We start from the raw sequence: 112,914 nt of genomic DNA on the forward strand, positions 1-112,914 counted from the left end.
CCGTATTGCTGACCAATACCAGTTGGAGCTGGGGCCAGACCAAAACGGTCGACTATTTTAAAGCGGCAGATACGACGCTGAATCTCAGTGCTTTCCCTTATACCTTCAGCACGCTGAAGCTGACGCAAGACGGCACGACGACTGTGGTCAGTCTGGTTGGCAGTCAGAGTCAGGGCGATACCAAGACGCTGCGTTTATTGAATACCAAAGTTAAAGATTTAACCGCAGCAAATTTCTACGGCCTTAAAGGTGGCAGCTTCAGTGATGTGACTATTGATGATCCGTCTAACGCGATTTATCACACCATCAATGCCAGCGTTAGCGGTAGTGGCGGCGTGATTTCACCAAGCGGTGCAGTGCAGGTGCGCGATAACAGCAATCAGCTGTTTACTATCACGCCGAATGCTGGCTTTAAGGTGAAATCTATTTTGCTCAATGGCGTAGCCCAGCCAGTCAGCAACAGCCTGACGCTGAATCAGGTCAAAGCCAATGGCACTTTGGTAGTCAGTTTTGAGGCGGGCAGCAGTTGTACTACGCCAGTCTGGGAAGCGACCAAAGTCTATGTCGGTGGGAATAAGGTCAGCTATCAGGGCTTTATTTATACCGCGCGCTGGTGGACACAGGGCAATACGCCTGGCACCAACGAAGTCTGGACCAAAGGTGCAGCCTGTCAGTGATGCTGTGATGAGTGCGATGTAACTTCGGCCGGCATCCTGTCCGGCGGGAGCTATTGCCAACCGGCCCAGCAACGGGCCGGTTTTTTTATATACAGGTAACCGGTACGCGGTACCCGGAGCTTTTCGGCGATGTCCAGAAAGGAACACTTACACCTTTGGTGCGGCCATAAAAAAACGCCACGGCAGTGGCGTTTTATTCGAAGACCAGACTGGCATTTAGTGCTGTAAAAACTCTGGCGCCAGTGTCAGTTCTTCGTTGCGGTTGACACCGACACCGCGGTCAATCACGTTTTGCGCGATTTGTTTGGCCTCGATCAGTGAATGCATCTCGTAAGTGCCACATTGGTAAACATTCAGTTCCGGGATCTTGTTCTGGTCCTGCACCTGAAGTACGTCGTTCATTGCGGCCTGCCAGGCTTTGGCAACGCGTGCTTCGTCCGGCGTGCCAATCAGGCTCATATAAAAGCCAGTGCGACAGCCCATTGGCGAGATGTCGATGATTTCGACGCCCTGACCATTTAAGTGGTCACGCATAAAACCGGCAAATAAATGTTCCAGTGTATGAATGCCTCTTTCCGACAGAATTTCCTGATTTGGCACGCAAAAACGCAAGTCAAATACCGTGATGTCGTCGCCTTTTGGGGTGGTCATTTTTTTCGCCACGCGCACGGCAGGGGCCTTCATGATGGTGTGGTCAACGGTAAAGCTGTCGAGTAATGGCATTGAAAGTATCTCCATAAAAGCAAGTTGGCCGATTATAGCGGCGCAGTCTGACCTTGGGTACGAAAATTCCGTCATCTCAGACTGGCGGACCGTGACAAATCACTGAAGTTCCCGGCTTTAGCCGTGTTTTTATCCCGTTAAACGCAGAAAAGTGAAAAATTTTATTGGAATAACCTTGAATGCATTGGGGGTTAACCCCATTAAATGGTCAACAACAATGAAATTGTTCCAAATTATAGAGCGGAGTAAATTATGGGCAGAATTATTGGTATTGACTTAGGTACAACAAACAGCTGTGTGGCTATTCTGGACGGCGATCAACCTCGGGTGATCGAAAACGCTGAAGGCACGCGCACCACACCATCCATTATTGCTTATGCCGAAGATGGTGAAGTACTGGTCGGTCAGCCGGCAAAACGTCAGGCCGTCACGAACCCGAAAAATACTTTGTTTGCGATCAAACGTCTGATCGGCCGTCGTTTCGAAGACGCCGAAGTTCAGCGTGACATCAAAATCATGCCGTACCAAATTGTCCGTGCCGACAATGGTGACGCTTGGGTTGAAGTGAAAGGCAAAAAATTAGCAGCACCGCAAATTTCTGCAGAAGTGCTGAAAAAGATGAAGAAAACTGCTGAAGATTATCTGGGCGAGCCAGTGACTGAAGCGGTGATCACAGTTCCAGCTTACTTCAATGATGCACAGCGTCAGGCGACCAAAGACGCCGGCCGTATCGCTGGTCTGGAAGTTAAACGCATTATCAACGAGCCAACTGCTGCGGCGCTGGCTTACGGTATGGACAAGAAAAAAGGCGACACCAAAATTGCGGTGTACGACTTAGGTGGCGGTACTTTCGATATCTCGATTATTGAAATCGATGATGTTGATGGCGAGCAAACCTTTGAAGTACTGTCGACCAACGGTGACACGCATTTAGGTGGTGAAGATTTCGACTCACGTCTGATCAACTACCTGGTAGACGAGTTCAAGAAAGAACAAGGCATTGACCTGCGGAACGACCCGCTGGCAATGCAGCGTCTGAAAGAATCTGCTGAAAAAGCCAAAATCGAGCTGTCTTCAGCCTCTCAGACAGAAGTCAATCTGCCGTACATCACTGCGGATGCCACAGGTCCAAAACACCTGAACATCAAAGTGACACGCGCCAAACTGGAAGCGCTGGTGGACGATTTAATTACTCGTACTATTGAGCCGCTGAAACAAGCATTAAAAGATGCTGATCTGTCAGTCAGTGATATCAACGATATCATTCTGGTGGGCGGTCAGACGCGGATGCCAAAAGTACAGGAAGCTGTGACGGCTTTCTTCGGCAAAGAGCCACGTAAAGACGTCAACCCGGATGAAGCAGTGGCGGTAGGCGCGGCTATCCAGGGCGCGGTACTGTCGGGTGACGTGACTGACGTATTACTGCTGGACGTGACACCACTGTCACTGGGTATCGAGACCATGGGCAGCGTGATGACAGCGCTGATTGAGAAAAACACCACGATCCCGACCAAGAAGTCACAAACTTTCTCAACGGCAGAAGACAATCAGTCTGCAGTGACCATCCATGTTCTGCAGGGTGAGCGCAAGCAAGCGTCAGCGAACAAATCGCTGGGTCAGTTTAACTTAGAAGGCATTCGTGCTGGTCGCCGTGGCGAGCCACAAATCGAAGTGACTTTTGACCTGGATGCTGACGGTATCCTGCACGTATCGGCGAAAGACAAAGACACCGGTAAAGAACAGAAGATTACGATCAAGTCTTCTTCAGGTCTGACCGATGACGAAATTCAACGCATGGTACGCGACGCCGAGCTGAACGCCGAAGAAGATAAGAAGTTTGAAGAGTTGGTACAGACGCGCAACCAGGCTGATGCACTGGTGCACGCGACCCGTAAACAGGTCGAAGAAGCAGGTGCCAACCTTGCGACCAACGACAAACAAGAAATTGAAGCTGCGATCAGTGCGCTGGAAAGCGTGATCAAAGGCAGCGACAAAGCTGAAATTGAAGCCAAAACTCAGGCGCTGGTGCAAGCCGCGCAAAAACTGCAGGCAGCTGCGCAACAACACAACCCGGGCGCTGAGGCAGCTAATGCCAAAAACGCCAACGACGATGTGGTGGACGCTGAGTTTGAAGAAGTGAAAGACAACAAGTAAGCGTTGTCTTAGGAAGGCTGAAGCTTTAAGCTGCGGTTTTCCGGATTTTTATAGTAAAAGCGACCGCCCCGGCGGTCGCTTGTTTATCCGCTGACCCTGAATAGTTGAAGCAGCATTATGTCAAAGCGTGATTATTACGAAGTGTTAGGCGTCAGCAAAGGCGCCGATGAAAAAGAAATCAAAAAGGCTTATAAGCGCCTGGCGATGAAATATCACCCTGATCGCACGCAGGGTGATAAAGCTATGGAAGAGAAATTTAAAGAAGTTCAGGAAGCCTATGAGATCCTGAATGACGACCAGAAACGCGCGGCTTATGATCAATACGGTCATGCCGGTGTTGATCCAAACCGCGGCGCCGGTGGTTTTGGTGGCGGTAACGGTGACTTTGGCGATATTTTTGGTGACGTGTTTGGCGACATCTTCGGCGGCGGTCGGCGGGGTGGTGGCGGTGGACAGCGTGCACAACGCGGTTCGGATTTACGCTACAACCTGGAGCTGAGTCTGGAAGAAGCGGTCAAAGGCAAAGAGCTGGAAATCAAAGTGCCGACTCTGGTGGCTTGTGATACTTGTGATGGTTCAGGCGCGAAAAAAGGCACTTCAGCCAAGACTTGCGGCACTTGTCAGGGCCATGGTCAGGTCACGATGCGGCAGGGCTTTTTTGCCGTGCAGCAAACCTGTCCGACCTGTAACGGTCGTGGCAAAATTATTCCGGAACCGTGCCCGAAATGTCATGGTGATGGCCGTATCGAAAAGAGCAAACTGCTGAAAGTGAAGATCCCGGCAGGTGTAGATACCGGCGATCGCATCCGTTTAACCGGTGAAGGTGAAGCGGGCATGCATGGCGCACCAGCGGGTGATTTGTATGTGCAGGTGCACGTCAAAGACCACCCGATCTTTGTCCGGGACGGTAACAATCTGGCCTGCGAAGTGCCGATCAGTTTCTCTATTGCTGCCCTTGGTGGCGAAATTGATGTACCGACCTTAGATGGACGCGTCAAACTGAAGATCCCATCCGAGACCCAGACCGAGAAGATGTTCCGCTTACGTGGCAAAGGCGTGCAGTCGGTGCGTGGCGGCGGTGTCGGTGATTTGGTCTGTAAGGTAGTAGTGGAAACGCCGGTCAATTTGTCAGAAAAGCAAAAAGACCTGCTGCGTCAGCTCGATGAAAGCTGGGGCGGGGACGGTGAAGCGACCCATAGACCCAAATCGAAAGGCTTCTTCGATGGTGTGAAGAAGTTTTTTGATGATTTAACCGGTTAAGCTTCAGGCTCTTAAATACCGCCAGCATTGCTGGCGGTGTTGTTTGTAAGGCCAGAGAATATTTTAGTTTTTTTACGAACAGGATTTCTGATGAAAAAACCATTCACGCTGGGTATGGCTGCTTTAATCATGCTGGGGCTGAGCTCCTGTGCTGAATCGCCAACCGGCCGGCCACAACTGATGTTATTTGATCAAACCCAGGTCAACAAAATGGGCATTCAGACATTTGAAGATCTGAAAGCAAAAACGCCGGTCAGCAAAGACAAAAAAACCAATCAGTATGTGCAGTGCGTGGCGAAGCAAGTGCTCAGAGTCACGCCGGCGAAATACCAGCAAAACCCTTGGGAAATCGTGGTATTTGACAGCGATCAGGTCAACGCCTTTGCACTGCCGGGTGGCAAAATCGGCGTGTATACCGGCTTGCTGCTGGTTGCCGAAAATCAGCATCAACTGGCAGCGGTCATTGGCCACGAAATTGCGCACGTGATGTCAGGTCACTCGAATGAACGCCTGTCCAGTAATCAGGCGGTGCAGACCACACTGGGCGTTGCTGATGTGGCGTTAAGTGCGATGGATACCCGCTTTAAAACCGAACTGTCGACTGCATTTGGCTTGGGGGCGCAAGTTGGCGTGATCCTGCCATTTAGTCGGGTGCATGAATCGGAAGCCGATTTGATAGGCCTCGATCTGATGGCCAAAGCTGGGTTTAAACCGGAAGAATCAGTCAAGCTGTGGCAAAACATGGCAAAACAAGGCAGTGGCGGCACGCCGCAGATTTTATCCAGCCACCCGGTACCGGAAAACCGGATTAAAGCGCTGCAAAAGAATATGCCAAAGGCTGATGCTGAATATCAGCAACGTAAAGCCACTGGCGGCCTGCCAGCCTGCAATAAATAGCGCTGTTTGGCCCATAAAAAATCCCGCTGTTGCGGGATTTTTTTATGCCATTTCGCACAGTATCAGCGGCCGCGCGCCGGCCGCAGCAAGATCACGCCAAGTGCAACGACTAACAAAATCAGGCAATAGTAACTCTGAGTCACCACATCCCACGGCGACAAGCTAAAGCTGGCGCCCAGTAACAGCGCCTGAGCACCATAAGGTACCAGTCCCTGACTGATACAAGAGAAGATATCCAGCAAGCTGGCACTGCGTCTTGGGCTGATGTCGTGATGCTCAGCCAAATCACGGCTGACATCTGCGGCCAGAACTATCGCCACTGTGTTATTGGCGATGCAGAGGTTACTGATAAAAACCAGTGCCGCAATGGCTAGCTGCTGCGCCTTATTGCCGGCAAGTGTCAGCCTTTTCGCCAGTCCGTCAATCAAACCAGCGATCCAGGCCAAACCGCCCTGTGCCTTAACAAATTCGCCTAAGGCACCAACAAACATCGACAGCAGGAAAATTTCCTGCATGCTGCCAAAGCCTTTAAATATATCTTTGCCGAGGTTTGCCACCGCGTAGTCGGCAAATAGCACTCCTTGCAGCGCGGCCAATACAATACCAAGGAGCAGCACGGCAAACACGTTCATCCCGGCGATCGCCAGCACCAAAATGGCAGCATACGGCAGCACACCGGTCCAGCTGAACGCTTTGGCTTCAATCACCTGATCTGTAGTGGCCAAGCCGGCAAATAACAACACGGTCAGCACCGCCGCTGGCGCAGCAATCTTCAGGTTTTCGCGGAATTTGTCTTTCATCTCCGCACCCTGAGTACGGGTTGCCGCAATGGTGGTATCAGAGATAATCGACAGATTGTCGCCAAACATGGCGCCGCTTAGCAATGCACCGGCCATCAATGCCGGTTCAATCTGGGCTTGCTGTGACAGGCCCACTGCGATAGGCGCCAAGGCGCCAATGGTGCCCATCGACGTACCCATCGCGGTCGCGACTACAGCCGAAATGATAAACAGGCCCGGTAAGATCAGACTGGGTGGTACCAGACTCAGACCTGCGTTGACCACCGCATCGACACCGCCGGTGGCCTGCGCCACAGTGGCAAAAGCGCCTGCTAGCAAGTAGATAATACACATGGTGATGATATTGCTGTTGCCGGCACCTTTGACCAGCAGGTCAATGGATTCGGTCAGCGGCGCCCGGTGTAACCATACTGCCAGCACTAACGCCGGCAGGATCGCCACTGGTCCCGGCAGTTGATAAAACGCATAGGCTACGCCCTGACTTTGCAGGTACAGGCCAGTGCCTAAAAATAACACTACAAACAGCAACAACGGCAATAACGACCGTTTGGCGCCGACAGCAGATCCGGACATAGTGAACCTCGGTATAAATGCAGCCGTCTATTTAGCGACGTGCATTCTTAGTTAAATTAGTGTTTTTTGTTATTTTAATAATCTGGCGGAATATAAGGACGTCCAGATGTCCTGTCAATATGAAATCGGACTTGCTTATATCGATGTTTTACCGCAATTTGCGGCAAATGCCGAATGTTTTGCCTTGAAATACACCATTTTGCGACCATATCTGTCTGACTGAACTGCAGTTTCCTGTGTTTTCACCCTTCACCCGGAGCCCGTTATGCTGAATTTTACCTTCCAGAATCCGACCCGCATTGTGTTTGGCGAAGGCCAAATCAAAGCGCTGCGCCAGTTGATCCCCTCGGGTGCCCGGGTGTTAATGACTTATGGCGGTGGCTCGATCAAACACAATGGTGTGTATGATCAGGTCAAATCTGCGCTGACGGACGTGGTGTTGTTTGAGTTTGGTGGCATTGAACCAAATCCAAGTTATGAAACGCTGAGCAAGGCAGTGGAAATGGTCCATGCACAGCAAATTGACTTTCTGCTGGCGGTCGGTGGCGGCAGCGTGGTCGATGGCACCAAATATATCGCGGCGGCCGCACGATATGACGGCGAAGGCTGGGACATTCTGAGCAAACAAGCAAAACTGAAAGACGCAGTGGCAATGGGTTGTGTACTGACTTTGCCGGCGACAGGGTCGGAAAGTAACGGGTTCGCCGTGATCACGAAACAGGCGACGCAGCAAAAATTATCCTTTGGCAGTCCGCTGGTTTATCCACAGTTTGCTGTACTGGACCCAACGGTGACCTATTCACTGCCGGCAAAACAGCTGGCGAATGGTGTTGTTGATGCCTATATCCATGTGATGGAACAGTACCTGACCTATCCGGTAGGGGCCGCAGTGCAAGATCGGTTTGCTGAAGGTCTGCTGCTGACGTTACTCGAATTTGGGCCAAAAGCGGTCCAGGCACCACAGGATTACAATATCCGCTCAAATCTGATGTGGAGCGCGACGATGGCGCTGAATGGTTTGATTGGCGTGGGTGTGCCGCAGGACTGGTCGACTCATATGATTGGGCACCAGTTGACTGCATTGTATGGCCTTGATCATGCTCAGACGCTGGCCATTGTATTACCGGCGGTGATGCAACAACAGCGTGAACAAAAACGTGACAAGTTGCTGCAGTATGGCCGCAGGGTATTTGGTTTAGAGCATAACGACGAAGAGCGGTTGATTGACGAAGCGATCAGCCATACCCGGGCGTTCTTCGAGCAAATGGGCGTGCCGACGCGGTTGGCGGATTACGGTATCACAGCCGAAGCCAAAGCGGCGGTCGTGGCGAAGTTGGCCGAATTAAAAGCAGATCGGCTTGGCGAGCACGGCGACATCACACCGGATGTTGTGCAGCAGATCCTGCAGCGAGCCTTGTGAGGCAGGTCTGACAACGTAAAACCACCATGTTGTGGTAAAGTGTTGTTTAATTGTTAATAGGCGCCGGCATTGCCGGCGCTGCTGTTGAAGAAATACCGGAGACAAGGAATGACTGCGCAAGTCTCGTTATTAATCCTCGCTGGTGGCATGGGCAGTCGGTTTGGCGGCGACAAGCAACTGGCGACTGTTGGTCAGACTGGCCGGCCTTTATTGTATTTCAGTGTGATGGATGCCTATCAGGCGGGTGTGCGCCATTTAGTGCTGGTGATCCGGCATAATCTACAGGCCGCATTTGCAGAGCAGGTATTGCCCACCTTTCCGGCCGATTTACAGGTTGATTTGGTGGTACAGCAGCTGGATGATCTGCCGTCAGGTGTCAGCGCTGATGTGGCCAGCCGTAGCAAACCCTGGGGCACCGCACATGCGGTCTGGTCTGCGCATCGGGTGCTGAATCAGCCATTTATTGTGATCAATGCTGACGATTATTACGGTGCCGCAGCGATGCGGTTGCTGGTGCGGCATTTTGCGCAAACCACAGCTGACTGGGCGATGGTAGCTTATCCGCTGGCGCTGACATTGTCAGAGCACGGCGGCGTCAATCGTGGTTGCTGTGACGTCAGGGACGGTCGTTTATTTCAAGTGGAAGAGTGGACCGAGATTAAAGCAGATGCACAAGGGCGCCTCACGGGGATGAATAGCGATGGGCTGCGCAGCGGTTTGTCAGCGCAGCAGTTGGTGTCGATGAATATTTGGGGATTTACACCGGCACTGTTAACGCGACTTACGCAGCAACTGCAGCTGTTCTTTTTGGCAGGGCCGGGCGAGAAAACAGAGTCCTATCTGCCGTATGCGGTGGACCAGGCGCTTCGGCAAGGCCAGCCGCTTGATGTCTATGTGTCGGATGAAGCCTGGCACGGCATTACTTATCCGGCCGATCTGGCGGCTCTTGGCAGTTTTTTTGACAATAAAATGCAATCCAGCACAATAGATGTTTTGGCAGAAGATGCCGCTCAATCAGGTAGTTGTTATGTCCGTTGAATCCGCCGCCGTTGCGGCTATGCCTTTATTGCCGGCTGATGTGCTGGCCGCTTATCAGTTTACGCCCGAAGCCACAGTGCGGCTGTTTGGTAATGGCCATATTAATCGGACTTATCTGATTGAAAATTCGATACAAAAGCTAATTTTACAGCAAATCAATACGCAGATTTTTCCAGCACCGCAGCAACTGGTCGACAACGCGCTGCGTATCGAGCAACACTTAACAGTGAAACAGCAACAGGGTTTGTATCCGCTGCAAATCTTGCGGCAGCAAGCGAGACAGGATGGTCATTATCTAAGTGGCGAGCAGGCAGATTTACGCGCTTTAGCTTTTATAGACGGCGGGCGCAGTATTGAAGTGGTTGAGACGCCGGCTCAGGCGTTCGCCGCTGCACTGACCTTTGGTCAGTTTGCCGCCGCGCTGGCAGATTTCCCGGCCGATGAGCTGCACACCGTGATCGCTGATTTTCATAATCTTGGTTTCCGGTTTTGTCAGCTCGATGACGCTATTGCTGCTAACAAAGCGGGCCGACTGGTTGATTGTCAGGAACTGGTGAATTATTGCCAGTCTCAGCGTGCGCTGGTGACCGAGCTGGAGCAGCTCTGTGCAGATTTGCCGCGCCGGGTTTGTCACAATGACACCAAAATCAATAACATGCTGTATTCAGATGCAGAGGGCCGTGGCATTGCAGCCATTGACCTGGACACCTGTATGCCGGGGTATTGGTTGTTTGATTTTGGCGATATGGTACGTACTTGCTGTTCTCCAGAACCGGAAGATTCATTAAATCCAGCTGCTGTGCGGATCCGTCCGGAGATTTTTACCGCGCTGGCGCAAGGCTATTTGCAGGGGCTCGCAGGCATCATCACTGCGGCCGAGCGACAAAGTTTGTGGCTGGGTGCCAAAGTCATGTGTTTGATGATTGGCATCCGTTTTTTGACTGACCATTTAAATGGCGACTGCTATTTCGCTGTGCACAGACCGAATCACAACCTGCAGCGGGCAGAAAACCAGCTGCGTCTCTATCTGGATTTGCTGGCGCAGCAGGACCAATTGCAGCCATTACTAAAATAATTTGCTGTTTCTGGTTGCTCCTTACAACTAAACAGCCGCACCCACCGACAGAGTGAGTGTTGTTGTCTGACTTGCGCACCCTCCGGGGTGCGTTTTTTTATTTACGGCGCTACGGTATATCGAAAATGCAGCGACTTGGTGCTCAAAGCAAATTTCGGCGATGCACTGCAGGTCAGTGATGATGCGAGACCTTTGTCCGGCCACTCCACTGGGTTTACCCCGAGAAAAGCGCTGTCTCATCATCCTCAGCGCCGGTGATGCTGCAAATTTGATTAGAGCTACCGGCAATTTTTTGCTTTAATAGGCCACTTTTTTAAATATGGCGGTCTGGACTGCCATTTTGGCAAAACAGGAACTTACCGATGACTTCAATTGGCATCTTTGGTGCAAATGGCCGGATGGGCCGTGCTTTGGTGACAGTGGCAAAAGAGCAACAGCTGCCGCTGACCGCAGCGACGGTGCGCGCAGGCTCTGATCTTGCTGGTACCGATGCCGGCGAACTGGCTGGTTGCGGCAAGTTACAGCTGCCATTAACCGAAACCAGCCTGGCCGAAGTCGAGAAAGCCGATATATGGGTCGACTTCACGATGCCGGAAGCCATGCTGGCACATCTGCAGCTGGCGGTGGCGGCAAAAAAAGCTATGGTGATTGGCGTCACTGGGCTCACCGATACGCAATATGCTGAAGTGCAGGCTGCCAGCCGGATCATTCCCATCGTCTGGGCGCCAAATATGAGTGTTGGCGTCAATTTGCTATTGCATCTGGTACAAACCGCGGCACGGGTGATGGGACAGACTGCCGACATCGAAATCATTGAAGCACACCATCGTTTTAAAAAAGATGCGCCCAGTGGCACGGCGTTAGCCATTGGCAACAGCATTGCCAAAGCCATTGGCCGTGATTTAAGCCAATGTGCTGTTTATGGCCGCGAAGGCATTACCGGCGAGCGCGATCAGCAGACTATTGGTTTTGCCACAGTGCGTGGTGGTGACATCATTGGCGACCATACTGCACTCTTTGCTGACCTCGGCGAACGCCTCGAAATCAGTCATAAAGCATCCAACCGCAACACTTTTGCCCAGGGTGCATTGCGTGCAGCCTTGTGGTTGAAAAATCAACAGGTCGGACTTTATTCTATGCAGCAAGTGCTGGGTTTGGCAGACTTAACATAGATTTTTGCCGTTTTTAACGCATTTTGTCAGTTAAGTCGTTATTTTCGCAAAATACCAAAATATAATTAGACCAAAGAGCGCAAATGACCTAGAATAAGCAGGTTTGCCTAGGCAGAACTGAGTACACAATTTCTGGGTCAAAACGGGTGGTAAAACAGCAGCATTTTACGCCCGTTTTTTGCTGTTTGGAGGTTATCTTGACTAAGTCCGCCCTGCTCGTACTGGAAGACGGCACCGTATTTCGTGGTACAGCCATTGGCGCTGAAGGTGTGTCGGTTGGTGAAGTAGTGTTTAATACTTCGATGACCGGGTATCAGGAGATCCTGACCGACCCTTCGTATGCAGAACAAATGGTCACTTTGACCTATCCCCACATTGGTAATACCGGCACCAATGATGAAGACGAAGAATCCGGCAGAGTCTGGGCCAAGGGCCTGATCATTCGCGACCTTCCTCTGCTTGCTTCTAATTTCCGTAATCAACGTTCCCTTAGTCAATACCTCAAAGATCACAACGTCCTCGGTATCGCCGACATTGACACGCGTAAACTGACCCGCATTCTGCGTGAAAAAGGCGCCCAGAATGGTTGCCTGATGGCAGGTGATATCGACGAAGCCAAAGCGCTGGAACTAGCCCGCAGTTTCCCGGGGTTGTCCGGCATGGATCTGGCCAAAGAAGTCACAGTCAAAGCGCCATATAGCTTTAGCGAAGGTAGCTGGGAACTGGGGCTTGGTCATAAAAAAGCACCAGAGTCAGTCTTTCACGTCGTTGCCTACGATTTCGGTGTGAAACGCAATATTTTACGTATGTTGGTTGACCGTGGCTGTCGCCTGACGATAGTGCCGGCGCAAACGCCTGCTGCTGAAGTCCTGGCATTAAATCCTGACGGTATCTTCCTGTCGAACGGTCCTGGCGACCCTGCGCCTTGTACTTATGCAATTGAGGCGATTAAGACTTTCCTTGAAACCGACATTCCGGTGTTTGGTATCTGTCTGGGCCACCAGTTACTGGCATTGGCCAGCGGTGCCAAAACGCTGAAAATGAAGTTTGGCCATCACGGTGGTAATCACCCGGTGCAAAACCTCGACAGTAAAAAAGTATTAATCACGGCGCAGAACCACGGTTTCGCTGTTGATGAAGCGACGTTGCCTGCTACGTTGCGTGCGACGCACAAGTCACTGTTTGATGGCTCGCTGCAAGGCATTCATCGCACGGACAAACCGGCATTCAGTTTCCAGGGACACCCTGAAGCGAGCCCGGGTCCGCATGAAGCCAGTGAATTGTTTGATCACTTTATCGCACTGATGCAACAGCGTAACGCCAAATAAGCCAGGATTGAGAGAGCTATGCCAAAACGTACCGACCTTCAAAGTATTTTAATCCTCGGCGCTGGTCCAATTGTGATTGGCCAGGCCTGCGAATTTGACTATTCAGGCGCTCAGGCCTGTAAAGCGCTGAAAGAAGAGGGTTACCGGGTGATCCTGGTGAACTCGAATCCGGCGACCATCATGACAGATCCAGAAATGGCCGATGCGACCTACATCGAGCCTATCCACTGGCAGGTGGTAGAAAAAATCATCGAAAAAGAACGGCCATGCGCCGTGTTGCCAACGATGGGCGGCCAGACGGCACTGAACTGTGCGCTGGATTTAGAGCGCCATGGTGTACTGGCGAAATACAATGTCGAAATGATTGGCGCCACTGCAGACGCCATCGACAAAGCCGAAGACCGTGGCCGCTTTGACAAGGCGATGCGCTCGATCGGTTTGGCTTGTCCACGCGCCGGTTTTGCCCATTCAATGGAAGAAGCTTATCAAGTGCTGGAAACCATCGGTTTTCCTTGCATTATCCGTCCTTCGTTCACGATGGGCGGTTCAGGCGGCGGCATTGCATACAACCGCGAAGAGTTTGATGAGATTTGCGCCCGTGGCTTAGATTTATCGCCAACCAAAGAGCTGCTGATCGATGAATCGCTGATTGGCTGGAAAGAGTACGAGATGGAAGTTGTGCGTGATAAAAACGACAACTGCATCATCGTCTGCTCAATTGAAAACTTTGACCCTATGGGTGTCCACACCGGTGATTCCATCACTGTCGCACCAGCCCAAACGCTGACTGATAAAGAATATCAAATCATGCGCAACGCCTCCCTGGCAGTGCTGCGTGAAATCGGTGTAGAGACCGGCGGTTCAAACGTCCAGTTCGGTATCAACCCGGTCGATGGCCGCATGGTGATCATTGAGATGAACCCACGTGTGTCACGCTCATCCGCGTTGGCATCCAAAGCCACTGGCTTCCCGATTGCCAAAGTGGCAGCGAAACTGGCGGTTGGTTACACGCTGGACGAGCTGGCCAACGACATCACCGGTGGGCGTACACCTGCGTCGTTTGAGCCAAGCATCGACTATGTCGTGACAAAAGTGCCACGTTTTAACTTCGAAAAATTTGCCGGTGCGAATGATCGTCTGACCACACAGATGAAATCGGTCGGTGAAGTGATGGCAATTGGCCGCAATCAGCAGGAATCACTGCAAAAGGCGCTGCGTGGCCTCGAAATTGGTGTTAGCGGTTTAGACCCGATCATCGATATTCAGGCACCTGAAGCGAAAGAAAAAATCACCCGCGAACTGCGTGAACCTGGCTCACACCGGATTTGGTACATCGCCGATGCCTTCCGTTTTGGCATGACGATGGATGAGATTTTCAAGCTGACTAACATCGACCCATGGTTCCTGGTCCAGCTGGAAGATTTAATCAAAGAAGAAGCGGCCATTCATGCTGCAGGTTTTGCCGGCCTGGATCAGGCGCGCCTGACCGTACTGAAACGCAAAGGTTTTGCTGACAAACGCATTGCTGACATTCTGGGCGTGGCTGAAGCTGAAGTGCGGAAAAAACGCCATGGTTATGGCCTGCACCCGGTGTATAAGCGCGTCGATACCTGTGCGGCAGAATTTGCCTCAGATACCGCTTATATGTACAGCACCTATGACGAAGAGTGTGAAGCCGCACCAACAAACCGCGATAAGATCATGATCATCGGTGGTGGCCCGAACCGGATTGGTCAGGGGATTGAATTTGACTACTGCTGTGTACATGCGGCGTTAGCCCTGCGTGAAGACGGTTACGAGACCATTATGGTCAACTGTAACCCGGAGACAGTGTCGACTGACTATGACACCTCTGACCGGCTGTATTTTGAATCCATCACGTTGGAAGATGTGCTGGAAATCGTGCGTAAAGAACAGCCGAAAGGCGTGATCGTCCAATACGGTGGTCAAACTCCGCTGAAACTGGCGCGTGCACTGGAAGCGAACGGCGTGCCAATTATCGGTACCTCACCTGATGCGATTGACCGGGCAGAAGACCGCGAACGTTTCCAGCAGGCTGTCGAGCGTCTTGGCCTGAAACAGCCGAAAAACGCCACTGTGACCAGTATGGAAGAAGCGCTGGCCAAAGCACCGGATATCGGTTATCCAATGGTCGTGCGTCCATCTTATGTACTGGGTGGCCGTGCGATGGAAATCGTCTATGACGATATCGATTTGCGACGTTATATGACTGACGCAGTGTCAGTGTCAAATGACTCTCCGGTATTGCTGGATCGGTTCCTGGATGACGCGATTGAAGTCGATATCGATGCGATCTGTGACGGCACTGACGTGGTCATCGGCGGTATCATGGAACACATCGAACAAGCGGGCGTGCACTCCGGTGACTCGGCTTGTTCATTACCACCACACAGTCTGAGTCCGCAGATCCAGGATGTGATGCGGGAGCAGGTACGCAAGCTGGCCCTTGAGCTTGGTGTCGTTGGTCTGATGAACACTCAGTTTGCAGTCAAAGACGGCGAAGTCTATCTGATTGAAGTGAATCCGCGTGCTGCCCGGACAGTACCATTTGTGTCAAAAGCGACTGGGGTCGCTGTGGCAAAAGTTGGTGCCCGTTGCATGGCTGGCAAATCACTGAAAGAGCAGGGTGTCACCAAAGAAATTATTCCACCGTATTTCTCGGTAAAAGAAGTGGTGATCCCGTTTAACAAGTTCCCGGGTGTAGATCCAATTCTCGGCCCTGAAATGCGTTCTACCGGTGAAGTGATGGGCGTGGGTGAAACTTTCGCAGAAGCTTTTGCTAAGAGTGAATTAGGTGCCGGGACCGTGATACCAACTGGTGGTCGCGCTTTACTTTCAGTACGCGATAGCGATAAAGTGCGCGTCGTTGAGCTGGCGAAAACCATGGTCGCCCTTGGTTTTGAACTGGATGCCACCGGCGGTACTGCGAAAGCATTGCAGGCTGCAGGTATTCCATGCCGCGCTGTCAGCAAAGTATTTGAAGGCCGCCCACACATTCTGGATCGGATTAAAAATGGTGAGTACAGCTATATCGTAAACACCACCGAAGGCCGTCAGGCCATCGAAGATTCCAAAGTGTTACGTCGTGGCGCCTTGCAACATAAAGCCAATTACACTACGACCCTGAACGCCGCATTTGCGACCTGTAAAGCCAACGCTGCGAATGCGTTTGCAACAGTGAACTCGGTGCAGGAGTTACATAAGAGAGTAAACGGATGAGTCAAATCCCGATGACAGTTCAGGGCGCACAACGGTTGCGTGATGAACTGCATGAACTGAAAACAGTGAAACGGCCGGCAATTATCGAAGCAATTGCCGATGCGCGTGAACACGGTGATCTGAAAGAAAACGCGGAATACCATGCTGCGCGTGAAGCTCAGGGTTTCTGTGAAGGCCGGATCCAGGATATTGAAGGCAAGCTGGCGAATGCTCAGATCATCGACATCACCAAGCTGACCAATAATGGCAAAGTGATCTTCGGCTCCACCGTCACTATTCTGAATCTTGATTCAGAGGAAGAAGTGACCTACAAAGTCGTTGGCGATGATGAAGCAGATATTAAAAATAATCTGATTTCGGTCAACTCGCCGATCGCTCGTGGCCTGATTGGTAAACAGCAAGACGACGTCGTCAATATCACCACACCAAGTGGCGTGGTTGAGTTTGAGATCACGGACGTGAAGTACCTCTAACTGCGACTTTAGTCTCGGATTAACGGAAAAAAGCGGCTTCGGCCGCTTTTGTCGTTTTATTTACAAAGAGATATGGTTAAATTGCGCAGCGACTTGTGGTACCAGCAACCTAATACTATTGCTCGGTACCAGAGTGCGAAGGAGTCTGTCATGAAAGTTGCCAATCCGGCCTATGAATTGTATTTGGAGCAGCAAACGCTGTGGGTGCGGGCTATTGGCGTCTGGACCAGCCGTGATATCAAGGAATACATTGAGGATTTCCGGGACATAGTCCAGCCAATTATCAATCGGCCTTGGGCCTTGGTATTAGATGTACGGGATTGGCAGACCAGCCCAAAAGAAATCTTTGCCGGTGTGACCGATAATTCAAACTGGTGTGTGCAACATCGGCTTGCCCACGTCATTGCGTTGTTACCGGCCGACCATGTGATTGGCTGGCAGTTTCTCAAAGCCACGGCGATTGAGATGCCAGAAACATTGGTCAGACAACGAACAGATACCACAGACGAGGCCCGCCGCAATTTAGTTGCGGCAGGTTTTCTTGATGTACAGGTGTCGCCGGATGAAAAAAAAACCGGCTGAGTAGGCTGTGATTAACCGCGAGGCAGTTGCAGCTTTTTCTCTTTAGCGGCGCGGTACAGCACCAGAATATGGCCGATCACCTGCACTTTGTCGGCTTTCGCTTCACGGACAATGGCGTCCATGACGGCTACTTTCTCTTCCCGGTCTATGCTCGGGACTTTGATTTTAATCAGTTCGTGATGTTCCAGTGCCAGATCAACTTCGGCCATCACGCCTTCAGTCAGACCATTGCCGCCGAGCAGGATCACAGGCTTCAGCTCATGCGCTTTGGCTTTTAAAAATTGCTTTTGTTTGTTAGTAAGACTCATAAAATGACTTTTTCCGTTTGGAAAGCTTGAAATAGCGTCATTGTACCGCCATCTTGCAGGGAAGACCAATTAAGAGTGTTTCCATGACAAAGAAAAAGCGCTCGGCCAGTTCCAGCCGTTGGCTGCAAGAACATGTGACCGATCCCTTTGTGCACAAAGCACAAAAACTAGGGCTGCGTTCCCGGGCTTCATTTAAGCTCGAAGAGATCCAGCAGAAAGATAAATTGATCAAATCCGGCATGACAGTCGTAGATCTGGGCTCTGCCCCCGGCAGCTGGTCGCAACTGGCTGCAGAGCTGGTCGGGCGCGAAGGGGTCGTGATCGCCTGCGACATCCTGCCGATGGATCCTTTGGCTGGTGTAGCGTTTTTGCAGGGAGATTTTCGCGAAGATGCTGTGCTTGAAGCGTTATTAAACCGGATTGATGGTCGCAATGTGGACGTTGTGTTGTCCGACATGGCACCAAACATGAGTGGTAATGCGACGGTAGACCAAAGTCGCAGCATGTATCTGATAGAACTGGCACTGGATATGTGTAACAAAGTGCTGAAGAAAAACGGTAGTTTTGTCGTCAAAGTGTTCCATGGGGAAGGGTTCGATGCCTTTGTCCAGCAGGTCCGCGACGTATTTACCAATGTACGGATCCGCAAACCCGATTCGTCTCGCGCCCGTTCTAGCGAGACATATATCGTGGCGACAGGTTTCAAACTCTAGTAAAGTAGCAACAGAAGCAATTCTGGTAACAAGAGGTTATTTCCTTGAGCGACATGGCAAAGAATCTGATGGTGTGGCTGGTGATCGCCGTCGTACTGATGACGATGTTCAACAGTTTCAGTCCGGCTGACCGGTCTGACAGAACAACAAGCTATACCCAATTCATTAATGATGTGAATCAGGGCCAAATCCGTGAAGTCCAGGTGGATCGTGGCGGAGTCGTCCGTGCGGTACGCAAAGACGGACAGCGGGTTGAAACTACAATTCCTGGCGGCTATGACGAAAAGCTGCTCGACGACCTGATCAAAAACAACGTGGATTCAACTGGTGTTAAACCGGAAGAGACCAGTCTGCTTGGCCAGATCTTTATCTCCTGGTTCCCAATGCTGCTGTTAATTGGCGTGTGGATCTTCTTTATGCGCCAGATGCAGGGCGGCGGTGGCAAAGGCGCGATGTCCTTTGGTAAAAGCCGGGCACGCCTGATGGGCGAAGACCAAATCAAAACGACTTTCGCCGACGTCGCTGGTTGTGATGAAGCTAAAGAAGAAGTGACTGAGCTGGTTGATTATTTAAAAGATCCGTCACGCTTCCAAAAACTGGGCGGCCGCATTCCGAAAGGCGTGTTGATGGTGGGCCCACCGGGTACTGGTAAGACGCTGTTAGCCAAAGCCATCGCCGGCGAAGCTAAAGTACCGTTTTTCACCATTTCCGGTTCTGATTTTGTCGAAATGTTTGTTGGTGTTGGTGCAAGCCGCGTCCGTGACATGTTCGAACAAGCGAAAAAAGCCGCTCCATGTATCATTTTCATCGACGAAATTGATGCGGTCGGCCGTCAGCGCGGTGCAGGTCTTGGCGGTGGTCACGACGAGCGCGAACAGACATTGAACCAGATGCTGGTCGAAATGGATGGGTTTGATGGTAATGAAGGCATTATCGTTATTGCCGCGACCAACAGACCTGACGTATTGGATCCAGCATTGCTGCGTCCGGGCCGCTTTGACCGTCAGGTCGTCGTAGGCTTGCCAGATGTGCGTGGTCGTGAACAAATCCTGAAAGTACACATGCGTAAAGTCCCATTGGGTGATGGCGTGGACGCGTCCTTGATTGCGCGGGGCACACCAGGGTTCTCTGGTGCTGATCTCGCCAATCTGGTCAATGAAGCTGCGCTGTTTGCTGCACGTAACAATCGCCGCGTGGTGTCGATGGATGAGTTTGAAAAAGCCAAAGACAAAATCATGATGGGGACTGAACGTCGCTCTATGGTAATGACCGAGAAAGAAAAAGAGATGACTGCTTATCACGAAGCAGGTCATGCCATTGTCGGTCGTCTGGTGCCTGAGCACGACCCGGTGTACAAAGTGAGTATCATTCCACGAGGCCGTGCCCTGGGTGTCACCATGTATTTACCGGAACAGGATCGTTACAGCCACTCGAAGCGTTTCCTTGAAAGTATGATTAGCTCGTTGTTTGGTGGCCGGATCGCGGAAGAGATCATCTACGGCAGCGAGGCAGTCAGTACCGGCGCTTCCAACGACATTGAACGCGCCACGAATCTGGCACGTAAGATGGTGACGCAGTGGGGGTTCTCAGAAAAATTGGGACCACTGTTATATGCCGAAGAGGAAGGTGAAGTATTTTTAGGTCGCTCAGTCACTAAAAACAAACACATGTCGGAAGATACAGTCAAAATGATCGATCATGAGATCCGTGATTTTATTGACCGTAACTATGTGCGCGCCAAAGAGCTGATTGAAGCCAACATCGATATTCTGCACGCGATGAAAGATTGTCTGATGCAGTACGAAACGATTGATGCCAAACAAATCGACGACTTAATGGCACGTCGTGACGTGCGTCCGCCAGAGCATTGGGAGCCAAAGGATAAAAAGCCGGAAGCACCTGGTTCTGGTGGCACGGCGGCAACTGCAGCTCCGGCAGCAGATGCAACGCCAAGCGAAAGCCACGGCAGTTAAGCCTCTGTTGATAAATTAAAACCCCGGTCCGCCGGGGTTTTCTGTTTGGAGTCCCGATGGAATTATTATTACCCCGTAAGCGCCGGCTGGATTTGCAGCAAAGCAGGCTGATGGCGATCCTCAATGTTACGCCTGACTCTTTCTCTGATGGTGGCCAATTTACCGGCGAAAACGCTTGCCTGGCACGTGTGGCTGAACTGATCGCTGCCGGGGCGGACATTATCGATATCGGCGGCGAGTCCACTCGGCCAGGCGCGGCTGATGTGTGTCTTGACGATGAGCTGCAGCGCGTGATCCCGGTGATTGAAGCGGTGCGTAGCCGGTTTCCAGATCTGATTATTTCAGTAGACACCAGCAAAGCCGAAGTGATGCGACAGGCTGCATCGGCAGGGGCAGACATGATCAACGATGTGCGCGCTCTGCAGGAACCTGGGGCGCTTGAGGTTGCTGTAACCAGCCAGCTGCCAGTCTGTCTGATGCATATGCAAGGGCAACCGCGTTCGATGCAACATCAACCGGACTATGACCACGTGGTCGCCGAGGTCTTGGATTGGTTGCTCCATCGTGCACAGCAATGTGAAGCTGCGGGCATCGCGTCCTCACAGATTATGCTGGACCCGGGATTTGGTTTTGGTAAGAGTCTCAGTCACAACTATCAGCTGTTGGCAGCATTGCCGGAATTTGTTGCCACCGGCTACCCGGTGTTGGCAGGAATGTCACGTAAGTCGATGATTGGACAACTACTTAAGCGTGATGTATCAGAACGTTTGGCAGGTAGTATTGCCTGTGCCACAATAGCCGCTATGCAAGGGGCACAGATCATTCGTGTCCATGATGTCAAAGAAACGGCAGATGCATTAGCCATTGTTGCCGCGACCAAATCTGGAGTCATTTAATGAGCAGGAAGTTTTTTGGAACTGATGGTGTACGTGGCCGTGTCGGCGAGTTTCCAATCACACCGGAATTTGCAATGAAATTGGGCTGGGCTGCGGGGCGTGTCCTTTCGCAGCGCGGTACCCGCAAAGTATTAATTGGTAAAGATACGCGGATCTCCGGATATTTACTGGAAACTGCACTGGAAGCCGGGTTGATCTCGGCAGGTATCGATGTACGACTGCTTGGACCAATGCCAACGCCGGCAGTCTCTTATCTGACTCATACCTTCCGTGCCGAAGCCGGTATCGTGATCAGCGCATCACACAATCCGTATTACGACAACGGGATTAAATTTTTCTCCGGCGATGGCAGCAAGCTTGCCGATGAGATTGAGCTGGCGATAGAAGCCGAGCTGGAACAGCCAATGGTCTGTGAGTCGTCAGAAAAACTCGGTAAAGCACAGCGGATCGAAGACGCTTCCGGACGCTACATCGAATTCTGCAAAAGCCATTTGCCAAACCATATGTCGCTCAGTGGTTACAAAATCGTGCTGGACTGCGCCAATGGCGCGACCTACCACATCGCACCGAACGTGTTTCGCGAACTAGGTGCTGATGTACATACCATTGCCTGTACACCAAACGGTCTGAATATTAACGAAAAATGTGGTGCGACTCACACAGATGATCTGCAAAAGGCTGTAGTCGAACTTGGCGCTGATTTAGGCATCGCTTACGACGGTGACGGTGATCGCGTTATGATGGTAGATCATCTGGGCCGGCAGATTGATGGTGATGAAATTATTTATATGATTGCCCGTTCAGCCAAACAACGCGGTCGCCTGACCGGTGGTGTGGTGGGTACTCTGATGAGTAATATGGGCCTGGAGCTGGCTTTAGCCGATCTTGATATTCCGTTTGTGCGCAGTAAAGTCGGCGACCGCTATGTGATGGAATTGCTGCAGGAAAAAGGTTGGCGTATCGGTGGCGAAAATTCTGGTCACGTCATCAATCTCGATCATACCGGCACGGGTGATGGTATTGTTGCGTCTCTACAAGTACTTGCATCGATGATGGATACCAATCTGAGTCTGGCCGAATTAAGCCATGGCATGACTAAATTGCCTCAGGTGCTGGTTAATGTGAAGTTTGAAAAAGGCTCGGCGCCACTCGACAACATGCATGTCAAAGAAGTTATTGCGACAGTTGAAGCTGAATTACATGGTCAGGGCCGGGTTTTAATCCGTAAATCTGGTACTGAGCCGCTGATTCGTGTAATGGTTGAAGGAAGAGAACAGGCACAGGTACAGGAATATGCCGAGCGGATCGCCGCAGCTGTGAAGTTAGCTAGCTGATCACTGCGTTTCAAAACGTAGATTTCCTGCAGTGAATTTGTCAGATCTGCTGTAGGAAGTGCAGGATTGGATGCAACAGAACAAAAGCCGGATAAATACCTGCCAACAGGTTTTTTTCCGGCTTTGTCTTGTCTGCAGCGGCGAGGTTCGTTAAGATCGCGCCGGCTTAAACAGGGGAGTCCGCATGACATTTCGCCGTCCGCTTATCGCTGCAAACTGGAAAATGAATGGGAACCGTGAGTTGGTGCAGGCCACTGCAACGATGCTGCAAAGTATCGATTGCCCGCATGAAATTCTGATCTGCCCCCCTGTAATCTTTCTGGCTGACTTTCCAAAATCAACAAAATATTGCCTGGGCGCTCAAAATACCAGCAGTGAGAAGGCCGGTCCCTTCACAGGTGAAATCAGTGCTGATATGATTCGCGCCGTCGGAGCTGAGTATGTCATTCTCGGTCACAGCGAGCGCCGCAGTTTATACGGCGAAACTGATGCGACAGTTTTGCAGAAAGCTCAGCAGGCTATCGCAGCCGGAGTTACGCCAATTATTTGTTTTGGCGAGACTTTATCTGAACGGCAACAAGAAAAAACTATGTGGGTTCTTGCACAGCATTTAGATGCAGTGTATGCTGCGCACCCTGATTTGCTGGCCCGGTCGGTGATTGCTTATGAACCCGTTTGGGCGATTGGCACAGGCCTGACAGCAACGCCTGAGCAAGCACAACAAGTGCATGCATTTATCAGGCAGCACCTGGCGCGCATTGACCAACAGGCGGCAGCGCAGGTCCGAATTTTATACGGTGGCAGTGTTAATGCTGAAAATTGGCAAACACTGTTTAGCCAGCCAGACATCGATGGTGCTTTGGTTGGTGGCGCCAGTTTAAAACCAGCAGAGTTTGCTGCAATTTGCCAGATGGCAAAGGAATAATGATGTACGAAATTATTATCGTATTATACGCAATCGTCGCGCTGGCAATTATCGGTCTGGTGTTGATCCAACATGGTAAAGGCGCAGACATGGGCGCTTCATTTGGTGCAGGCGCTTCAGCAACAATTTTTGGTTCAGCAGGTCGTGGTAATTTCCTGACTCGCTCAACCAGTATTCTGGCAGTGTTGTTTTTTGTGTTAAGCCTGATTTTGGGTAACTACAACACCTCACACATCCAGAAAAAGTCAGAATTTGAAAATATCACTGCGCCAGCTGCAACAGAAACTGCTCCAGCCAAGCCAGAAGAGAAAAAAGAAGCTTCAAAAGATATTCCGGTCGGTAACTAATCTTCCGAATATCCCTCTGAATAATGCCGAGATGGTGAAATTGGTATACACGCTACCTTGAGGTGGTAGTGCCCTAGGCATGCGGGTTCGAGTCCCGCTCTCGGCACCAATTATTAATGTTACTGTTGCTACAAGACAGTAATGTTGCAGTAGGACTCTCGGGTCAACTGCCAAAACAATATGTTGCGATACAGTGGTCACCACTATATAATGCACGCCAGTTACGGACGCGGGATGGAGCAGCCTGGTAGCTCGTCGGGCTCATAACCCGAAGGTCGTCGGTTCAAATCCGGCTCCCGCAACCACTTTCACCGACAATGATAATTTCTGCTGAAAACATCGTTGTCGCGAACCGCAAGTGTTTACTTTCAGTTCGCAACCAGATTTAGAACGGGATTGGCGATATCCTGTTTTACCGGTGTAAAGTCGCCCCGATCTGTCGGGGCGTTTTTATATCTGGGGTAACGTTGTACTACTATTCTGGGCTATATGCCCTTTTTTTATTTCCGGAGGTCTCTTTGACTAAACAAGAACAGCGTTTAACTGAGCTGTTGGCACCCACAGTTGCAGCCAATGGCTTTGAACTGCTGGGCATCGAGTTCATGGCGGCAGGGCGGCATTCCACCTTACGCTTATTTATTGATCATCCGGACGGGGTTAATGTTGACCACTGTGCGTTGATCAGCCGTGAAGTCAGCGCCATCCTTGATGTCGAAGACCCAATTCCTAACGAATACAATCTGGAGGTTTCATCTCCGGGTTTGGATCGTCCTTTGTTTACGCTGGCGCATTTTGCCAAAGTTGTCGGACAAAAAGTTGAAGTCAAACTGGCTATCCCACAGGATGGCCGTCGTCGTTTCAAAGGGATCCTTAATGCGATTGAAGATGACATGCTGGTCATCGAAGTGGATGGCAAACCATATCGTTTGCTTATGGATAATGTAGAGAAAGCAAACGTAGTTCCGGTGTTCTGAGTAGAACCGCGGCTCTAGTGAGGCATAAATCATGGCAAAAGAAATACTATTAGTTGTTGATGCGGTTTCAAACGAGAAATCGGTTCCTCGGGAAAAGATCTTCCAGGCGCTTGAGTTTGCGCTGGCTGCAGCTACCAAAAAGAAAAATGAAGGCGATATTGAAGTTCGAGTTTCGATTGACCGCAAGACTGGCTCTTATGAAACATTCCGTCGCTGGTTGGTGATCCCGGACGACCAAGTGCAGGAACACCCGTTCCGCGAAATGACATTATCTGCAGCGCAGTACGACGAACCTGAATTAAATGTCGGCGATTACGTTGAAGAGCAAATTGATTCGATTCAATTCGACCGTATTACTACGCAGATGGCTAAACAGGTCATCGTGCAGAAAGTCCGTGAAGCAGAACGTTCTCAGGTTGTTGAAGCTTATATTGACCAGGTCGGTGAGCTTGTGACCGGCGTGGTAAAAAAAGTAAACCGTGAAAGTGTGATCGTCGACCTTGGCAATAACGCAGAAGCAATGTTAGCTCGTGAAGAGATGATCCCACGCGAAACTTTCCGCCCGGGTGACCGCATTCGTGCTTTGTTGTACGCAGTAAATCCGGAAGCCCGTGGCGCCCAGCTGTTCTTAAGCCGGACCCGTCCAGAAATGCTGATCGAGCTGTTCCGCATTGAAGTGCCGGAAATCGGCGAAGAAATGATCGAAATCCGCGGCGCGGCCCGTGATCCTGGTTCACGCGCCAAAATCGCAGTGAAAACTAACGATCGCCGGATCGACCCAGTTGGTGCCTGTGTTGGTATGCGTGGTTCACGTGTCCAGGCTGTGTCTGGTGAATTAGGTGGCGAGCGCGTGGACATCGTGTTGTACGATGATAACTCCGCACAATACGTCATCAATGCCATGGCGCCTGCTGAAGTGGCATCAATCATCGTTGATGAGGATGCGCATGCGATGGATATCGCAGTTGAAGATTCAAATCTGCCAATGGCGATTGGCCGTGCCGGTCAGAACGTTCGCCTGGCCAGCCAGCTGACGCAATGGGAACTGAACGTGATGTCAGTCTCCGACATGAAAAAGAAACACCAGGAAGAGACTTCTAAAGTCCTTAGCGTCTTTATGGATGCGCTAGAAATCGACGAAGATTTCGCCTCTATTCTGGTCGACGAAGGTTTCTCCACACTTGAAGAAGTCGCCTATGTGCCAGTATCTGAATTACTGAGTATCGATGGGCTGGATGAAGATACTGTCGAAGAACTACGTAAGCGCGCTAAAGCTGTATTGACGACCCGCGCGCTGGCCAGTGAAGAGTCACTGGAAGGTTCACAGCCAAGTGAAGCGCTGTTGAATCTGGAAGGAATGGAGACCCACACCGCTTATGTTCTGGCCAGTAAAGGTGTGGTTTCGCTCGATGATCTGGCCGAATTAGGTGTCGATGATTTGATTGAAATTGAAAAAATGGCAGAAGAAAAAGCTGCTGCATTAATTATGGCTGCGCGCAATATCGTTTGGTTTAGCGAGCAGAACTGATAGGTCAACGGAGGAAACTATTACATGGCAGATGTCACGATAGAAAAACTGGCCAGTGATGTGGGAACGACTGTTGATCGGTTGGTTCAACAATTTGCTGATGCAGGCATTGCAAAGCAGTCTGGTCAGATGGTCAGCGAAGATGAAAAAAAATCTTTGCTTGAGCACCTGAGTAAACAACATGGTGGTGCCAGCAGCGAGCCTTCACGGCTGACGCTGAAGCGCAAAGAGAAGTCAACACTGAGCGTGAGTGGTGGCGCTGGTCGCAACCGCGAAATTCAGGTTGAAGTGCGCAAGCAGAAAACCTATGTCAAACGTCCGATCATGGATGAAGCGGCATTAAAAGCCGAAGAAGAAGCACGTCTGGCAGAAGAGAAAGCGAAAGAAGACGCGCGTCTTGAAGCAGAACGTCAGGCCGCGGAAAAACGCGCCCGTGACGAGGCTGAACGTAAAGCCGAAGCGGAACGGAAAGCGGCAGATGCCAAACGTCGTGAAGCTGAACGTGCACAGCTGGCAAAAGATGATCCGGAAGAAGCGGCACGTCGCACGGCAAAAGAAGAAGCCAAACGCGAAGCCGAGCGGATTATCGCGCAGCAAGACGCAGAGCGTCTGCGCAAGCTGGAATTAGAAGCACAGCGTCAGGCCGAAGAAGCCCGTCGTCTGGCAGAAGAAAACGCAGAACGTTGGTCGCAAGAAGCTGCACCAGCGGTTGAAGTCGGTGACTATCACCTGACCAGCAACGTCTTTGCTAAACAAGCCGAAGATGAAGAAGATTCACGCGATGAGCGTGGTGGTCGTCGTCATGGCAAAAAAGCGCCAGTAGGCAAAGCCAAGAAAAAAGACGACGCGGACGATAAAGACGCATTTAACCGCGCTAATCGTCACAAGAAGAAGAAAACCCCAACCAGCATGCAGCATGGTTTTAATAAGCCAGCGCAGCCGGTGGAGCGTGAAGTGAAGATTGGTGAAACGATCACTGTAGCCGAACTGGCTGCCAAGATGGCTGTGAAAGCATCTGAAGTCATCAAAGTGATGATGAAAATGGGCGCCATGGCGACCATTAACCAGGTGATCGACCAGGAAACCGCCGCTATCGTCTGTGAAGAGATGGGCCACAAGTTTACGCTGACTCGTGAGAACGAGCTGGAAGAAACTGTAATGGCAGATCGCGAAGGCGAAGGTGCGCAGGAACATCGTGCGCCAGTAGTGACCGTTATGGGTCACGTTGACCACGGTAAAACGTCATTACTTGACTACATTCGTAAAGCGAAAGTGGCCGCAGGCGAAGCCGGCGGTATCACCCAGCATATCGGTGCTTACCACGTCGAAACCGACCGTGGCATGATCACCTTCCTCGATACCCCTGGCCACGCTGCGTTTACTTCGATGCGTGCCCGTGGTGCCAAGGCTACGGACATTGTCGTACTTGTGGTCGCAGCCGATGACGGCGTAATGCCACAAACCAAAGAAGCTATCCAGCACGCGAAAGCAGCTGGTGTGCCAATCGTGGTGGCAGTGAACAAGATTGATAAACCAGATGCAGATCCGGACCGTGTGCGTAACGAGTTGTCACAATACGGTGTGATTTCAGAAGAATGGGGCGGCGATACCCAGTTCGTGCAGGTTTCTGCAAAAACTGGCTTAGGTATTGATGATCTGCTGGAATCTTTACTGGTGCAGTCTGAATTGCTGGAACTGACAGCAGTTCGTGAAGGCATGGCGCGTGGCGTTGTGATCGAATCTCGTCTGGATAAAGGCCGCGGTCCAGTTGCGTCTATCCTGGTACAGGAAGGCACGCTGAGTCAGGGTGACATCGTGCTCTGTGGTCTGGAATATGGCCGTGTCCGTGCGATGCGCGACGAAAATGGTCAGGACGTGAAAGAAGCTGGTCCGTCAATCCCGGTCGAAATTCTGGGTCTGTCTGGCGTACCTTCAGCTGGTGATGAAGTGACAGTGGTGCGTGACGAGCGTAAAGCCCGTGAAGTTGCCCTATACCGTCAAGGGAAGTTCCGCGACGTCAAACTGGCACGTCAGCAAAAGGCCAAGCTGGAAAACATGTTCGCCAATATGACCGAAGGCGATGTGGCCGAGCTGAACATCGTACTGAAAGCTGACGTACAGGGTTCTGTCGAAGCGATCAGCGAGTCGTTGTCGCGTCTGTCTACAGATGAAGTGAAGATCCGCATCATCGGTAGTGGTGTTGGTGGTATCACCGAAACTGACGCCACACTGGCGGCTGCTTCTTCTGCTATCGTGATCGGCTTCAACGTTCGTGCTGAGGCAAATGCCCGCAAGATCATCGAAGACGAAGCACTCGACTTACGTTACTACAGCATCATTTATGAACTGTTAGACGAAGTGAAAGCCGCAATGACCGGTATGCTGGCTCCAGAGTTCAAGCAGCAGATCATCGGTCTGGCGCAGGTTCGTGACGTGTTCCGCTCACCGAAATTTGGTGCGGTTGCTGGCTGTATGGTCACTGAAGGTATCGTCAAACGCAATGCACCAATCCGTGTTCTGCGTGACAACGTGGTGATCTACGAAGGTGAACTGGAATCGCTGCGTCGCTTCAAAGACGACGTCTCTGAAGTCCGTAATGGCTTCGAGTGTGGTATCGGCGTGAAGAACTACAATGATGTCCGTGAAGGCGACCAAATCGAAGTATTCGAAGTGGTTCAGGTTGAACGTACACTGTAATCTATTGAGTTAATAGAAATTATTAAATGAAGCAGGGGCCAGCGGCCCCTGTTTGTTTCTGATTTCAGGTGAGAATTATGGCAAAAGAATTCAGTCGGGTTGACCGGCTTGCCCAGCAGATGCAGCAGGAAATGGCGCTGATTCTGCAACGGGAAATTAAAGACCCACGCTTACATACCATGATCACTGTCTCTGATGTGGATGTGTCAAAAGACCTATCGCACGCCAAAGTCTATGTGACGTTCCTTGGGCTGGAAGCGGAAAAGGTAAAACAGAACCTCGACATTCTGAACGATGCCAGTGGTTTTATCCGCAGTCTGATTGCAAAGCGGATCCAGGCGCGTATCGTCCCGACAGTGCGTTTTTACTTCGATAAGTCGCTGGATGAAGGTATCCGGATGGCGAATCTGGTCGAAAATGTGCGTAAAAGTGACGAGCAGAAACGCGTTGCCGCAGGCCAGGAGCTGGATCCAAGGCCAGATGCTAAGACCAAGTCAGACGAAGAAGAATAACAATGGCGCGTCGTATCGTTGATGGCATTCTGCTGTTAGATAAACCGCTGGAAGTGTCCAGCAATGGCATTTTACAGCGCGTGCGCTGGTTATTTCAGGCGGAAAAAGCCGGTCACACCGGCGCTTTAGATCCGCTGGCCTCTGGTCTATTGCCGATCTGTTTTGGTGAAGCGACCAAATTCAGCCAGTTTCTGCTGGATACTGACAAGACCTATGAAGTCAGTGCGCGCTTTGGTGTTCGCACTGATACGTCGGATGCTGCCGGTGAAGTGATCAGCGAAAGGCCAGTTAATTTTGTGCTGGAGCAGCTGCAGGCTGCGGTGATAAGCATGCGTGGCCCGCAATTGCAGGTGCCGACGATGTTTTCGGCGCTGAAGTATCAAGGCCAGCCGCTGTACAAATATGCGCGTCAGGGCATCACAGTGCCGCGTGAAGCCAGGCCGATCAACATCTTTCGCTTTGATTTACTCGATTTCGACGGGCAGGACGCACGGTTTATCGTGCACTGCAGCAAAGGGACTTATATCCGCACCCTGATCGATGATTTGGGTGAAACGCTGGGATCTGGTGCTTATGTCACAGCGCTGCGGCGGACTCAGGTCGGGCCATTTCAGGCCAGTCAGATGTTGACGGATGAATTTTTGGCACCGCTGAATCAGGCGCAGGATTGGGCCGGGCTGGATGCACTGTTACTGCCGATGGACTATGCGCTGGCTGGTTTGCCGCGTTTAACGCTAGATCCGTCTGCAGTCAAACGCTTGCGTCATGGCCAGACTGTGTTGTTAACGCCTGAACTACTGGAATTACTGCCAGTGGGACCGAGTGATGCGATCGCACTTTATGACGACAGGCAAGCTTTTATTGGCGTCGGCATGCAGGACGGTGCTGAGCTCAAAGTTCGTCGTTTGCTCAATACGGCGAATAGTTAAGATAATCCTTGTACTGCGAGCATGCTGTGTTAGAATGCGCGCTCATTTTTGGTCGTAGGCTGGATTAGTGCCTGGCTGCGATCGTATTTAATATCCTGGAGGATACTATGTCACTAACTACTGCTGAAAAAGCAAAAATCCTGGCCGACTTCGGCGCAAACGCTGCGGATTCAGGTTCAACTGAAGTTCAAGTTGCTCTGCTGACTGGCTCTATCGCCAAGCTGCAACCACACTTCGCTGAACACAAACACGACTTCCACTCACGTCGTGGTCTGTTACGCATGGTTTCTCAGCGTCGTAAACTGCTGGATTACCTGAAGCGTTCAGACTCTGCACGTTATGCTGCACTGATCGAGCGTTTAGGTCTGCGTCGTTAATCGACCAAACCAGCGAGAAAAGGGGCTTTAGGCCCCTTTTTTTATGGCTAAAATCGATACTGGTGAGAGAATTCTGCAAAATCCTATGATGCCCCTTTTCCAGCGATAAAAAGCGGCGCTTTTTCCTGTTGCTGTCCGGTCCTGAACTATCTTTTCCGCCTCTGAAACAGCTATACTGTGCCGCGCAATATCGAGCCAAAAATACACCGCGTAAAAGGCCCATCAGGCGCCCTCATCCACGCGTACAAGACAAAGGAAAAATATCAAGTGAATCCCATCGTAAAATCATTCCAGTTTGGTCAGCATACCGTCACCTTAGAAACAGGTGTTATTGCCCGTCAGGCCGACGGTGCTGTATTAGCCAGCATGGGCGACACCGCAGTGCTGGTTACTGTTGTTGGTAAAAGAGAACCAAAACCAGGTCAGGACTTTTTCCCGCTGACCGTAAACTATCAGGAAAAAATGTATGCTGCCGGTCGTATTCCTGGTGGCTTCTTCAAACGTGAAGGCCGTCCGAGTGAAGGCGAAACATTAACTTCACGCCTGATTGACCGCCCAATCCGTCCATTATTCCCTGAAGGCTTCACTAACGAAGTTCAGGTTATCGCTACTGTTGTTTCTGTTGAGCCGGACATTCAGCCGGACATTATCTCTCTGTTAGGTACTTCTGCTGCACTGGCGATTTCTGGTATTCCGTTCAGCGGCCCACTGGGCGCAGCCCGCGTTGGTTACATCAACGACCAGTACGTACTGAACCCATCAGAAACTGATCTGAAATCAAGCAAGCTGGATCTGGTCGTTGCAGGTACTGCCAATGCAGTACTGATGGTTGAATCTGAAGCTGAAGTGCTGTCAGAAGATGTGATGTTAGGCGCCGTGGTTTATGGCCATGACCAAATGCAGATCGCCATCAAAGCCATCGCTGAATTTGCAGCAGAAGCTGCAAAACCGGCCTGGAACTGGGTGGCAAAACCAAAAAATGACACGCTGATCAGCAAAATTGAAACGTTGTCGACTGCTCCAGTTGGCGAAGCGTACCGGATCACTGAAAAAGCAAAACGTTACGAGCGTATCGGCGCGATCAAAGCTGAAGTGTTTGCCAAAATCAAAGCTGAACTGGCTGAAGGCGAAAGCTTCAATGAAACCGAAGCTGGCGACATCTTCCACAATCTGGAATCAAAAATTGTTCGTAGCCGTATTATTGCCGGCGAGCCACGCATCGACGGACGTGATAACGAGATGATCCGTGGTTTGTCCGTAATGACTGGCTTACTGCCACGTACACACGGTTCTGCACTGTTCACCCGTGGTGAAACGCAGGCTCTGGTAACTTGTACTTTAGGTACTGCCCGTGATGCGCAGACAGTAGACGATCTGCTGTCAGACAAAACCGACAACTTCCTGTTCCACTACAACTTCCCTCCGTTCTCGGTTGGCGAAACCGGCATGGTCGGTTCACCAAAACGCCGTGAAATCGGTCATGGTCGCCTGGCGAAGCGTGGTGTTGCTGCAGTGATGCCAGAATTCGACAAATTCCCGTACACAGTACGGATGGTGTCTGAAATCACTGAATCAAACGGTTCAAGCTCAATGGCATCAGTGTGTGGTTCTTCTCTGGCTCTGATGGACGCTGGTGTACCAATCAAAGCATCTGTTGCTGGTATCGCGATGGGTTTGGTTAAAGAAGGCGACAACTTTGTAGTACTGTCAGACATCCTCGGTGACGAAGATCACCTGGGTGACATGGACTTCAAAGTGGCTGGTACTACAGCTGGTATTACTGCACTGCAGATGGATATCAAGATTGAAGGTATCACCAAAGAAATCATGCAGATCGCACTGAAACAAGCCAAAGCTGCCCGTATCCATATCCTGGGCGTAATGGATTCTGCAATCAGCACGCACCGTTCAGAGCTGTCTGAGCACGCACCACGTATCTATACCTTACACATCAACCCGGAGAAAATCCGTGATGTGATCGGTAAAGGTGGCGCGGTGATCCGTCAGATCACTGAAGAATCAGGCACGACTATCGAAATCGAAGATGATGGTACCGTGAAAATTGCCGCAACCAACAGCGCTGCTGCTGGTATCGCCATCGCAAAAATCGAAGCTATTACTGCTGAGATTGAAGTTGGTGCTATCTATGACGGTGAAGTGGTGCGTATTGTTGATTTCGGTGCTTTCGTCAACGTATTACCGGGTAAAGATGGTCTGGTTCACATTTCACAAATCTCTGATGAGCGCGTGAATAACGTGGCAGAACACCTGCAACTCGGTCAGAAAGTCAAAGTGAAGGTTCTGGAAGTAGACAAACAAGGTCGTGTCCGCCTGTCTATCAAAGAAGCCAACAGCAAAGCGGGCGAAGCCCATGCCGAAGCAGTTAACTAAGCTGCTGCTGGCGCCACTGCTGCTTGCTGCAGTAGTGGCATTGCCTGCCTGCCAACTGGTGCCAAAAGCGCCAGTTGGTATCCTCGTTGAAGATCCGCTTGAACCAGAACCTCTTGCTGCACCATTTCGCACTGAAATAGCGGTCGCCCGTATCAGCGAAATGTTACAAAATGCCAAACTGTCTGAGCCCGAACGTGCCCGCCTGCATTATGACCGCGGTGTGATGTACGACAGTGTCGGTCTGTCGGCGTTAGCGCGCTACGATTTTATGCGTGCACTACGTTTACAGCCAGATATGGCGGATGCCTATAATTTTATTGGGATCCAGCATACAGTTAGCGGCGATTTTGAGCAGGCCTATGATGCGTTTGATTCGGCTTTAGAGTTAGAACCTAAGTATCAGTATGCCTATCTGAATCGCGGCATTGCGTTGCAGTATGATGGCAAGCTGGCACTGGCAATCAACGATTTCCAACAGTTTCAGGCAATGAAACCGGATGACCCTTATCGCAGTCTGTGGTTGTATTTGGCGCAGGTTGAACATTCAGCCCCGCAGGCACTGGAAACTCTGACTAAACATCAGGGCGCTTTGGATAAAAAAGTCTGGTCGTCGCAGATTGTGGCGTTCTACCTCGGCCAAATCAGCGAAGCAGATCTGTTAAAAGCAGCCAGTACCGATGTCACAGAGCCGCGGCAATTAGCGGAGCAACTGTGCGAAGTCTATTTTTATCTGGCACGCTGGCATGGTCTGAAACAAAACCCAACGCAGGCAGTGGCGTATTATAAAAAGTCACTGGCAACTAACGTGTATGAGTTTGTTGAACATCGTTATGCCCGTCTGGAGATGACGCGCTTACGTCAGGCGGTAGTCGAACAGGGGCATGAACAAGAGTCTGATCATCAGCACGAGCAAACGCAAGAGCCTGCAGACACGCAGGACAGTGGCCATGCGCACTAACCAGGTGCTGTCACAACAAAAAGGCCGGCTTGCTGGCTTTTTTTTATTGCTGTTAAGCGCCTGTCAGCCCAGTCAGACGGTTGTGCCCGGTGCGTTGGAGTTTGCTAAAGCGCAGCAGGCGATTCAGGCGAAGCTATCGATAAAGGCTGCGGAACATCTGGCGTTAGCCATTCAGCAAGGCCACCCGGATGCTTCAAGTCAATGGATTAGTCTGACTCAGACTGAGCAAGGTCCGCTGCAGCAATATCAGCAACTGCAACAATGGCGTTCGCAGCCGCTGGATGCAGATTCTGCTGCATTATTGGGACTTTGGCAGGAGCAGGGCCTGACCAGACCACAGCTCTCGCCGGAGCCTGCAACGTCGCAATGTCAGCTGAACATCCAGCCGGTGTTGACGTCAGCCTCAGCCACCAGCCACTGGCAACAGTTCCGGCAGAATTGGCCCGCTTCAGCGTTCGCCACTTTACCCCTATGTTTTTTGCCACCAGCTTTTGTTGATAGCCGGGCGCTACAATGTTCTGAGACACCAGGCAGTCGAATTCAATGCAATGCGCAGGTGCTGCAGGAGATTGTCAGCAGCGGCCGCGCACAGCTGCTGATGGTCGTTGCTGGGCGCGGTAATGCCAGTTTTAACAATGGTTGGTTGCAATTGCCCGAGAATTTCACGCCGGCGTTATTTCGCCATGAATTCAGTCATGCCTTGGGCTTTTTGGATGAATATGCATTACCTGCATCTGTTGCCGCAGCGGAATGTCAGCGGACAGATCTGACAGCGAATATTCTGTTTACCGCCGCTGATTTAACGCGTTATGCCGATTATTGGCAACTAGACCCTGAGCAGTTGCGTTTAACGCCGGTCGCGACCTGCGACGCGGTAAATCGTCAGGCCTACCGAGTGGTAGAGGCGAACAGCCATATGCAACATTTTGAATTACCGGTACCGGCTCTATACGTCAGATTGATGCAGCAACAGCTGAAACAGCCGCAACAGGTGATGCCCGTGCAGTATTATTTCGCTTCACTGGCTCGCCAACGGCAGGATATGGCCAGCTGGCGTCAATTGATGCAGCAGGCGGCTGCATTTGGCTATCCGGCCGCACTGGACGGCCTGACCGCGGCAGGATTTAGTTCGACAGCTCGTTGAGCTCGCGACTTAATAATTCAGCGTCGCCAAGATTCAACTCAAGTAACCGCCGCAGGTGGCTGGCACTTTCAATATCGATACGCTCGCAGCGCAGCCCGATGGTGGTTGGGTGTAAATGTGCGATGCTGACATCCATTTCTAACACTAATTCTGACTGATCCAACTGAAATTGCAGTTGGGCATGTTCACCAACCAGTCCCTGAAATTCAGCAGGGCGTTGGATCAACGCGCCTTTTAACGACAGATCTGTCACTTGCGTGAAGAAATTCTGTCCCTGAAAACGCAGGGTCGCCTGATTGCTAAATAAGATACGGCTGAACTTACGGTTGTCCATGACAGCTCCTTGAGAAACGTTAAGAGCATAAGCTCTTTTGCTGAAAAAAAACAGGCTGTTGCAAGACAGCCTGTTCTGGATCAACGCAGTTGTACCAATCAGAATTAACTGATGTCTTCACCAGCGGCCTGACGGTCAGCATGGTAACTAGACCGGACAAAGGGTCCGGCGGCAACATGTTTGAAGCCAAGTTCAAAGCCGATCCGTTTGATTTCATCAAACTCTTCCGGCGGCATATAACGTTTGACCGGCAGGTGATGTTTACTGGGTTGCAGATATTGACCAACCGTCAGCATATCCACGTTATGGGCCCGTAAGTCTTTCATCACTTCGATGATTTCTTCGGTAGTTTCACCGAGGCCAACCATCAGACCTGATTTGGTTGATACTTCCGGATGCGCTTCTTTGTAGCGGCGTAATAGCTCCAGTGACCATTTGTAGTCGGCACCCGGCCGCGCCAGTTTATATAAACGTGGCGCAGTTTCCAGATTGTGATTAAACACATCTGGTGGCGTTTGGGTCAGAATATCCAGCGCAGTATCCATGCGGCCGCGGAAATCTGGTACCAGTACTTCAATTTTGATCGTTGGCGTTTCGCGGCGGATAGCGCTGATACAATCGGCAAAATGCTGAGCGCCACCGTCACGCAGATCATCGCGGTCAACCGAGGTGATCACGACGTATTTCAGCTTCATATCTTTGATGGTCAGTGCCAGTTTTTCCGGCTCTTCGGCGCTGGGTGGCAGTGGACGACCATGCGCGACGTCACAAAACGGACAACGGCGGGTACAAATGGCGCCGAGGATCATAAAAGTCGCGGTACCGTGGTTAAAACATTCAGTTAAATTCGGGCAGGACGCTTCTTCACAGACGGAGTGCAGGCCGTGCTTACGCAGTGCGCCTTTGATTTCGTCGATGCGTTCAGAACTTTTCGGTAATTTGATTTTCAGCCAAGCCGGCTTACGCAGCATTTCGGCTGGTTCCGTTGGCAACACTTTTACCGGAATTAACGCCATTTTGTCAGCATCACGCAGCTTGACGCCTGGTTCCATACGGGCAGTTTTGGTCATCTGTACTAAAACCCTGTTATTTCCTGAAATTCACTGACGTTTAGCAGCTTTACCAGCTGTGCGGTCAGTTGTTGTTTTGCCTGCAGCATGCTGACAGGTCCGCCCAAATCTTTGCTTTGTACCATTTGCATGCCGGCATAACCGCAAGGGTTAATCCGGGAGAATGGCGACAGATCCATATCGACGTTCAATGCCAGACCATGAAAGGTACAGCCTTTACGTACGCGCAGGCCTAATGAGGCCACTTTTTTTTCATCAACATAGACACCGGGCGCGTCACTCTTGGCGTATGCGTTGACCTGATTGGCCGCCAGCGTATCAATAATGCTCTGTTCAATCAGGTTCACCAGCTGGCGAACCCCGAGATTTCGGCGTTTGATATTCAGCAGTACATAAGCGACCAGCTGGCCTGGACCGTGGTAAGTCACCTGGCCACCGCGATCGACCTGAACCACCGGAATCTCACCGGGAAACAGCAGATGCTCAGCTTTGCCAGCCTGACCTTGAGTGAATACGGGCGGATGTTCCAGCAACCAGATCTCATCGATAGTGCTGTCATCACGCTGATCTGTAAATTGCTGCATCCGCTGCCAGGTGGAGGTGTAATCGACCTGACCCAAATCACGGATGATCAGCGCAGCAGAACCGGGCAATATGAATTCCTCAGCTGAAATCGTCAAAACGAAGCCGGCGACATTATACGGGGTGTGTCGCCCAGCGCGAGCACTACACTATTGTTACATGACATAGCGGACCAGTTCGAGCCGGCCAAGTTCGGTATACAGCAGCTCGATATGGTCTTTGTCCCGCACCGTTACCGAGACAGACACTGAGTGGTAATTACCTTTACTGGATGGTTTGATAGTGGGGGCGTAGTCATTGGCACCGGCATGTTGCTGCAGGGCTGCAATCACCTGCGTCACTAAATCTTCGTGCGCCACACCCAGAACCTTAAACGTAAAGGCGCAGGGAAATTCCAGATATTCGTCAAATTTGGTATCTTTCACCACTGTGACCATTGCATACCTCCGCGAAGCTGTGTTGCACAGCAAAAAAACCGGGCCTTATTCTAACAAAAAGTCCCGGGCTGTGCCGGGACTTTCTGCATTACGCTGATATTGATACGGCGTTTATTGCAGCTGCATCTTCACATAATCGACCAAGTGGCCAAAAATACCTGCCTGCTCAATATCTTCCAGTGCTACTAATGGATACTCAGCGATATCAGCATCATTCAGTTTCAGGTAGACAGTCCCGACTACTTGGCCTTTGCTAATAGGCGCAACTAATTGTTGGCTCAGTTTAAAATCGGCTTTGATATTTTTGCGCTGACCGCGTTGTAAGGTGATTGGGGTTTCGCTCAGGACACCCAGACTGATGGTTTCTTTCGCACCTTGCCAGACGCGTTGTGCTGCGAATTCTTCACCGGCCTTGTACGGCGAAAAGGTTTCGAAGAAGCGGAAGCCATAGGTCAGCAGTTTTTTGTTTTCGGCTTCGCGGGTTTTCGCACTGTCAGTGCCCATCACTACTGAAATCAGCCGCATGCCGTCTTTGGTGGCCGATGTAACGAGGCTATAGCCGGCTTCTGAGGTGTGACCGGTTTTAATACCGTCAACGTTCAGGCTCTTGTCCCACAGCAGACCATTGCGGTTGTATTGCTTGATGCCGTTAAACACATATTCTTTTTCTGCATAGATTTTGTATTCGTCCGGCACGTCCCGGATTAAAGCCACTGATAACTTTGCCATATCGCGTGGTGTTGTTTTCAGTTCCGGATCTGGGTAGCCGTGTGAGTTAGTAAAGTGTGAACTTTCCATACCAAGACGTTTCGCGTGTGCATTCATCAGCTCAGCGAATGCGCCTTCAGTACCGGCGATATGTTCAGCCATCGCCACACAGGCATCATTTCCGGACTGGATAATAATGCCGCGGTTTAACTCTTCCACGGAAATGGTTTTACCTACTTCGATAAACATCTTTGATGAATCGGTATATTTTTTCGCCCAGGCATTTTCACTGATCGTGACCTGATCACTCGGCTTGATGTTGCCGTTTTTGATTTCGGTGCCAATGACATAACTTGTCATCATCTTCGTCAGGCTGGCTGGCGCTAAGGATGCATCGGCATTGCCTTCAGCCAGCACTTTGCCGGTATGGTAATCGATCAGGATAAAACCTTTGGCATTCACTTCAGGCGGCGTTGGCGTGACCTGAACGGCCTGACTTTGCGCGAAGAAACTAAAGCAGCTGAGGCTGCTGGCAAGCAAAAGACGACGATACTGATTCATGAGACTCTTTCTTATTGTGCTAACAGGTTAATTTCCGGCAGCTTTTCAGCTGCATAAACTTTTATTGGTGAAGTATGCCTGGGGATACTCACCGGAACGCAGGGTGTCCAGCATATGTTGTGCATTGTCTTGTAATGGCCCCGCTAATAACCGGAATAATCCATTGACGCTTTCAATCGCTGTAGGTACGGACAATTGCTGTTGTAATTCGTTCCCTAAACGCTGCACTTTGGCTTTATCGCTACTCGCAATCAGCTGAATGTAACAACCATTGGCACTGCTGCCAGCGGACGGATTGCTCCGTACAGGCGCTTGGGCCTTTGGAGTGGTGCTGACTGGCGCGACTGCCTGAGGCTGTGCCACAGTGCCCGCCGGTACATAAGGCCGCTCGACAAATTCATTGCTGCTGCGGCTGGGACGTTCGCTCGGAGTCACCGGTTGATAGGGGATATCCGGTAATTTGGCAATTGGGGTGGCAAAACTTTCCTGCGACGCCATTGCTGGTGATGAGATCAATTCCAGTTTAACGCGACCGGTGCCACCCGGGAATATGCCCAGCTTGTACGCTGCAGAATAAGACAAATCGATAATGCGGTTGTCATGAAATGGCCCGCGATCATTAACCCGTACAATAGCCGTGCGGTAATTATCGAGGTTGGTCACCCGCACATAAGACGGCAATGGCAGGGTTTTATGCGCAGCAGTCATCGAAAAGACGTTATAAACTTCACCATTCGACGTCAGATGGCCATGAAATTTACTGCCATACCAAGACGCGACGCCTTCTTCTTCATATTGCAAAATATCGGTACGAGGCGAGTAATTCACGCCATAAATATTGTATGGTTTATTGCCGCCGCGGCTTAAGCCTTCGACTGTTGGCTCCGGGTCACGCAGTTCATCTTCTGTGGGTAAACGCAGTGGAATACTGTCTTTATCCTGCGAATAACGGCCAGCATTCGGGTCCATATTGTCACGCAGGCCTGAGTCTGATTGCTCTGGTGCGCTGGAACAGGCGCTGAGTAATACCGCGAACGCAATGACGGAGAATTTTTTGCCGGAACCGGGTAGGGAAATAAATGCGAAACTGTGCTTCATGATTGTTTTGCTAACATCCGTTTGTGGGTACTGATCGACATCAGAATGCCAAAGCCGGCCAATAAAGTAACCATCGATGTGCCGCCGTAACTAATGAGCGGTAAAGGCACACCAACTACTGGCAGGATACCAGATACCATACCGATATTGACAAATACGTAGACAAAAAACGTCAGGGTGATACTGCCGGCGAGAAACTTACTGTAGTTATCCTGTGCCTGGCTTGCGATCACCAGGCCGCGTCCGAGAATAAAAAGGTAAATCGCCAAAAGGGCCAGTACACCCATCAGACCAAACTCTTCGGAATAAACCGCAAAAATAAAGTCAGTATGGCGCTCTGGTAAAAACTCCAGCTGTGATTGAGTGCCGTGTAACCAGCCTTTACCTTCAATACCACCTGAGCCGATCGCGATTTTTGACTGAATGATCTGGAAGCCTTTACCGAGTGGGTCGCGTTCTTCGTCCAGCAGCGTTAACACTCGCTGGCGTTGGTAATCATGCATCAGGAAATTCCACAGGATCGGAATAAAACCGGCGATTAGCGCCGCGATCAAACCGATGATCTTCCAGCTCATGCCGCTTAAAAATATCACGAAGACTCCGGCGACACAGACCAGGATTGAAGTGCCGAGATCGGGTTGTTTCGCAATCAACAAGGTAGGGATCAGGCAGATGGCAAATCCGACCAGAATATCGCGGATCCGTGGCGGGATCGGTTGATTCCCCATGTACCAGGCGACGGCCATCGGTACTGCCAGTTTCATCACTTCGGATGGCTGGAATTTGGTAAACCCCAAGTCGAGCCAGCGGGTAGAACCTTTCGCGGTATAGCCGAACAATTCGACCAGCACCAACATCACCACACCCACTGAATAAAGTGGGACTGACCAATGCTGATAAGTCTTGGGGTTCACCTGTGCCAGCGCAAACATTACAAACAAGGCGAAAACAAGCCGAGCTGCCTGTTGTTCCAATTTGATCAGGTCCTGGCCGTCAGCGCTGTACAGCGTGATGAGGCCCAATATCGTGGCGCACAGCAAACCAATCAACAATGGCAAATCAATGTGCCAGCGCTGCAGGCGATTGCTGCTGTTTTCCGCGAAACTATTCATAAAACGCCTCCGGTTGCGGCTGCGGCGTTATTCCCGCCGTTTTGCTGTTGGTTCTGTTGACCATTTTGCTGGGTTTCTTCGTCCAGCTGCGGTGCCGGTAAATTTTCCGGCTCTGGCGTGACGATCACCGGTGCGGCATTTTGTGGTTGGCTACGTGCTGGCACGTTGTCGGTGTTGCTCTCTACCGATGCAGGCGGTGTTGCCGGTGTTGTGGGGCTCACCACTGTTGCTGCGGCTTTGAGCGCCGCCTGTGCTTTTTCTGCTTTGTCGCGCGCAGCCTGTTCGGCATAACGTTGTTCGCGTGCCACCATCGCCAGCGCACGCTCAGTTTGTATTTTTTGCACTGTCGCGCGGTCTGGTAACTGTGGTGTGTTGTATTGTTCGGAGAAATAATAATCCATCAACTGACGGGCGACGGGCGCAGCATTGGTGCCACCGCCGCCACTGGCAACGTTTTCCACAATGACCGAAATGACAATTTCCGGTTTGTCGTGCGGTGCATAGCCGACAAACAATGCATTATCGCGATGACGTTCACTGATGTTGGTAGCTTTATATTTTACGCCGGCGGCGATATTAATGACCTGTGCCGTGCCGGTTTTTCCGCCCACGGTATATGGTGCGCCAATAAAAGCGCCGCGTGCGGTGCCGCCTTCCTGATGCACAGTGCGGTACATGGCTTCGCGTGCGATGTTCCAGTTTTGTGGGTTTACCACTTCAATCACCTGTTCTAACGGCATCAGCAGAGATGTCTGGCTGGTGCTGTTGCGAAAGCTCTCGCCTAAGCGTGGTGTGATGCGGGCGCCATCGTTGATCAGTGTGGCTGTCGTCAGCGCGATCTGCAGCGGAGTGGATTGCCAATAACCCTGACCGATACCAATATTGATGGTATCACCCGGCCCCCAGTTTTGTTTACGCCGCACTTTTTTCCACTCGCGGCTCGGCATCAAACCGGCGGTTTCTTCACCGATATCAATGCCGGACAAATGGCCATAACCTGCTTTTTGCATAAAGTCGGAGATGCGGTCGACGCCCATTTTGTAGGCCAGATCGTAGAAATAGGTATCGCAGCTTTTGATAATGCCTGTATAGACATCTACATAACCATGGCCGTATTTGACATGGTCGCGCCAGGGCCGGCTGACTTTCGGTAAACGATAAAAGCCCGGATCCGGGACTCGGGTATGTTCGGTGACGATACCGGCTTCCAGGCCTGCCACCGCCATCAAAGGCTTCACTGTCGATGCCGGTGGATAAACGCCTTGGGTCATCCGGTTAACCAGCGGCCGGTCCGGTGAATTCAGCAGCATGCGGTAATCTTTGCCGCTAATGCCATGGACAAATAAATTCGGGTTGTACGATGGGTTGGAATAAAATGCCAGAATGCCACCGGTGCGCGGGTCCAATGCAACGATGGCACCACGGTTTTCACCCAGCGCTTCCTGGGCTTTTAATTGCAGGCCTAAATCCAGCGTCAGGTGCAAGTCATCGCCGGATACGGCGGGTTGTTCGCGTAGCGTCCGGATCACTCGACCGCGGTTGTTCACTTCGACTTCCTGAAATCCGACAGTGCCGTGTAACTGGGTTTCATAAAAACGTTCAATTCCGATTTTGCCCATATCACGGGTGGCGGCATAGTTTGGGCTCAGGCCGTCTTCTTCGATTTTCTTAAATTCTTTATCGTTGATTTTGCCGATATAACCCAGTGCATGCGTCAGCAAATCACCGTACGGATAATGCCGGGTTAAGCGTGCTTCAAGAGTCACACCTTTGAGTTTGTGTAAATGCACGGCAAGACGCGCAACTTCCTGCTCACTCAGCAACTCTTTCAGTGCGATGCTTTTAAAGCGGCGCTGTGCTTTCACTTCTTTAAAAAAGTCAGCTTTTTGCTCCGGCGTTATGTCGATAATGGCGGCAATTTGTTCCACGGCGGCTGCCAGATCCGGTACTTGTTCCGGCACCAGTTCCACCGAGTGCACCGGTGCGTTTTCGGCCAGTAAAGTGCCGCGCCGGTCGAAAATCATGCCACGGTTGGGTGATAGCGGCACCAGTTTGATGCGGTTGCCGTCGGCGCGGGTGGAATATTCTTCGTAACGCACCACCTGCAGGTTATACAAGTTGGCGATTAGGATGCCGAAACACAGCAGGATAAAACCAAAAGCAAATAACGCCCGGCGGTTAAATAGCAGGGTTTCAAAGGCCAGATCGGCGATGGCAATACGGGATTTACGCATCCGTTACTCGCGATGATAAGGATGGTTAGTACTGATACTCCAGGCGCGGTACAGGCTCTCTGCCAATACCACCCGAACCAGCGGATGTGGCAAAGTCAAAGCAGATAATGACCACTTGCCTTCACTGGCCGCGATACAGGCTGGCGCCAGTCCTTCAGGCCCACCGACCAGCAAACAAACATCACGGCCATCGAGCTGCCATTGCACCAGTTTTTGCGACAGTTGTGGGCTGGACCAATATCCGCCTTCGACTTCCAGCGTGATGATGCGGGCGCCTTTGGGCACAGCGGCCAGCATTTTTTCGCCTTCGAGATCCAGAATTCGTTTGATGTCGGCATTTTTGCCGCGTTTGCCGGCAGCGATCTCAACCAGTTCCAGCGGCATATCACGTGGGAAACGCCGGGCGTATTCTTCAAAGCCAGTCGTGACCCAGGCGGGCATTTTGGTGCCAACGGCAATCAGCATCAGCTTCATTGATCAGGCCGCCCAGAGTTTTTCCAGTTGATAAAACTGACGGGATTCTTCCTGCATTACATGCACTACCACGTCACCCAAATCAATCAGCACCCATTCTCCGCCGCGATCGCCTTCAGTACCGATAATATGCAGGCCGGCTTTGCGCGCTTCGTTGACCAGATAGCCGGCAACAGAACGCGTGTGGCGGTTGGAGGTGCCGGAACAAATCACCATATATTCGGTTTCTGAAGACTTGCCTTTGACATCGAGCTGGATGATATCGCGGCCTTTCATGTCGTCGAGTTTGTCGACCACAAAGGCGACTAATTGGTGGCTGTGCACAGAGCGGAGTCCTTCAGTTGCTAACACTGCATGTTAACAGTTTCTACCGGTCAAACCAAAGCAGGGAAGCCGGCTTTGTGCCGGCTTTTGCGCAATTTTTAGCGTGGATACAGGTCATGCTGACGGATGTAAGCCTGCACTGCTGAAATTTGCAGCGCTGCTGGGGCCTGGCCGCCGCGAATTGCCGTGGCGGAGGCATCGACCGGTGGATTGGGCAGCAGCAAAATCTGGCCGCTACCGGCTCGTTTTAACTGAGTAAAGCTGGCTGCACCAAACTGTTGTAATAACGCCGGCGCATCACCATCCGCACTGCTATAACCGGGTCGTGCTAACACCAGTAAATGGCAAAGCGTCAGGATCTCGCGCCAGCGGTGCCAGCGCGTCAGATAGGCCAGTGAATCCATGCCAATGACAAAACACAAGGTATCGCCGGGATATTGCTGTTGCAATTGTTCCAGCGTATCGACGGTGTAAGACGGCGTATGCCGTGACAACTCCAGCAGGTTTAGCCGTAGCTGCGGATAAGGTGCGATGGCCAGACGCACCATTTCGGCGCGGTGCAAACTACTGCTCGGCGAGTCGCGGTGCGGTGGTAAATGGCAGGGAAGCAAGTCCAGACTATCGAGCTGACAATATTGCTGCACAAATAACGCCGATTGTAAGTGCCCCTGATGAATAGGGTCAAAAGTACCGCCGTAAAAGCCCCGGAATTTGGGTGACGGGGTAGGCACAGGCATCGTCCTTAGTCCCCGGCAATCAGTTGCTGTAGCGAAAAGACTTTGGGCACTGGTTTGATGAACAAAGTCGCCAGATGTGCCAGTGCGGTTTCAGTATGGGTCAACTGACCAGATTTAAAGCCGCGGTCAAAGGTCTGCAGCTCTTGCAGTAAAAAATGTAACCAGTTCGGCGACAATCGCAGCAGTGCCTGCTGATATAGCGGCTGACGTTTGGGCCAGATGCCATATTTTTTATATTGTTCGTCACCAACTGAGCCGGCCTGTTGCAACGCCAGTAAAGTGGTGGCTTCTTTTTGCAGTTGCCAGGCGATAATCACTGGCTCGGTATCCTGCTGCAGCAGCCGATCCAATCGGTGTAATGCTTCTTCGCCCTGGCCGGCCAGCAGCGCGTCGACCAATTGAAACACGGTAAAATGCGATTGGTCAGCCAGATATTGTTGTAAAAATGCACCATCGAGCCATTGGCCTTGCGCCGTCAATGCCAGTTTTTCCAGTTCCTGCCTTGCTGCCAGTAAGTTGCCGGCGGCATGGTGTTGCAGCAATTGCAGCGCGTCGGTTTGCAGTTTCAGGCCAAGTTGCTGCGCCCGCTCTTTCAGCCAGCGCATAAACTGATTGTCGTCCAGCGGATAAAACTGCACTTGTACACCTTGTTCTGACAAGGTCTTAAACCAACTGGTTTTACTGAACTCACCGCTGTTACGCGCGCCGTGCAACACCAGACAAATGTCCGGATGCAGCATAGCCGGGATTTTTTTCAGTTGGTCTTGTTGCGCCGGCGTGATTTTACTGGTGCCAAGGTCCAGCTCAATCAGTTTGCGATCAGAGAACAGGGACAGGCTGTTAAATTCACCGAACAGACTGTCCCAATCGAGTTGAGCTTCTAACAAGTAGCTTTGCCGCTCGGTAAAGCCCTTAGATTTAGCCGCAGCGCGGATCTCATCGAGGCTTTCCAGTTTTTGCAGCGGTTCTTCACCAAACACCAGATAAACAGTGGCCAGCTGTTTTTTTAAGCTGGCCCCCAGTTGATTGGCATAGAGTTTCAGCATGGCTTACAGCCGGCCGAACTGACGGATAATGCGGGCGACCGCCTGCGAGCGCAGCTCGGTAAGCATCAGATCCAGTTCTTTTGATTTCGCCAGTGCGCGGGATGGGTCGTCCTGATAATCGCGATACAACTCAATCTGATAAGGCCGTGGCTCTTGCCCCGGCAATATCAGTTGGTAATTCACTTTATAAATCAGTTCATATTCCGCCACCTGGCCGTTTGGAAACAATGACAAAGTACGGCGCTGTAAACTGTCTGAATCCAGCACAAAAATAGCCGCGGTGGTGTCTGAACTGTCCAGCAGTTTGACCTGATTGCGTTCCAGCTGCGTGCCCAATTGCTGCAGCAGTTCGGAATGCTTATCGCCTTGCAGATACACCGCTGGATATTTTTCCAACGGTAACGAACCGCGCAACTGAAAGCCGCAGCTGCTGAGCATTAGGCTCAGCAGTACCAGCACAGGCAGACGCCAGCCGCGCATCAGCCGACCACCAGGCTCAGCAGTTTACCTGGCACGTAGACCACTTTTTTCAGTTCAACGCCTTCTAAGTACTTCTGTACTATGTCTTCGGCCATCGCAAGCGCCAACACGTCGTCCTGAGTTGCATCAAGCGCGACTGTAACTTTGCTGCGCACTTTGCCGTTGATCTGTACCACCACCAGCTTAGCGTCTTCCACCAGCGCTGATTCGTCCAGCAGCGGCCAGCCGCTATGTTCCAGCTCAGTGCTATGGCCCAGCGTTTTCCACAGATATTGGGATAAATGCGGCGTGATTGGGTTCAGCAGCTGCAACACGGCAATAATGGCTTCAGCCAATACGGCTTTATCCTGAACTGTCTCAGTCGCGGCTTTTTGCAGCTTGTTCATCAGCTCCATAATGGCGGCAACCGCGGTGTTGAAGGTATAACGCCGGCCGAGGTCATCGGTCACTTTAGCAATGGTTTTGTGCAGTTCACGGCGCAGCGCTTTCTGGTCGGCATTTAATGCGGCTTTATCCAGCGCGGCGAGTTGCGTGTCAATCGGGCCAAAAGCGTTAAATTCATTGACCAGCGTCCAGACGCGGCGCAGGAAACGCATCGCGCCTTCCACGGCAGAATCCTGCCATTCCAGCGTTTGTTCTGGCGGTGACGTGAACATCATAAACAGTCGTACTGTATCTGCGCCGTATTGGTCGATCACCGTTTGCGGGTCAATGCCATTGTTTTTTGACTTCGACATTTTGCTCATGCCAGCCGATTCAACTTTCTGACCATCAGATTTCAGCACAGCACCAGTGATGCGGCCTTTGTCGTCACGCTCAACCGCGACATCTTGTGGCGAGAACCAGGTTTTGCTGCCACCTTCGTTGTCACGGTAGAAGGTTTCAGCCAGCACCATGCCCTGACACAGCAGGCGTTTGAATGGTTCATCAGATTGCACCAGACCAACGTCACGCATCAGTTTGTGGAAAAAGCGCGAGTACAGTAAGTGCAAAATGGCATGTTCAATGCCGCCGATATACTGATCAACCGGCAGCCAGTAATTGGCTTTGGTCGGGTCCAGCATCATATCGGTGCTGTCTGGGCTGCAGTAACGGGCGTAGTACCAGCTCGATTCCATAAAGGTGTCGAACGTATCTGTTTCGTGGAAAGCAGCCTTGCCGTTATAGCTGGTTTTGGCCCACTCCGGGTCGGCCTTGATTGGCGATTTCACGCCATCCATCACGACATCTTCTGGTAAACGCACTGGCAGTTGATCGGCAGGGACCGGCACTTGCGTGCCGTCTTCCAGCGTCAGTACCGGAATTGGCGCGCCCCAATAGCGCTGACGGGACACGCCCCAGTCGCGCAGCCGGTAATTGACTTTGACCTGACCGACGCCTTTCGCCACCAGCTTGTCAGAGATCGCTTTAAAAGCAGCGCCGAATTCCAGCCCGTCAAACTCGCCAGAATTAATTAACACGCCTTTTTCGGTAAAGGCGGCTTTGCTGAGATCAACTACAGATGCAGAACCAGCAGCCGGTGCAACCACTTGTTTAATCCGCAGACCGTATTTGGTCGCGAATTCAAAATCACGCTGGTCATGGCCAGGCACCGCCATTACTGCGCCTGAGCCGTAATCCATCAGCACGAAGTTGGCGACAAAAATCGGCACCTGTTCACCAGTCAGCGGGTGCACCGCGAAGAAACCGGTTGGATGGCCTTTTTTCTCCATTGTGGCCATGTCGGCTTCGGCAACTTTGTTGCCTTTGCAGTCTTCAATAAAGGCAGCCAGCTTGTCGTCAAGCTTTGCTGCTTTTTGCGCCAGCGGGTGTTGTGGCGCAATCGCGACATAAGTCACGCCAAACAAAGTGTCCGGGCGAGTGGTGTACACACTGAAATCATAACTGGAACCGCCGAGGCTGAATTTGATTTCGACGCCTTCAGAGCGGCCGATCCAGTTGCGTTGCATGGTTTTAACCTGCTCTGGCCATTCGTCCAGCTGGTCTAAGTCATTGAGTAATTCTTCGGCGTAGTCGGTGATTTTGATAAACCACTGCGCCAGTTCGCGTTGTTCCACTAACGCGCCTGAGCGCCAGCCGCGACCGTCAATCACCTGCTCGTTGGCCAGTACACACTGATCAACCGGGTCCCAGTTGACGGTAGCCATTTTTTTGTAGACCAGGCCTTTTTCAAACAGCTTGGTGAAGAACCATTGTTCCCATTTGTAATATTCTGGTTTGCAGGTCGCGATTTCGCGGTCCCAGTCATAACCAAAACCAAGGCGTTTTAACTGGTTTTTCATGTATTCGATGTTGGCGTAGGTCCACTTGGCCGGCGCGGTTTTGTTGGCAATGGCGGCGTTTTCTGCCGGCAGACCAAACGCATCCCAGCCCATTGGCTGCATGACGTTTTTACCCTGCATGCGCTGGAAGCGGCTGATCACGTCACCGATGGTGTAGTTACGCACGTGACCCATGTGCAAACGGCCACTTGGATAAGGGAACATCGACAGGCAGTAGTATTTTTCTTTGCTTGGGTCTTCGGTCACTTTAAAGGCGTTTGAGCTCGCCCAGTGCTGTTGTAACGCGGTTTCAATCAGGCGCGGTTCGTATGGAGCTGCAACGGCTTGCGCTGAAGGGGCCTGAGTGCTGTTTTCTGGTGCTTGCATGCAAAGGATCTCAACAGATAAATATCACGGGGGATATGGGCAAAAAAATAAAAACTATTACCGTTAGGATAACGCATTCAGGCCCGTGGCAACAACTGCCACGATGGCCTGACAGCGGCTTCTTGCTGCCGTTTCGCGCCTGAATCGGCTTAATGTACCGCTGGCAGCGCCGCCAGCACTTTGCCGACCAGTTGATTGAGCTCGGGGCCATTGCCAATCCACCGGGTAACAATCAACAGATCATGTTCTTTATCGAGATAAATCACATTGCGGCCGGCGCCTTCAAAGGTCACCGCAGAGGCGGGGGCACTCGGCAGGGCTTTTTGATCGGTATTTAAAAACCAGTTGGCAAAACCGTATTGCGGGTTGGCCGGACCGCCCGTGCGTGCTTGCTGAATAAACTGCTGGCTGACCAGTTGCTGGCCATTCCAGTTGCCGTCGCGTAAAAACAGGTAGCCAAAACGGGCCAGGTCCCAGGCATTGATAAACATGCCGCCGCCCCAGTGCCCGCCACCGGACACCGACTGCATGTTCTGACCGTCAAGCTCTAGCCAGCTATTGTCATAGCCAACCCAGCGCCAGGTCGACGATGCGCCAATCGGCTGCATAATCCGTTCGTTTAACACCTGCGGCAGTGGTTTGCGCCACACATATAAAGTGGACAGCGCCAACAGATTCATCCGCACATCGTTGTATTTGTAAAAAGTGCCGGGGGTGCGCAGTGGGCGCTGTGGCCAGTCGGCCGGTGTTTTGCCTTCAGGCCGGTCGGCCCAGTCCGGTTTACCCCACAAGGTGCCTTGCCAGTCGCTGCTCTGACGTAATAAATGCTCCCAGCGGATCTGACTGTTATGCGCGCCCTGATACAAATCCACACCCGGCGGCATAGAAGCTGCGACTTTATCGTTCAGGTTGTGGATGAGGCCCTGTTGCAGCGCAAGGCCGGTCACTGTGGTTAAAAAAGTTTTGGTAATGCTGTGCGTCATATCGACTTTGTCGACGTCACCCCAACGCGCCACGACTTTGCCCTGATACACAATCAGGCCATTGGCGCCGGCCCGCACACTCATAGGGCCGATGATTTGATCATAAGGCTCGCGAGCGCCAAAAGTAGTGGCCTGAACGATGGCCTGATCTTTGGCGGCTTTGTTTTCGCTGGCGATAGCATAGTCCACCGCTTGTTGCAGCCGCTGTGCATTGATGTTTAGGCTTCGTGGCGACGCTTCGGCCCACTGCCCAGCAGGCGGGAAATAGGGGGTTGCCACGGCCGGGGTCCAGACACCGACCACAAACAACACCGCAGGACAAAACCGACGAATAACATGATGGGCCAATTGCTGAACTCCTGAATAAAACAGCAGCATGTCGGCCGGAACGGATAGAGGCAACCGCGCTGCGACCAATGCAGACAATTCGCCGCCAAAAAAAGGAGAGGCAAGCCTCTCCTTCGATATTGGACTGATAGTTCAGAACTGAATTATCGTCAGGGTCAGAACTTGTAGTTCACGCCAACAGTCAGGCGACGACCCAGAATGTCATAGTGCTCGCCCGAGTTATATGTGTTCGGGTTACGCACCGGTTGACGGTCCGCCAGGTTCAGTACGCCAGCGCGTAATTGCAGCTCTGGTGTCAGGTTATATTTACCGGTTAAATCCCAGGCAATATAAGAGGCGATGTCGTTGTAGTTATTCACTTCTGCAGTCCAGGCGTTGCGGTCCCAGACTGAGCTGTGGATATAGGTCGCACCTAATGCCAGCGACAGATCGTCGTAGCTGTAGTTGGCGTTAAAACGGCCTTTCCAGCGGAACGTATCGTAGCTGCCAGCATACTTGCGATCGTCACCGGCCCGGCCTGTGGTATTTTGGTTCCACTTGTCGGTGTAAGTTGCGATCAGACGCAGGTCCAGGTTGCCGTAGTTACCGAGGTCAAACTTATAGTTGGTCTCGATATCATAACCTGCCAGTTCGGCAGACGCAGAATTCACCGGCTTGACGAAGTAGTTGGTGATATCGCGTGTCACTGTATCGCGGGTAAACAGTGAGCAATACGGGTTGTCCAGACTGTCTAGCTGATAGCAGAAGTTCACCACGTTTTGCGCGGTGTGGCTTTCGATCATATCGGCGATCTTAAAGCTCCAGTAGTCCACGGTCAGGCTAAAACCATCCAGATATGACGGTGTATAGATGAAGCCGGCGGTGATGTCGTAAGCGCGCTCACTGTTCAGATCGGTGTTACCTATAATAAAGCCAGGTTTATTGCCGCCATTCACCCATGCTGGAGTTGGCGACCAGCCTTGTGGCATTCCATCGGCGCGGCAGTTTTTCTCTACGTTGGCTTTGTAGACACCGGCGCTGTCAATCCGCAGTTGCTGACATGGGTCAACCAGGGTGCTGAAAGTCTGGCCTGGTGGGTTGTACAGCTCACCAATGTTCGGTGCACGTACTGATTTCGACCGGTTCAGCCGCAGTTTCAGGTCATCGTTGATGGTGTAGTTCAGACTAATTTTCCAGGCATTCTCGCTGCCTGTAGTGCTGTAATCCATCGCGCGGACTGCCGTTTCCAGCGTCAGATCTTTGACATAGGCAAGGTCGGCCAATAACGGAATCGAGAATTCAGCAGAGGCTTCGCGCACGGAGAATTCACCTGACAGCGGTGATGACTGGTTGTTAAACAACGCGCCTGAACGCATCGCCGGATCTGGCAGTGATGACGAACGTTCTTTGCGATATTCCACACTGAATGCCGAACCAACTATGCCGGCCGGCAGTTCATAGATATCACCGGTCAAAGTGAAACCTGCAACGTCCTGATCTAATGTGGCATCGCGCATCGCATCGGTGCGGATCCAGTCCAGCGCAGACTGAGAAGCCATGCCTGAACCGTAAATATTCAGCGGCACACAGCCTTGTGCACGAGCGGTCACGTCTTTACAGACGATGTTGCCGTTAGTATCACGTGTAGCCTGGATCGCAGCGTAAAAGCGGTCTTCCAGCATTTCGCCAAACCATTTTGAATTGGCATCAACATGACCTTTCTGGGCATATGCTTCGTAGCCCCATGTATCCGTCAACACACCTTCCAGGCCAATAGCCGCACGGGCCAAGGTCCGGTTCTGGTCGTATTTACGGTTACCGAAAATATCCGCTAGGTAGGTATTCTGGATTTGTGAAGTGACTTTGTTGTCGGCAAAAAACTTGCGCGCGCTGTCAGTCAGCATTGGGTTCAGCGGGTCGATACCGTTCGCACTGCTTAACACAAAAAATGCCGGAGAGCTTTCCCCAAAGGCTTTTGTATTCGAATAAGTGGATTCAAAGGTAAAACGGTGGTCATCGTTAATCTGATAACCATAATTCATATTCAGGTTCAGACGTTCCAGCGGGGTCCGCAGGTAAGTGTGGTCCAGCGTGTTGTAACCATCGCCCGGAGCACCATCAGCAGATAAATAACGGCTGTTGTTAGCGCTGCCTGTGACAAACGGATATGCAGTGCCGCCATTCATATCAAATGGGCGCACAGAGCCGTCATTGGCAAACACATAATTTTTACCGCCAACCGCGAAAGTACCGGTTTTTCCGTAGTTGATCAGAATTGGATTACCGGTTTTTTCCCAGACAATACGGCCAGGAATACTATCAGTACCGGTTTTGTTCGCCGGGTTGTCGATCGTGATCAAACCATCGCGGACGAAATCACGCTGGCTACCACGGATTTGAGATTGTTCAGAGTAAGTCAGGTTCGCGATAAAATCGGATTTGCCTTCACTGTTACCAAAGGTCAGGCTGTAAAAATCTTCTTCACCGCCACTTTGTGACGGCCGGCTGGTTGCTGCATCCACTTCAAAGCCGTTAAATGATTTTTTGGTAATGATATTCACCACACCGGCCACGGCGTCAGAGCCGTACACTGCGGAAGCACCGCCAGTGGACACTTCAATGCGTTCGATCATCGCCGTTGGGATGTTGTTTAAATCGACTGCGCTGTTGCCTGGGTTAGAACCGACAAAACGGCGGCCGTTTACCAGCACCAGCGTGCGGTTGGTGCCAAGACCGCGTAATGCTGTGTTGTTCAGACCTGAAGCGAAAATAGTGCTGTTCGTGGTTTCTGGTGACAATCCGGTGACTGCATTTGGCATGTCATTGAGCAGTTCACCGACGTTGGTGACACCGGCGTCAACGATAGTGTCACCACTGATCACTGTGACCGGCGTTGGTGATAATTCGCCAATCCGTTTGATTTTCGAACCTGTTACTTCAATGCGTTCTACTTTGTCGTCGGTCTGGGTTTCTTGCGCTTGCGCCTGGCTGACCAGACCTAGACTCAGGGCGATTTGTACGGCAATCGCCAGCTTATTATTTTTGTACATCCTGGATATCCTCTAATTGGCTTGTGTACTGCAGCCCCCAGTTCGTCATGATCGCAGGGAGAAGTTGTTTTCATAAAATAGGTACTAGGGGCCGCAGCGGCGACAACCTAGACAGATCATCAATTCGGTACAAGAAAATTGCGGTGATATCACAGGAAAATCATAATGAATGACAAATTCGGTACAATTAATATACAGGCCTGAGCCAATACCGATTGCCATGGATGCCAGTCTTTAGCTTGGTTTTTTTCTGAGCTGTTGTTGTGCGAGTGTCCTGGCCTTAGCCAGCTATACTCGGCATATCAAGGGTTGTTGGTACGAGGTCAACATGACTGATTTAATGCATAAATACCGGCACTGGCTGCAACAGTTGGACCAACTGCTGCACAGTGCTCAGGCCGAATCCGATCCGCTGCTCAGGCCCGCCCATCATGTCGCCGACACCTTCAGCGCCTATATCAAGGCCGGCCGTGATCTGACCGCTTACGAAACCCAGCTATTTATCGAAACGTTTTTCCATCAACAGCAATTGCCGCAGCCGCCGTCCATCTGGCCGGAAACCTTATGGCAGCTGCTGGCGCAGGTCACCGATAAAACCCAGGTGGAATGGCAGGAACTGGAGCAGGATCTGTCGCATCAGGGGTTATATCTGCAAGGCGAACCGGTAGGTATGGGACTTTATCTGTGCCGCAACTGCGGTGAGACGATGCATTATAACCACCCGGCAACTCTGATCCCTTGTCCGGGCTGTGGGGGCGGGCATTTCTTGCGCCGCGGTCTGCCGGTCTGAGCTTGTTCTTTGCCGCCCAACAGATCTGATGTTCGATCACAGATATGTTTTCGGCATGCTACTGATTTTGTTAGTATGCCCGCATATCCCAGTAAGGAATCTACGGCATGACGCAAATTGCAGTAACCAAAGCTGCCGACACTAAACTTCAACTGCTCGCCCTCACTGCGGCACAGCTGTCCCCACAATTGGACGACGCTCAGATCAAAGACGCGTTGGACGTGGCGGGATATAGCAGCACCTTTATCGGACAGGATCGCGCCAAGGCTGCGCTGGGTTTTGCCATCGGTATGGATATGCCAGGTTATAACCTTTATGTGATGGGTGAACCGGCTTTGGGCCGCTTTACGTTGGTGCAGGATATTCTGCAGCAGGCGGCCAGTGAAAAAGAAACGCCGGATGACTGGTGTTATCTGAATAATTTTGACGATGAACGCACACCGCAAACACTGCGCCTGTTACCGGGTGAAGGCCGGGTACTAGTTAAAAAACTCGAAGCCTTGATCGACGAATTGCTCGATACCTTTCCGGCCGCCTTTGATAACCCGGGTTATCAACGGCGCAAAAAGGCCATTCATGCCGCCTTTGACAATAAATATGAAGCTGCCATCGCGTTGGTGGAACGCAAAGCTCTGGAAAAACAGGTGGTGCTGTACGAAGAAAACGGCGCAGTCAGTTTTTCGCCGATGATCGACGGCAAACCGCTGGACGATACTGAATTTGCCAGCCTTGCCGATGACAAACGGCAATTTTTTTATGAACTGGTCAGTGAGCTGGAAACTATCCTGAATGAACAGCTGCTCGAATTGCCGCAGTGGAAACGTGAGTTATCGGAAAATCTACGTACACTGCGCCGCGAAACCATCGAGCAGGCGATCAAACCGCTGTTAAAGCAGCTGGAACACGATTACGTCACCGAACTGGGTATTTTGCGTTACTTACGCGAAATGCGGCCAGAACTGGTGAAAGCCGTGCTGGAATTGTTGCCGGAAGAGCTTGAGAGCGATAAAGCCGAAGAGCTGGATATCCGCAGCTTTTTTATCAACGACTTTGTGCCCAACGTGCTGGTGCATCACGAATCGATGTCTGGTGCGCCCATTGTGTTTGAAGCCAACCCCAGCTATGGCAATTTGTTTGGCCGGGTTGAATACAGCTCAGCACAGGGCTCGTTGTACACCAATTACCGCATGATCCGCGCCGGCGCTTTGCACAAAGCCAACGGTGGTTACCTGATCCTGGATGCAGACCGGCTGCTGACGCAACCCGCGGTATGGGATGCGTTGAAGCTGGCGCTGAAATCCGGCGAAATTGTCATCGATACCTTGAGTGAACACGCCGTCACCAATTCGACCATTATCACGCCTAAAGCGATTCCGCTCAGCGTCAAAGTGGTACTGCTGGGCTCGCGCGATTTGTATTATCTGGTGCAGGATGTCGACGATGAGTTTAACGAACTGTTCCGCGTGCTGGCTGATTTTGAAAGTTATCTGCCGCTCAATGATCAAACTATTAAATATATGTCGTTGCAGCTGCAGGATCAGATCCAGCAGTTGGAAGCAGGCCCACTGACGGTCTGCGGCCTGAAGCAATTGTTGTTATTCAGTTTCCGCCAGGCCGAACATCAGCGCAAGCTATCGGCCCGCTTTGCCGATGTGCTGGAACTGGTGCGTGAAGCCTGTTATTACGCCAATCAGCAAGGTGATAACGAGCTAAGCGGTGCGCATGTGCAGCAGGCTTTAGCTGGCAAACAATACCGCACGGGTCGCATCAGCGAGTCATTTCTGGAAGATATTCAGGAAGGGCAGATCCTGATTGATTCCGATGGCTGGGCTGTTGGCAAAATCAACGGCCTGACGGTACTGGAAATTGGCGACACCGCCTTTGGTACGCCGGCGCGTATCAGTGCCACTGTCTATCCGGGCTCAAATGGCGTGATCGATATTGAGCGTGAAGTTGAACTGGGCAAAGCCATCCACTCTAAAGGGGTGATGTTGCTGACTGGTTATCTCGGCGCTAAATATGCGCAGCAGTTCCCGCTGACGCTGTCCGCCAATATTGCGATGGAACAGTCTTACGGCCTGATTGACGGCGACAGTGCCTCGCTGGCGGAAGTGCTGGCGCTGATTTCGGCGATCTCCGGTATGCCACTGCGGCAGGATCTGGCGATCACTGGTTCAATCAACCAGCATGGTCAGGTCCAGGCCATTGGTGGTGTCAATGAGAAAATCGAAGGTTTCTTTAAACTGTGCCAGTCGCGCGGTCTGACCGGGCGGCAAGGGGTGGTGATCCCTGCCAGCAATCTGCTGCATCTGGTGTTGCATCAGGATGTGATCAATGCGGTCGATGCCGGCTTGTTTCATATTTACACGGTGCGGACTGTCGATGAGGCGTTGGAACTACTGACCGGTCTGACCGCCGGCGAGCGCAATGCCAAAGGTCAATATACGAAAAAAACCTTAAACGCACTGACGATGCAAAAACTTGCTGCCATTGCTGAGTTAGTCAATGGTGGCGCTGAGGAAGATTAAATTGATGAAAAAAGTGGTAATGCTGGCGTCCATGCTGGCGACATTGTTGGTACTGAGTGGCTGCTCGACGGCTTATTATGCGGCGATGGAAAAGGTGGGTATTCATAAACGTGACATTCTGATCGACCGGGTTGAAGAAGCGCGGGATGCACAGATTGCCGGTCAGCAGGAATTTAAAGATGCGTTGGATCAGCTGTCGCAGCTGATTGGTTTTCATGGCGGCGATCTGCAAGGCCGCTATGAAGCGTTAAACAGCCAGTATGAAGACAGTAAAAAAGCTGCAGCGGACGTCAGCGCACGCATCAATAAAGTCGAGCTGGTCGCGTTTGACCTGTTTAACGAATGGGATGATGAGTTAAAACAATATCAGAATAAAAAACTGCGGGCCGAGAGCAAGCAAAAGCTGCTCGATACCAAACGCCAGTTTGATGCACTGGTCAAAGTGATGCGCCGCGCCGAAAGCAAAATGCCGCCGGTATTGCGGGTATTACAGGATAATGTATTGTATTTAAAACATAATCTGAACGCGAAAGCGGTAGGTGCAATTTCCGGTGAATTCTCTGTGTTGCAACAGGATGTCGAGCAACTGGTGCAGGACATGAACCGGGCTATTGCCGACTCGAACCAGTTTATCGCTGCGATCAAACAGTCATAACAGAACGAAGGAATGGGCATGCCGAATAAACCTGTGGTGGAAGCGACTTACCGGTTGGAGCCAGGATGTCTGGGGCCAGACGGTGCGCAATATATTACCGAGTTTTGTCAGTTTGCCCAGCCGCTGGTGAGCAGTCATACCCCGGCATTTATGCAATGGGTGTTGACGCCACGTTTTGATAAATCGTTGCCTGAATTAGAGTTTTCGCTAGCGGGCCGGGTGCTGACTGACAGTCAGGCTGAGCGGCTGTGCAGCAGTTACCAGACAGACGCCGACACGCTGGTCGAAGAATTGAATCATCATCTGATGTTATTAATTGACCAGTATTTTGGCCGCTGGTAACTAGCTGGCAACTAAGAGTTTCTTCAGGATTCGCTGTTATCTTTGCGTTACCGCAATGTTTGTGGAAGTCGCATGATGCATGCTGCGTTTAGAATTTCATTTTGCCATGGAGCCACCCGATGAACAGATCCCGTTATTCGTTTCCGACCATCGCTTTGCATTGGATCACTGTTCTGCTGATTATTGCCGTGTATTGCACCATGGAGTTTCGCAGCAGTTTCGAGCGAGGCAGTCCTGAGCGTGACTTGATGAAGACCGTGCACTATATGCTGGGACTCAGTGTATTGCTGTTGACCGTGGCCCGGCTCTGGTTTCGTAGTCGTCAACCGTATCCGGCGATTGAACCTTTACCGCCAGTCTGGCAGCACAAACTAGCGGCGTTGGTGCATCTGGCTCTGTATGTGTTGTTAGTTGGTTTACCATTATTGGGCTGGCTGATTTTATCGGCAGAGGGCAAAGTGATCCCGTTTTGGGGGCTCGAATTACCGGCGTTGATAGCGCCGAATGAAGAATTAGCCGGGAGCTTTGAAGACTTACATAAATTGTTAGCAGATGCTGGTTACGCGCTGATCGGTATTCATGCGTTGGCGGCGATTTATCACCACCATATTGTCAAAGACAATACCCTGCTGCGGATGAAACTGAAGTAAGAAAAAGCAGCGCTTTGGCCTTTAGGATTAACGTGCTGTTGATGGCCAGAGCGCTGCCGGGAACCCGGATAAAGGTTATGAACTGACGGGTTCTACCGTCATGAGTTTACCGTCCTGCAATAACATCCGGCCTGATGGTTTCTGACTGACCTGCGTGGTCTTCAGCTCGCCATCATGCAGATAACGCACTTCGTATCCGATAGTTTTCTCGACAGTTTTTTGCACCGTTTTACACACTTGTTGCTCTTGATAGCTCACATCTTTTTGCTGCATGTCTTCCTGGACTTGTTTGCCGGCATAACCACCGGCAGCAGCGCCGGCAACCGTTGCCAGCTTTTTGCCAGAACCACCACCGACCTGATTACCCAGCACACCGCCAACCACTGCACCGATCACAGTGCCAGCGATTTCGTGCTGGTCCTGAACCGGCGCGGTTTTAGCGATTTTCTTGGTGGTACATTGTTGTTGTGGTTCGGAAGAGGTTTCTGTCAGCGCTTTGCTGCTGACGATTTCAACCCACTGGGGTTGATTGTTTTTGCTGCTGGTGTAGTTGGTGGCGACTGCGCCTAAGGCGGTAATGGCAGCTGCGCCTAACATGGAACCAACGATCATCATTTTACTCATAGGTATGCTCCGAAAAGTCCGACTGACTTGGTGGGCAGACTAACCGGCTGGAACTGTATTGCGGCTGAATGAAAAAAGGGACTGCTACATTAGCAGTCCCTTTATGTCGAAGCGCACCATGGTGTCGGTCAAATATCAGAAATGTGGCTCAATGCGTTCTTTCGCTGCTGATTCTGCTGACTTGCTGTCAGTCATCACCTCGACCGGCTCTACATGGGCCGCTTCGGTTATTGGCTCTGGTGTTATCGTCTCTGCAGGTACCGGGTCTGTACCGGAGCGTTGCCGCCACCAGAGGAGAACACAGGTTAGCAGGCAGAACGCGTACAGCGGCCAGTCACCCAGTCGGCTATAGAGCGTACGGCCTTGTGTCAATGGGACTTCCAGTGTCAGGACACCGTCCTGAAATTGTGGCAGCTGGGCCAGCACCTGGCCATCGGCGCCAATGGCAGCGGTCACACCTGTGTTAGTGGCACGCAGCAGGGGACGACCAAATTCGAGCGCCCGCATCCGGGCAATTTCCAGATGTTGCCACGGACCATGTGAATCACCAAACCAGGCATCGTTGCTGACTGTTAACAAAAAATCGGTGTCATCAGTGAAATTGGCACGGATTTGCCGTGGAAAAGCGATTTCAAAACACAGTGCTGCCAGCAGCTGATAGCCTTTGGCCTGCAAATTCGGCTGCAGCCATTCGCCGCGGGCGAATGAACTGTTTGGCAGATCAAAAAATGGCGCCACGTCACGGAGGAAGCGTTCAAAAGGCACAAATTCCCCAATCGGTAACAGGTGGTGTTTCTGATAGCGGTTGCGGGTCTCATAATGATAAATCTGACCTTTCACGCCGGTATCACCAACCACAATCATGCCATTGTAGGCATCGCCATTGCGTTTCCAATCAAGGATCCCGGTGATCACCGCCGCTTTGTTTTCAGCGGCCAGCATATCGAGGTTAAACAAGTAAGCTTGTGCATCGGGTTCCACCTGCGGAATGGCGGCTTCTGGCCAAATCACCAACCGCTCAGATAGCTGCGGCCGGGTCAGCTGCATATATTTTTTCATGGTCGGCAGTTCCTGCTCTGGTGCCCAGCGCAACTCCTGACGGATATTGCCCTGTACCAGCGCCACCGGCACTTGTACGCCATTGGTCTGCCAGCCTTTGAAGTGGCCAAGCACAGGTGCCAGCGCCAGCAACACCACAGCAGCCGCCAACTGCCCATGCACCACACGGCTCGGCTGATAGCGCCACAACAACGCAAAGCTGCCTGCGGCCAACAACAGAATAAAGTTAATGCCGGTTTCACCAATCAGCGGCGCATAACTGGCCAGCCAGCCATCGGTTTGACTGTAACCGAGCGATAACCAAGGGAATCCGGTAAAAAGCCAGGAGCGAAGGTTTTCGCTGAGTGTCCAGCAGACGGCGAGTAACAGCGGCCAATAGTGTGGCCTGTTCTTGGCCAGGCGCGCCGCGCTATAGGCCGCAAGGGCCGGAAACAATGACAGATAAGCGACCAGAGCCGCCATAATACCGAGACTGGCAATCAGCGGCATGCCACCAAAAGTAGCTATGCTGACATGCACCCAACTGACACCCAGACCGAACCAGCCAAGACCATAACACCATCCCAGCCAGGCAGCCTGACGGGCAGACTCAGCTTGGCGTAAGGCCAGGGCTAGTATGGCGAGTGTTAACAACGGCAGGGCATGCCATTGATAAGGGGCAAAAGCGAATGTATTCAACAGGCCTGCTGCACATAACAACAGGCTCCACAGGCCGGTTCTGGCCGAAATATTTAATCGCACTGGTTTCATCCTGCGGCTGGGCGTTATTCGTCGGTGGCGGTATCGGTTTTTGGTTTAATCACTTGTAACTGCACCAAACGACGATTGTTCGCTTTGTTCACTTTGAAGGTCAGGCCGCCGAGACTGATGCTTTCACCTTTCACCGGCATATGACCAAAGGCATGGAGCACAATACCGCCGATGGTACTGGCTTCGTCTTCATCAAAGCTAGTGGCAAAAGCTTCATTAAATTCATCGAGGGGTGTTAAAGCGCTAACCAAAAATACATGACTGCCGAGCTTACGAATGTCGGAGCCTTCGATTTCATCGTGCTCGTCTTCAATTTCGCCGACGATTTGTTCCAGAATATCTTCGATGGTGATGAGGCCGGACACACCGCCATATTCATCAACCACAATTGCCATATGATAACGTTGCTGGCGGAAATCTTTCAGCAGTGCATCAACTCTTTTACTTTCCGGAATAATGACGGCCGGTCTTAAAATGTCGCGAAGTTGCCATTCAGTCTGCGGCTTTAGAGCATATTGCAGGATATCTTTAACGATCAGAATGCCTTCGATGTGGTCTTTATCTTCATTGACCACCGGATAACGACTGTGATTATTTTCCAATAAAATAGGCAGGTATTCTTCTAGTGGCTGGTCAATATCAATAGTTGCCATCTGTGAGCGCGGCACCATGATATCGCGGGCCCGCATTTTGGAGATCGCGAGCACGCCTTGCAGCATGCCTTTGGTATCAGTGTCGATTAACGCACGGGCATTGGCCTCGGCGATAATGGCTTGTAAATCGGACAGGTCTTGGGGTTCTGCAGTAAATATCGCGGCAATGCGCTCTAACCAGGATTTTACGGCAGAACCGCGTCCCGAGTGTGGATTGTCGTCACTCATGACTTCAAATCAGCTCCATGTTCAGTCAATCAAATAAGGGTTGGCAAAGCCAAGTTCCTGTAATATTTGGATCTCTTCCGCTTCCATTTCTTCGGCGTCAGCGTCATTTATATGGTCAAAGCCGAGCAAATGCAAGCTGCCATGTACCACCATATGCGCCCAATGGGCTTGCAGGGTTTTTTGTTGTTCCTGCGCTTCGCGCGCGACAACCTGCGCACAGATCACCAAATCACCCAGCAAGGGTAATTCAATGCCCGGCGGGCACTGAAATGGGAAACTCAACACATTGGTCGGTTTGTCTTTTTCACGATAATCAAAATTAAGCTGCTGGCTTTCAGTTTCATCGACGATGCGGATCGTCACTTCCGCATCCGCCTGAAAAGGCGCCACTGCGGCGTCCAGCACCCGTTGCAACTCTGCTTCTGTCGGCAAATCTGTTGCGGTGCTGGCTTGTTGTAAATCCAGAATAATCGCCATTTAAACCTCTTTACTGCGCCGGCGCGTGGTTTTCGCGGCAGGCTCTACAGGCTCGGCGACGACCGGAGTGGCTGGCACGGCCTGCTCAGCGGCACGCGCGGCGGCTTTGGCATCAGCGACGGCCTTTTCATGCGCTTCATAGGCCATGACAATTTTTTGCACCACCGGATGTCGCACCACATCTTTCGCATTGAAATAGTTAAAACTCAGTGCGTCGACTGCAGACAACACGTCGATGGCATGCTTCAGACCTGAATACTGACCACGCGGTAAATCGACCTGGGTGACATCGCCGGTGATCACGGCTTTGGAATTAAAGCCAATCCGGGTTAAAAACATTTTCATCTGCTCGACCGTGGTATTTTGGCTCTCGTCGAGAATGATGAAGGCATCGCTCAAAGTCCGGCCACGCATATAAGCCAGCGGTGCGATTTCGATAGTGCCGCGTTCGAGGTACTTTTCAACCTTTTCAAAGCCCAGCATATCAAACAGAGCGTCGTACAAAGGCCGTAAATACGGGTCGACTTTTTGCGCCAGATCACCGGGCAAAAAGCCCAGCTTTTCGCCAGCTTCAACGGCAGGGCGGGTGAGCACAATACGGCGGACCTGTTGTTTCTCGAGTGCATCGACGGCACAGGCAACTGCCAGATAAGTTTTCCCAGTGCCGGCCGGACCGATGCCAAAAGTCACATCATGGGTCAGCACATTGGCGACATAACGGCTTTGATTGGCGTTGCGGCCTTTAATCAACCCTTTTTTGGTTTTGATGCTGACTTCATTCTGCGTTGCATCAACACTGACCAGACTACTTGGGTTTTCCACACTGCTCAGACTCAGATGGACCTGTTCCGGGCTCAACGGCTGTACTTTACCGTTGGCGGATACAGTTTCCTGATACAGGGACTCTAGTAGTTGACGTACCAGCGGTAGCTGTTCGGTCAGGCCCAGCAGGCGGAATTTTTCTTCGCGGTTTTGGATCTGAACGCGAAAACGCCGTTCAATCTGGTGCAGATGATCGTCAAATGGGCCACATAACATCGCAATACGCTGGTGGTCAGCCGGAGCAAAACTGAATTCTAGGCTGCTGATCGGGTTGTCCAAATGTCCTTCTCTCATGGTTGGATAAAAAAGTCCGGTATGGTGACCGGACTTGCTTATCAACACTTCAGGCCTGCAGCAACTGCAGCCGGTGTTCAGGGTTGGTAGGTTGCGACACCGAGTGTATCGGCGCTGCCTTCTGGCCGGTTTTGCCGGGCCATAATTTGTTGCGGGGAAATTTCCCGGCGCAGGTCCATCTCTGCTTCAGTCCTGATCACCACACCTTTTAGGGAATTGGTGAACACATCAGTGATCCGGACATCAACGAACTGCCCAATCATATCAGGCGTGCCTTCGAAATTCACCACCCGATTATTTTCAGTGCGGCCGGTCAGTTCCATCAAATCTTTCTTCGACGGGCCTTCCACCAGAATACGCTGTTCAGTGCCCAGCATGCTACGGGCAATCTGCAGCGATTGCTGGTTGATACGGTCCTGCAGGATATACAGACGCTGTTTTTTCTCGTCTTCCGACACATCATCCGGCAGATCAGCTGCCGGTGTGCCTGGCCGTGCACTGTAGATAAAACTGAAGCTCATATCAAAACCGATGGTGCTGATGAGGTCCATCGTCTGGGCAAAATCTTCCGCCGTTTCACCAGGGAAACCGATGATAAAATCGGACGACATCGACAGATTCGGTCGGATCTTTTTCAGCTTGCGGATCTGAGCTTTGTATTCGAGTGCGGTATGGTTACGTTTCATCAGCGTCAGGATCCGGTCCGAACCGCTTTGCACCGGTAAATGCAGGTGGTCAACCAATTCAGGGATATCGCGATACACTTCAATAATATCGTCTGTGAATTCAACCGGATGCGACGTGGTGTAGCGAATACGGTCAATGCCGTCGATGGCAGCAACCAAGCGCAGTAATTCAGAAAAGTGACAAATCTGGTCGTCGTGCGTGGCACCGCGATAGGCGTTGACGTTCTGGCCTAACAGATTGACTTCCCGCACGCCTTGTTCAGCCAGCTGCGCGATTTCCAGCAGCACATCATCCAGCGGGCGACTGACTTCTTCACCGCGGGTATAAGGCACCACACAGAAAGTACAGTATTTTGAGCAGCCTTCCATGATCGAGACAAAAGCGCTTGGACCTTCGGCTTTTGGCTCTGGCAGACGGTCAAATTTCTCTATTTCAGGGAAAGACACATCGACCACAGGGGAGCGGTCACCGCGAACGGCGTTGATCATTTCGGGTAGACGGTGCAGCGTTTGCGGCCCAAACACAATATCAACATATGGCGCGCGTTCGCGGATGGCGGCGCCTTCCTGTGAGGCAACACAGCCACCAACACCGATGATTAAATTCGGTTTTTTCTTTTTCAGCGGACGCCAGCGTCCCAACTGGTGAAACACTTTTTCCTGTGCTTTTTCGCGGATAGAGCAGGTGTTTAATAAAATAACATCCGCGTCTTCTGCTTCTTCAGTCAGGGTATAGCCATGAGTGGCATCCAGTAAGTCAGCCATTTTGGATGAATCGTATTCGTTCATCTGGCAGCCCCAGGTTTTAATGTGCAGCTTTTTGCTCATGGTCAGAATATGCCTGTAAAAAAGTCGGACGGAAAAAAGGCGCGTATTTTAACTGACACCCCGCTCAAGTACCAGCCTTGTGCAGTTTATTCGGTGGCTGCAAAACACCGAATTGTCGTTTTGGTAAAATTTTGCTTTCAGTTCAGTATGTTCAGAATACTGGTCTACACTTCAAAAAAGTTGTAAGGCCAGCGTGGAGCTTAAAATGAAGAAAATTCTCTGGGTGCCTTTGGCACTGTTCAGTGCATCTGTTTTCGCCGAAGTTGCAGTTGTTGTTCACCCGTCCAATGCTGCAGCATTAAATCCTGAAGCCATAGCGCAAATCTACCTTGGACGCAGTAAAAGCTTTCCAGATGGCAAAGCTGCATTACCCTTAGGTCAGGCAGAAGGCAGTAAAACCACAGAACAATTTAATCAGAAGGTGCTGAATAAATCCGGCAGTCAGATTAAAGCCTATTGGTCCAAGCTGGTGTTTACCGGTAAAGGCACACCACCAAAAGAGATCAGTACCGATGCAGAAATGCTGGAACTGGTCAGTCAGAATCCCAGCGTTATTGGTTATGTCGACAAAGCATCGGTCACAGATAAAGTTAAAGTGCTGGCAACGTTCTGACTTGCGCGGCTAGTCTTTTACTATTGCCGGAGTAAACAACATGAATTGGCAGAATCCTAAGCAGCAGGCCGTGTCTTTGCTTGCGTGTGCGCTTTTTGCCTCAAGTGGGCAGGCGGCGGAATTTAACTGGAGCGGGTTTCTGACGCTTGCTGCTGGCAAAACCCTGAGTGGTTCGGTGCAGGGACAAAATGAAGTCGGTATAAATTGTCCCTGTATGATTTCCGATTTTTCGCAATCCGGAGTCATTGATAGCAGCTGGGATTTTGCCGCGGATTCAAAACTGGGGTTGCAAGGCAATCTGCAGCTGTCAGAGCAGCTTAGTTTGACGGCGCAGTTAGTTAGTCGTGGTGCCCGTGACTGGGATCCAAATCTGGAGTGGGTCTATGCCGGCTGGCAACTCGGCGACAGCGATTTAATACAGGTTGGCCGTAAGCGTTTACCGCTGTTTTATTTTTCAGAACAGCAGGATGTCAGCTTCACTTACCCTTGGGTGCATCTGCCGCCGCAAACCTATGGTTGGGAAGCGGTTAATTACAACGGGATTAACTGGAATCATAGTTTTCAGGCCGGGGACTGGAGTGGTCTGGTCAATACATTCGCCGGTAGCGAAACCCGCAAAGACAATGATTACATGAAAATTTATAACGGCATCGACAGTGAAACCGACACGCGCTGGCGCAAAATCATCGGCGCAGAAGTGCTGATGAACCGCGACTGGTTTGAAGGCCGCCTGATGCTGATGAAATCCGATACGCAGAGCCGTCTAGCCAGTGACAATGCAGATTGGTCAGCTCCAACGGAACAGATGCTATTTGGTGCATCTGGCTTGATTGATTATCAGGACTGGATCGTTAGTGCTGAGTTGTTTTTCTCCGACCGCACAGAGTCCTATGGCCGTGATTTGGCTTACACCCTGACTACAGGCAAAAGGCTCGACGGCTGGGTCTGGTACTTAACGCATGGTTTGTATCAGCAAAAAATTAATGCTATGAATCCGCTGGAACTGACTACAGAAGCGGACCAGGAGAAACATCGGTTATCCTCTGCGGTGGTAAGGTTTGACGTCAGCTCTGCTGCCGCAGTAAAAATCCAGCTGGATCACTGGCAGGATGGTGGTGGTCAGTGGTTTAAACAAACCTACGGCGATGCCAACGCACTGAGCATCAGTTACGATCGCGTGTTCTGAACAAGACCGGCAGTGTTCAGAACAAGCGCTGCCGGCTCGTCACATAACCGGCATAAAAGATAATCAACACACCAGCAAACCAAGCCATAGTGACTGGTTCCTGCCAGAACAAATAACCAAACAACCCGGCAAATACTACGCTGCTGTAGGTCCACATTCCAATATCACTGGCTGGCGCTAAGGCATAAGCGCGGGTCATTGCCATTTGTCCGGCGGCAGCCAGTACGCCCATTCCGGCAAAAGCCCACCAGGCGACTGCCGGTAACGGATGCCAGTCAAATGGCACTGGAATAAAGGAGATAATGGCCGTCAGCAGCGAGAAATAAAACACGATGCGTGCGGCAGGTTCGGTATCTGACATATACCGTATTGTGGTTTTCGTCACGGCGACCAGCACTGCCGACAATAGTCCAATCGCCAGCATCAACCAATTGCCCGGACCGCCACTGACTGGGATTGCAATAAAGACGCCGACAAAGCCGAGAGCAATGGCAAACAGGGTTAAACGACTCGGCCGTTCATTCAGCCAGAAGCGGGCAATAATGGGGACGACAAAAGGGGAGAGCAGTAAGACCAACATAGCCTGCGCTAACGGTAACTGACTGATCACATAGAAAAAGCAGTACATTGAAATGATGCCGGTAGTGGCACGGCTCAGATGTAAATACCAGCGGTCGGTTTTCAGTATTTGCATGCCTTGCAAGTAGATCCACGGCAGCATAACCAACAGAGCAAAAAAATTGCGGAAAAACACCACCTGGACCTGACTGGCCGACTCACTGGTCAGTTTAACCAGTGCGCCGATGCCGGCAAAGCAAGCTTCAGCCAGTAATAACAGGGCTGCCGCCAGATAGAGTTGGGAAGGCCTCACAGTGTTCAATTTTGCTGAAGCTTGCGGATCAGCTGATCTGCGGCCATCGGTTTACCAAACAGATACCCCTGAATTAAGTGACAACCACGCTGACTAAAAAACGCCAGTTGTTGCTCAGTCTCAACGCCTTCGGCTACACAATACATTCCAAGGCTGCTGGCCATACTCAACATGGCGTCAATAATGGTTTCATCATTACGATCGATACCGATATCTTTGACAAAGCTGCGGTCAATTTTGATGCCGTCTATCGGCAATTCTTTCAGATATTTCAGCGAGGAATACCCGGTGCCAAAATCGTCGAGCGCCAGCTGGACACCCAGTTCACTGAGCGCCAGCATGGTCGCGATGGCACTTTCGTGATCTTGCATCAGCGCACTTTCGGTCACTTCAAAGCGCAGGCAACTGGCCGGTAACTGATACTGCGCCAGTAAAGCCGCTGTTTCCAGCGCCAGATTTTCCTGCTCCAGGTGGCTGGGTGACAGATTCACTGATACATAAAGCGGAAAACCAGCCTGATGCCAGCGCTGCAGATCCGCCAGTGCCCGGACCAGCAACGCCTGCGTCATGGGCACTATCAGCCGCAAATCTTCAGCCAGCGGAATAAAATCATTGGGTGGCACTAAACGGTCGCTATCCTGCCAGCGCATCAGCACTTCGACTCCGACAATTTTCTGTTGCACGCTGTCGTAGATCGGCTGGTAATAGTTCAGGAACTCATTGTGTTGCCAGGCGCTGCGCAGCCGGGTCTCACGTGCCAGTTGCATGTGCGCTTTGTCATTCATTTCCTGAATAAAAAACTGGAAGTTATTGCGACCAAGATCTTTCGCATGGTACATCGCAACGTCCGCGTGTTTCAGTAGCTCGCCAGCGTCCGCCGCGTCTTCCGGATACACAGCAATACCAATACTGGGGGACACACTGACGGAGTGCACACCAAGTCGCATCGGCTCGCCGATTGATTTCAACATTTTGCGTGCAACATGGCTGATATTGTCGTCGTTTTTATAGCTTTCCAGCAGCACGACAAACTCATCGCCACCTAACCGGGCGACAGTATCGGTCAGCCGTAAAATGGTACTCAGACGTTTCGCAACTTGTTTGAGCAATAAGTCGCCGATGTCATGACCCAGACTGTCGTTGATTTGTTTAAAACGATCCAAATCGATAAAACACAGTGCCAGTGAGCGTTTTTCCCGTTTGGCTGTTTCAATGCCGTGCAGAATGCGGTCCATCAACAGCGCGCGGTTTGGTAATCCGGTCAGCGCATCATAATTCGCTAAATAACGCAGATCATCTTCGGCTTGTTTTTGTGCGGTGATATCGGTGAACACCAATACATAGAAATCGACCCGATCATCATCTCCAACCGCACTGATATTTAATAACGTGGGGCGCTCAGTGCCGTCCGGACTCAGAACCAGCTCTTCACCCTGCCAGTGCTGATTGGCCTGCATACCACTGAGCAGTCGCGTGTAAAAACGCCGTCTGCTCAGGCTGATACCTAGCTCATGCACGCGTGGGTTATTCAAATAATCATCCATGTTGCCGAACACATCGGCAAACGACTGGTTGGCGGCGAGGACCCGTTGTTCCGGGTCGAGCAATACAACCCAATCGCGGGTTTGCTGGAATGCTTCGCCAAATAACCGCGCTTTTTCTTTGGTAGCCCGTGTTTCGGTAATATTGCTGTAGGTGCCGATGACACGTAACGCCTGACTACTGTTGGTCTCTGTTACTTTGCCGATATCGCGAAACCACAACCAGCTACCATTCTTGTGCTGCATGCGGTAGGTAAAATCAAAACTACGGTCGGGCGCACTGACGAATTTGTTCCAGGCTTGCTGATAGCTGTCGCGGTCGTCCGGGTGGATCAGGGCCAGATGTTGTTGCATCGACAGTGGATTTAACTCTTCGCTATAGCCAAGCATCGCGTGCACACGCTGGGCATACATGCTGTTTTTTGGTACCAGATAATCCCACACACCGCTGTTGACTGCTTCCAGAGCTTGTTTCAGTCGCTGCTCGCTGGCCTTCACCTTGTAATGCGCCTGCGCCAGTAAGCGTTTTTGCGCCAAGCGATTGTGTTGCCACAAAAATAACAGGATCAGCGCCAGCACCGCATAGCTTGCCAAGGCAGCCGGTGAATACCATGGTGCTGGATCAATGCGCAGAGTTAACACTGCAGTGTCACTTTCCAGCCCGTTGTGTGGGGAAACAGCTTTGACGTGAAAGGTATAGAGGCCAGGTTCGAGTTGCGGAAAAGTGACACTGGCATTGTGTTGTTGCGGAAAGCGAATATCCCGGTTGCCTTCGAGCCAGAATTTATACTGGATTTTGTCATTATCACGGAAATTCAAGGCGGAGAAACTGACCTCAATGCCGAGGCTATCATAGGCGAACCGGAACGATGCGCCATTTAAATTGCTTAACGATGTCGACTTGGCTTGATTCATCGCCCCGATATGAGTGATGGCGATCACCGGTTTCTGCGGCGTTTCTACCAGTTCGGCCGGATTAAACCAGGTAACGCCGGCATTGGTGCCATAAGCCAGATTACCGTTGGACAATTTCAGACTGGCGGCATAGGTAAATTCGCTGCCGGACAGACCATCGTTTTTGTCAAAAGGTTCCAGTCGCAGCGTTTCCGGATCGAGCCGGGTCAACCCTTGTTGACTAGCAAACCACAACTGACCATTCAGGTCGCTTTCACAGGAATAGATTGCATTATTGGGCAAGCCATTTTGCTTATGCAGATGATGTTTTAGTTTTAACTGCTGCCCATCGAAACTCAGCAAACCAAGGCCACTGATGGTAAACCACAGATCGCCGCGACCATCGACACACATTTTATCTGCCTGACGCGCAAGACCTGGCTGATAAGGCATCGCCTGATAGATTTTCTGCACGCTGCGATCGCGCTGATTAAACAACCAAATCCGATCGGATGCACTGAAAAAAATCTGTTCCGGATGCTGTGGGCGACTGCCCAGAAAACGACCAGCGCGGTGGGGAGGTTCAGCTTGTTTTAACTCAGGAAAAGTCGTCAGAGTGCCGTCAGCGGGTTGATAACGATAGTAGTCTTCTGCGTTGTAGTACCAGAAAGCGCCATCATGGTCGCGCCAGTGACCGGCAGCCTGGAGCTGGATCAGTGGTTGCTGCTGGCTGTCTTGCAGCGGTAACGGTAAAAACTCAGCGTTGCTGGCAGCGAATAGATGCAATGAGTTGCCACTACGTAGCCAGAGTTTGTCAGCGTTGTCTGGATAAATACGCGCCACAATCCGCGAAAATAGGGCAGGTAACGGCTCTGGATAGGCCAAATCCTGTACAGCTCCTGATAGCAAATCCAGCCGTTTTAAGCCGTTGGGGGTACCGAGTACCAAATGATTCGCCGGGCTTTCGGCCAATGCCAAAACTGCTCTGGGACTATAGCTGGCTGGCTGGGCAGACATAGCCTGCTGAGCAGGTGGCATTGGCAATCTGACATGATAAAAATGCGTACTGCGAGGGTGCCAGTAATAAGCGCCTTGCAGTCGACTGGCGACCCAAAAGCCGCCATCTGGTGTGCGGACCAGATCGGTAATGCTGTCCTGATCAACTTCATGCACGCTGTCGGTAAAACGCCACAGCAACTCCGCCTGCGCTGCACCGGGAGTTGCCAGATACAAGCCTTTATTAGTACCAAGCAGCAGTTTATTGAAATAAGGCAGGATTTTATTAATCTGCAAATCAGTTAAAACCGGCGCCGAGTCGATTGGCGCGGTAGCACTCTGGCGCAATTGGGCTTCAGTCAGTTGATAAAATTGACTGCCAATAGCGAGATACAGCAGATCATCGCTGACTTCCAGCGACCGGACAACCTGACCGCCGCGTTCGCGGCTCTGTGTTGTCAGCGCAACCAGCCAGTGCTGTTGCGTTTTTAAATCATAAACATAGAGACCGCGGGTGGTGCCAATCAGCAGTAATTGATTGAATTTTTTCAGCAAACGAACCCGCGACATTAGGCTGTTACCGCCATCAAATTCAAAAATTTGAGTCAGTTGCTTGCCGGGTAATTGCAGTTGATAGACCGCTTTGTTGATGGCCAGCAGCAGTAAATCCGGTTGTTGTTCAATCACATCAAGCAGTTGCGGGATAGTGTCGCTTTCTAGTTGCTGCAGTGGCGTTAGCAATTCTGCCACTGACGTCTGTAGATCAATCTGATATAGCCCTTGATTCTTCGCCGCAACAAAAAAACGTTGCTGACTGTCTTCCAGTACCTGAGATATATCCAGTTCAACCTGTGCGTCACCGGCTAATGGTAATTGTTGAACTTTATAGGCATCAAACCGGTTCAGTCCCCGGTCGGTCGCCAGCCACAAAAAGCCGGTGCTATCGATATGCAGACGATTGATGGTCCCGCTGATCAGACCTTGCTCAGTGGTGAGGGGCGCCAGAAGCGGAGGATTTGCATGTTCAGTATGCGCGGCCGCAGATTGCAGCGTAGAGATGCCGATAAGCAACAGCAGCAGAAAATGGCATAAATTGTGGCGTAGCACAGACATTTTTGTTGCCAATATTTTGACCAGCTGTTGAAGTATGGCGGCGAACATAACGCAGAAACTCATCAAAAGTCCAGTGGGATCCATTACAACGGCTGCGGCCATTGATAAAGAATGGTCAGTGCAAATCCGCAACAGAGCAGCAAAAAAAGCGTACGTTGAATTTGTCGGCTCAGCTGCAGCGCAAGCTGCAAATCGGCTAGCTGCGGATTTTCTGCCGGACCAATTCGCTCGCGCCGCAGTTTCGTGCCCTGATATATCACAGGCCCCGCCAAATTGCGCTGTAGTGCAGCGCTCCAGGCTGACAGATACCAACGATCCGCAGCAGCTAATCCAGCGTCCTGGCTGGTATTAAAATAACGTACAGTTGGACGGAATCGGTACAACAATCCGACCAGTGCGCCTTGCAACCACAACGCCGGCACAGTGAAAAACCGCCCACCGATACTGACAGCTCCGCTAAAAGCGCGCTGGCCGGGTAATTTGCCGGACCAGACTTGTTGCAGCTCCAATAATAAGCGGTAACTCAGTGCCAGCATCGAGCCGCCGAGCAAATACCACAGCAGCACGGCCACCACATGACGGACCTGACGCTGCGCCAGCACTTCAATGCCGGCTTTAGCCAGGCCGGTGGCCGACAGTTGTCCGCATTCACGTCGCAGTAAAGCCTGTAGCTGATCTTTGGCCAACTGATATTGCTGGCGTTGCAAACTGCTGGCAGCACTCTGGACCTGCAATTGGTAATTACGATAATCCAGGCACAAATACAGCAGGACGGCATCAAAGCCAACCGGCCATTCCGACAGCTGACGCAAGGTCCAGCTCAACAACAACACCGGCAACAGGACTACCGTCAGTGCCAATGCTCCGGCGAGTCGTTGCTGTGACTGGCTGTCAGTGCTTTTATTCACTTTCTGTTCAATGCGTTGGGCCAGCAGGCGTAGCAGCGGCCACATCTGGTATTGCTGTGGCAATGCGGCGTACTGCGCCAGCAAGACCACCAGCAAAAACAACAGTCCCGGCTCGAAGGCCGGGATCTGTGTCAGCAGTTGCCAGTATTGTGCAGCCAGTTGTTGCATTGTTACTTATGCCGCTGCGTGCAGTTCGCGCAGCAATTCCAACACCATGGCACTGCTATTTTTCGACGCAATTTCCAGATAGGCATCAAAAGAGGTCGGTGATTCTTTGCCGGCGATATCACTGAGGCTGCGGATCACGACAAATGGCGTGTTGAGCTGAAAACAAACCTGTGCGATAGCTGCGCCTTCCATTTCGACTGCCAGCATTTGCGGGAAGGTGGCGCGGGTTTTATTGATGCGTTCCGGTTCACACATAAACACATCACCGGTGGTGATCAGGCCAGTTTTGGTTTTGCAAAATCCGAGCGTATTGATGCTGCGCACTGCAGCGGCTACTAAGGCCGGATCTGCGGTAAAAGCGGCAGGTAAACGCGGCAGCTGGCCCGGTTCATAGCCAAAAGCGGTAACATCAACATCGTGATGGCGTAATTCGGTAGAGACAACGATATCGCCGACATTGAGTTCAGGATCAAAGCCACCGGCAGATCCAGTGTTAATCACCGCAGTTGGTTGAAACAGCTGGATTAATAAGGTGGTTGCAATGGCTGCGGTGACTTTGCCAATGCCGGACTGCACCAGTACGACGTCATGGCCTTGCAACTTGCCACGGTGAAATTCAAAACTGGCGACGCGGGTGGTTTCAATATTGCTGAGCTGCGCTTTGAGGATCGCAACTTCTTGTTCCATTGCGCCGATAATGCCGATTAATTGCATAGGGATAGTCCTGTGACATAAGTCCTGTGTCAAAAAACGGCATTATACAAGCCTGAAGGATAATGGCCCAGCGCGATTTCGCGCCGGGCGCTTTTGTGCAGTCAACGGTTTTTGCTGTGGCTTAAATCTGCAGGACTTTAGCGGCGCCTTCGGTCAGTCTACCTTGCTGATAATCCTGAATGGCCTGCTCAATTTCAGCTACTGAGTTCATCACAAAAGGGCCGTATTGCACGACCGGTTCCTGTAACGGTTTACCGGCGAGGACGATGATCCGCGCTGGACCTTCAGTTCGCAGCTGCACACTATCACCATCACTGAGCACCCCGGCGTGGTGCAGCGGTACCCGATGAGTGCCGAGCCAGGCTTCGCCTTCGTAGGGATAAATCAGCGCATTGTGGCCGGCCGGTACGGCCAGTGTTAAATCAGCCGGACTGTGCAGTTGCAGGTCCAGATACAATGGCTGCGTTGACGCAGCACGGATCGGGCCTGTTGTTTCGGGAAGTATTGGGCTTTTGGCATCGGCCGGGCTTTGTAATGTTCCGGCGATCACTTTAATCAGGCCTTGTGGGATCACAGCCAGCGGGATTTGGGCCGGATCTAAATCCAGATAAGCCGGATCCTGCATTTTCTCCGCCGCCGGTAAATTCAGCCAGAGCTGAAAACCTCGTATCAGGCCTGATTTCTGCTGTGGCATTTCCGAGTGAATAATGCCACGTCCGGCGGTCATCCATTGCACACCGCCACTTTTCAGATGGCCCTGATTGCCCAGATGATCTTCATGCAGCATATGCCCGTCCAGCATATAAGTGACAGTCTCAAAACCACGGTGTGGATGCGGCGGGAAGCCGGCGATATAATCGGCAGCTTCATCGGAGCCAAAACAGTCCAGCATCAGAAAAGGGTCGAGCCGCCATTGCGGTTGCAGCCCAATGCTACGGCGGATTTTCACGCCGGCACCGTCTGAGACTTGTTTGGCGGGCCAGAGTTGGGCGAGTTGACGTACTTTCATCAGTGACAGTTCCTGCGATGTTGATGAGCCTAGTAAACCCTAAAGCTAATCGAAGTAAAATTGCAATGAATCCACATTTTTGTTCTAAATAATCGAACGAAAATGGCCAGCTACGCGCTGCTCATGTTGCAGCAGCCAGATTTTCCGATCCAGCCCGCCGGCATAGCCAGTCAGTTTGCCATCAGCACCAATCACGCGGTGACAAGGCACAACAATGGCGATCGGGTTCCGGCCATTGGCGGCGCCGACCGCGCGCATCGCATTTTTATTGCCAAGTCGCTGCGCCAATTCGCCATAACTTTGGGTATGACCAAAGGGGATCTGTCCCAGTTGCTGCCAGACTTGCTGTTGAAACAGGGTGCCGGCAGCGGCAAGAGGCAGCGTGAAAGTCTGACGCTCACCGGCGAAATATTGCCTGAGCTGATTGACGGCCTCTTTTAATAGCGGCTCGGTGGCGTTATCACTCTGCAGGTTTAGCAGCTCAAATGGCTCTGCTGCTGTGCTGACTGATGGCAAATCAGCATGCCGGGCGCTCGCCAGACTGCGGTCTTGTTGCACTGAGGGGAAATGCACCGCATGCAGGCCGGCCGGGCTGGCGTGGATCTCCAGCGCACCGAGCGGTGACAGGCAATACGCAATATGTGTAGTCAAAGACATCTTATTCTCCTTGTGCAATAGGGCTATCTGCCAGACCAAACCAAAGTTGTAATGTGGCATAACTACGCCAAGGTGACAGCGCTGACGCATCAAAGCTGGCGTGCTGGCGGGCCAGCGCTTTTTGAATGCCTAAATCACCACCGAGCCAGACGTCGGTTTCTGACAGACCCCGCATACAGGCATAAGCCACAGTCCAGGGGCCTATACCTTTGATCGGCAGCCACTGCGATGGATGTTGTTCGGGCGCCGTGATCATACTGGCGGCAAGGGCCAACAGGGTTTGCCGTCGGGCGCCAGGGACTTTCAGCATCATCAACTCATCGGCGTAGACTTGTGCTGGTGTCGGAAATTGTCGCCATTGCATCGCGCTAGTCTGCGCGGCGGCACAGCTTGGCGTAGCCTGCTCGGTACCCAACACCAGTAAACGGTTGAGCTGAGCCCGTGCGCCGGCAATACTGACCTGCTGACCCAAAATGGCCCGTATACCTGCTTCCCAGGCTGACCAGACGCCAGGGATCCGCAGGCCTGTTTTGACTTTTTCGCCTAACTGGCCACGCAGATGTTGTTCGATAACCTGTAAATCGGCATCGAGATCCAGCAAACGCCGGATATGTTTCACTACCGGCAACAAGGTGTCGTGATGCTGCCAGTGCAGTTGGAGTTGTAGCGTATGTTTATCCGGGATTGGCCGTACTTCAAACCAACCCTGTTGCTGTCCCTGACCAGGCGGCCAGTCAATTTGCCGGCCATAGCGTTCGCCATCCAGCCATTCCAGACCAGTTAAGGTCCGTAGTTGCCAGAACTCGAGTAATAAGTGCCAGGCCAGTGGTGGGCGATAACTCAATTCCAGCTCAATCACTTGGGCATGTTGCGACATGCGTTGTCCCCGTATTTGTGTCGGTGTTAGTTTTAGTTGTTGTTTAAACGCATCATGGAAGCGGCGCAGGCTGTGAAATCCGGCCATGGCAGCAATATCAGTGACCGGCATCGTGGTTTGATGCAGCAGCTGTTTGGCAAAGAGGATTTGTTGATACAAGGCGTACTGTTTCGGCGAAACGCCGAGATATTGCGCGAATAGTTTACGCAAATAGCGTTCACTGATACCAAGCCGTTCACACAGACTGGCCTGATTGCCATCTTGCAGGGTGCCCTGATCAATCAGTTTCATTGCACGGCGCAGACTGGCCTGATTGCCTTGCCAGGCGGGAGAACCTGGTGCGCTGTCAGGCCGGCAGCGTAAACATGGCCGAAAACCCGCCGCCGCCGCTGATGCTGCGGAAGCAAAATACTGCACTTGATGTTCCGCCGGTGCGCGGGCCGGGCAAACCGGCCGGCAATAGATGCCGGTACTTTTCACTGCGATATAAAACAGTCCATCAAATCGGGCGTCGCGGCTGAGCCTGGCTTGTTGGCAAATTTCGACAGCGGGCAATACTTCACTGTACACAGACGGCGCTCCAATGCAGATGAATGCCAGCAGTGTACAGTGAAGTATCATACCGGATCAGCCAGATCCGGCACTGAATATCAGATATTCAAATCGACCTGTTGCATTAGACCAACATTGCCCTGTTCAGACAAAAAGATGCCGCTACGCGCAATGCGGGCCATCAGCGCATCGCCATCGTACAGTCCAAACGACGTCGCAACCGATTGCGCTGAAATGGCGCCAATGCCAGCGTCGGTCAGACTTTGCAGCGCTTCGCCCGGCCGCCAGATACTCAAGTGCTGCCAGGCGCTGTCACTGCTATCAACAAAGCCATCTTGATCTTCATCGAGTGTAGCCAATTCGGCAAAGCCGCTGCCGGTGCTAGGGCCAAACAGTTCTTTACCTTGGGTGATGTGACCATCTTGGTTGCGGTCGTAACTCAGGTAATACTGGCCGTCAGCAAGCGTGGGTAATTCTGCGCTGCTGCCATTACTGTAAAAATCAAAGGACTGACTGGCACCGGTCCACTGAAAACTCTGTCCTGTGGTGCTCAGTACTAGCGGGTCTTTCAGTACCGCTTCTTGCCGGATACTGAAGCTGGCATAACTTTCCTGCATACTGAAACTGAAGTCAAAACTCTGGCTGCTGCCGTCTTCGAGCTGCACAGCACCGGCAAAACTGGCTTCGACAGACTGATAGCGATAGGTAAATTCCATGATGGTGCGTTCGGTGGGCGCTGGCGGTGGCGAAGCTTTTTCGTGTAGTTGCTGTTGTTGTGCCTGAATTTTGTCAAAGGCACTGCCGTCGAGCCAACTCAGCAGTTTGCCGCTAGTCAGTTGCTCCAGAATGCGTTTGACTGTACCGATACTTTCTTTGGCGCTGAATTGCTGACCATCTTCATTTTGTTCTTCGGATGACTTAGACTCGGCTGCGCTCTGTGGAGCAACTGCTTGAGCTGTTGTCGTTGTTGCGGGAGTAGTAGGGGCGACTGTTGAAGTTTGCACTTCGATTCGGCTGTGTTGAAATAACTGCTGTTCGCGGGCACTAAAGGCCTGTGTGGCGCTGATGATGTTCATGGGATCCTCCCATCGGAATTGATGGATTGCTGATCGCGTAATCGGCAGGATTTGATCAAACTTTAGGCGGTTTTATGCTGGAAACTTTTTTTCGACAGTTAAGTACCGAGCCGGACAGCATCAGCTTCCAGCAAACCATTACATTGATTGATGCACTCTACGATTTCACGCCGACGGCGTTTCAGAATGGTGAGCAAAGCAATGCGGCAGGGGAGAACAACGGTTCTTGCAAGATCCTGGCGTTTGCGCTGTTACACCAGCTGTCGGAGCCGCAGACATTGCAGCTGTTTGGCGATTTTTACCGGCTGGAAGTGTTGCCGGATGTCAAAGGGACTAATCACGGCAATATCCGCAATTTTATGCGCACGGGCTGGGACGGTATTGAATTTCACGGCACACCTTTAAGCGGCAAGGTCTGAAGGCCTTCGTCTGTTCTTCAGGCCGGGCGATATTCAGGCAGTCAGACTTTTTTTCTGACATTTCACCAGCACAGACTCAATTTTCTTCGCTGAAAATGGTTTCGCAATAAAACCGCAGGCGCCCGCCAAGATGCTCTGTTGCACATTCTCTACTGTGCTGTGGGCGGTCATGATGACGACATTGGCGTTTGGATTGATTTCTTTGAGCTGGCGTAACAGAGATTTGCCATCGCAGTCCGGCAGTTCAATATCAAGGAACACGACATCCTGATGTTGTTTGGTGTAGCTGCTGATCCCCAGGCTGCCATTTGATGCTTCGCTAACGTGGGTGATACCAAGCAACATGAGAGTCTGACGTAAATATTCTCGGACGGAAGGGACATCGTCGATGATTAATACTGAATAGTCGGTCAATTTCATGCAAACATCCTTTGTAGTGTTACATCCTGCTGCGTTAAGTTGTAGTCGCTGTTTTGCTGAACTGCAACTTGCTCTGTTTCGCGGCGCGTGATGCTAACAAAGTCGCGCTCCACTTGCATCTTTTTTACTCAAGCAACTTTGCATGTAGTTCAACATAACGGCGAAAGCTGCACTAATAAAAGGCATCTTGGCTGAATAATGCGCAATTGATTGCTTTGTCTGAGATTTTTGCTTTACCTTTGAAACTCCTTTTGTATAATGGCGCCTCAATCACAGGGGCATAGTTCCAATTGGTAGAACAGCGGTCTCCAAAACCGATGGTTGGGGGTTCGAATCCCTCTGCCCCTGCCAATTCTCTCAGGCAAGACCTAACGAGGTACTGAGATGAATCCAGACGTGACAAATAACATCACTTCTTCCATGTCAGAACTGCAGCTGCAGTTCTTGCAGCATTTGAAAATCCAACCCTTACAAACCGATTTGGCTGCGCCGGATTATCACGCACCTCAACATGTTTCTGCGAGCACAGCACCGGTTGGGCAAGACTTTGTGGTTTCAGAAAACTGTAGTTTGCAGTCTGAATCAGCAGAAGTTTTGCAACCAGCACCGGTACTAGCACAGTGGATAGCGGCAGAGACCAGCTTGCCGTTGGTGCAGGATATGTTGGCTTTCTTGCAGCAGGCCGGTTTTCATGCGCAATGGTTTTATCAGGTGGATACCACAGACATTCATCTGAGCGAAGCCGGTTTGTTCAGCGCACCACCGCAGCATTTTTATAGTGCGGATAGCAAAAAACAACTATGGCGCAACCTCATTCAGTTGTTACCGGCTGAAATCTCTACCGAAACGGACCCAACATGATCCACATCCGCAGCGCCACGCCGGCAGATATTCCGGCGATGCTGGCTACAGAACAAGCCGCGACGGCTTACCCTTGGGCTGAATCTTCGTTCTTGAGCAGTTTTTCAGAGCGCTATTTTAATGCGGTCGCACTTTTAAATGAGCAGGTGGTCGGGTTTTATATCGGCGAACTGGTCGCTGGGGAAGCCAGTCTGTTTGATATTGCCGTGCACCCGCAGCAGCAGGGCAAGGCGATTGGCAAAGCCTTGTTAAGCCACTTTTTAGATGAGGCAGAACGCCGGCAAGCGACAGATTGTTGGCTGGAAGTCCGCGCATCGAATCACAAAGCGATAGCGCTATATCATCAGCAAGGCTTTCATCAGGTTGGGGTCAGACCAGCATACTACCCGGCTCCGGGTGGAAAAGAAGATGCTATTCTGATGGCCATGTCTTTGGCGATGCCGTCACTCTGAAACGGTGGGCCTGATTCACGGAGGCCCTATGCAATTGATCTGCAAAATTTTTTCTATTCAGAATTTCAAACATTTTTCAGCGAATTCGATTTCGTTTTTACGCTACAGCCTGTGGTGTCTTACACTTTTCTGTCTCAGTGCCTGTGGTGGTAGTGATCAGGCAGACAGTGCCGCTATCAGCCCGGTGAGCGGTACTATTTCATGGCGCGCCAGCGACAATCCGGTTTTTCCTGTCAGTACTGCGGCAGCGGAAGGCTTCAATGAATCGATGCTGGAGCAAGGTTACAACGCCGCACGTGCCACACCAGGATTGTTTGCAGTATTGGTGTTACGCCGTGGCCGGTTAGTTGGCGAAGCTTATTTCAGTGGCCGCAAGTCGACTGATTTATTGCATTTGCGTTCGGTGACCAAAACAGTGATCAGTCATTTGATTGGTGTAGCGATCAGTCAGGGCAAAATTCAGAGTCTGCAACAGCCGATCAGTGAATTATTACCACAGCGCTATCGTGTTCTGTTACATGGCAAGGCGCCTATCACAGTTGCTGATTTACTCAGTATGCGCAGCGGATTTGCCTGGGACGAAAGCACCCTGGCGGGTTTTGAGCACTGGGTGATGTCGGCCGATCCAACCCGCTATGTGCTGGAACAAGCACAGACCCAGCTGCCGGGGACGGAATTTCGTTATAACTCAGCCAATTTTCATTTGTTATCAGTGATCCTCAACGAACAAACCGGGATGGCCACCCGAGATTATGCCCGGCAGGTGTTGTTCGTGCCGCTTGGCATTAGTAACTTTCGCTGGGAAAAACTAAAAGATGGTTATGATAATGGTGGAGCCGGTCTGGAACTCACCGCGCGTGATCTGGCTAAACTGGGTGTTTTGTGGCAGCAACAGGGGCGTTGGGGCAGTCAGCAGGTGTTGAATCAGGCCTACGTGATGACTTCCGCGAGCGTGCAGCAGCCACGTAGCCGCACTTTTGCCGGGCTCAGCATTAGCGGATATGGTTATGGCTGGTGGTTATTCAAACAGAGTAGTCAACCGGCGGGGCAGTTAGCCTGGGGCTATGGTGGCCAGTTTGTCATGACAATCCCGGAGCAGGAATTGACTTTGCTGCTGATGGCCAATAATCAGACAACTGATGTGGGGCCGCAGGAAAATGCTGTGATGCAGTTGGCGACGCAATGGTTTTTGCCGGCAGTGCAATAAAAACAGGGATAAATCCGGCTGGTAATCCTGGTTTTCGTACTTCGCCAAAGCCGCTGTTACTGCTATAATCTGCGCCATTTTTCGCCGGACTCCAGCTGCTGTACAACACGGCATCAGAGCCGGCCGCCCATTAAGCTTATATTCGGAACTCACTCAGGCATGGCCAGCGCAGAATTTCTTCAAGAAGTCAGTATCCGCAGAACCTTTGCGATCATCTCTCACCCGAACGATTGCCTTTAATTCAAAACATTTCAAACCCATTCATTCGATTTCAGCACACCCCGCAAAGCCCCGATAGATAAAGAAAAATCCTCCGCTCATTTTTTTCAAAAAGACTCAAAACATTTCATCTGCATTCACCACCACTGACTACATAGCTGTGTACAGAATTTCAGTTTTTAGGCTACTGTGTACATAAAAATTTATCTGGGTGGTAATTATGGCCTTATCAGACAGTTGGCTTCGGGCCAACAATGGCCGTGACCGTGAAGGCGTACTGGAGAAAGCAGATCAGGATGGTCTGTCTGTACGCATCAGCGCGAAGGGCAAAATTAAGTTTCAGATCCGCTTCCGGTTTGCCGGCAAAAATCAGCGCTGTGATATCGGCACTTATCCGCTTATGGGCCTTGCCGATGCCAGGCGTGAAGCACAGCGATTCCGTGCTGAGTTAGAGCAGGGCAAAGATCCGCGCATCGTTAAGGTGCTGGAGCGGTCGCAGCAAGATGGTGAGCTGAATCAGACGCTGGAGAAGTTGTTCAACGACTGGTACCAGGCATTCGCCATAAATGCCAAAAAAGGACACCACGGCATCCTCCGCTCATTCCAACTTCATGTATTCCCTAAGCTGGGCAGACTGCCGTTCAGTGAACTGACTGTTCACCACTGGCTGAACATTCTGGAGCCATTGGCAAAGGGCACTGCGAAAGTGCCGGGTAAACCGCAAATTGCTGACCGCATCCTAGTCAACTCAAAGCAGTTCTATAAGTGGGCGAAGAAACGGCACCTGTGCGAAAACAATGTGCTTGCTGATATCTCTGCATCGCAGGACTTGCAGGTTAAGGATCGGATCAATACCCGGCATTTGAATGATGACGAGATCCGCCTGATGCTGGAGGCTTGCGAGCAAAGCCGCATGGAGCCAAAGAACGCGATGTTTGTCGAGCTGCTGCTGTTCTATGGATGCCGGCCGATGGAGCTGCGCGAAGCAAAGCGGTCAGACTTCGACTTTGAAGCAATGGTTTGGACGGTACCCGCCGAGCGCCACAAAATGGGTGCCAGCACCGGCAAGCCGTTATTGCGACCAATCATTCCTGAGATAGTGCCGCTACTGAATCAGTTGATGGCGTTATCTGATAGCGAATACCTGGTTACGAATCGCGATAGCGATAAGTGCCTGAGTCGTTCAGCCATCATCGCGCTGCCGGTCAATATCATCCAGTGGGTGCGCAAGAACAAGAGCATTGAAATGGAGCACTGGTCCATCTATGCGCTGCGGAAAACCTGTCGCTCTAATATGTCGACTCTGTGCGCACCGCACATTGCTGAAATCATCCTTGGTCACAAGCTGCCGGGCGATTGGGGTACGTATGACCACTACCACTATCTGCCAGAGCAGGCTGAGGCTTACACGGCTTGGTGGAATCGGATCCAGCGGATCAGGAATCCGGAGTTGTATCAGAATGTGGTTGAGATGAAGCGGGGGTAGAGCCGACCTTTCAGCCGGCGCGCTGGAATCAATCAACAGCAAGCTGCCGTTTATCCAGTAGGCGGGATCTGCACTCACGGGGCCGCCTCATAGTTCCGTGAATACATCTGCGGTTTTTCAGTCCTGCAGCTGACTGTTTCTGGAGTGAGGCTTGCTGATGAATTAACGGGGCGCCAACCCGAACTACGCGCTGCCATTGGCCTGCTCTACGCTAAGTATCATTCGGAGCAATGAACTGGCCGGCTAGGAACTCCCGACCCGTTTTTCCAGCTCATTGCTCTACCACCTGAAGCTATGTTACGGCAACAACACGCGCTATCTGATTGGCTCGGATTATGAGCCCTGCCTTTCCAAGCGGTAGAGCAATAAACTGGCCCCGCAGCCACCGATTTGAAGTTCGTTATGCTTTCAGCCTGGGCAAACCCTAAAACGTACAACGTGTTTAAAGTTTCGGCTGCGGGGTGTCGTTTATTTTGCCTGTGTCCTATGAGAGTTCAATACCCTCAGAATGGAATATCCGGGTCATCATCAAAATCAATCGGCGGAGCCATCGGTGCACCGCTCATTTGGTTTTGAGCTGGCGCTGCCGGGCGCTGATTGTAGCCGCCTTGCTGTGATGCTGGCGCTCGCTGTGACGGCTGATTTGTTTGACCGGCGTTTGACTGATTCTGACTCATAAACTCCAAGCTATTGACGATCACAGTTGGTGTCTGGCGTTTCTGGCCGTCCTTATCATTCCACTCATCAAGCACAAATTCGCCTTGCACAACAACCTTTACACCTTTAAGCAGGTAGTTCGGCAGCTTTTCAGCCTGACCACCAAACAGTTTGCATTGTACCCAACTGGTTTTCTCATGCTCGCCATAGCCTTGTTTGACCGGCAGCGGGAATGTAGCGATATGCTTGCCTGCCGGTGTCACGCGCACTTCGCAATCGCGCCCGATGTTGCCACCGGCAACGAATAAATTAATAGCCATCGTATTACTCCCAATCCACTACGTCATAACAGCCGATGACAACCATCCAGCCATGTTTAATCCGTTGCCAAAGCGTTGTGCAGTTCTCTGCGCGCGCTGGCTTGTTGTCTTTGAGCCTGGTTAAGTCCCAGTTTTTGATTTGTTGCGCTGTGTATCTCATGCTTCCCCCGGTTGTTGTTTCAGTTGTTCATTGTCGGCGCTGGGAGTCATACTCTGAATTTCTCCCGCTCAGCCTCTGTCAGTCGCAACCAGGAACCATAAGCGGCCCACTGTCTTGCTCTGATGTTTCGAAAGTTGCGCGCTTCATACGTTTTTCGACGCAATATCATCGGGCCAAGGTAGTTGTGATGCTCGAATGTCACGCCTTTGAATTGGTAGACCCTCTGCCAAGAGATATGAATAACCTCCATCACTCAATCACCCACATCCAAAGCCAGAACCAATACCAGGCCACGGTTAATAACCAGCCCAAGTCGCTATAGGCCCACGGATTGAGCAGGCTGACTTCGATGTCACGAAACAGAACCCACCGCATGACGATAAGCAGAATGTGAAGCGCGGCACCGATGCCGAGCCACACCAGCCAGCGGAGCTTGCCGTGTTGGGAGAATGGGGCGGTCATTTTGTACCGCCTTTATTTTTGTAAGCTGCAATCAAGATAGCTGCAGGCCAGAAAACACAGAGAACCGCAGCCGCTGTTTTCGATGCGGCCAACATGGTGTGCTCGTCTATTTCTATGTCATCGTACAGCTCAGCCAACGCTTTCTTTTTGTCGGCATGGATTGCAGCCACTAATTTTTGATAGAACTGTGCAGCGATGATCACATAGAAGATTGCGCTTAGCGCTTGGTAATACGCCAGCTCTGTCATGCTGCACCGCCTTGCCGCACTTTGGCGGCGTACCATTCCAGCGATTCGGTTTCGATATCCAGAGCTGGAGCAAAGAATTTCACCGCATCAAGCACAGCCTCAGCGCGGATTTCGGCAAGGTGGTGTTGTGGGGTGACTGCTTTTGCTGCGTTAAATCGCTTTACTGCTTCAGCGCAAAATTCAGTAACCGGAGAACCTATAGCCACAGCGCCTGTCGCCATGCTTGCGGCGGTAGCTAATGCAGTGCCGTGTACCAGCAACTCCTCAACCTGCGCCACCAGTGCTGCGTTTTGCTCGTCGCGCTTTTTCAGTTCAATTTCGAGCCGCTCGATTTCTTTTAAGAGCTGGAATTCTTTTTTAACGAATTCTTTGCGGTCATCTAACAGCGATTCGACCTGAGTCGACTGCGCTTGATACAAATCAGCCCGAACATACTCCACAGCATCAGCATTGCTTTGACCAGCACCTGGCGCTGGCGTCCCCGCCCAACACCAGATGCCATCCTCTGGAACTAAATAAATGCGCTCGTAATCTGGCTTGCTCATGCTGCCTCCTGTTTAGTTTTGCTATCAACACGAACAACCAAGCCAAAACTCAACAACTCCAATCGCATCATTTCTGCGGCCTTTACCAACTGCTCGGCTGAAATTGTTTTGTCGCCTAACTTAAATTCCATGATAGGGAACGGCCCATGGTCTACCAGGTGAAAGCCTTCTTGATTTGCCATCATTCACTCCCAGGGCTTCAAGCCCAATTCAATTCGTCTTTTGTTCCAGCGCGCCACCATCACATCGGCGTCGGCCATATCCTGTTCGTTTGGCTCGTCGCGGCACCGGTCCCAGGCGAGAGCCAGTGCCAGAGCCTCGACGGTTGTCATGCGCTCACATGGATTCGATATAAGAAGAAACGGATTCAGCAATCAGCTCTGCCGCTGCGATCTGGCCGGCGGTGCCTGATTTCATGTTGCCGTTCTCGTCGACTAGGTTGCCGCGCCACATGTCGGCCGACTTGTTCCAATCGAGATTGGAAAGGGCAGAGCCAACTTTGAACATTGAGAAACGGTTGCCATGCTTCGCGTTTATGAGCTGATAAACACGGCCAATAGTCATAAGGCCCGCCGCTGTGAATGCCACGTTGTTGTTTATCTTCTTGCGGATTGAGTGGTCATAGCTCTCGCCACGTTCTCTGCGTTCCTGCCAGTCCCAGTAAACAGCTGGTGCGACAACATTCCACCACTGACTAATCTGGCTGACGGCCATTGCATCGGGCACCTGTTTGGCGCTTAGTCCAAGAACCAAACGGCTTGCTTGAACTGCATGGCGGAACGAAAACAGCATGCCGCTATCTGCCTTGACCACGTTATTTTCGTGGTCGATACGACCGGCCCATGATGAAACCTTCTCGATTTCCTCAGCGATAGCCGTCACGGCATCATTGCGGCGGTCATAAACCATATTCAGGCTTGCGCTCACTGCCTTAGCGTTCGCGTTGATATCGCTGAATGCCTGCTGCCGGTCTGCCAGTGTCATGTTGACGAATAGCTGAATGGTGACCTGCTGTTGCTTCAGAACTGGGAACTGCTCTTTGAGGGCAGCCATAATGCCGGTTGCCCGATGTTGGCCGTCGAACAGCTTGATGACTGCATCCATCGACAGGCTTAGCTCGCCAACTGATGTGCTCTTTGCTGCTGGTGAGAATTCCAGAGTTTCATCTTCAACAACGCCTGTCAGCGCCGGCAGAACAAAGCTCTCTGTGTTATCCAGAATGTACTGGCTAATTGCCTTTGCCCGTTTTGGGTCGACAGCACGTTGGCTGCGGTCCAGAACGTTGCCAGTATCAATGGCCAGAAGACGGGCCAGCATGCTGAATGGGATGCAGGCAGTGTAGAAAGTGCGGCCACCTTGCATGCCTTTTGCCGCTGGGAAACCAAAGCGCATGTTATCCATTTGAAACCTCGCTCAACAAAACAAAGTGCTCATCGTTGAAAACCTCGTACAACATCCAGTCATCGCCCGACTCAACTTCCACATATAAAGCAGTGTTTGGGTTTTCAACATCGATGAAGCAGGCCTGCGGATCCGCTACGACGCCAATTTGTGGCACTGCGCCGTTAGCCGCGATTCCAGCATTGACCACTACCTGCCGGCCAATTAGGCCAGCAGCAGTATGAAGTTCAACGGCCTCGCGGCCGGTTAGTGTTTCGCCGCGGATCATGACTTCACCACCGGCGATACAGATTCACCCACAGCCTTAATCACTTCGCGCAGCTGATTGACCATCAGCAGATAGTCAGCTTCGAGGCGCAGTAGTAAATCTTCCCAGCCCAGCTCATCGTTTTTGTTGGCCAGCAGTTCATGCCAGCGCAGGCGCTTAAAGGTGCCGGTTTCAGTGATGCGAAATTCGAACAGCTCTGGCATTTGCAGATCCAGTTCAGTCACCAGCTTATCTTCCAGATGGCTCTGAACTTCGTCGGCAGTCAGAATGTGGTTTTCGAAGCTGGCGCGGGCACCTTCTTCATCCGGGGCTTTTAAGCGGGCGGCATGGCCCAGCTTGATACCCGCTGGCAGATTCTTACCTGATAACCATTCCTGCATGCGCTGGCACAGGAAATTGGAGTCGACCCACGGAACCACTGGCAGCGAACCCAGCGATTTACGCAGCAGCGCCAGCAAATCTTCAGCCCGACTTGCTGATTGCGTGTTGATGAACACAAAGCCGTTAACCTGGTCAATCACTGCAGTGGTAACTGTTGAGCGACTGAAAGCGCGCGGCAGCATTGTCTGAATTAACTCTTCTTTCAGAGCCTGCTTTTCCTTGCGGCCCAGCGGCCGGCCTTTTTCGGCTTCAAGTGCATCAATTTTTGGCTGCAGCTCTTCGTTGATAACCGCGGCTGGCAGCAGCTTTTCCTGCCGGCGCAGCGCAACCACAATCAGATTGTCGTCATTCACAGCATGAGCGAATGATTTAACGCTCTGGTGCATCGGGTAGCAGAAGCCCATTTTTAGCGCGTCCTGACCCATGCAAGGATTGAATTTGTGTTCAGCCAGGGCAGCTTCTAGCTTCGCTGTGGTCAGGCCCAGTTGCTCAGTGATTTTGTAAACTTTTAAGTTTTTGAAGAACATGATTAAGCTCCCGGAGATAACTTCAGTCTGTTTGTGTGCTGCCAGATGAACCGAGCCACTTCTATTGCTCGAACAGCTTCGGCAAGGTGCGTTGAGTTTCCACCCGCTTTGAAATAAAGGGTTTGAAACACGTTGATATCCCCAACACTTAAATACCGACCATGGCCTTTAGCCCATTGGTTTTCTTCACACTCACGAATGTTGAAGTTGGTGCCGTCAATGCAAATAACGTGAGTGTCTTGGCTTCGGCAAACATAGGTAAATTGCATAATTAAGCCGCCTGTTTCCGCTCTAACCGCACAGCCAGGAGCGGATAGTGTTGAAGGATGTCGTTCATGCGTACTGCGAACTCAAACGCGATGTCGTAGTGACGCACGTAACGGTTTTTTTGGTCTGGACCATCTGGCAGCAGCCAGGCACTCTCGACTTCACAATATGGAATGATGGCCAGACCGACCTTGATCGGGCTTCTGAATCGCAGCGCTAGTTGGCGCCGCTCTTCCTTACTCAGCTCAAACTCTGTTTTTGCTGGCTTCTTGTTCAGGTGCCAACTGGCTTTTGAACTGCTCATGCGGCCTCCTGAGTCACTGGGTTTGATTTACTCAGCCGCTGCAATTCTTCGACTGAATATTTCGGGGTTTTGAACTGAGGCAGGGCATGCACGCGACCTTCGTTCCGCCACCGCCACAGCGTGATGCTGGACACACCAAGCATCGCCGCTGCCTTCTTCTGATTGAGGATTAGTGCCATGGTTAAGCTCTCCAGAACACGTGGCCGGCGTGAACGATGCCGATTAAGCCATCTGATTTAGTGCGGATCCCATACTGCTGGCCGTCAGCCTGCTGGGCTTTGATAGCGGCCTGAGCGGCTGAATCAAAGCTCGGTTCGTTGAGCTTCACCATGCGCTCGCTCATTGGTGCGTAGTACACCTTCAGCGCTTGGCCTTGTGGCGCTGCAGCTTGCTGAACTGGTGCAGGGGTTTGCTCCTGAGCTACTGGCGCAGCTTGTTGCTGTGCTGCCTGATCGGCCTTTTCTTCAGCCAGTCGGGCGCGCTCGTTGGCTTCGCGGATCCGCTGTTCTGCGGCTTCCTGAGCTTTGCGGTTGCGCTCCTGTTCCATTTCCATCTGCTGACGCATTTGTGCTTCAGCCCGCTCCTGGCGCTGCACTTCAGACTGCAACATGGCTTCCAGGCGCTGGCTGTAATCAGCTTCAGGGGCAAACAGGAACACTTCGACATGCGCCCGAGTCAGTGGCGCTTTCAGGCCGGCACGGTAGGAGCGGTTTTCAAGCTCAGACAGACGCAGCTTGATGGTGTTTTCAGCGCCTTTGTCATCCAGTGCGCGTGATTTGATATCGTTGCCCACTTTGCCGGTCAGCTTGCCGGTTGAAGTAATGCTGCCAAGCAGTACCAGGTCATTGATGTTGGCTTTGCGGAACTCAGCAGATACATCCAGGGCATCCCACTCGCGGCCCAGCGCTTCGCCCAGCATGTTGCGGATGTTGTTCAGCGTTTCGGTTTCAAATACTGTGATTTGCGAACCCAGCTTTTCGACACCGCCTTTGCACATGGCGATCAGCTCTTTCATCTGACCGTCAAATTCTTTGATTGGCGCACTCACTGACTCGACAGCGACTTTGCGGCGCTTATCGAATTCAGTGGCGTTTTTGTTCAGCTCAATTTTCAGCTTTTTCGCATCAGCTAGTGTTTCGGCTGTGACTACAACGTCATACTTTTTCAGCGCTTCGGTCAGAGCTTCTTTGATTTCAACAAAGTTAACACTGATCACTGCCGGCGTAGACTGCACACACATCAGTTCAGTGGCTGGTACTGGGCTTTCTTCAAATTCAATGTTTTCAACTGCAGACATGGCGAGTCTCCTTAGTTAGCATTAGAGAATTGAGCGCGGCGAGCTTTGTAGCTTTTAACCAGCGCAATGTAGTCGTGTGAGTTGGCGGCGAACTTGGCTTTCACCTGGCCTTGCCAGTCGGCAAAGTGCTCAGCTTCAGTGCAGTCCATCAGCATGGCTTCATACTTCTGCGCTTCTGGTGACAAGGCTGGTTCGTCATCGATGATCAAGGCGTCATCATCACCGGCGACCAGTTCTGCGACGGGTTCAACGGTCACTGGTTGATTGGCAGCGCTGCGGGCTTTCAGTGAGCTGGATAAGCCACTGGTGCGCTGCTGTGGTTGGGCTGCAGTAGCTGCTGATTCAGGTGCTGGGTTGATGTCGCGCGGTTCAATGTCGCGCTCTTGCAGTTCATCCGGTGAGTAAACGCCCAATATCACATCAGGTGCATACAGACGGGCCCAGCGCTTTTGTGCCAGGTAGGCCAGCTGTTGTTTTGGATCGTCGGCCCACAGCGTACTATTGCGAGTGCGAGCTTGCGCCAACAGCAATTCCAGTAATCGAGGCTCGGATTCGCCGCGGATCGTTGCCCACACACGAACGCCGCAGCCGGCTTCATCGGCAAGCTTCCATCCAGGCACCCGGTATTCGCCCTTGTCGCCAGTTTTGATCGTGAATTTGCCGACCACGTTTTGCCATGGACCAAACCACTCAAAGTGGAACCGGTCGACCACAACACCGCTGCTGTTGATGACCGCAGCAACCAGCTGAGCTTCGTAACCCAGCACGCCGTTAATAACGTGGGTTTTCTGCATAACAGCGAACGGGTTTAACTTCCATTGCATGGCTTGCATTGTGATGGCCATACAGTCGGCCACGTTACCCCGAAGGTGCGCCGGTACTGCGGTTTTTCCTGAAGCCATCATTTCTGAAAAGCGGTAGATCTGCTCCATGGCAACTGGGTTCATCAGCAGCATGGTAGTGTGTGATTGAACCATCATCTGGTCAGCCATTGGCTGTTGAACTTCTGCGATTGAAACTGCACTCATATCTATCTCCAGTAATTAAAAAATCAGGCCCAGCGAGGGCGGGTCAGGGTGCGAACGTGCAGCCAGTCATCAGCCTGGCGGCATGCTGCGTATGCTTGTAAGTCGCGGCGATACAGGTCGTGACCTTCCTGTTTCCACTCTTGCGGCAGGCGAACAACATCGACGCCATAGCGGCCGGCGCTGATTGAGCTGCTGACAATCAGAAAGAGGAAATCAGGGGTTTCGCCGAAGTGGTTGCGGTAGCCATCGGTGTACATGGCGTCCTGTACGTGGTACCGGAAATCAGCCACATGACGGTCAAAGCGGTCTAAGCCATCGACCTTTTTCACATCGACAACCAGCGGCCCCAGCTCAGGGATGATTGGCATGCGGTCAGGACGGATGCGGCACAGCTCATTGGTTTCCGCGTCGTTCCAGTAAATGCTGGCTTCGTTATGCCCTTGCGCTTCAAAAATCATGCGCGCCACCGGGTGAGCCATCACGCTGTCTTTCATGATCCGCAGCTTGGCCGCATCTTCATGCGTTAGCGGCGTCATGCCATCGGCATAGGCTTGTGCAAGGAATTCGCTTTCAGCTTCACGGCCTGCAGTGGTGCGGCGGTTGAACTCCGGCGCTACAACAAAGCGCTTTTCGAACTCAGCTGGTTCCAGCAGTGCACAGTGCAGGGCGCTGCCTAAATCCAGTGCTTGCAGTGCCAGGTAATCCACCGGTGCTTGCTTGTGCCAGATGTAAGCAGAAGGATTGACCGCAATCAGATCTAAACCTGATTTGCTGACGCCTGGGCCTGAGTGGTAAGCCTCGTTGCTCATAGCGTAGTAAATGCCAGTTCCGGCAAATTCTTCGCCATCGGCTTGCGGCGACAGGTCCAGTGCATCATCTACAAAGACCAGTTCTTCTTCGTCGGCGAATTGGATATCGCCAAACAGATCTAAGGGTGGGGTCATGGTTATGCGCTCCGGCTTAGCAGTTGAACCGCATGCTGAACAGAGCTGGCGCGCTGTACGTTGCGCTTTTTCCAGCTGTTGAGTTCAGCAATGGTGATGTCGTGTTGGTCACGAAAATGCAGTGCATCAGCGGTAAGCGCAGAGACTTCAGCGTTACGCTCTGGGTTGTACTGCATGCGGATTTCCGTCTGCGTGTCTTCAATGGCATGCAGCAGGCTTTCGTAGTGGGCCAGCAGTGCCTGGCGCTCTAAGGTGAAAGTGAACTGGCTCATTGCTGACCGCCTTTGATGGTGCTGACGCTGATTTTGTGCAGGCTGATGACGTTGTCCGCAGTCACGCGGCGGATAGTTACACTGCTCATGTTGTGGTCAACACGAAGCACCAGACCATTACCCAGCTCGCCGGCGCGGTTCATATAAGCCGCCTGAAATTCAGGTGATGGCAGAGCAGTGCAGAGGTGTTTCAGTAACTCAGCTGCACGCACTTGCACGCGCTGTGACTGGCTAACTTTCTCGCCGGCAACTAATGCAGCCATGCGGAGATTGGCCAGCAGAGTCAGTTCCGGAACGTGTTTGGTCCTTGTTGGGGTTTTGGTGTGCAACATTTATCGCTCCTTGGATGTGTTATCTAAGCGTTAAAATTCGCTAAAACTAATTTCCATATGTGGAAAATTAATCCGATAAAATCCAATATAATGGAAAATTCCAGTTATGCAATAAAAATTTCCATATGTGAGCAAAAATATTTCAAAACCTTGCAAATATTTCCATATGCAGTATATATGTGCTGTTTTCGTCCTAATTAGAGCAGTGATTTTTTCAGCTTTAGAAAAAAAATTCCTTTATAAGGAAAAAATCAAATTTCCATCGGGTGACTTTTTGTGCGCTGATGGTTAGGATATGAAAAGTTTCGAGGCGGTTTTTATTAATTGGGATTTAACAACAAATCGGGAGACACAATGGAAGTTAACTTTGCTCGACCTCGCCCAGATATCGTGGCGACAACTCAGGCTGGTGAGACTGCCTCAAGCAGCTCTGCTGCGTCAGCTTTGCCAGTTTCGACAGCTGACAAGGTGACATTATCGCAGGATGCTCTTTCTTTGCTCGATGCGGAGCGCAGCTCCACCGTTCAAAGTGATTTAGGTACTGGTGCAACAGTAACGCCGCTTAGTACAGGCATTACACCGCCACCACCTCCACCAGATGGCCCAGAGAAGGAAGACTGATGTATTGGGGTGCCTTGGAGTCATTTATCCTTGCTGTCGCTGAACACACTCTGTTTGCTTTTGCAGCAGTGTTGGCATTCAACTTAATAGCATTGAAAAAAGACTGGTCTGGTCGTATTTCGCTAGGGATTTTGTTGGCTATTGACCTTATTAGCATTAAGGTAACGCCGGTTTTTTACAAAATGATTGAAACTGGCAAAATAACTGATCTGGCGTGGTACCCGTTTTTTTCAGTCTTACACACTTCAGCAATAGCAATTCTGCTGGTTTGCCATAGCATGACAAGGCTTGAAATCAACAGAGTTGCTGTTTGCGTTATAGGCCTGATGGCATCTTTAACGGCAATGAATGTCGTTATGTTTTTCGATTTAGTATTTTTTGATGTGCTGCGGCCCGTGTATCAGTTTGGCGTGCCAGCATTGAAAATCTTATTTGTAGTTCTGCTTTTTCAAAGCTGCTTGCAAGTCAAAGGAGTGAGAATGTGACAAGTATATTTTTTGGGGTTTTGTCTCTGTCGTGCCTGGCTCTGTCCTGTGCTGCTTATTGGCACGCGAGAAAAGTACTGAAACGCCAAGGGACTGAGCGTGAAAGCATGGCTAGAGCACACCGAATTGTCATGGACTTTGCGAATGCCTACAGGATGCCTGATGATTTGCGCAAAGTGACCGAGATCCGTCGCCTGCGTGAAGCAGTTCAACAGTATTCTATAGATGCTTGCGCATCGATGAATGATGGGGAAGTTGTCCAGGTGGATGGTGCAGAAGTATTCAACTTCAACAAGGTGAAGCAAATCGTGAACGGGCGCTCGATCTGCTAGACAGATTTAAGCGCTCGAGCTTGGCTTGTCCTAGCCACTTCAATTCCGTATTGCTTGGCGAGTAGTGCCGCTACATCTGAAATGGTCGATATTTCGTTTTTGAGCTCGATCCAGTCAAGTTCATCCAGATCAACCATCAATCGCCCGATGAAACCTGAAAAGCTGGCACTATCAACCAGTACGCTGTCGCTCTGCATTTCATCAGCTATCAGCCGATCTGGGGTTACCCAATCAAATCCAGGTAAGAGCCGAATACCTGCAGCGATATCATTTAGCATTGCTATGCCGATGTTGGCGTCTTCTGTGAAGAGCCGGCTTAATGTGGACCTTCCAACAGTTACGCCGTTATCTGCGCACAACTCACAGAACCTGGTTGGGTTCGTTTTAGCCTGCTCAAAAATCTGCTTGAGATTTTTGGCAAGATTCTTAATGACGTCAGTCATGTTGCCGCTACCAGTTATTCGTATAAGGTCAATTATATGGGTGAAATTATCATTTATGCAACTAAGCGGCTTGCCAATTTGCCCAAAAAACAGACAGGCAAACAGTATGTTTATCATTGAGTTGCTAGATAAGCATTAGATGTATGCATATAGGCATTATAATTGTGTGCAAATGTGGCATATAAACCAGAAAATAATTCTTAATATGGAAAAATACAGCTCTTAACTTGATAAATATTCCAAATGCGGCAATATTTAGCGGAATTCACAGTAAATTTTCGCTATTTGGCAGAGTTGATCATGTCCCACCCAGAAAAATCCAGAACCAATGTCTTCTCTGAAAACCTCAATGCTCTTTTTGAAAGGACCGGTTTTAGTGTCAAAAAATTGATAAAAGACCGACGCTATATCGACTACACCTATTTTCATAAAGTGCGCCGTGGGGGCAACCTTACGGTGACAAAAGCAGAAGCAATAGTGGAAATGCTGAAGCAGCAGGAGAGTTTTAGCTGGATTGAGTTGTGGATGTTCTTTGTGCCAGGTTACTTCGAGCGCCACAACCAAAAGACCGCACCAGACGCTGAAGTGGCCACCATCAGATTTGTTTCAGACCTGCTGGATGATGCCGGATCTGTGGGTATTCTCAAGTCAACCCCTGAACAGCGGGATGGCGTGATCCGCTTAGCTGAGATACTTCTGCGCAAAGCGGATCAGTGAGCAGCGGTCAATCGTTACAAATTCTGGTAGCACCAGTTCCGGTGCACAGCTTTCCATTTGTATTCATGTAATTTCCTGTCTGCTTATCGTAAGTCCAGTAGTTACCTTGCGAGTCAATCCCACTCATATCGCCATCGGCCTGAATGTTGGTATTCCACATAGAGCCAGTATTCGTATTGGTTCCCATCACATTTGCTCCGCCGCCATAGGTCGGAGTAGTGCTGTAACTATTACCCGTTGTCGCATCATAAGTATAAGACGGTGCCGTGTAGGTAGGCGCGGTATAGGTTGGGACCGTATAGGTCGGTACTGTGTAAGTTGGTGCGGTGTATGTATACGGGTCCGCATGAATCCCGCATGCCACAAATACCATAGCTGCCAAACAAATCTTTAACTTCATTCCATAACTCCTTGTTGCTGATTTAGACACGAATATAGCAGAACAAAAAAACGGTACAACTGGCTATAAATCCAGCACTTTCCAGATAATAAAATTACACATTGTATATTTGCATATGTTGGAAATGGATCGTATTATTCCAGAGTAAATTTCTGAATCTGGAAAATTGGATATGCAACAAGACGCAATTTTATCGAAACTGCAAAAGCTGGCTGAAACGCGCGGGGCTCTGCGCACGTTCTGTTCCGATCACAAGCTGAGCTATTTAAAAGTCTGGAAGTTCACGAACGGCAAAGTAAAAAGCCTTCAGCATGATTTTGGGCTGGCCATTGCCGAGGCTTTAAAGGCGCATGAAAGCAACGGACAGAGCGAGAAGCCTGATGCCTGATCTGTTTGATTCCGCATCAGCCCTCGAACAGCACACGCTGGAAGTCGCGCTGACTCACCGAAAGCCAACTCTGAAAGACACCGGGCTCTGCCACTGGTGCGCTGAACCGGTGCAGCCTGGCGCGCACTTTTGCGACTCCGACTGCAGAGATGACCACCAAAAGAGCCAGCGCATGTCTGGTCGGATAGTGGGGTAACACCATGAGCATTTTCAGTTCAGAAAAAGAATTCGAAGACAACTTGTATGCCTACATGGTGAAGCATCAGCACAACCCCATGAATGGTCGCCGCGTACTGTCTATTATTCGCCAGCCGAATTTAGGCGCAAATGGCATACCGGACCTAATCACAATCGAATTGGATTCGGCTGGTAAAAGATTTATCAATGTGATTGAGCTGAAAAACACAGAGTTTCATTGTCGGCATATTTTTCAAGTTGCCAAGTACATGAGCCTGGTAAGCGCCTCGGCCAATTGGCAGGCAACGTATGGCGACACAATTGATGTTAATCCTGACAGTTCCAGCCCTATACGCGAAATGTTCCCTGGCGCAATCGTGCAGGGGTCTATCGTGGTTACTGGCCAAGAGTCAGTTCCCGACGACTCAATTGAAGTGGAAGGGGCGCTGTTCCTTTGTGACATCACTGTTTACTCGCTCGTCATCCAAGACCTAAGCCTGTCATTTATCCACTTGATGAATGGAATACCGTGCCCTGGCGCAGCCGAATTCTACCAATCATTCCTCACTTCCCTGGCCAATCCAATCGGTGATCTTGGCGATAATTTAACGACCTCAGCGGAGGCCGATCATGCGTGATTACGGCAAAGTGCACTCGTCGTTTTGGACGAGCGATACCATCCGGGATATGTCAGAAGATGCCAGATACCTTGCTTTGTATCTGCTGACCAGCCCGCATGGGACTATTTCAGGCGTATTCAGATTACCTGATGGCTACGTTTGCGAAGACCTGCAATGGACTTCTGAAAGGGTTCGCATAACCCTTTTGGAACTGTTAGAGAAGGGTTTCGCTAACCGTTGCGAAACCACAAAATGGGTCTATATCTGCAAGCATTTTGAGTGGAATAAGCCTGAAAACCCGAACCAGCGGAAGAGTGCGAAGAAAATCGCATTGTCGATCCCAGACTCATGCTGCTGGAAGCCTTTATTTATGCAGGCTTGGGCGGATTTCCTTGAAATTAGAGCTGAGGAAATCGGAACCCTTTCGGAACCGTTAAGAAACCCTTCCTTAACCAATAGCTATAACAGTAACAGTAACAGTAATAAGCTCTCTCTAAACGCGCAGACAGATTTTCCAGATCCGCTCGACTTCGACGAGCACGACCAACCCGATAACTCCGGGAACCAATCCAGCCAATCCGTTGCAGCTGACTCCTGCACTGGCGAACAACTCCGATTTACCGAACAGCACCTGCTGCTGGCTCGGACTACAGGCCTTGGAAGCGAATACTCCGACTCGGACATCCAAACCCGATTTGATTTGTTTCGTTGCTACAAGGCCAACGCGAACACCATGAAAGCTCAATCCGAATGGCTCAGCAACTGGCGCACCTGGTGCCAGCGGGAGAAAGTCAACCATGCGAAACAACCAAACCGTTCAGCCGGTAACGGCAGAAGCTCTGCGCAGCCTCGCAGCGAATCCGGCACACAGCGAGCCATGCGACTTGCACAGGAAGCCTCTGAGCGAATTGCAAGCAACCAGACTGGCGAAGGGCACTGAAAAACTCATGGCGACTTTGCTGCCGTTGCTGACCACGTATCACCCGGTCTTTGCCAGTCAGTTCTGCCAGACCGATGAGCAGACTCAGGCCGTCATAAGCCAGTACGCAAAACGGTTACTCGACGAAGGGATTGGCGCGGATGGATTTGCACGCGGCGTGAAAGCGCTGGAGAAGCGAGCGGCCACTGAGCGCTTTGCACCGAACCCGAGCGAATTCGCTGTCATGTGCATGCCTTCACCGGCTGGCCTTGGCATCCCAGAGTTTCAAACCGTGCTCATGCAAATCGTTGACCGCAACGGTGCACGAGCTGGCGAAGCCTTTGAGTTCAGTCACCCAATCATCCGGCTGATTAGCCAGCGCAAAGGGGCGTTGATCCGCGAGCTCACAGGCTTGGACTTTGAGCGGGTAATCAAATCCGAATACGACCACTGGACCAAACGGCTTCAGGCCGGCGAGCAACTGCCAGAGCCGCAGCTGACCATCGGACATGACCAGCGGCCAGACATGCCGGCCGAGCTGAGACTGGCGCCGAAGTCTGCAATGGCTCAGCGCGTCGAAGCAATGCGGGCCGAAGCAGCGAAGCGCAAGGAGCAGGCCGCAAAGAATGACTAATAAAATCGCCCAGCTGCCGCCAGAGCAGCGTCAGGCCATCGAGTTGGACAAGCGGCGATGGCTTGAGGCGAACCAGCTGACCAACACGAAAAGGCCGGACGAGATACGCACCTGGCTGATGAAGCAGATGGACGACGAATACCGCGAAGATATGCGCAGAAGGTTAAACATCATCCGGCGCAACAGGATGGAAATCAAAAATAACGAAGCCAGCACAAGCCACAACAAGCGAGCAGGGTAGAAGCAAGGGCGATGGTGCGGGTATCTGGGTTTAAGCGAATACAGGCGATTGGAGAAGCAGATGAATTTAGAACAGCAGCAAAATGAACAAGCAGAGCCGGAACTGAGCTTCCATCTCAGCAACGCATTTAACGAACTACAGGCCGGTGCTCGGCTGTTGCCGGATTCTGACCCGCGTAAAACTCAGTTGGCTGCGCTGGCGGGTGCCGTTAGTTCGATTCGGGAGGCAGCATGATTGAACTCACCTTGCCACTGCCGCCAAGCATGAACAGCTACTGGCGCAGCGCGACGACAAAAGTAAAACGGCCGGCACAGTTCGGTCGCCTGATGAAAACAACCAGGTCACCAATCACGGTTTACATCAGCGAGAAGGGCCAGCAGTTTCGCACTAACGTTATCGCTGCAGTGCTGCAGGCTCGGGCAAACAAAAAACTGACCGGCCGGCTTCAGGTTGATTTGGTGTTTCACCCGGCTGATAAGCGCGTACAGGACATCGATAACCGAATCAAAGCAACGCTCGATGCGCTGACTCACGCCGGCGTCTATGCCGATGATTCACAGATTGACCGGCTGATAGTTTGCCGCGGCGATATCATCAAAGGCGGTCAGTGTCAGGTATTAATCACGGAATTGAAGGGCTGATTGATGGTTATGACAGTCGAGCGATTAGTAACACGCCAGGTACCAAAGAGCATCACCGGCAGCGAACTGATGTTTAAGAAGTCAGCCAATCCAATGACCGGTGAAGATGTGCTGGGCCTGCTCGGGCAAATCCAGCATCGGGAGCCAATCGGGGCGCTCATACTCGATGCGCAGATTGCACAGGACAAAACCGCCCGGGCGAAGCTGGTTGGTGCGCTCAATGCTCAGTTGGTCGCGATGGGCAAGGGTGATGACTTGGCCTATGCCATGGCTGAAGCCGCGGTGCATGAAGTTTGTGATACCAATATCTGCCACAAATGCCACGGCACTGGGCAGGTCTACAGCAAGAAGTTCAACCAGATTAACCAGTGCAACAAGTGCGAAGGTGTGGGCCGGATCATCCTCACTGAAGCGGCGTTGTTGAAGTCAATCAATCAGCATCTGGCTGAACCACTGACGAAGCAGGATTGGCAGCGCAAACATTACGATGACTTTATGAACGCCGTAGACACTCTTCACAGACATGCAAGCAGTGCTGGACGCTGCGCTCGCGCGTTATTAGACGGCATGGGGGAGTGAAGATGCCTATGTTAGATATATTCGTCGGCGCTCGATTTAATACTTGCAACTCCGGTCCAGTGGAGGTTGTTGAAGTCATAAATCATAGGGGTGTCTCAGTTCGGTTTATTGAGACAGGTTGGATTACAAAAACAACTTCAAAATTGTTGCGACTGGGCACTTTGAAAGATCTGATGCAGAGAACTTATCTTGGAGTTGGATTTATAGGTGATGGCCGGCACAGAGCTGTAATCGGCAAAAAGAAAACGCTCGCATATACCAAGTGGGGCAGCATGCTAACTAGGTGTTACAGCGAAAAGTACCAAAACAAATTTCCCGCCTACAAAGGCTGCACAGTCATCCCTGACTGGCATAACTTCCAGAACTTCGCAGAGTGGCTTGAGTTGCACTACCCAAAAGACGGCGGCGATTATGATTTGGATAAAGATTTTAAGCTGCAAGGAAATAGGGTTTACGGGCCGACAACCTGTGTATTTATCAGGAAGTCAACAAATGTCGCCTTGGCAAATAAGAGTAAAGCCAAATCTTGCAAATTAATTAACCCGGACGGGCTAGTGGTTTCTCGTGAGAAGGTCACTGATTTTGTATCTGAGTTTGGTCTAAACTGCGGAGGGATTTGGCGCGTGCAAAAAGTGCGCGGAGCTAAACACAAGGGGTGGTCAGGTATCCACGATTGAATTAATTCACAATTCTGCTACACCTAAAGCCTGACCACTCGCCGGAGCAAGGAATGCTCTTCGAATCCATCCCCCGCGGCACCATCGCCGCAACACTCACCGCAGTTGACATGCTCAGCCGGTTGGAAGCATGCCCCAATAAAACACCTGAGCTGCGCCATGCTGTTGCCGTGGTCAGTCGGCACATACTGGATCCACACCGGTATGTCGGCTGGGACGAGCTGGAGCGATGCAGTAATCTGGTGGAGCAGCTTTACTTGCACTCTTAATCGGTACGCTGATATAACGGTTATTCATTAACCAATGGAGTGAGGAATGGAAACTTTAGTAAAGCTGACCGTTGCGGTAACCGAATCTAGCAGCGCTGAATTTGATGCCGAGGTGTCAGGAACAAGTGGTGACTACACAGCCAGTGTAAAATCACTAGGGTTGATGGAAAAGGGCAAGAGTATTCGAGAGGCGTTGCAAGAGTTGGTAAAAACAATTCAGAAAAAAGATCCGCCAAAGCTGGCAGCCGGAATTAAAGTCGGTCGTTAAATTCCCCCATCAAGCCTATTGATCTTCAAAAAAGTAGGCTTATTATTTCCACATCATCGGACTTTATTGCCTGATGATTAAACCAACCCAGCTTCCCGCTGGGTTTTTGCTTTTTAGCACCCTGTTTTCTACACCCAGAACTTTCACCCCGGTCTTTCTCCAAGCCGGGGTTTTTTCTTTTCTGAGGGTTAAATGTCCACCCAGACCAAACTTGCATCCCGCGGCATCATCGGTGCCGTGGCTCTTTCTGCTGCGGTATTAATCATGCCGTGGGAAGGGAAAGAGAACGAAGTTTATCTGGACCCAGCAAATATCTTAACCAGCTGCTACGGCCACACCGGACCGGAACTGAAGCTGGGCATGAAGTTCACCGACGAACAATGCCTTGATCAACTCGCAGCTGACCTGAGCAAACACAACCGGCAAATGCTGGCAGTGGTGCAAGTGCCGCTCTCCGAAGGTGAGCACGCGGCTTACCTGTCCTTTGTGTACAACGCCGGCTCTGGCCGGTGGCAGAAATCCACGATGCTGCAGCTGCTCAATCAGGGCAAGCGCAAAGAGGCGTGCCACCAACTCATGCGCTGGGTTTACATCAAGGGGCAACAATCCAACGGCCTAACGAATCGGCGCAGAGCCGAGGCCAAACTTTGCATGAGGGATTTGTAATGCGTACCTATCTGAAACATGGCCTGCTGGCCGCTGCCTGTTTAGCCGTTCTGGCCCTTGGTGGCTTTTCCGTACATCAGTCAATTGAGCTGACACAAGCTCAGGCATCGTTGGAACTCAAAGACGCCACGATTAAAACCCAATCCGACTCGCTGGCTGAACTGTCTGCTGCGGTCACTGAAATCTCTAACCAGGTTGACGGCCTCGTCACTCAGGCCGAACTGGTGGCCGCTCTCAACGCCGACCATGAGCGCAATAAGCAGGCGATTGCCGACACAGGCAACGACTGGCTGACCAACTCCAACAAACTGCAGGTATCAGAACATGAACCAACTCGCACCTGGACTGCTGTGCCTTTGCCTGATGATGCTCGTCGGCTGCTCGTCAACGCCAGCGCCAGTGGTCAAAACGGTCACAGTAAGCAAGCCAGTATACGTCCTGCCACCTTCAAACATGATGGCTACTGGTTGCCCGCTACGGCCATTTAACGGCACCACAAATCTGGACCTGCACCGGTACACCCTTCAGCTCATTACGGACATCAAAATATGCAACCAGGAATTTCTGAGGCTCAGGCAGTGGCGGCAAAGCGTGGAGCGCGGCGCGTCCCAAGCTCAACCGCGAAACTAGACGCCATTCTGGCCGAAGTCAGATCCGGCACTGACCGACAACAACGGTTGGAATCCAGTATCGACAAACTGGCTGACGCCGTGAAAGACCTGGCTGTTTCATCCGTTCGTTACGAAGAGAAGGTGCTTCAGCTGGAGCAGAAAACCACGAAGGAAATTGCCGTGCAGGGTGAGCAATTAGCGGCCCTGCAGAAGTCAGTCAATGACATCAAGGATGTTGTTGATGTGTTAGAGCGCCAGCGGCAGTCGCAGCAGTACTGGTTCCGCAAAATCGTTGGCGTGATTCTGGTCCCTGTGGTTGTCGTGGTGTTACTCGCTGCCGGGTATCTCTATAACAGCCTGAACTCGCTGCCGCTCTGATATGACACGCGAGTACAGGATGCACGGTGACAACGAAGAGTTAAGCGCCAAAGAGGCGCTATTCGTTCACCACTACATCATCAATGGCGGCAATGGTGGCGGCGCCGCCAAGGCTGCTGGTTACGCTGCTGCATCTGCACACATCCAAGCACATCGGCTTCTGGAGAAGCAGCGAGTAAAGGATGCGATTGCCGCCGTCATTAAGCCAAAGCTCGATGAGCTGAAGATTGACGCTAACCGAGTGCTCGATGAGCTGGCCAAGATGGCATTCATGCCAATGGACACCGTGTTAGTCCCGGCGCTCAAGCCAGATGAACTGGTGCCGGAAGTCACGCTCATTTCAACCATGAAAGTGAGTGATAAGAAAGGCTCACTCGAGCTGATTGGTAAGCACCTGAAGATGTTTGTTGATCGCGTCGAAGTCTCCGACGACAGGCCAAGAGTGGTCCGCCGCGATTTAACAGGCAAGAAGAAACCAGCAGGTAGCGAATAGTGTGCAGACCACCTATGAGTTCGTTAGCTCTGCGCAAGGTGAAACACTTGCTCAGTACAGGCAATCTCGCGCCCGTGTAAGTTTCATCATGGGGCCGATCGGCTCCGGCAAAACGATCGAAAGCTGCCAGCGCGTATTTGACCAAATCTGCGAGCAGGCGCCAAACAAATCAGGCGTGCGAAAGTCCCGCTGGATAGCAGTGCGAAACACCTATCCGGACCTGAAAGGGACCACCATCAAGGACTGGCGCGAACTCTACGACAACGAAGAAGTAAAGCTGGGCAAGTTCAATATGGACTTTCCGCCCACACACAGCCTCGACTTTGATTTAGAAGATGGCACCCGAGTCGTTGCTGAAGTCGTATTTCTGGCACTGGACCGGCCCGATTCAGTGCGCAAGCTGCGCGGTCTGCAAGTTACAGGCTTTTGGCTTAATGAAGTCAAAGAGCTAAGCAAAGCAGTTGTCGATATGTGTGATGGCCGGCATGGTCGTTACCCGGACAACTGCAGCTGGCACGGCATGATAGGGGACACCAACGCCCCTGACACTGACCACTGGTATTACGAGCTGGCAGAGGATGTGAAGCCCGAGGGCTGGCTATTCCTGCGTCAGCCTGGTGGTGTGATTGAGACTGTGATCGGCACCGGCCACAACCGCAAATCGGTATGGCAACCAAACCCGAATGCAGAAAACCTGAACAACTTGCCCGAGGGTTATTACATCCGGCAGGTGCAGGGTAAGAAGGACGACTGGATCCGAGTCAACCTCGGGAATCTTTATGGCAACGTCAGTACCGGCAAGCCGATTTACGGCGGCACCTGGAATGACATCAGGCACATTGCCAAGCATCCATTAGCTCCAATACCAAGGCATCAAACCCTGATGCTGGGCTTTGACTTTGGACGCACGCCGGCTTGCATCGTCGGTCAACTGATGCCAAACGGCAAGCTGCGCGTGATTGAAGAACTCATTGCTACCGGCATGGGCATCCGCAAGTTCATGGATGAAATGGTGATGCCGGCACTGAAAACCAGATATGCCCGGTTTCCATTGTCACGCATTCAGGCGTTTGGCGATCCCGCAGGCATTGCCAAGAGCGGCAACGACGAGAACAGCCCCATCGGCATTCTGGTTGATGAATACAAACTCAACGCTTACCCGACAGCCAGCAACTCACCAGAGCGGCGCTGGGAGGCGGTGAATTACTTCCTGACCAACGACATCGACGGTCAGCCTGCTTTTGAACTCAGCCCTGAATGCAAGGTGCTGCGCAAAGGCTTTAACGGCGGGTACCAATTTCGCCGGATCAACTCCAGCGGTGAGCGATACACCGACACAGCAGACAAAAACAGTTACAGCCATCCGCATGACGCCTGCCAGTACTTGGCCCAAGGCGCACAAGGCATGGTTGATTACGCATGGCGCGATAAGCACGACGAGCTGATGCAAATGAATCAAACCTCCGGACGCGACAGGAAAACGGGTTACTAAATGTCAGATAAGCAGGTAATGAAGCCGGGCCCGAAAGTCTATGGCCACGAATACAACCCAGAGAGCAAGCTGGATGTGTTGGCGCAGGATTTAGAGCGCAAGCTGTCTGACACCATTTTCGAGCGCGCAACCATTGATCATCGCATGGTTGAAGATTTGCAGGCGTATCACGGTGTCTATCCCAAAAAGGAATCTGAGGACCGAGAAAACGCTGGCCGCGCCAATACCAATGTGAAGCTGACCAGAGCGAAAACAAACGCTGGTGAAGCACAGCTGGTTGATTTGCTGTTTCCGAATGACGACAAAAACTGGGGCATCCGGCCAACGCCGGTACCAGAGATTTCGAAGCTTCTGAAAAACGACGAACCTGAAATAGTAGACGGCGAACAGTACGCCGACGAGCAAGGCAATGTGATCACCAAAGGCATGGTGGCCAAGCGTAAGCAGGAGCTGCTCGACGAGCGGTGCCAAGCGATGGAAGAAGAGATTAACGATCAGCTGGTCGAATGCTCTTACAACTCGAAGGCGCGCCAGGCTATTCATGATTCGTGCGTGATAGGTACCGGCATCCTCAAAGGCCCGGTGGTGGTCGGTAAACTCGACAAGGTTTATTTAGAAACCGCACCGGGTGAATTTACGCTGGAAATGAAAGAGTCATTCCAGCCAGCGGTTGAAGTGGTGCGGCCTTGGGACTTCTTCCCGGATATGTCGGCCAGCAGCATTGATGAAGCGGAATTTGTATTTGAACGCCGCTACATGAGCCGGCAGCAGTTGCGTGATTTAACTCGCCGCAAAGGCTTTCCAAAAGAGCAGATCCAGCGCGTACTGGCGATGAACGCCAACCAAACGCAACATACCAGCACGTATCAGGATGATGTGCGTCAATTGGCGGGCTTGTCTGACACACTGAACGATACCCGTTATGAAACGTGGGAATACCACGGACCTATCTCTTATCAGGTGCTGGAGCAGCTGGGCGCTGTAGAGCCATCTGAGGGCGACAATAGCCAAACGGAAGTTATTGCCACGGTGTTCTATTGCGGTGGCATCGTGCTTGGCGCCAGAACTCACCTGATGGAGTATGAGAACTACCTGCCATACCGCGTGTTCAATTGGGAAAAAGACGACAGCTGTATTTTCGGAATCGGCATTCCGCGCATGGCAAAAGATGAGCAGGCGATCATCAACTCTGTTTGGCGCATGATTTTGGACAATGGCGCCATCACTGCAGGCCCGCAAATCGGCATAAATCCAGAAGCAATGGAACCCGCAGACGGCAGCTGGGCGCTGAAGCCGTTCAAAGTCTGGAAGATGAAAAAGCAGTATCAGGATATTCGCCAGGTATTCAGCTCATTCGAATTCAAATCAAACCTGAACGATCTTTCAGCCATTTATCAAACGGCCCGCGTGCTGTTCGATGAAGTGGTTGGTATTCCAATGTTGGGTCAAGGTGAGCAAGGCCAGAGCACGCAAACGCTTGGGGGCATGTCCATGTTGATGAATGCCGCCAACACAGTGCGCCGGCGTCAGGTGAAGTCATTTGATGACGACATCACATCACCGCTGATTAAAGACTTCTACCACTACAACATGGAAAACTCGACGAAGCCTGATATCAAAGGCGATTTCCAAGTGGATGCGCGCGGCACCAGTGCATTGCTGGTTAAAGAAACGCAGTCACAAGCCATTGCCAACTTCATCAATATGGCAGGCAACTCAGAGATATTTGCCCCTGCACTGAAAATCAAATCGCTGGAAATCCTTCGCCAGTGGGCCCGCACGCAGAGCCTGCCCGCTAATGTCGTGCCTTCTGATGATGAGTGGAAAGACTACCTGAAACGGGCTGAAGAACAGGCGCAGAGCCAGCCGCAAGACCCTGCAATGGCTGTCGAACAGCTGCGCGTGCAACAGCAGCAAGTCAAGTTCCAGCATGAAACCCAGATTGAGCAATTTAAAGCGCAGCAACGCCAGCAGGAAATGCAGTTCGAGGCCGGGCTGAAGCTACAACTGGCATCCTCGCAAGAGCGCATTGAATTGGCAAAACTGGCTCAAGAAGATAAACACAACACTGAAAAACTGATGACCGAGCTGAAGAAAGTGCAGACAGATCACGCAGCCAACTGGCAGCAGTTCATGGCTGAAGTGCAAATCAAAAAACAAGCCGGCCTCACAGCTAACTTTGGCCTTGATGGTGTTGCATGACGCACATCGATAATCATGTTGCAGGCCGCATTTTCAAAACCATCGAAGAGACTCGCGCCAGCTTGCTAGAGCAGTTAGTTCACAACATGGATCCGATTGATACCGCATTGCTGCGAGGCCGGATCCAAATGCTTGATGAACTACTTTCCGAATACAAGGCGCAAAAAGCCAAAACAGAATCCGGCACTCAGTAACCACTGACTGCCCAACAAACCCACGCATCGTCGTGGGTTTTTTTATGACTGCGATTTAGGTCGCACTCAACCAAGGGAAAACCCATGAGCGATAGCAATACCCCGATCGTCAGCGATGACGAAGCGGTCAATCTGTTCTGGAAGATGAACAACGGCGACGACTCGAAAGACTCCAAGCCTGAGATCTCTGATAGCGGATTGGATCAAGGCGGCGGTGCCACGCCAGCTGGGCCAGAGGAACAGCATTCACAAGACATCAACGGCCATGGCCAGGCAGAAGATGATCCTTGGGCTGAAGTCCCTGAACAGCTGCGCAACGAGTACCTAACTGCCAAGCAACGCGCCGAGCAATACGAATCTCAGTACCACGCGGTTACAGGTCGCCTAGCTCCAACTCAAAGGGAATTGGAAGCGGCCCGCAAACAACTGGCTGAAATCGAAAAGCAGAAAGGCGCAAAGGGCGACAGCGATGCAGTGCCCACTGCCAGCGACATTGCAGGGAAATCCATGCAGCAGTTGCACGAAGAGTGGCCTGACGTTGCTGTCGCCATGCAGACATTGTTGGAAGCGCAGCGGCAGGAGTTTGAACAACGCCTGACACCACTGCAGCAGATGGAAGCCGAACGGCGCCAGCAACAAGAGCAGGCTGCTATTCAAAACGAACTTACCCGGCTTAGCCAGGCACATCCGGATTATGCCCAGATTGCCTCTAACCCGGCTTTTGAGAATTGGGTAGCCACACAGCCACGCTCAGTGCAGGCCATGTACGGCAGCACATCTGCAGACGACAACATTGTCCTGCTGAACCTCTACAAAGGCGCCACCGGTGCAGCTCAGCCAGCACCGAAACCGCGCCAATCCAAGCCACTTTCAGACCACGCCGAGATCCCGCGCAAAGGTGCCGGTCGCGCTGCCGTGGACCCTGAAAGCCTTGATCCAGTCGAGCTGTTTATGCGGCTCAACGCTAACAAATCTTAGGAGTCCACATGGCTAACAATTATGGCGACTTAGGTGTCGCTAACGGCGTTTATGCCGAATCCAAAATGCTGGAGCACGCCGCTCCAATCCTGGTCCTGAACAAACTGGGCGATCACAAACCGATGCCGAAGAACGCATCACAAGTGATCCGCTTCAAACGTCCGAACGTGCTGCCACTGGCAACCACCGCGATGACTGAGGGCGTGCGCCCGAACGGCGTCGACTTCCGTTACACCCGCTTCAACATCACTTTGCAACAATACGGCTCATGGGCACCAATCACGGATATCGTTGCCGACCTGCACGAAGATCCAGTTGGCGCTGATTTGTCGAAAATGATGGGTGAGCAGGCTGCAGAAACTATCGAGAAAGTGGCTTACGGCACCTTGATTGCTGGATCTAATGTCCTGTGGGCAAACGGCGGCGCTCGTGCTGCGGTCAACACGTTTCTGACGCTTTCACACATCCGTCAAGCTGTCCGGACGCTGATGTCGGCTCGCGCCAAGAAAATCACCTCGATCCTTTCTGGCTCTACGCTGATCAATACCACGCCGGTTGAAGCGGCTTACGTTGCGATCTGCCACACCGACATCATTGCATCTGTTCGCAGCATCCCAGGCTTTGTGCCTGTGGCTGAATACGGTCAGCGCAAGTTGCTGTGTGATGAAGAAGTTGGCTCGGTTGAAGATGTCCGCTTCATCGCTTCTCCGCTGTTCAACAGCTGGGTGAATGCGGGTGGTGCGAAGGGCGCGGGCGCTGCCGAATGTATCTCTACTGGTGGCACTGCTGCTGACGTTTACCCGGTGATCTTCCTTGGCCAAAACGCATTCGGTCACATTGCTCTGAAAGGCAGCAAAGAAGCCGGTGGCGCGATCAAACCAATGCTGCGCAACCCTGGTACACCGACATTTGGTGATGAGCTGGGCCAGCAAGGTTCAGTGTCGTGGAAAACCTACTACACCTGCGCAATCCTGAACGACCTGTGGATGGTGCGTTACGAAGTAGCTGCTCCAAAAACCCCAGCTTAATCCCTGATTGAGCAAATCCGAGCCCGGCCAAGTGCCGGGCTTTTATTTTTGAACTGGAGAAAGACATGGCTTTAAAAATCACAACTTCGACCACCAAAGGTGATCTGGCGAAGTATGCACAGGAAGAACTGGGCATCACCTTGGATAAGGACGCAATGCAGCGTGACGATATGATCGCCGCTATCCGCGAAGAAGAGTCAGCTCAGGGCATCGAAGGTGCTACTGACGAACCAACGAAAACAGCAGTAAGTGCCAGCACCCCAAAAGAAGCGCCAGTGCAGGTCGATGATTACACAAAAATCCGCGCAGTGATTGTGATTGCCGATTTGCCATCAAATGACGGCGGCGAGACTCCACCAGATACTCATATTGAAGCCGGCTGTAACGGCACGTTCTATCAGTTGAAAACAGGCGTAGAACTGGAAGTGCCATACGGTGTGTATGACATTCTGAACAACATGCGCCAAACCAAATACTTCAGCGACAAAGACCCTCAAACCGGCCAGCAGCGCACCAGCTCACGCGAATCTCTGCGCTATCCATTCCAGCTGGTTCGTTTGATTAAGCCTGAATAACCCCCGGTACCGCGCATGAACTTCCTCGAACTGTGCCAGCGAGTCCGGCAGGACTCCGGTATTTCCGGCGATATTGCATCCGTGGTGAACCAGCAAGGCATTTTGCTCAAGCTGGTGACATGGGTGCAGCAGGCTGAATACGACATTGTGACCAGCCGTAAGGACTGGAATTTTATGCGCGGCAAGGCATCCGGCTCGCTGGTTGTCGGCAAGGTTGAATACCTGCCGGGTGAGCTGGGGATGCAGCCTTTTGCGATGCTGAGCAAAGTCTATGTGGACCGGCAACCGCTGGATAAACTGGACTTTGAATATCTGGATGACTGGCATCTGAAAAACGGCGGGGCGCCGGAAGGGACACCAACAGCGTTTACTGAGACTCCGGACGGAACCATTCTGTTTAACCACAAGCCGACACAGGCTGTGGCGTTTGATATCCGGTACTACAAATCGGCTACTCGCCTCAGTGTGAATACTTCGGCTTCACCTATCCCGGCCGAGCATGAAGAAGTAATCGTGCAGCTGGCGCTGATGAATTATGCGCGGCATGAACAGGATGATTTTTTGCTGCGGGATTCAACTGCGGCCTATGAGCGGCACCTGTCCAATCTGAGCAACAAGCAGCTGCCGAACCTGACTATCCCTGGCTGGGGTGGCTGATGGCCAGTAACACCAGAGTTGGTCAGGTCATTTTAAAAGGTGGCCTGAATCTGGCTGCATCCGTGCTGGAGTTAGATCCGGGCGAATGCACTCAGCTCAATAACTACGAAGTGAATACGCTGGGCCGCTATCAACGCTGCCTTGGCTTCGAGCGCTTTGACGGTAAAACCGCACCATCGTCGGTGATTGCAGCCAGTTTGCCTGGCTATCCGTTTGCTGATGATGAAAGTGAAGCCTTGGCGATTGCATCGCAGCAAGAGGTATTGCGAAGCCTCATTCTGCCGGTACCCGGATCCGGTCGCGTATTGGGCTGCTTTGTATTTAACGGCGTGACCTATGCGTTTCGAAACAACGCTGATGGCACCGCGGCTAATTTGTGGCGCTCAAGTGCTGGTGGCTGGCAACCGGTTAGCACGCCAACACTGCTGCCGAACGGGCGTTACCAGGCAGTGCTTACCAACTTCACCGGCTCGGCCGGCACCAAAGAAATCATTGGCGTGGACGGGGTGAATAAGGCGTTCCGGTTTAACGGCACGACATTTACGCAGCTCACTGGGCCTATTACGCCTGACGCGCCCACATACGTGGAAGTGCTGCCAAGTCAGGTATTGCTGCTGGGGTATCGCAAAGGCTCATTGGTATTCAGCGGCGTTGGTGACCCAACAAAATGGAGTGCTGTTGACGGTGGCGGTGAAATTGCCGTAGCTGACGAAATTACCGGTCTTGCAGTGCAGCCGGATAACAGCTGCGCGGTGTTCTGTCGCAACCGGACTTACGTGCTCTACGGCAAAACCAAAGCCGATTTTAACCTGACTACTCTCAGCAGTAGCACTGGAGCCATTCCAAACAGTATTCAGAGCATCAATGACAGCGTGTATCTGGATGACCGAGGCATGACGCGCCTCAATCGCGTGCAGCAGTTCGGCAACTTCGATATGGCAACCATCAGCCAGAAGATTGAGCCGCTGTTAAAGCGCTACGCAGGACGCATTACAGCCAGTTTTGTGATCAAGTCGAAGAACCAATACCGGCTGTGCTTTGATGACAGCACTGGCATTGTGGTGACGTTTTTCGGGGCCGAAGTTGCAGGGTTCAGTACCTTCAGTTTCGGCCATGTGATCCGCACCGCATTCAGCTCTGAAGATGACTCAGGCCGCGAAGTTGTATTTTTCGGCGGCGATGACGGTTATCTGTATCAAGCCGAGCGTGGCTTCAGCTATGACGGCGCCGAGTATCAATCCACGATGCGGCCGGCATTCAATCACGTAGGCAGTCCAGACGCGAAAAAGCGCTGGCGAAAAGTTGTGATGGAAGTCGACACGCCAAGCAGTACGCCTTTGTCTGTGACGCCTGACTTTGATTATTCATCGCCAGATACACCAGCCGACCGGACTCAGTTCATCACAGCCACTGGCGGTGGCGGCTACTGGGATGCGGCAGCGTGGGATAACTTCAGCTGGTCATCAGCCAGCACGTTCACTGCGGATATCTACATCGACGGCGTGGCGCGCAATATGTGCCTGGTTGTGAACTGCCGCTCTAAATCCGCACCGCCACACATCCTGAATTCATTTTTGTATCACTACAGCCCGCTGGGTCTTCGGAGATAACAGCATGCTTAATCTGTGGGAACACACAAACCCTCTTGAGTCCGGAACTACGGCTCGGGCTGACCAAGTTAATTTTAAGTTTGATGGTATTGCGGTCAGTTTCAGAGGCATCGAAGAGTATCTGGATAAGCGAGTGATCAACCTTCCGCCATCATTTACCGGCAATGCTTACATCCCAAACAAGACGCTCGCTGATGCCATTGTTTGGTTCAATCCTGCCGGCGACATTGATGTGTATTCGATGACGGTTTTTCATCAGAACGTCACTGATACGGCCAGTAATGCGGCATCAGCGCTCGATAGCAAGAACAAGGCGGCTATCAGTGAGGCTAATGCCCGGCAATCAGAACTTTCAGCTGCAGCATCTGCAGAGCTGGCTCAAGGTGCAGCCGTCACCGTCGCTGGTTCAGCATTTTTTGCCAGCCTCTGGAATGCAGGAACTGGGGCTTTTCCGGCTCCACCAGGCTCAGGCGGCTCGAGCATGTGGCAGGCCAGTAGCAATGGCACCGGTGCAACCGCAGCCATCAAGGCAGGTGATCTGATTATTTGGGACATCATTGCCAGTACTTACCGGCACTTTGCCGGTGCAGCCCGGGTGATTGCGCTCGAAGCTCAGGTAAACACCCTCAACACCACTCTGAATGACCGCATCAACTATCTGGAAGCAATCGCACTGGCAGGTAACAAAGCATGATGAATCCCAATTTAAAAACGCAGGTTCAGGCGCGGATCAACGCCATCACCGGCGCGACTGCACTTAATGAACTGCTGCAGCTGCAAACTCAGTCCAGTGGCCTTGGTTGCGATACTTCGCTGCTCGATGCGCAGATCCAATCACGGCTCACGGCCATGAATGGTGCAACGCCGATTAACGACTTAACTCTGGGCGCATTGTTGGCGCAGGGCGGGAAGGGGCGTGCGTACTATCAGGTGCCGTTTGCGGTAGCTAAAGGTGACA

Annotated in this window: 122 protein-coding genes and 3 tRNA genes (2 of these 125 only partly in view); 71 read left to right on the forward strand and 54 right to left on the reverse strand. The window is 51.6% G+C overall.

What is annotated here, in order from left to right:
• A protein-coding gene (locus ACFFJP_RS05215; protein ID WP_377241158.1) for a carbohydrate-binding protein crosses the window boundary here: on the forward strand, positions 1–677 show its 3' portion. The gene continues 1,525 nt to the left of window position 1, outside the view; the window shows 677 of its 2,202 coding nt (coding positions 1,526–2,202); the start codon falls outside the window, past its left edge; the stop codon is at positions 675–677.
• 216 nt (positions 678–893) lie between these two features.
• Here the strand turns inward: ACFFJP_RS05215 and luxS are convergent, their stop codons facing one another.
• Positions 894–1,400 carry an S-ribosylhomocysteine lyase gene (luxS, locus tag ACFFJP_RS05220; RefSeq protein WP_377241160.1) on the reverse strand — a complete coding sequence of 169 codons (507 nt, stop codon included), beginning with the start codon at positions 1,398–1,400 and terminating at the stop codon, positions 894–896.
• Positions 1,401–1,652: 252 nt separating this feature from the next.
• On the opposite strand from luxS, the gene dnaK reads away from it, so the two are divergent.
• The 3 genes from dnaK to ACFFJP_RS05235 all read left to right on the forward strand — a co-directional run bounded on the left by dnaK (position 1,653) and on the right by ACFFJP_RS05235 (position 5,711).
• Entirely contained in the window at positions 1,653–3,554 is a 1,902-nt protein-coding gene (dnaK, locus tag ACFFJP_RS05225; protein ID WP_377241162.1) for a molecular chaperone DnaK, read from the forward strand.
• 117 nt (positions 3,555–3,671) lie between these two features.
• Positions 3,672–4,814 carry a molecular chaperone DnaJ gene (gene dnaJ / locus ACFFJP_RS05230; protein WP_377241164.1) on the forward strand — a complete coding sequence of 381 codons (1,143 nt, stop codon included), beginning with the start codon at positions 3,672–3,674 and terminating at the stop codon, positions 4,812–4,814.
• Positions 4,815–4,904: 90 nt separating this feature from the next.
• Positions 4,905–5,711 (forward strand): M48 family metallopeptidase, encoded by an 807-nt coding sequence (locus ACFFJP_RS05235; protein WP_377241166.1) that lies wholly within the window; start codon positions 4,905–4,907, stop codon positions 5,709–5,711.
• Between the two features lie 62 nt (positions 5,712–5,773).
• Here ACFFJP_RS05235 and ACFFJP_RS05240 read toward each other — a convergent pair whose 3' ends face one another.
• Entirely contained in the window at positions 5,774–7,084 is a 1,311-nt protein-coding gene (locus tag ACFFJP_RS05240) for a Na+/H+ antiporter NhaC family protein (RefSeq protein WP_377241168.1), read from the reverse strand.
• Positions 7,085–7,349: 265 nt separating this feature from the next.
• Between ACFFJP_RS05240 and ACFFJP_RS05245 the strand changes: the two genes are divergently transcribed.
• The 8 genes from ACFFJP_RS05245 to ACFFJP_RS05280 all read left to right on the forward strand — a co-directional run bounded on the left by ACFFJP_RS05245 (position 7,350) and on the right by ACFFJP_RS05280 (position 17,412).
• Positions 7,350–8,504: an iron-containing alcohol dehydrogenase gene (locus ACFFJP_RS05245; RefSeq protein ID WP_377241170.1), complete on the forward strand. Its 1,155-nt coding sequence runs from the start codon at positions 7,350–7,352 to the stop codon at positions 8,502–8,504.
• Positions 8,505–8,612: 108 nt separating this feature from the next.
• The gene (locus tag ACFFJP_RS05250) at positions 8,613–9,542 is read left to right on the forward strand and encodes a nucleotidyltransferase family protein (RefSeq protein ID WP_377241172.1); all 930 of its coding nucleotides are present in this window, start codon (positions 8,613–8,615) and stop codon (positions 9,540–9,542) included.
• Positions 9,532–10,617, forward strand: a complete 1,086-nt coding sequence (locus ACFFJP_RS05255) for a phosphotransferase enzyme family protein (RefSeq protein ID WP_377241174.1) — start codon at positions 9,532–9,534, stop codon at positions 10,615–10,617. Before ACFFJP_RS05250 ends, ACFFJP_RS05255 begins: the two co-directional genes overlap by 11 nt.
• Positions 10,618–10,979: 362 nt before the next feature.
• Positions 10,980–11,789, forward strand: coding sequence for a 4-hydroxy-tetrahydrodipicolinate reductase (gene dapB / locus ACFFJP_RS05260; protein ID WP_377241176.1), 810 nt, complete (start codon positions 10,980–10,982; stop codon positions 11,787–11,789).
• Between the two features lie 197 nt (positions 11,790–11,986).
• Entirely contained in the window at positions 11,987–13,117 is a 1,131-nt protein-coding gene (carA, locus tag ACFFJP_RS05265; protein ID WP_377241178.1) for a glutamine-hydrolyzing carbamoyl-phosphate synthase small subunit, read from the forward strand.
• 18 nt (positions 13,118–13,135) lie between these two features.
• Positions 13,136–16,357 (forward strand): carbamoyl-phosphate synthase large subunit, encoded by a 3,222-nt coding sequence (gene carB, locus ACFFJP_RS05270; protein WP_377241180.1) that lies wholly within the window; start codon positions 13,136–13,138, stop codon positions 16,355–16,357.
• Positions 16,354–16,830, forward strand: coding sequence for a transcription elongation factor GreA (gene greA / locus ACFFJP_RS05275; RefSeq protein WP_208930625.1), 477 nt, complete (start codon positions 16,354–16,356; stop codon positions 16,828–16,830). Before carB ends, greA begins: the two co-directional genes overlap by 4 nt.
• Positions 16,831–16,980: 150 nt before the next feature.
• Positions 16,981–17,412, forward strand: a complete 432-nt coding sequence (locus ACFFJP_RS05280; RefSeq protein ID WP_377241182.1) for a hypothetical protein — start codon at positions 16,981–16,983, stop codon at positions 17,410–17,412.
• An 11-nt stretch (positions 17,413–17,423) separates the two neighbouring features.
• Here the strand turns inward: ACFFJP_RS05280 and yhbY are convergent, their stop codons facing one another.
• On the reverse strand, positions 17,424–17,720 hold the full coding sequence (gene yhbY / locus ACFFJP_RS05285; RefSeq protein ID WP_377241184.1) for a ribosome assembly RNA-binding protein YhbY: 297 nt from the start codon (positions 17,718–17,720) through the stop codon (positions 17,424–17,426).
• Between the two features lie 83 nt (positions 17,721–17,803).
• Here yhbY and rlmE point away from each other — a divergent pair, with 83 nt between their 5' ends.
• From rlmE to ACFFJP_RS05370, 17 genes are all read left to right on the forward strand, one after another.
• The gene (rlmE, locus tag ACFFJP_RS05290; protein ID WP_377241186.1) at positions 17,804–18,433 is read left to right on the forward strand and encodes a 23S rRNA (uridine(2552)-2'-O)-methyltransferase RlmE; all 630 of its coding nucleotides are present in this window, start codon (positions 17,804–17,806) and stop codon (positions 18,431–18,433) included.
• A gap of 44 nt (positions 18,434–18,477) precedes the next feature.
• Entirely contained in the window at positions 18,478–20,406 is a 1,929-nt protein-coding gene (gene ftsH / locus ACFFJP_RS05295) for an ATP-dependent zinc metalloprotease FtsH (protein WP_377241188.1), read from the forward strand.
• A gap of 56 nt (positions 20,407–20,462) precedes the next feature.
• Positions 20,463–21,302, forward strand: a complete 840-nt coding sequence (gene folP / locus ACFFJP_RS05300; protein WP_377241190.1) for a dihydropteroate synthase — start codon at positions 20,463–20,465, stop codon at positions 21,300–21,302.
• Positions 21,302–22,636, forward strand: a complete 1,335-nt coding sequence (gene glmM, locus ACFFJP_RS05305; protein WP_377241192.1) for a phosphoglucosamine mutase — start codon at positions 21,302–21,304, stop codon at positions 22,634–22,636. The genes folP and glmM overlap by 1 nt, the downstream gene beginning before the upstream one ends.
• Positions 22,637–22,820: 184 nt before the next feature.
• Complete coding sequence (tpiA, locus tag ACFFJP_RS05310; RefSeq protein ID WP_377241194.1) at positions 22,821–23,561, forward strand: triose-phosphate isomerase; 741 nt, start codon at positions 22,821–22,823, stop codon at positions 23,559–23,561.
• 2 nt (positions 23,562–23,563) lie between these two features.
• Positions 23,564–23,908 (forward strand): preprotein translocase subunit SecG, encoded by a 345-nt coding sequence (gene secG, locus ACFFJP_RS05315; RefSeq protein WP_377241196.1) that lies wholly within the window; start codon positions 23,564–23,566, stop codon positions 23,906–23,908.
• 25 nt (positions 23,909–23,933) lie between these two features.
• Positions 23,934–24,017, forward strand: a tRNA-Leu gene (locus tag ACFFJP_RS05320).
• A 119-nt stretch (positions 24,018–24,136) separates the two neighbouring features.
• Positions 24,137–24,213: transfer RNA gene (locus ACFFJP_RS05325), tRNA-Met, on the forward strand.
• Positions 24,214–24,426: 213 nt separating this feature from the next.
• Positions 24,427–24,882, forward strand: a complete 456-nt coding sequence (gene rimP, locus ACFFJP_RS05330) for a ribosome maturation factor RimP (protein WP_377241198.1) — start codon at positions 24,427–24,429, stop codon at positions 24,880–24,882.
• A 31-nt stretch (positions 24,883–24,913) separates the two neighbouring features.
• Positions 24,914–26,410, forward strand: a complete 1,497-nt coding sequence (gene nusA, locus ACFFJP_RS05335; protein WP_208930635.1) for a transcription termination factor NusA — start codon at positions 24,914–24,916, stop codon at positions 26,408–26,410.
• Between the two features lie 24 nt (positions 26,411–26,434).
• The gene (infB, locus tag ACFFJP_RS05340; protein ID WP_377241200.1) at positions 26,435–29,107 is read left to right on the forward strand and encodes a translation initiation factor IF-2; all 2,673 of its coding nucleotides are present in this window, start codon (positions 26,435–26,437) and stop codon (positions 29,105–29,107) included.
• Positions 29,108–29,184: 77 nt separating this feature from the next.
• Positions 29,185–29,619: a 30S ribosome-binding factor RbfA gene (gene rbfA / locus ACFFJP_RS05345; protein ID WP_377241202.1), complete on the forward strand. Its 435-nt coding sequence runs from the start codon at positions 29,185–29,187 to the stop codon at positions 29,617–29,619.
• Between the two features lie 2 nt (positions 29,620–29,621).
• Positions 29,622–30,548 (forward strand): tRNA pseudouridine(55) synthase TruB, encoded by a 927-nt coding sequence (truB, locus tag ACFFJP_RS05350; protein ID WP_377241204.1) that lies wholly within the window; start codon positions 29,622–29,624, stop codon positions 30,546–30,548.
• Between the two features lie 107 nt (positions 30,549–30,655).
• On the forward strand, positions 30,656–30,925 hold the full coding sequence (gene rpsO, locus ACFFJP_RS05355; protein ID WP_208930639.1) for a 30S ribosomal protein S15: 270 nt from the start codon (positions 30,656–30,658) through the stop codon (positions 30,923–30,925).
• Between the two features lie 267 nt (positions 30,926–31,192).
• On the forward strand, positions 31,193–33,316 hold the full coding sequence (gene pnp / locus ACFFJP_RS05360) for a polyribonucleotide nucleotidyltransferase (RefSeq protein WP_208930640.1): 2,124 nt from the start codon (positions 31,193–31,195) through the stop codon (positions 33,314–33,316).
• Positions 33,297–34,274, forward strand: a complete 978-nt coding sequence (gene nlpI, locus ACFFJP_RS05365) for a lipoprotein NlpI (protein WP_377241207.1) — start codon at positions 33,297–33,299, stop codon at positions 34,272–34,274. The genes pnp and nlpI overlap by 20 nt, the downstream gene beginning before the upstream one ends.
• The gene (locus ACFFJP_RS05370; protein WP_377241209.1) at positions 34,264–35,418 is read left to right on the forward strand and encodes a zinc metalloprotease; all 1,155 of its coding nucleotides are present in this window, start codon (positions 34,264–34,266) and stop codon (positions 35,416–35,418) included. Before nlpI ends, ACFFJP_RS05370 begins: the two co-directional genes overlap by 11 nt.
• Here ACFFJP_RS05370 and ACFFJP_RS05375 read toward each other — a convergent pair.
• The 16 genes from ACFFJP_RS05375 to ACFFJP_RS05450 all read right to left on the reverse strand — a co-directional run bounded on the left by ACFFJP_RS05375 (position 35,399) and on the right by ACFFJP_RS05450 (position 53,623).
• Positions 35,399–35,752 carry a PilZ domain-containing protein gene (locus ACFFJP_RS05375; protein WP_377241211.1) on the reverse strand — a complete coding sequence of 118 codons (354 nt, stop codon included), beginning with the start codon at positions 35,750–35,752 and terminating at the stop codon, positions 35,399–35,401. The genes ACFFJP_RS05370 and ACFFJP_RS05375 overlap by 20 nt on opposite strands.
• Before the next feature lie 104 nt (positions 35,753–35,856).
• Positions 35,857–36,822, reverse strand: coding sequence for a lipoyl synthase (gene lipA / locus ACFFJP_RS05380; protein ID WP_377241213.1), 966 nt, complete (start codon positions 36,820–36,822; stop codon positions 35,857–35,859).
• Positions 36,823–36,827: 5 nt separating this feature from the next.
• Complete coding sequence (lipB, locus tag ACFFJP_RS05385; protein WP_446686818.1) at positions 36,828–37,475, reverse strand: lipoyl(octanoyl) transferase LipB; 648 nt, start codon at positions 37,473–37,475, stop codon at positions 36,828–36,830.
• A gap of 84 nt (positions 37,476–37,559) precedes the next feature.
• Positions 37,560–37,841, reverse strand: a complete 282-nt coding sequence (gene ybeD, locus ACFFJP_RS05390; protein ID WP_377241215.1) for a DUF493 family protein YbeD — start codon at positions 37,839–37,841, stop codon at positions 37,560–37,562.
• Between the two features lie 111 nt (positions 37,842–37,952).
• Positions 37,953–39,110 carry a serine hydrolase gene (locus ACFFJP_RS05395; RefSeq protein ID WP_377241217.1) on the reverse strand — a complete coding sequence of 386 codons (1,158 nt, stop codon included), beginning with the start codon at positions 39,108–39,110 and terminating at the stop codon, positions 37,953–37,955.
• A gap of 45 nt (positions 39,111–39,155) precedes the next feature.
• The gene (locus tag ACFFJP_RS05400; protein ID WP_377241219.1) at positions 39,156–40,208 is read right to left on the reverse strand and encodes a septal ring lytic transglycosylase RlpA family protein; all 1,053 of its coding nucleotides are present in this window, start codon (positions 40,206–40,208) and stop codon (positions 39,156–39,158) included.
• Positions 40,205–41,320: a rod shape-determining protein RodA gene (gene rodA / locus ACFFJP_RS05405; RefSeq protein ID WP_377241221.1), complete on the reverse strand. Its 1,116-nt coding sequence runs from the start codon at positions 41,318–41,320 to the stop codon at positions 40,205–40,207. The genes ACFFJP_RS05400 and rodA overlap by 4 nt, the downstream gene beginning before the upstream one ends.
• Entirely contained in the window at positions 41,317–43,554 is a 2,238-nt protein-coding gene (gene mrdA, locus ACFFJP_RS05410; RefSeq protein ID WP_377241223.1) for a penicillin-binding protein 2, read from the reverse strand. The genes rodA and mrdA overlap by 4 nt, the downstream gene beginning before the upstream one ends.
• 3 nt (positions 43,555–43,557) lie before the next feature.
• The gene (gene rlmH / locus ACFFJP_RS05415; protein ID WP_377241225.1) at positions 43,558–44,028 is read right to left on the reverse strand and encodes a 23S rRNA (pseudouridine(1915)-N(3))-methyltransferase RlmH; all 471 of its coding nucleotides are present in this window, start codon (positions 44,026–44,028) and stop codon (positions 43,558–43,560) included.
• A gap of 3 nt (positions 44,029–44,031) precedes the next feature.
• Positions 44,032–44,352, reverse strand: a complete 321-nt coding sequence (rsfS, locus tag ACFFJP_RS05420; RefSeq protein ID WP_208930651.1) for a ribosome silencing factor — start codon at positions 44,350–44,352, stop codon at positions 44,032–44,034.
• A 98-nt stretch (positions 44,353–44,450) separates the two neighbouring features.
• On the reverse strand, positions 44,451–45,089 hold the full coding sequence (gene nadD, locus ACFFJP_RS05425) for a nicotinate-nucleotide adenylyltransferase (protein ID WP_377241227.1): 639 nt from the start codon (positions 45,087–45,089) through the stop codon (positions 44,451–44,453).
• Positions 45,090–45,094: 5 nt separating this feature from the next.
• Positions 45,095–46,135, reverse strand: coding sequence for a DNA polymerase III subunit delta (gene holA / locus ACFFJP_RS05430; RefSeq protein WP_377241229.1), 1,041 nt, complete (start codon positions 46,133–46,135; stop codon positions 45,095–45,097).
• Between the two features lie 3 nt (positions 46,136–46,138).
• A complete protein-coding gene (locus tag ACFFJP_RS05435) occupies positions 46,139–46,615 on the reverse strand; it encodes an LPS-assembly lipoprotein LptE (RefSeq protein WP_377241231.1) in 477 nt (158 codons plus the stop codon).
• Positions 46,615–49,263, reverse strand: a complete 2,649-nt coding sequence (gene leuS, locus ACFFJP_RS05440) for a leucine--tRNA ligase (protein WP_377241233.1) — start codon at positions 49,261–49,263, stop codon at positions 46,615–46,617. The genes ACFFJP_RS05435 and leuS overlap by 1 nt, the downstream gene beginning before the upstream one ends.
• A gap of 149 nt (positions 49,264–49,412) precedes the next feature.
• Entirely contained in the window at positions 49,413–50,594 is a 1,182-nt protein-coding gene (locus ACFFJP_RS05445; RefSeq protein WP_377241235.1) for a serine hydrolase domain-containing protein, read from the reverse strand.
• A 155-nt stretch (positions 50,595–50,749) separates the two neighbouring features.
• Positions 50,750–53,623 carry a TonB-dependent receptor domain-containing protein gene (locus ACFFJP_RS05450; RefSeq protein ID WP_377241237.1) on the reverse strand — a complete coding sequence of 958 codons (2,874 nt, stop codon included), beginning with the start codon at positions 53,621–53,623 and terminating at the stop codon, positions 50,750–50,752.
• Between the two features lie 328 nt (positions 53,624–53,951).
• Between ACFFJP_RS05450 and ACFFJP_RS05455 the strand changes: the two genes are divergently transcribed.
• The 5 genes from ACFFJP_RS05455 to ACFFJP_RS05475 all read left to right on the forward strand — a co-directional run bounded on the left by ACFFJP_RS05455 (position 53,952) and on the right by ACFFJP_RS05475 (position 58,588).
• Entirely contained in the window at positions 53,952–54,413 is a 462-nt protein-coding gene (locus ACFFJP_RS05455) for a zinc ribbon-containing protein (protein WP_377241239.1), read from the forward strand.
• A 107-nt stretch (positions 54,414–54,520) separates the two neighbouring features.
• The gene (locus ACFFJP_RS05460; RefSeq protein WP_377241241.1) at positions 54,521–56,941 is read left to right on the forward strand and encodes a Lon protease family protein; all 2,421 of its coding nucleotides are present in this window, start codon (positions 54,521–54,523) and stop codon (positions 56,939–56,941) included.
• A gap of 4 nt (positions 56,942–56,945) precedes the next feature.
• Complete coding sequence (locus tag ACFFJP_RS05465) at positions 56,946–57,596, forward strand: DUF2959 domain-containing protein (RefSeq protein WP_377241243.1); 651 nt, start codon at positions 56,946–56,948, stop codon at positions 57,594–57,596.
• A gap of 18 nt (positions 57,597–57,614) precedes the next feature.
• Positions 57,615–57,938, forward strand: coding sequence for a hypothetical protein (locus tag ACFFJP_RS05470; RefSeq protein ID WP_377241245.1), 324 nt, complete (start codon positions 57,615–57,617; stop codon positions 57,936–57,938).
• A gap of 119 nt (positions 57,939–58,057) precedes the next feature.
• Positions 58,058–58,588: a cytochrome b gene (locus ACFFJP_RS05475; RefSeq protein WP_377241247.1), complete on the forward strand. Its 531-nt coding sequence runs from the start codon at positions 58,058–58,060 to the stop codon at positions 58,586–58,588.
• 75 nt (positions 58,589–58,663) lie between these two features.
• Here ACFFJP_RS05475 and ACFFJP_RS05480 read toward each other — a convergent pair whose 3' ends face one another.
• The 6 genes from ACFFJP_RS05480 to miaB form a co-directional block, all read right to left on the reverse strand.
• A complete protein-coding gene (locus ACFFJP_RS05480; protein WP_377241249.1) occupies positions 58,664–59,212 on the reverse strand; it encodes a glycine zipper 2TM domain-containing protein in 549 nt (182 codons plus the stop codon).
• Between the two features lie 135 nt (positions 59,213–59,347).
• Positions 59,348–61,012 carry an apolipoprotein N-acyltransferase gene (gene lnt / locus ACFFJP_RS05485; protein WP_377241251.1) on the reverse strand — a complete coding sequence of 555 codons (1,665 nt, stop codon included), beginning with the start codon at positions 61,010–61,012 and terminating at the stop codon, positions 59,348–59,350.
• A gap of 23 nt (positions 61,013–61,035) precedes the next feature.
• On the reverse strand, positions 61,036–61,902 hold the full coding sequence (locus tag ACFFJP_RS05490) for a CorC family transporter (protein WP_377241253.1): 867 nt from the start codon (positions 61,900–61,902) through the stop codon (positions 61,036–61,038).
• A gap of 21 nt (positions 61,903–61,923) precedes the next feature.
• Positions 61,924–62,379 carry an rRNA maturation RNase YbeY gene (gene ybeY, locus ACFFJP_RS05495; RefSeq protein ID WP_377241255.1) on the reverse strand — a complete coding sequence of 152 codons (456 nt, stop codon included), beginning with the start codon at positions 62,377–62,379 and terminating at the stop codon, positions 61,924–61,926.
• The gene (locus ACFFJP_RS05500; protein ID WP_377241257.1) at positions 62,380–63,495 is read right to left on the reverse strand and encodes a PhoH family protein; all 1,116 of its coding nucleotides are present in this window, start codon (positions 63,493–63,495) and stop codon (positions 62,380–62,382) included.
• Positions 63,496–63,572: 77 nt separating this feature from the next.
• Positions 63,573–65,009: a tRNA (N6-isopentenyl adenosine(37)-C2)-methylthiotransferase MiaB gene (gene miaB / locus ACFFJP_RS05505; RefSeq protein WP_377241259.1), complete on the reverse strand. Its 1,437-nt coding sequence runs from the start codon at positions 65,007–65,009 to the stop codon at positions 63,573–63,575.
• A 205-nt stretch (positions 65,010–65,214) separates the two neighbouring features.
• Here miaB and ACFFJP_RS05510 point away from each other — a divergent pair, with 205 nt between their 5' ends.
• A complete protein-coding gene (locus tag ACFFJP_RS05510; protein WP_377241261.1) occupies positions 65,215–65,622 on the forward strand; it encodes a phosphate ABC transporter substrate-binding protein in 408 nt (135 codons plus the stop codon).
• Positions 65,623–65,662: 40 nt separating this feature from the next.
• Positions 65,663–66,808 carry a hypothetical protein gene (locus ACFFJP_RS05515; protein WP_377241263.1) on the forward strand — a complete coding sequence of 382 codons (1,146 nt, stop codon included), beginning with the start codon at positions 65,663–65,665 and terminating at the stop codon, positions 66,806–66,808.
• Between the two features lie 16 nt (positions 66,809–66,824).
• Here ACFFJP_RS05515 and ACFFJP_RS05520 read toward each other — a convergent pair whose 3' ends face one another.
• The 8 genes from ACFFJP_RS05520 to ACFFJP_RS05555 form a co-directional block, all read right to left on the reverse strand.
• Positions 66,825–67,679, reverse strand: coding sequence for a DMT family transporter (locus ACFFJP_RS05520; protein WP_377241265.1), 855 nt, complete (start codon positions 67,677–67,679; stop codon positions 66,825–66,827).
• A 5-nt stretch (positions 67,680–67,684) separates the two neighbouring features.
• Positions 67,685–72,286 carry an EAL domain-containing protein gene (locus ACFFJP_RS05525; RefSeq protein WP_377241267.1) on the reverse strand — a complete coding sequence of 1,534 codons (4,602 nt, stop codon included), beginning with the start codon at positions 72,284–72,286 and terminating at the stop codon, positions 67,685–67,687.
• A 20-nt stretch (positions 72,287–72,306) separates the two neighbouring features.
• A complete protein-coding gene (locus ACFFJP_RS05530; RefSeq protein WP_377241269.1) occupies positions 72,307–73,299 on the reverse strand; it encodes a cobalamin biosynthesis protein in 993 nt (330 codons plus the stop codon).
• Between the two features lie 6 nt (positions 73,300–73,305).
• A complete protein-coding gene (gene mtnN / locus ACFFJP_RS05535; RefSeq protein ID WP_377241271.1) occupies positions 73,306–74,013 on the reverse strand; it encodes a 5'-methylthioadenosine/S-adenosylhomocysteine nucleosidase in 708 nt (235 codons plus the stop codon).
• 121 nt (positions 74,014–74,134) lie between these two features.
• Entirely contained in the window at positions 74,135–75,022 is an 888-nt protein-coding gene (locus ACFFJP_RS05540) for a pirin family protein (RefSeq protein ID WP_377241273.1), read from the reverse strand.
• 84 nt (positions 75,023–75,106) lie between these two features.
• Positions 75,107–75,679: a methylated-DNA--[protein]-cysteine S-methyltransferase gene (locus ACFFJP_RS05545; RefSeq protein ID WP_377241275.1), complete on the reverse strand. Its 573-nt coding sequence runs from the start codon at positions 75,677–75,679 to the stop codon at positions 75,107–75,109.
• A gap of 1 nt (position 75,680) precedes the next feature.
• Positions 75,681–77,126, reverse strand: a complete 1,446-nt coding sequence (locus ACFFJP_RS05550; protein WP_377241277.1) for a DNA-3-methyladenine glycosylase 2 family protein — start codon at positions 77,124–77,126, stop codon at positions 75,681–75,683.
• A gap of 80 nt (positions 77,127–77,206) precedes the next feature.
• Positions 77,207–78,184 carry an SPM autocatalytic domain-containing protein gene (locus tag ACFFJP_RS05555; RefSeq protein ID WP_377241279.1) on the reverse strand — a complete coding sequence of 326 codons (978 nt, stop codon included), beginning with the start codon at positions 78,182–78,184 and terminating at the stop codon, positions 77,207–77,209.
• A gap of 74 nt (positions 78,185–78,258) precedes the next feature.
• Between ACFFJP_RS05555 and ACFFJP_RS05560 the strand changes: the two genes are divergently transcribed.
• A complete protein-coding gene (locus ACFFJP_RS05560; protein WP_377241281.1) occupies positions 78,259–78,603 on the forward strand; it encodes a HopJ type III effector protein in 345 nt (114 codons plus the stop codon).
• Positions 78,604–78,636: 33 nt separating this feature from the next.
• On the opposite strand, the gene ACFFJP_RS05565 is transcribed toward ACFFJP_RS05560, so the two are convergent.
• Positions 78,637–79,023, reverse strand: coding sequence for a response regulator (locus ACFFJP_RS05565; protein WP_377241283.1), 387 nt, complete (start codon positions 79,021–79,023; stop codon positions 78,637–78,639).
• Between the two features lie 274 nt (positions 79,024–79,297).
• Between ACFFJP_RS05565 and ACFFJP_RS05570 the strand changes: the two genes are divergently transcribed.
• The 5 genes from ACFFJP_RS05570 (at position 79,298) to ACFFJP_RS05590 (ending at position 83,248) form a co-directional block, all read left to right on the forward strand.
• A tRNA-Trp gene (locus tag ACFFJP_RS05570) sits at positions 79,298–79,374 on the forward strand.
• Positions 79,375–79,407: 33 nt separating this feature from the next.
• A complete protein-coding gene (locus ACFFJP_RS05575) occupies positions 79,408–79,884 on the forward strand; it encodes a hypothetical protein (protein WP_377241285.1) in 477 nt (158 codons plus the stop codon).
• Positions 79,881–80,336: a ribosomal protein S18-alanine N-acetyltransferase gene (rimI, locus tag ACFFJP_RS05580; RefSeq protein WP_377241287.1), complete on the forward strand. Its 456-nt coding sequence runs from the start codon at positions 79,881–79,883 to the stop codon at positions 80,334–80,336. Before ACFFJP_RS05575 ends, rimI begins: the two co-directional genes overlap by 4 nt.
• Positions 80,337–80,364: 28 nt before the next feature.
• Complete coding sequence (locus tag ACFFJP_RS05585; protein ID WP_377241289.1) at positions 80,365–81,543, forward strand: serine hydrolase domain-containing protein; 1,179 nt, start codon at positions 80,365–80,367, stop codon at positions 81,541–81,543.
• Positions 81,544–81,982: 439 nt separating this feature from the next.
• Entirely contained in the window at positions 81,983–83,248 is a 1,266-nt protein-coding gene (locus ACFFJP_RS05590; RefSeq protein ID WP_377241291.1) for a tyrosine-type recombinase/integrase, read from the forward strand.
• A 503-nt stretch (positions 83,249–83,751) separates the two neighbouring features.
• Here the strand turns inward: ACFFJP_RS05590 and ACFFJP_RS05595 are convergent.
• The 18 genes from ACFFJP_RS05595 to ACFFJP_RS05680 all read right to left on the reverse strand — a co-directional run bounded on the left by ACFFJP_RS05595 (position 83,752) and on the right by ACFFJP_RS05680 (position 92,661).
• A complete protein-coding gene (locus ACFFJP_RS05595) occupies positions 83,752–84,225 on the reverse strand; it encodes a single-stranded DNA-binding protein (RefSeq protein WP_377241293.1) in 474 nt (157 codons plus the stop codon).
• 4 nt (positions 84,226–84,229) lie between these two features.
• The gene (locus ACFFJP_RS05600) at positions 84,230–84,385 is read right to left on the reverse strand and encodes a hypothetical protein (RefSeq protein ID WP_377241295.1); all 156 of its coding nucleotides are present in this window, start codon (positions 84,383–84,385) and stop codon (positions 84,230–84,232) included.
• Positions 84,386–84,634: 249 nt separating this feature from the next.
• Positions 84,635–84,847: a hypothetical protein gene (locus ACFFJP_RS05605; RefSeq protein ID WP_377241297.1), complete on the reverse strand. Its 213-nt coding sequence runs from the start codon at positions 84,845–84,847 to the stop codon at positions 84,635–84,637.
• A complete protein-coding gene (locus ACFFJP_RS05610) occupies positions 84,844–85,095 on the reverse strand; it encodes a hypothetical protein (protein WP_377241299.1) in 252 nt (83 codons plus the stop codon). The genes ACFFJP_RS05605 and ACFFJP_RS05610 overlap by 4 nt, the downstream gene beginning before the upstream one ends.
• Positions 85,092–85,640, reverse strand: coding sequence for a hypothetical protein (locus tag ACFFJP_RS05615; protein WP_377241301.1), 549 nt, complete (start codon positions 85,638–85,640; stop codon positions 85,092–85,094). The genes ACFFJP_RS05610 and ACFFJP_RS05615 overlap by 4 nt, the downstream gene beginning before the upstream one ends.
• Positions 85,637–85,822, reverse strand: a complete 186-nt coding sequence (locus tag ACFFJP_RS05620; RefSeq protein WP_377241303.1) for a hypothetical protein — start codon at positions 85,820–85,822, stop codon at positions 85,637–85,639. Before ACFFJP_RS05620 ends, ACFFJP_RS05615 begins: the two co-directional genes overlap by 4 nt.
• Positions 85,823–85,825: 3 nt before the next feature.
• On the reverse strand, positions 85,826–85,972 hold the full coding sequence (locus ACFFJP_RS05625; protein WP_377241305.1) for a hypothetical protein: 147 nt from the start codon (positions 85,970–85,972) through the stop codon (positions 85,826–85,828).
• Between the two features lie 4 nt (positions 85,973–85,976).
• On the reverse strand, positions 85,977–87,041 hold the full coding sequence (locus ACFFJP_RS05630; protein ID WP_377241307.1) for a DNA sulfur modification protein DndB: 1,065 nt from the start codon (positions 87,039–87,041) through the stop codon (positions 85,977–85,979).
• A complete protein-coding gene (locus tag ACFFJP_RS05635) occupies positions 87,034–87,309 on the reverse strand; it encodes a hypothetical protein (RefSeq protein ID WP_377241309.1) in 276 nt (91 codons plus the stop codon). The genes ACFFJP_RS05630 and ACFFJP_RS05635 overlap by 8 nt, the downstream gene beginning before the upstream one ends.
• Positions 87,306–88,217 (reverse strand): recombination-associated protein RdgC, encoded by a 912-nt coding sequence (locus ACFFJP_RS05640; RefSeq protein ID WP_377241311.1) that lies wholly within the window; start codon positions 88,215–88,217, stop codon positions 87,306–87,308. Before ACFFJP_RS05640 ends, ACFFJP_RS05635 begins: the two co-directional genes overlap by 4 nt.
• Before the next feature lie 2 nt (positions 88,218–88,219).
• Positions 88,220–88,486, reverse strand: a complete 267-nt coding sequence (locus ACFFJP_RS05645; RefSeq protein ID WP_377241313.1) for a hypothetical protein — start codon at positions 88,484–88,486, stop codon at positions 88,220–88,222.
• A 2-nt stretch (positions 88,487–88,488) separates the two neighbouring features.
• On the reverse strand, positions 88,489–88,788 hold the full coding sequence (locus tag ACFFJP_RS05650; RefSeq protein WP_377241315.1) for a hypothetical protein: 300 nt from the start codon (positions 88,786–88,788) through the stop codon (positions 88,489–88,491).
• Entirely contained in the window at positions 88,785–88,967 is a 183-nt protein-coding gene (locus ACFFJP_RS05655) for a hypothetical protein (RefSeq protein WP_377241317.1), read from the reverse strand. Before ACFFJP_RS05655 ends, ACFFJP_RS05650 begins: the two co-directional genes overlap by 4 nt.
• A gap of 2 nt (positions 88,968–88,969) precedes the next feature.
• The gene (locus ACFFJP_RS05660) at positions 88,970–90,085 is read right to left on the reverse strand and encodes a DUF1351 domain-containing protein (protein WP_377241319.1); all 1,116 of its coding nucleotides are present in this window, start codon (positions 90,083–90,085) and stop codon (positions 88,970–88,972) included.
• Between the two features lie 11 nt (positions 90,086–90,096).
• Positions 90,097–91,113: a RecT family recombinase gene (locus ACFFJP_RS05665; protein ID WP_377241321.1), complete on the reverse strand. Its 1,017-nt coding sequence runs from the start codon at positions 91,111–91,113 to the stop codon at positions 90,097–90,099.
• A gap of 23 nt (positions 91,114–91,136) precedes the next feature.
• Positions 91,137–92,057, reverse strand: coding sequence for a PD-(D/E)XK nuclease-like domain-containing protein (locus ACFFJP_RS05670; protein WP_377241323.1), 921 nt, complete (start codon positions 92,055–92,057; stop codon positions 91,137–91,139).
• A gap of 2 nt (positions 92,058–92,059) precedes the next feature.
• A complete protein-coding gene (locus ACFFJP_RS05675) occupies positions 92,060–92,329 on the reverse strand; it encodes a hypothetical protein (RefSeq protein ID WP_377241325.1) in 270 nt (89 codons plus the stop codon).
• Positions 92,326–92,661 carry a hypothetical protein gene (locus ACFFJP_RS05680; RefSeq protein WP_377241327.1) on the reverse strand — a complete coding sequence of 112 codons (336 nt, stop codon included), beginning with the start codon at positions 92,659–92,661 and terminating at the stop codon, positions 92,326–92,328. The genes ACFFJP_RS05675 and ACFFJP_RS05680 overlap by 4 nt, the downstream gene beginning before the upstream one ends.
• A gap of 354 nt (positions 92,662–93,015) precedes the next feature.
• Here ACFFJP_RS05680 and ACFFJP_RS05685 point away from each other — a divergent pair, with 354 nt between their 5' ends.
• From ACFFJP_RS05685 to ACFFJP_RS05695, 3 genes are read left to right on the forward strand one after another with little or no spacing between them, the layout of a single operon-like run.
• Positions 93,016–93,282 (forward strand): hypothetical protein, encoded by a 267-nt coding sequence (locus ACFFJP_RS05685; protein WP_377241329.1) that lies wholly within the window; start codon positions 93,016–93,018, stop codon positions 93,280–93,282.
• Positions 93,282–93,767: a hypothetical protein gene (locus ACFFJP_RS05690; RefSeq protein WP_377241331.1), complete on the forward strand. Its 486-nt coding sequence runs from the start codon at positions 93,282–93,284 to the stop codon at positions 93,765–93,767. The genes ACFFJP_RS05685 and ACFFJP_RS05690 overlap by 1 nt, the downstream gene beginning before the upstream one ends.
• Positions 93,764–94,099: a hypothetical protein gene (locus ACFFJP_RS05695; RefSeq protein ID WP_377241333.1), complete on the forward strand. Its 336-nt coding sequence runs from the start codon at positions 93,764–93,766 to the stop codon at positions 94,097–94,099. Before ACFFJP_RS05690 ends, ACFFJP_RS05695 begins: the two co-directional genes overlap by 4 nt.
• Here ACFFJP_RS05695 and ACFFJP_RS05700 read toward each other — a convergent pair.
• Positions 94,096–94,542 (reverse strand): hypothetical protein, encoded by a 447-nt coding sequence (locus tag ACFFJP_RS05700; protein WP_377241335.1) that lies wholly within the window; start codon positions 94,540–94,542, stop codon positions 94,096–94,098. The two genes, ACFFJP_RS05695 and ACFFJP_RS05700, sit on opposite strands and share 4 nt — an antisense overlap.
• Before the next feature lie 300 nt (positions 94,543–94,842).
• On the opposite strand from ACFFJP_RS05700, the gene ACFFJP_RS05705 reads away from it, so the two are divergent.
• Positions 94,843–95,259, forward strand: coding sequence for a hypothetical protein (locus ACFFJP_RS05705; RefSeq protein WP_377241337.1), 417 nt, complete (start codon positions 94,843–94,845; stop codon positions 95,257–95,259).
• Positions 95,260–95,266: 7 nt separating this feature from the next.
• Here ACFFJP_RS05705 and ACFFJP_RS05710 read toward each other — a convergent pair whose 3' ends face one another.
• On the reverse strand, positions 95,267–95,659 hold the full coding sequence (locus ACFFJP_RS05710) for a hypothetical protein (protein ID WP_377241339.1): 393 nt from the start codon (positions 95,657–95,659) through the stop codon (positions 95,267–95,269).
• A gap of 172 nt (positions 95,660–95,831) precedes the next feature.
• Here ACFFJP_RS05710 and ACFFJP_RS05715 point away from each other — a divergent pair, with 172 nt between their 5' ends.
• The 25 genes from ACFFJP_RS05715 to ACFFJP_RS05835 all read left to right on the forward strand — a co-directional run.
• Positions 95,832–96,047, forward strand: a complete 216-nt coding sequence (locus tag ACFFJP_RS05715) for a hypothetical protein (RefSeq protein WP_377241341.1) — start codon at positions 95,832–95,834, stop codon at positions 96,045–96,047.
• A gap of 200 nt (positions 96,048–96,247) precedes the next feature.
• Positions 96,248–96,862 carry a hypothetical protein gene (locus ACFFJP_RS05720; protein WP_377241343.1) on the forward strand — a complete coding sequence of 205 codons (615 nt, stop codon included), beginning with the start codon at positions 96,248–96,250 and terminating at the stop codon, positions 96,860–96,862.
• The gene (locus ACFFJP_RS05725) at positions 96,855–97,784 is read left to right on the forward strand and encodes a hypothetical protein (protein ID WP_377241345.1); all 930 of its coding nucleotides are present in this window, start codon (positions 96,855–96,857) and stop codon (positions 97,782–97,784) included. Before ACFFJP_RS05720 ends, ACFFJP_RS05725 begins: the two co-directional genes overlap by 8 nt.
• Positions 97,785–97,791: 7 nt before the next feature.
• A complete protein-coding gene (locus ACFFJP_RS05730) occupies positions 97,792–98,397 on the forward strand; it encodes a replication protein P (protein ID WP_377241347.1) in 606 nt (201 codons plus the stop codon).
• Positions 98,390–98,638 (forward strand): hypothetical protein, encoded by a 249-nt coding sequence (locus ACFFJP_RS05735; protein WP_377241349.1) that lies wholly within the window; start codon positions 98,390–98,392, stop codon positions 98,636–98,638. The genes ACFFJP_RS05730 and ACFFJP_RS05735 overlap by 8 nt, the downstream gene beginning before the upstream one ends.
• 60 nt (positions 98,639–98,698) lie before the next feature.
• On the forward strand, positions 98,699–98,872 hold the full coding sequence (locus ACFFJP_RS05740) for a hypothetical protein (RefSeq protein WP_377241351.1): 174 nt from the start codon (positions 98,699–98,701) through the stop codon (positions 98,870–98,872).
• Positions 98,869–99,279: a RusA family crossover junction endodeoxyribonuclease gene (locus ACFFJP_RS05745; RefSeq protein WP_377241353.1), complete on the forward strand. Its 411-nt coding sequence runs from the start codon at positions 98,869–98,871 to the stop codon at positions 99,277–99,279. Before ACFFJP_RS05740 ends, ACFFJP_RS05745 begins: the two co-directional genes overlap by 4 nt.
• Before the next feature lie 3 nt (positions 99,280–99,282).
• Positions 99,283–99,858, forward strand: a complete 576-nt coding sequence (locus tag ACFFJP_RS05750) for a hypothetical protein (RefSeq protein WP_377241355.1) — start codon at positions 99,283–99,285, stop codon at positions 99,856–99,858.
• Positions 99,859–99,860: 2 nt separating this feature from the next.
• Positions 99,861–100,535 (forward strand): hypothetical protein, encoded by a 675-nt coding sequence (locus tag ACFFJP_RS05755; protein ID WP_377241357.1) that lies wholly within the window; start codon positions 99,861–99,863, stop codon positions 100,533–100,535.
• Between the two features lie 53 nt (positions 100,536–100,588).
• A complete protein-coding gene (locus tag ACFFJP_RS05760) occupies positions 100,589–100,804 on the forward strand; it encodes a hypothetical protein (RefSeq protein ID WP_377241359.1) in 216 nt (71 codons plus the stop codon).
• Between the two features lie 46 nt (positions 100,805–100,850).
• The gene (locus ACFFJP_RS05765; protein ID WP_377241361.1) at positions 100,851–101,072 is read left to right on the forward strand and encodes a hypothetical protein; all 222 of its coding nucleotides are present in this window, start codon (positions 100,851–100,853) and stop codon (positions 101,070–101,072) included.
• Positions 101,073–101,264: 192 nt separating this feature from the next.
• A complete protein-coding gene (locus ACFFJP_RS05770) occupies positions 101,265–101,738 on the forward strand; it encodes a lysozyme (RefSeq protein ID WP_377241363.1) in 474 nt (157 codons plus the stop codon).
• Positions 101,739–102,104: 366 nt separating this feature from the next.
• Positions 102,105–102,368: an Rz1-like lysis system protein LysC gene (gene lysC / locus ACFFJP_RS05775; RefSeq protein ID WP_377243376.1), complete on the forward strand. Its 264-nt coding sequence runs from the start codon at positions 102,105–102,107 to the stop codon at positions 102,366–102,368.
• Positions 102,287–102,727, forward strand: a complete 441-nt coding sequence (locus ACFFJP_RS05780) for a hypothetical protein (RefSeq protein ID WP_377241365.1) — start codon at positions 102,287–102,289, stop codon at positions 102,725–102,727. Before lysC ends, ACFFJP_RS05780 begins: the two co-directional genes overlap by 82 nt.
• Positions 102,728–102,746: 19 nt before the next feature.
• Complete coding sequence (locus tag ACFFJP_RS05785; protein ID WP_377241367.1) at positions 102,747–103,220, forward strand: terminase small subunit; 474 nt, start codon at positions 102,747–102,749, stop codon at positions 103,218–103,220.
• Position 103,221: 1 nt separating this feature from the next.
• Entirely contained in the window at positions 103,222–104,712 is a 1,491-nt protein-coding gene (locus ACFFJP_RS05790; protein ID WP_377241369.1) for a hypothetical protein, read from the forward strand.
• Positions 104,713–106,914, forward strand: a complete 2,202-nt coding sequence (locus ACFFJP_RS05795) for a portal protein (protein ID WP_377241371.1) — start codon at positions 104,713–104,715, stop codon at positions 106,912–106,914.
• Entirely contained in the window at positions 106,911–107,108 is a 198-nt protein-coding gene (locus ACFFJP_RS05800; protein WP_377241373.1) for a hypothetical protein, read from the forward strand. The genes ACFFJP_RS05795 and ACFFJP_RS05800 overlap by 4 nt, the downstream gene beginning before the upstream one ends.
• Positions 107,109–107,192: 84 nt before the next feature.
• Complete coding sequence (locus tag ACFFJP_RS05805) at positions 107,193–108,086, forward strand: hypothetical protein (RefSeq protein WP_377241375.1); 894 nt, start codon at positions 107,193–107,195, stop codon at positions 108,084–108,086.
• An 8-nt stretch (positions 108,087–108,094) separates the two neighbouring features.
• Positions 108,095–109,114, forward strand: a complete 1,020-nt coding sequence (locus ACFFJP_RS05810) for a N4-gp56 family major capsid protein (RefSeq protein WP_377241377.1) — start codon at positions 108,095–108,097, stop codon at positions 109,112–109,114.
• Positions 109,115–109,179: 65 nt separating this feature from the next.
• Complete coding sequence (locus ACFFJP_RS05815; protein WP_377241379.1) at positions 109,180–109,689, forward strand: hypothetical protein; 510 nt, start codon at positions 109,180–109,182, stop codon at positions 109,687–109,689.
• Between the two features lie 15 nt (positions 109,690–109,704).
• Entirely contained in the window at positions 109,705–110,346 is a 642-nt protein-coding gene (locus tag ACFFJP_RS05820) for a phage adaptor protein (protein ID WP_377241381.1), read from the forward strand.
• Positions 110,346–111,956, forward strand: coding sequence for a hypothetical protein (locus tag ACFFJP_RS05825; RefSeq protein WP_377241383.1), 1,611 nt, complete (start codon positions 110,346–110,348; stop codon positions 111,954–111,956). Before ACFFJP_RS05820 ends, ACFFJP_RS05825 begins: the two co-directional genes overlap by 1 nt.
• Positions 111,957–111,960: 4 nt before the next feature.
• Entirely contained in the window at positions 111,961–112,650 is a 690-nt protein-coding gene (locus tag ACFFJP_RS05830; RefSeq protein WP_377241385.1) for a hypothetical protein, read from the forward strand.
• Positions 112,647–112,914, forward strand: the beginning of a protein-coding gene (locus tag ACFFJP_RS05835) for a hypothetical protein (protein WP_377241387.1). Its footprint extends 1,682 nt past the window's final position; only the first 268 of its 1,950 coding nucleotides appear in the window; the start codon lies at positions 112,647–112,649; its stop codon lies off the right edge, out of view. The genes ACFFJP_RS05830 and ACFFJP_RS05835 overlap by 4 nt, the downstream gene beginning before the upstream one ends.

The sequence above is a fragment of the Rheinheimera tilapiae genome (assembly GCF_042432165.1).
In the GTDB taxonomy this organism is placed as follows: Bacteria; Pseudomonadota; Gammaproteobacteria; order Enterobacterales; family Alteromonadaceae; genus Pararheinheimera; species Pararheinheimera tilapiae.

Bases quoted from the DNA above. Each gene is read 5' to 3' on its own strand.
- ACFFJP_RS05560 (WP_377241281.1), top strand. From the start codon at position 78,259: ATGCTGGAAACTTTTTTTCGACAGTTAAGTACCGAGCCGGACAGCATC.
- ACFFJP_RS05740 (WP_377241351.1), top strand. From the start codon at position 98,699: ATGAATTTAGAACAGCAGCAAAATGAACAAGCAGAGCCGGAACTGAGC.
- rlmE (WP_377241186.1), top strand. From the start codon at position 17,804: ATGACAAAGAAAAAGCGCTCGGCCAGTTCCAGCCGTTGGCTGCAAGAA.
- holA (WP_377241229.1), bottom strand. From the start codon at position 46,135: ATGCTGAAACTCTATGCCAATCAACTGGGGGCCAGCTTAAAAAAACAG.
- ACFFJP_RS05660 (WP_377241319.1), bottom strand. From the start codon at position 90,085: ATGTCTGCAGTTGAAAACATTGAATTTGAAGAAAGCCCAGTACCAGCC.
- ACFFJP_RS05565 (WP_377241283.1), bottom strand. From the start codon at position 79,023: ATGAAATTGACCGACTATTCAGTATTAATCATCGACGATGTCCCTTCC.
- ACFFJP_RS05640 (WP_377241311.1), bottom strand. From the start codon at position 88,217: ATGTTCTTCAAAAACTTAAAAGTTTACAAAATCACTGAGCAACTGGGC.
- dnaK (WP_377241162.1), top strand. From the start codon at position 1,653: ATGGGCAGAATTATTGGTATTGACTTAGGTACAACAAACAGCTGTGTG.
- ACFFJP_RS05255 (WP_377241174.1), top strand. From the start codon at position 9,532: ATGTCCGTTGAATCCGCCGCCGTTGCGGCTATGCCTTTATTGCCGGCT.
- mrdA (WP_377241223.1), bottom strand. From the start codon at position 43,554: ATGCGTAAATCCCGTATTGCCATCGCCGATCTGGCCTTTGAAACCCTG.
- ACFFJP_RS05625 (WP_377241305.1), bottom strand. From the start codon at position 85,972: ATGACAACCGTCGAGGCTCTGGCACTGGCTCTCGCCTGGGACCGGTGC.
- ACFFJP_RS05715 (WP_377241341.1), top strand. From the start codon at position 95,832: ATGCAACAAGACGCAATTTTATCGAAACTGCAAAAGCTGGCTGAAACG.
- ACFFJP_RS05730 (WP_377241347.1), top strand. From the start codon at position 97,792: ATGGCGACTTTGCTGCCGTTGCTGACCACGTATCACCCGGTCTTTGCC.
- ACFFJP_RS05515 (WP_377241263.1), top strand. From the start codon at position 65,663: ATGAATTGGCAGAATCCTAAGCAGCAGGCCGTGTCTTTGCTTGCGTGT.
- truB (WP_377241204.1), top strand. From the start codon at position 29,622: ATGGCGCGTCGTATCGTTGATGGCATTCTGCTGTTAGATAAACCGCTG.
- lipA (WP_377241213.1), bottom strand. From the start codon at position 36,822: ATGACCAAAACTGCCCGTATGGAACCAGGCGTCAAGCTGCGTGATGCT.
- ACFFJP_RS05530 (WP_377241269.1), bottom strand. From the start codon at position 73,299: ATGCAACAACTGGCTGCACAATACTGGCAACTGCTGACACAGATCCCG.
- ACFFJP_RS05590 (WP_377241291.1), top strand. From the start codon at position 81,983: ATGGCCTTATCAGACAGTTGGCTTCGGGCCAACAATGGCCGTGACCGT.
- ACFFJP_RS05655 (WP_377241317.1), bottom strand. From the start codon at position 88,967: ATGGCACTAATCCTCAATCAGAAGAAGGCAGCGGCGATGCTTGGTGTG.
- ACFFJP_RS05705 (WP_377241337.1), top strand. From the start codon at position 94,843: ATGTCCCACCCAGAAAAATCCAGAACCAATGTCTTCTCTGAAAACCTC.
- ACFFJP_RS05475 (WP_377241247.1), top strand. From the start codon at position 58,058: ATGAACAGATCCCGTTATTCGTTTCCGACCATCGCTTTGCATTGGATC.
- ACFFJP_RS05805 (WP_377241375.1), top strand. From the start codon at position 107,193: ATGAGCGATAGCAATACCCCGATCGTCAGCGATGACGAAGCGGTCAAT.
- ACFFJP_RS05575 (WP_377241285.1), top strand. From the start codon at position 79,408: ATGAATCCAGACGTGACAAATAACATCACTTCTTCCATGTCAGAACTG.
- ACFFJP_RS05680 (WP_377241327.1), bottom strand. From the start codon at position 92,661: ATGTTGCACACCAAAACCCCAACAAGGACCAAACACGTTCCGGAACTG.
- ACFFJP_RS05400 (WP_377241219.1), bottom strand. From the start codon at position 40,208: ATGAAGCACAGTTTCGCATTTATTTCCCTACCCGGTTCCGGCAAAAAA.
- tpiA (WP_377241194.1), top strand. From the start codon at position 22,821: ATGACATTTCGCCGTCCGCTTATCGCTGCAAACTGGAAAATGAATGGG.
- rlmH (WP_377241225.1), bottom strand. From the start codon at position 44,028: ATGAAGCTGATGCTGATTGCCGTTGGCACCAAAATGCCCGCCTGGGTC.
- ACFFJP_RS05650 (WP_377241315.1), bottom strand. From the start codon at position 88,788: ATGAGCAGTTCAAAAGCCAGTTGGCACCTGAACAAGAAGCCAGCAAAA.
- nusA (WP_208930635.1), top strand. From the start codon at position 24,914: ATGGCAAAAGAAATACTATTAGTTGTTGATGCGGTTTCAAACGAGAAA.
- glmM (WP_377241192.1), top strand. From the start codon at position 21,302: ATGAGCAGGAAGTTTTTTGGAACTGATGGTGTACGTGGCCGTGTCGGC.
- ACFFJP_RS05450 (WP_377241237.1), bottom strand. From the start codon at position 53,623: ATGTACAAAAATAATAAGCTGGCGATTGCCGTACAAATCGCCCTGAGT.
- greA (WP_208930625.1), top strand. From the start codon at position 16,354: ATGAGTCAAATCCCGATGACAGTTCAGGGCGCACAACGGTTGCGTGAT.
- nadD (WP_377241227.1), bottom strand. From the start codon at position 45,089: ATGCCTGTGCCTACCCCGTCACCCAAATTCCGGGGCTTTTACGGCGGT.
- ACFFJP_RS05545 (WP_377241275.1), bottom strand. From the start codon at position 75,679: ATGTCTTTGACTACACATATTGCGTATTGCCTGTCACCGCTCGGTGCG.
- ACFFJP_RS05460 (WP_377241241.1), top strand. From the start codon at position 54,521: ATGACGCAAATTGCAGTAACCAAAGCTGCCGACACTAAACTTCAACTG.
- ACFFJP_RS05540 (WP_377241273.1), bottom strand. From the start codon at position 75,022: ATGAAAGTACGTCAACTCGCCCAACTCTGGCCCGCCAAACAAGTCTCA.
- ACFFJP_RS05585 (WP_377241289.1), top strand. From the start codon at position 80,365: ATGCAATTGATCTGCAAAATTTTTTCTATTCAGAATTTCAAACATTTT.
- ACFFJP_RS05250 (WP_377241172.1), top strand. From the start codon at position 8,613: ATGACTGCGCAAGTCTCGTTATTAATCCTCGCTGGTGGCATGGGCAGT.
- ACFFJP_RS05395 (WP_377241217.1), bottom strand. From the start codon at position 39,110: ATGAATCAGTATCGTCGTCTTTTGCTTGCCAGCAGCCTCAGCTGCTTT.
- ybeY (WP_377241255.1), bottom strand. From the start codon at position 62,379: ATGGCGATTATTCTGGATTTACAACAAGCCAGCACCGCAACAGATTTG.
- ACFFJP_RS05490 (WP_377241253.1), bottom strand. From the start codon at position 61,902: ATGAGTGACGACAATCCACACTCGGGACGCGGTTCTGCCGTAAAATCC.
- ACFFJP_RS05785 (WP_377241367.1), top strand. From the start codon at position 102,747: ATGCACGGTGACAACGAAGAGTTAAGCGCCAAAGAGGCGCTATTCGTT.
- rodA (WP_377241221.1), bottom strand. From the start codon at position 41,320: ATGAATAGTTTCGCGGAAAACAGCAGCAATCGCCTGCAGCGCTGGCAC.
- ACFFJP_RS05600 (WP_377241295.1), bottom strand. From the start codon at position 84,385: ATGAGATACACAGCGCAACAAATCAAAAACTGGGACTTAACCAGGCTC.
- ACFFJP_RS05480 (WP_377241249.1), bottom strand. From the start codon at position 59,212: ATGAGTAAAATGATGATCGTTGGTTCCATGTTAGGCGCAGCTGCCATT.
- ACFFJP_RS05235 (WP_377241166.1), top strand. From the start codon at position 4,905: ATGAAAAAACCATTCACGCTGGGTATGGCTGCTTTAATCATGCTGGGG.
- ACFFJP_RS05630 (WP_377241307.1), bottom strand. From the start codon at position 87,041: ATGGATAACATGCGCTTTGGTTTCCCAGCGGCAAAAGGCATGCAAGGT.
- ACFFJP_RS05745 (WP_377241353.1), top strand. From the start codon at position 98,869: ATGATTGAACTCACCTTGCCACTGCCGCCAAGCATGAACAGCTACTGG.
- ACFFJP_RS05470 (WP_377241245.1), top strand. From the start codon at position 57,615: ATGCCGAATAAACCTGTGGTGGAAGCGACTTACCGGTTGGAGCCAGGA.
- infB (WP_377241200.1), top strand. From the start codon at position 26,435: ATGGCAGATGTCACGATAGAAAAACTGGCCAGTGATGTGGGAACGACT.
- ACFFJP_RS05810 (WP_377241377.1), top strand. From the start codon at position 108,095: ATGGCTAACAATTATGGCGACTTAGGTGTCGCTAACGGCGTTTATGCC.
- ACFFJP_RS05665 (WP_377241321.1), bottom strand. From the start codon at position 91,113: ATGAGTGCAGTTTCAATCGCAGAAGTTCAACAGCCAATGGCTGACCAG.
- carB (WP_377241180.1), top strand. From the start codon at position 13,136: ATGCCAAAACGTACCGACCTTCAAAGTATTTTAATCCTCGGCGCTGGT.
- dapB (WP_377241176.1), top strand. From the start codon at position 10,980: ATGACTTCAATTGGCATCTTTGGTGCAAATGGCCGGATGGGCCGTGCT.
- ACFFJP_RS05750 (WP_377241355.1), top strand. From the start codon at position 99,283: ATGGTTATGACAGTCGAGCGATTAGTAACACGCCAGGTACCAAAGAGC.
- ACFFJP_RS05620 (WP_377241303.1), bottom strand. From the start codon at position 85,822: ATGGCAAATCAAGAAGGCTTTCACCTGGTAGACCATGGGCCGTTCCCT.
- ACFFJP_RS05710 (WP_377241339.1), bottom strand. From the start codon at position 95,659: ATGAAGTTAAAGATTTGTTTGGCAGCTATGGTATTTGTGGCATGCGGG.
- ACFFJP_RS05455 (WP_377241239.1), top strand. From the start codon at position 53,952: ATGACTGATTTAATGCATAAATACCGGCACTGGCTGCAACAGTTGGAC.
- ACFFJP_RS05720 (WP_377241343.1), top strand. From the start codon at position 96,248: ATGAGCATTTTCAGTTCAGAAAAAGAATTCGAAGACAACTTGTATGCC.
- ACFFJP_RS05370 (WP_377241209.1), top strand. From the start codon at position 34,264: ATGCGCACTAACCAGGTGCTGTCACAACAAAAAGGCCGGCTTGCTGGC.
- ACFFJP_RS05610 (WP_377241299.1), bottom strand. From the start codon at position 85,095: ATGACAGAGCTGGCGTATTACCAAGCGCTAAGCGCAATCTTCTATGTG.
- ACFFJP_RS05755 (WP_377241357.1), top strand. From the start codon at position 99,861: ATGCCTATGTTAGATATATTCGTCGGCGCTCGATTTAATACTTGCAAC.
- ACFFJP_RS05770 (WP_377241363.1), top strand. From the start codon at position 101,265: ATGTCCACCCAGACCAAACTTGCATCCCGCGGCATCATCGGTGCCGTG.
- ACFFJP_RS05280 (WP_377241182.1), top strand. From the start codon at position 16,981: ATGAAAGTTGCCAATCCGGCCTATGAATTGTATTTGGAGCAGCAAACG.
- ACFFJP_RS05675 (WP_377241325.1), bottom strand. From the start codon at position 92,329: ATGAGCCAGTTCACTTTCACCTTAGAGCGCCAGGCACTGCTGGCCCAC.
- ACFFJP_RS05555 (WP_377241279.1), bottom strand. From the start codon at position 78,184: ATGAACATCATCAGCGCCACACAGGCCTTTAGTGCCCGCGAACAGCAG.
- ACFFJP_RS05670 (WP_377241323.1), bottom strand. From the start codon at position 92,057: ATGACCCCACCCTTAGATCTGTTTGGCGATATCCAATTCGCCGACGAA.
- ACFFJP_RS05375 (WP_377241211.1), bottom strand. From the start codon at position 35,752: ATGGACAACCGTAAGTTCAGCCGTATCTTATTTAGCAATCAGGCGACC.
- ACFFJP_RS05725 (WP_377241345.1), top strand. From the start codon at position 96,855: ATGCGTGATTACGGCAAAGTGCACTCGTCGTTTTGGACGAGCGATACC.
- ybeD (WP_377241215.1), bottom strand. From the start codon at position 37,841: ATGGTCACAGTGGTGAAAGATACCAAATTTGACGAATATCTGGAATTT.
- ACFFJP_RS05465 (WP_377241243.1), top strand. From the start codon at position 56,946: ATGAAAAAAGTGGTAATGCTGGCGTCCATGCTGGCGACATTGTTGGTA.
- folP (WP_377241190.1), top strand. From the start codon at position 20,463: ATGGAATTATTATTACCCCGTAAGCGCCGGCTGGATTTGCAGCAAAGC.
- ACFFJP_RS05645 (WP_377241313.1), bottom strand. From the start codon at position 88,486: ATGCAATTTACCTATGTTTGCCGAAGCCAAGACACTCACGTTATTTGC.
- ACFFJP_RS05830 (WP_377241385.1), top strand. From the start codon at position 111,961: ATGCTTAATCTGTGGGAACACACAAACCCTCTTGAGTCCGGAACTACG.
- ACFFJP_RS05800 (WP_377241373.1), top strand. From the start codon at position 106,911: ATGACGCACATCGATAATCATGTTGCAGGCCGCATTTTCAAAACCATC.
- ACFFJP_RS05245 (WP_377241170.1), top strand. From the start codon at position 7,350: ATGCTGAATTTTACCTTCCAGAATCCGACCCGCATTGTGTTTGGCGAA.
- ACFFJP_RS05735 (WP_377241349.1), top strand. From the start codon at position 98,390: ATGACTAATAAAATCGCCCAGCTGCCGCCAGAGCAGCGTCAGGCCATC.
- ACFFJP_RS05820 (WP_377241381.1), top strand. From the start codon at position 109,705: ATGAACTTCCTCGAACTGTGCCAGCGAGTCCGGCAGGACTCCGGTATT.
- ACFFJP_RS05825 (WP_377241383.1), top strand. From the start codon at position 110,346: ATGGCCAGTAACACCAGAGTTGGTCAGGTCATTTTAAAAGGTGGCCTG.
- dnaJ (WP_377241164.1), top strand. From the start codon at position 3,672: ATGTCAAAGCGTGATTATTACGAAGTGTTAGGCGTCAGCAAAGGCGCC.
- ACFFJP_RS05435 (WP_377241231.1), bottom strand. From the start codon at position 46,615: ATGCGCGGCTGGCGTCTGCCTGTGCTGGTACTGCTGAGCCTAATGCTC.
- ACFFJP_RS05510 (WP_377241261.1), top strand. From the start codon at position 65,215: ATGAAGAAAATTCTCTGGGTGCCTTTGGCACTGTTCAGTGCATCTGTT.
- ACFFJP_RS05795 (WP_377241371.1), top strand. From the start codon at position 104,713: ATGTCAGATAAGCAGGTAATGAAGCCGGGCCCGAAAGTCTATGGCCAC.
- rpsO (WP_208930639.1), top strand. From the start codon at position 30,656: ATGTCACTAACTACTGCTGAAAAAGCAAAAATCCTGGCCGACTTCGGC.
- ACFFJP_RS05780 (WP_377241365.1), top strand. From the start codon at position 102,287: ATGCAACCAGGAATTTCTGAGGCTCAGGCAGTGGCGGCAAAGCGTGGA.
- ACFFJP_RS05815 (WP_377241379.1), top strand. From the start codon at position 109,180: ATGGCTTTAAAAATCACAACTTCGACCACCAAAGGTGATCTGGCGAAG.
- ACFFJP_RS05525 (WP_377241267.1), bottom strand. From the start codon at position 72,286: ATGAGTTTCTGCGTTATGTTCGCCGCCATACTTCAACAGCTGGTCAAA.
- miaB (WP_377241259.1), bottom strand. From the start codon at position 65,009: ATGAGCAAAAAGCTGCACATTAAAACCTGGGGCTGCCAGATGAACGAA.
- luxS (WP_377241160.1), bottom strand. From the start codon at position 1,400: ATGCCATTACTCGACAGCTTTACCGTTGACCACACCATCATGAAGGCC.
- ACFFJP_RS05240 (WP_377241168.1), bottom strand. From the start codon at position 7,084: ATGTCCGGATCTGCTGTCGGCGCCAAACGGTCGTTATTGCCGTTGTTG.
- ACFFJP_RS05635 (WP_377241309.1), bottom strand. From the start codon at position 87,309: ATGATCCGCGGCGAAACACTAACCGGCCGCGAGGCCGTTGAACTTCAT.
- ACFFJP_RS05605 (WP_377241297.1), bottom strand. From the start codon at position 84,847: ATGACCGCCCCATTCTCCCAACACGGCAAGCTCCGCTGGCTGGTGTGG.
- rimI (WP_377241287.1), top strand. From the start codon at position 79,881: ATGATCCACATCCGCAGCGCCACGCCGGCAGATATTCCGGCGATGCTG.
- lysC (WP_377243376.1), top strand. From the start codon at position 102,105: ATGCTCGTCGGCTGCTCGTCAACGCCAGCGCCAGTGGTCAAAACGGTC.
- ACFFJP_RS05595 (WP_377241293.1), bottom strand. From the start codon at position 84,225: ATGGCTATTAATTTATTCGTTGCCGGTGGCAACATCGGGCGCGATTGC.
- ACFFJP_RS05760 (WP_377241359.1), top strand. From the start codon at position 100,589: ATGCTCTTCGAATCCATCCCCCGCGGCACCATCGCCGCAACACTCACC.
- leuS (WP_377241233.1), bottom strand. From the start codon at position 49,263: ATGCAAGCACCAGAAAACAGCACTCAGGCCCCTTCAGCGCAAGCCGTT.
- ACFFJP_RS05700 (WP_377241335.1), bottom strand. From the start codon at position 94,542: ATGACTGACGTCATTAAGAATCTTGCCAAAAATCTCAAGCAGATTTTT.
- ACFFJP_RS05500 (WP_377241257.1), bottom strand. From the start codon at position 63,495: ATGAGAGAAGGACATTTGGACAACCCGATCAGCAGCCTAGAATTCAGT.
- nlpI (WP_377241207.1), top strand. From the start codon at position 33,297: ATGCCGAAGCAGTTAACTAAGCTGCTGCTGGCGCCACTGCTGCTTGCT.
- rbfA (WP_377241202.1), top strand. From the start codon at position 29,185: ATGGCAAAAGAATTCAGTCGGGTTGACCGGCTTGCCCAGCAGATGCAG.
- ACFFJP_RS05690 (WP_377241331.1), top strand. From the start codon at position 93,282: ATGTATTGGGGTGCCTTGGAGTCATTTATCCTTGCTGTCGCTGAACAC.
- mtnN (WP_377241271.1), bottom strand. From the start codon at position 74,013: ATGCAATTAATCGGCATTATCGGCGCAATGGAACAAGAAGTTGCGATC.
- ACFFJP_RS05765 (WP_377241361.1), top strand. From the start codon at position 100,851: ATGGAAACTTTAGTAAAGCTGACCGTTGCGGTAACCGAATCTAGCAGC.
- ACFFJP_RS05685 (WP_377241329.1), top strand. From the start codon at position 93,016: ATGGAAGTTAACTTTGCTCGACCTCGCCCAGATATCGTGGCGACAACT.
- yhbY (WP_377241184.1), bottom strand. From the start codon at position 17,720: ATGAGTCTTACTAACAAACAAAAGCAATTTTTAAAAGCCAAAGCGCAT.
- secG (WP_377241196.1), top strand. From the start codon at position 23,564: ATGTACGAAATTATTATCGTATTATACGCAATCGTCGCGCTGGCAATT.
- ACFFJP_RS05615 (WP_377241301.1), bottom strand. From the start codon at position 85,640: ATGAGCAAGCCAGATTACGAGCGCATTTATTTAGTTCCAGAGGATGGC.